Here is a 115,343-nt window from a genome sequence, read left to right as displayed (position 1 = left end):
AGTCATTAGTTTTAGATAGATAATTTACAAATCTATCTTTATACGCAAGTAAAGATTCCGGACTCTTTGCTGATAAATTTAAAATATAAGGTTCACTAATCTTTACTTCTTTCTCCTTTTCTTGAGAATTAATATCCTCACTAATAATCATATGAGAGTTAGTACCACCAAAGCCAAATGAGCTAACAGCTGCTATACGAGGTTTATCTGACAGCCATTCTGTAGATTGAGTTTGAATAGTAAACGGTGATGATTCTAAGTCTAAACCAGGATTAGGCTTATCATAATCTATCTGGGCTGGTATTTGTTTATGTTGAAACATTAAACACAGTTTAATAAACCCAGCTAATCCAGCAGCTGCATCAATATGACCAATATTAGCTTTAGCTGAACCTAATATACATTTTTGTTTTCTTTGGTTTTTAGAACTAGCTTTAAATACCTCACTTAAAGCTTTAACTTCAATCGGATCTCCTAATTTAGTACCTGTCCCATGACATTCTATATAATCAATTTCATCAGAGCTAATATTTGCTTGATTAAAAGCTTGTTTTATACATTCAGCTTGACCTTCTACACTTGGTGCAGTATAGCTTATTTTTCTATTACCATCATTATTAAGAGCATAACCTTTTACCACAGCTATTATATTATCCTTATCCCTTTGGGCATCAGATAAACGCTTGAGTAGAACTGTACCAACACCAGAGCCAAATATAGTTCCAGAAGCTTTTTCATCAAAAACTCTACAATGTCCATCCTTGGATAAAATCATGCCTTCTTTGTAAATATAACCTGTTTGTTCAGGCAGCTGTAAAGAAGCACTGCCTGCTATAGCCATATCACACAAACCATTAGATAATTTATTACAAGCTTCAATAATAGTTACTAATCCAGTAGAACATGAAGTATTGATACTTTCAGATATCCCTGTTAATCCTAGTAAATGACTAGCTTTAGTAGCTAAAGCATCCTTGGTATTAAGTACTGAAGCCTCCCATAAATCTAAAGTATCTCTTTCATTGCAGTTTAATATATTATTCTGAAAATATTGGGAAGTTGTATTTCCAGCTATCACCGCTATATTATGTTTAGACCTTGTTGGAGCATAACCAGTTTTTTCCAATACTAGCCAACAGTGCTCAAGGAATTTACGAATTTGCGGATCCATAAGTTTTGCTTCATGAGCAGATATATTCCAGAACTTACTATCAAATAAATCCTCATTTCCAATATGACCAGATGTAGAAATATAATCAGAGTGTTGTAATTTCTCTTCTAGAACTCCTCGTTCACGGCATGTTTCAAGGTCAAATGAAGTTAATCCCCTTTCGCCACTAATCAACATTTGCCAAAACTCATCAAGATTAGAACAACCTGAAAATGCTCCAGAAATACCAATAACAGCTATATCTTTATCTATAGTAACATTGTTATTTTGTAAATCAGACGTTATATAATCATCTTTTTCTTGTTCTAAAAACGAACTTAACTTATCAATAGTGTTATACGTAAATAAATCAGTAACTGATAAGTCTTGGCATTCAGGTAAAGCCATTAACTCATTTTTCAAGCGGGTTATTAATAAGGAATCACCTCCTAAGTCAAAAAAACTTAGCTTCGTGTTTATTTGATTTTCAGATATATCTAATATTTGTGACCATATTTTACAAAGTTTTTTCTCTAAATCATTTGTAGCTACATTTTTATTCAAGCTAAAGTTAGGATCTGGTAATGCTTTTCTATCTAGTTTTCCATTAAGTGTTAGCGGAACTTTATCTAACTTAACAAAAGCATTAGGAAGCATATATGCTGGAAGCTTAGATTTAATATAATTTTTGATTAATTCATTAGAGACTTTTGAATTATCATTACTTGTATAGTAAGCAACAAGAATATTTTGCTCCTGATTATTAATGGTTCTATGCTTGACGATAACATAAACCTGTTGAATATCCTCAATCTCAGAGATTACACTTTCGATTTCTCCTAGCTCTATTCTAAATCCTCTTACTTTAACTTGAAAATCATTTCTATCTATATACTCAACCTCACCATCATCTAGCCATTTACATAAATCTCCAGTTTTATAAAGTTTTGTATAGCCTAGTTTTTTATCATTGTCTGTAGCAAATGGATTTGATATAAATTTTTCTTGGGTTAAGTCAGGTAAATTTAAATATCCACGAGCTAACCCTATCCCACCTATATATAATTCACCCTCAACTCCTTTTGGTACAGGGTTTAAATTTTTATCGAGTATATGAAGTCTAGTATTTTGTATTGGCTTACCTATAGAATTGATTACATTATCATTTATCTGTTTACCGCTGGCATATATAGTAGCTTCAGTAGGTCCGTAATAATTGAATAATTTGAGTTGATCTTTCCAGTACTGGGCTGTTTTTATATCACACTTTTCTCCAGCTATAACTATACTTTTAAGATTAGAATACTTTTTCTTAGGAAGGTTTGATAATACAACAGGTGGTAAAAATGCATATGTAATACGGTTATTAATTAAATAATTACTAAGACAACTAGTATCTAATCTAGTGAAATCGTTTAATATGTGTAAAGATGCACCTTGAAAAATAGTAATAAATATTTCAGATACTGAGACATCAAAAGTATAGTTAGTATAAAAACTAACACTATCAGTCTTATCTAATTGATAAACATCAAATAAACCTGTAATAGTATTGACAACAGAGCTATGCTCAATCATCACCCCTTTGGGCTTACCTGTAGTTCCTGATGTATAAATTACATAAGCTAGGTTTTTTGAGCTTATATGTATGTCTAGATTATCTATTGGGTAATCGAAGTCTTTATCTGCATAAATTACATTTAAGTTAAAGTCCAATAAATTAACTTTATCTTCTAAGTGAGACTGTGATACTAATATCTGTGCTCCTATATCTTCAAGAATATAGTTTATTCTTTGATTAGGAAAATCCGGAGATATAGGTACATAAGCAGCCCCCGCTTTAAGCACTGCTAGTATAGATACCACCATTTCTATAGATCTATCTAACATTAAAGCTACTAAACTATCGCTTTTGAGTTCACTTTTATTAAGCTTTTTATATGTCGATCTAATATTACGAGCTAGTTGATTAGATCTATTATTAAGCTCGCTATATGTTATATTTTGATCTTCAAATACTAAAGCAATATCATTCGGGGTTTTCTTAACCTGCTCTTCGAATAAATGATGAACAGCTTTCTCTTTAGGATAGTTACAATCTGTTTGATTCCATTCATAAATAATGCGATGAAAAAGTTTTGATGACATTTCTTGTTTAGAGTTTCCCATGGTATTTTGATCCTTGTATTTATATGTTTAAATAATAAATTTCGTTTAATCAAAGTCATAAGAAAACACTCCGCAAAGTTATGTCAGCTGCATTAAAACACCTGAATAAAAAATAATCAATAATTTTATAGCACGTAATTATTTAGAGGAAATTTCATAAAAAAGGCATAAAAAAGTTGCAAAAATAGCACCTTATCAAATAATATAATCCAAATAAAATAAGCTAGAGAATCATGAAGAACTCTATCTCTTATATTAGCTTATACAAGGATCAAATATGAAAAGTTTAATAAAAATATTATTGATAACTGTCGTGCTATCAACATTAATAACTAGCTGTTATACAGATAAAACTGCTACTCAAAATGACTCTAAAATGGTTGGTAGAAATCCAGGAACGTATACACCAAAATATCTATCTATTTCTAAATATAAAAAATGCTTAGAAACACATGACTTTGGAACTTGGAAAGGCTACTGTCTTCCTAGCAAAATTAAAGATGATTGCCCTGCCTCATCATTTAATAAGTTAAAAAAACTTGATCTACCAAGTTGTCAAGATAATAAAACTATTAAGGATATTCCTTTAGAACCTGGTCCTGTAATAGCTATCAATGGTAAACCTATAGATACATCTGCTAAATAAAGTCAACTCTTTAGGTTTTAATTTCCAAAATCCCTTACAGCTTAGGTTTTATAGTTTTTTTATCTTAAAAACTAAATCTTAATATCTTTAAAAAAACCTTATATAAAAGCTAAAAAGCAGATCATAAAATTACTTTTGAACTATATAGTTGTGATAACTGTATTTGTTAAAGACTGTTTTTCAATCAAATTTTATCTGTCATATTTGTTATAATTTAGAAAAATTTTAAGGAATTTAAATTAAATGCTATATGACTTATTTCAACTAGTCAGTAACAAACTTATTTCTATTGATTGGTGTGTTGATAAAAATGGAGAAATAAATAAACAATATATAGTGTTTAAATATAGATTTGGTCAAACTAAAAAAGTAGAAGTAAAAAATGGTTATGCTATATCTAAAAATATTAGATTCAAAATTTATGATGAAAATATTCCTATTATTGAGAATACAGAATTTGAAAACTGTATTTTCTTAAAAAATACTAGTTTTACATTAAGTTTAAAAATTGTATTTTTTATAATACATCTTTTCAGGATATTAATTTTACAAAAACTGTCGATTTAAAATGTAATAAGTTTTTGGGTGATATCTGTTTTAAAAATGCAATATTTGAGACAGATGCTATTTTTTCTAATTCGAAATTTTATTCACCAATTAATTTTGACCATACTTCTTTTAAAGGTTTAGCTATACTTGATAGTTGCGAGTTTAAAGAGAATGTTGTCTTTTTATACACGAATATATATGAAACTCTTAGTCTTAGAAGTACAACTTTTAGAAGATCTCTAAATCTTGCTTATATAAATCTTAGAAATGCTTCAAAAATAGAATCTCATGATATTAAACTTGCTTGGAAAAGTATTCCTAGTGCTAGTATCGGTTATGATTTATCTAAGAATGAAAATATGTGGAAAGAACTACCTAAACATAAAGATATCCAAGAAACATATAGGTTACTGAAGCTTGAAGCAATAAGTAAAAAAGATAATATTTTAGCAATTCAATTTAATCAAAAAGAATATGAAAAACATTATTTGAAACTATGGTGGTTTAAAAATATAGGCAACAAATTTATACTTTTTTTTGATAAAAATATCAGTAATTTTGGAACGTCTGTTCTTAGAGTCTTATTATGGTTTTTAGCTATAAATTTAACCTTATATCTGAAATACTATTATGTTTTTCTATATTTACTCTGTATTATAGTTTTTTGTGAAATACTTGGTTTATTTATACAAATATGTGGCTATATTTTGAGAATGAAACTTGATTCTTTTGTATCTAAATTTATTTTAAACTTCATAATTGAATATCGATATTTATATTTTTTCTACGCTATTTTGGCTGTCTTAGTATATAAAGATATGACGATTAAACCAGAACCTCAATATGGATTCTTCGAAAGTATTTATCATTTAACAATATCTGCAATAAATAATGTTGTTAGCTTCTTTAAGCATTTATCAAACTTTTTTGTAGATAATGATAAGTGGCAAGATCAACTTAATGGGTTTATTCAATCATTTTTACCTTTTACTGATATAAAAGACTCTATATCTGAGCTTTTACTACAAGGGTGTGTAAATATTTCATTACTATATCAAGTTATTAAAAGCTTTAGAAAATATTCAAAAAAATTATAACTGTAGGATAAAGTAAAGATATTACTTATCTCTCTAACAAACATATACTAGTTTTATAATTATTTAATTGCTTAAATAGGCTTGTCTCTAAAAAGCATTCCTCATTTATAAAATTACTAAAACCAGGAATATCTAAAATATTTATACTTGTAACATCAAAATATAAACCCATTCCTAAGCCTTTTATTACTGCTTCTTTGACATTAAAAACTTCAAAGAAAAAATCTAACCTTTCACCCTCTTTTGAAAGTTGCTTATAGTAAGATATTTCCATTGGATGCATTATTATATTGATTAAGTCTTGATGATTAATTTTGGTATCTACAAATTCAATATCTACACCAATACTATATTTATCACTAACTGCTACCATCACATACTCTTTGGAGTAAGATATACTAAAATCAATATTTTCATTAGCCTCCAACAAAGGTTTTTGATGCTGATTATATTTTAATGCAAAGTTATCTATCTGATATTTAAACTTCAAATAATTATATAAAAAACTACGAGCTAATAGCCTTTTATTTCTATCATTTTCAAATCTGTATTTTTTGATTTCTAATATTTGACTAGTCGGTATAATATCTAGATCTATTGAATTGGTATTTTCTGCTATCTTTAGTAGAAAAATATCAACACTTTTATAGACTTGCTGATAAAACTTAAATTGGGAAATCATATTAAAAATAAATATCTTAAGATAAAACCTATTTTAATAACTTTTTCTCTTTTAAAATAGTTATATTTATCAGATATAGTTAATCCGAATGACTTATGTAAAATAAAACCTGTCATTCCGGACTCGATCCGGAATCTCCTAGCCAAAGTAAAGAGATCCTGAATCAAGTTCAGGATGACCGCATAAAAGTACACAATACAATCGGATTGACTATAAATATCAATCATAAGATAAATTTCTACTATACCTTTGTTATTTTAAAAGTATAATTTGTTGTATTTGTAATGCTAAGATTTTTTTAGAATGTTTAAGAGTATAAAATACCTACTATTTTTTATAATATTTATAAGTTTTGGATATAGTCAAACAATCAATCTTGCTGCTGCTCAGATGCTAATTAAGCAACAATCTTTTAATCAATTTGCTAATAATATTGAAAGGTTAACCAAGCAAGCTAAAGGCAAAGGTGCTGAAGTTGTTGTTTTCCCCGAAGATGATTCAGTAAACCTTATCAATGATTTACCGTGGAACAAACAAAGCATAATCAAACTTAGTAAGTATTATACAAAGACAAAAGATTTGATTTCTCAACTATCTAAAAAATATAAGATCATATTAATAAGTGGAACTATTGCAAAAGATGATAATGGTAAGATATCTAATACAGTTATAATAGGTTTACCAAATGGACAAATTATAGAAAATGATAAAATCTACTTAACCCCTGAAGAGAGAAATGTTGGTTATACCAAATATGGTAAAAACATTTTAGTTTTAAACTATAAAGACGCTAAAATTGCAATTTTAGTATGTTATACAAGCGAATTTCCAAATATCTCTCAAGAGCTCTCAAAGATAAAGCCAGATTTAATTATTGTACCATCATATACCAATGATCTTTATGGTTTAAATAGAGTTCATACTGCAGTAAAAATGTTATCAATACAGAATTTTGCTTATGGTGTAGTTGTTGGTATGGCTTCTGGCTTAGATAAAAATCATACTCAAGGTATTGATGGAGTTAGTCAAATACTATTTACATCACCTCAAAATAAAGCTTTTCCTCTCAGCTACTTAGCTAAAGGTAACTTTAACAAAGAGGATGTTATAGTAAAAAAACTAGATATATCCAAGCTACATGCTGCACGCAAAAACTATGATGCTTTTCCAAATAAAGATATAAAATATAACTCTAACTTAAGCTTTAAATCTGTTAGTTATCCAAAATAGTAACTTTTAAAAAGCTTTACTTTACAAATATTTGTTATAATTTTTTCAATAGCAAAACTTTATAAATCTTTATGAAATATACAAAATTAGGCAAAACAAATATTGATATAAGTAGAATATGCTTAGGAACTATGACTTGGGGTAGACAAAATACTCAATCAGAGGGTTTTGAACAAATGGATTACGCTCTATCGCAAGGTATCAACTTTTGGGATACTGCTGAGATGTATGCAATCCCTCCTACTGCTAAAACATACGGTAAGACAGAAGAAATAATTGGCAACTGGTAAACGTAATGAGGTAGTTTTAGCTACTAAATTTTCTCCTATGCCATGGGCAAGAAATGAAGAAAATCCAATAACTAACAAATCAAATATTATTGATGCTGTAAATAATAGCTTAAAACGTTTAAAAACTGATTATATAGATCTTTATCAATTTCACTGGCCTACAAATAGGCCACATTATCACTTTGGTAATTGGTGGGATTTCGAACCTTTAGTAGGACAACAAAATAAAGATCTAATAGTAGAAAATATTTATGAAACTCTTATTACATGTGATGAATTAGTAAAAGCTGGAAAAATTAGGCATATAGGTTTATCTAATGATTCAGCATGGGGTATTAATCAGTTTATTCACTTAGCTGAAAAACATAATCTATCACGTATTGAGAGTATTCAACATGAGTACAATCTCAATAGACGTAGAGATGAAACAGATATTATGGAAACTTGTGCTTTAGAGAATATTTCTTATTTAGCATGGTCTCCTCTTGAACAAGGAGTTATAACTGGTAAATACCGCAATGGTGCACGCCCTGCTGGTACTAGGATGTCGGCTGAAATTTTAGATGGCCAAGAAGATCGTTATGGTTTTAGATTTGCTACAAATGATGATGCAGTAACAGAATATATTAATGTTGCAAAAAAACATAACTTAGACATCTGTCAAATGGCGATAGCATTTACGCTTAGAAAGCCATATATGAGTTGTAGCATAATTGGAGCAACTACAATGCAACAACTTAAGACGAATATTGATTCTATTAATATTGAATTATCTCCAGAAGTTTTAGCAGATATTGAAACAGTCAGAAGAAAATATCCTGTGCCATTTTAAAATACTTAAAGTTTTTATTTCTTTACCATCTTTATTATTTGTTATAATCTCTTCAAACTCAAAAATTTTTGTAAACAATGAAATACACTAAATTAGGTAAAACAAATATAGATATTAGTAGAATATGTCTTGGTACTATGACTTGGGGATTACAAAACTCCCAGTCAGAAGGTTTTGAACAAATGGACTACGCCCTATCTCAAGGTGTAAACTTTTGGGATACTGCTGAGCTATATGCAGTACCCCCAACTCCTGATACTTATGGAAAAACTGAAGAGATCATTGGAAATTGGATTGAATCTAGACAAAAAAGAGAAGAAATCATTCTAGCAACAAAATTCTCACCAATTCCTTGGGCTCGAGGTGAAGAAAATCCAAAAATTGATAAAGCAAATATCATTACAGCTGTAGATAATAGCTTAAAGAGATTAAAAACTGATTATATAGACCTTTATCAGTTCCACTGGCCTGTTAATAGACCTAACTACCACTTTGCTGATTGGTGGGATTTTGAACCATCTCAAGGAGAAGCTGCAAAACAACAGATTTCAGATAATATTTTAGAAACTCTACAAACATGCGATGAGCTTATAAAAGCCGGAAAAATTCGTCATATCGGTCTTTCAGATGATTCTGCTTGGGGAGTTAGCCAATTTATCAAACTTGCTGAAAAACATAACCTACCTAGGATTGCTAGTATTCAAAATGAATATAACTTACTTCGTCGTAGAGATGAAACTGATGTTATGGAGACTTGTGCACTAGAGGAAGTTTCATATTTACCATGGTCGCCGCTACAAATGGGAATATTAAGTGGTAAATACTTAAATGGTAAGGTTCCTGCTGGTAGTAGAATGTCGGATGAAGTAATGGGTTCTGAAGAGCAAAAAGCTAGATTTGCTACCCGACATAATCCAACAGTAGACAAAGCTGTAGAAGAATATCTTGCTGTAGCAAAAAAACATAATTTAGATGTTTGCCAAATGGCAATAGCATTTACAATTAGAAAAGCATATATGACTTCTAGTATAATTGGTGCGACATCTTTGGAACAATTAAAAACAAATATCGACGCTATTAATATTGAATTATCTCAAGAGGTTTTAGTTGATATTGAAGAAGTTAGAAGAAAGTACCCAGTTCCATTCTAAATTTCTAAAAAATTCTTTAAAGTTACTAGACCATTTTCAGTTAAATATGCCTCTGGGTGATATTGAACTGCAAATATTTTTGCATTTTTATGCTCAAAAGCCATAATTTCTTTATCATTGGTCACAGCTATTGTTATTAGAGGATCTAAAATTTTATCTACTATTAGCGAATGATAACGTGTAACATCAAAACTATAGGTAAGATTCTTATATAGCTTAGATTCTTTTATTTGAGAAACTCTAGAAATCTTACCATGATATATTTGCTTCGCTTTTATTATATTAGAACCATAATATTGAGCTATTAATTGATGACCTAAGCATATACCTAGTAATGGTATATTATTTTGCTCGCAATATTCAATAATTGAATATTTATCTTTCAGTTCATTAGGATGTCCTGGACCTGGACCAATTATGATGTGATCATATTGTGTAATATCATCTATTTCTTGATCTGTTTTTTTGATATATACCTCATGACCGAGATAAGTTATATAATCAACTATAATATTAGTAAATGAATCATAATGATCAATATATAAAACCATTTTAGACCTCTAAGTATACTGGTATCAAACCTCTGACACTGTTAATAAGATATATCTGATCTGCAGATTTTAGATCATCTATACTTAAGCTTTTCAGTTTCAATTTTTTTTCAATTATCATTGATTTTCTAGCTACACCGTCTAAAACTCCATCATCTAATTTTGGTGTATATAACTGACTATCTTTTTCAATGATTATATTATGAAATCTAGTCTCTGTAATATAATTATTTTCATTTAAAAATATTAGCTCAACATCTTTTTGTTTAGCAATATATTTATTATGCATTTGCGTATAAAAGCCACGCGTAGAATTATGAGTTATTTTATATTGAAATAATTTATTTTTGGAGTTTATTTTTTCTGGACAAACTATTAACTTGATAGACTCTATGCTACTTGTTTCTATTTGATTATGCTCAATAATAAGAGATTTATCATAACTATATTCAAGGCGTATTTTATATTCTTTATTTTCCTCTAATTTCTTAGAATAAGTTTCTAACTGGCTTTTAATATCTTTAATATCTATATCAAAAAACAATCTTCTAGCAGAGCTTTCAAGACGCTCTAAATGTAAATCTAAATATTTAAATCCATTATGATAATAAAGACTCTCAATCAAAGAAAAGTTTGGCTTATAAATCCTTTTAATAAACCCTATTTTCGTATCCATCTCATGCCATTCAGATTCTGCATCAGAATATACAGTTATGCCGCCACCTACTCCAATTTGCATACTATCTTGATACTTTTGGATAGTACGAATAGCAACATTAAAACACATATCATTATTAGGTAATATATAGCCAATACTTCCTGTATAGACGCCCCGCTTTTGTCTTTCTATCTGTGCGATTAACTCCATAGTTCTTTTTTTAGGCGCGCCTGTTATAGAACCACATGGAAATAAGCTATCTAAAATTCTTTTAAAAGATATTTGCTTATCGACATTAGCAGATATTTGCGAGGTCATTTGCAAAAGGTTTTTATACTTTTCTATTGAAAAGAGTTTATCTACTTTAACTGTATGAACATTTGCTATGCCTGATAAGTCATTTCTTAATAAATCAACTATTATTAGATTCTCAGCTTTATTTTTATCACAAAATTTTAACTCTTCAAAGATTTCTAAATCTTTTTGCTCATCACCACTAAGCCTAGCGGTACCTTTCATAGGTTTTACTAGTATATTGTTATTTTCCTTTTTAAAGAATAGCTCTGGTGAAATTGAAATTATATCAGGATTTAAAAATGGTAAATATGCAGCATACTTTACAAGTTGACTTTGCTTTAAACTTTCATATATTTCTAAACTACTAAACTCAGTATTTGCTTTAATGCTTTTAGTTAAATTGATTTGATAACTTTCGCCATTAATGAGTGCTTGCTGAACTTTCTCAAAATCAACCAAATAATCATCTAAACTAAGACTATCTAGCATTAAACTTATAGATGCCTCAGCACAAGAAAAGCTAGGAACATCATAACTAAGATCTTTAAACGCCACAAAATGAAGCAAGGGTTTTTCATCATTAGATAAACGTAAATGTTTAAGCTCATCTTTGAGATAATAGCTAGCCTCGTAACTAATATAACCAGCTAAATATAGTCCTTGCTGTTGAAGCATTTCTAGCTCACAAAAAGCTAGTTCTAAAGAATCCCTATCATAAGCTATTATTTCTTTAATAGGATTATAAAAATAGTAATTTTCACTATCTGTTAAAGTATCTTCAAATATCGCAAATTGGGGAAGTTTTTTAGAACTCATTATTTATCAATTCTTTTAGCTTTTTTCTGTCTGTTTTACCTGTTAATGTCATAGGAATCTTATCAAGATATACAACACCATCTAGCTTTTTATATTCAGATACATATTTAGTAAGCTCAATATTTAAAGAGTCTAAAGTATACTCTTTATCAACGACTAAAAATGCCCAAATACTTTCTCCCCATATTTTATCGTATTTGCCAACAACAACACAGCTTTTAATTTTAGGTATTTTTAAAATATACTTCTCTAACTCAACTGGTGATATATTCGAACCACCTTTAATTATGATATCTTTATACCTACCATAAAAAGTAAGCTCATGCTTTTGATTATCAAAACTGCCAATATCCCCTGTTTCTAACCATTCATCTTTATTATTTAAAGGGAGTATATTATTTTTAATAAAAATCTTGCCATAATTATTATTTATAAATTTAGCGATCTTAACCTTAGTATCTGCAAAAACCTTTATAGTGTTACAATCTTTATCAGATATATTTTGACCATAACCAAAAACCTCTGTCATACCTATTCCATTTAATAATGGTATGCCCAACTTTTGTTTTACTAAGTTATTTAAAGATTCTGATGCTATATCTCCAGCAACACTTAAATAACGTAAATTGTGGTTTTCAATAATATTCTCTTGGGTTAAGAAATGATACATCGTTGGCAACAATGCTAAAGCAGTTAAATTAGTCTCATTAATAATTTTAGCAACTAATTTAGGCTTAAATTCTGAAATAACGGTGATATCTAACCCCATAGCTAAAGCTGGTAATAGCTGATAAGAAAAAGCAAATGCATGATTTATTGATAAAGCTATTAATAAATGATCATCTTGCCTAAGTCCTAAATCATCAACTCTATTTTGTGCATACTCAATAATTTGGCTAATATTATGCTGGTGCTTTTGATAAAACCCTGTAGTTCCTGAACTTACATGCGCTGTTATTGTTTTTGCGAATATTCTATGATCTTGTGTTTTAGGTAGATTTTCAAAAAACTCTATTTCATCATTAATATTAAGCACTTTTAATCCATCTAATTCTAAATAACATGGTTTATCTGTTATAAATAGCGAATGCTCTTCTAATATTCCTTCAAGCTCTGAATCAATTAAACGGGGATTAATAGGTACAAAAAGATCTATATCAGCTATCCAGCTAGCTATATATAAACTAATTGATAATGGTGAATTTTTAAGGTTAGAAAATATTTTTCTATAATCATAAAATTCTAACAATCTCGCTAAATCATAAGATTTAGATAAAATTTCTTGATACGAGATTCTTTTCTGGTTAAATAAAACACCTTTATCCTTACTATGTTTTTCAATATTATCCAAAAATTTTCTAAGTTGATTCATTTTTAGGCAATTAATTATCCAAGAGTTTATTAATATGATATATTAAATTAAAAATTTATATTTAACATCTTTTTATAAAATGCAACAATCCTTATTTTTAAATGAACTAGAGATTTATGTCAGCTTAGGTTGCTCTGAAGAAGAAAGAGCTCACAAACAGATGATTAAGCTTGATATAGAGCTACAATTTAATCAAAACTATTCTGCTAGTGATACTGATAACTTAGAAGAAACTATTTGTTACTATACTCTAAGAAACAATATCCAAAATTTCTGTAATGATATTAGTTGTAACCTTATTGAATATTTGGCAAAACAAATATTTCTTTTTATTCAAAAAAGTTATAATGATGTAGAGCTAAAGTATTTGAAGCTTATAAAAGCCCCTCCTGTTTCACAAATAAAATCTGCTAGTTTTATTATTAGGAATTAGTATGCAATATATTATAGGAATTGGTACAAATATTGGTTTTACTCTTGAAAATATTCATTTAGCAATTGATGCTTTAGAATCTCATCAAGATATAAGAATTATAAGAAAAGCTGGATTATATAGTAGTAAAGCTCTACTAAAAGAAGGTGCCCCTAAAGATTGGGACATTAATTTTATAAATACAGCTGTAAAAATCAGCTCAACGCTAAAACCTACTGAACTTCTAACTATTCTAAAAAATATTGAAAAAAATATAGGAAGAGATCTAAATGCTCCTGTCTGGTCACCAAGAATTATTGATCTAGATATTCTAGCTGCTGAAGATTTGATTCTAGAAACTGATGAGCTTACAGTCCCTCATAAAGAGCTACTTAATCGCAACTTTGCTTTAGCTCCTTTGTTAGAACTATCCAAAGGCTGGTATCACCCTAAAAAAGTAGATATAGATCTTAACCTTAGATTAAAAGAGCTTGATGAGATTGAAAAGCTTAAACAAACTCTCTCAAATACTATGCGTATGGGTATTGTAAATTTATCAGATCAATCTTTCTCAGATGGATATTTTGATGATGATCGTCGCAAATCAAACTTACATGAGCTTATCGAAAATGGTGCTGAAATTATAGACATCGGTGCTGAATCAACTAAACCAAATGCAAAAGCAATATCAGTAGATGAAGAGTTTGAAAAACTTGATATTTTTCTAGAGTATATCAAATCTAATGCTGCAGATTTAATATATAAACCATTAATTAGCATCGATACACGTAAATTTGAGGTAATGCAAAAAGTTTTAGAAAAACATCATGATATTGTATGGATGATAAATGATGTTGAATGTAATGATATTGAGCAGAAAGCCAAATTAATTGCAAAATATAATAAAAAATATGTGCTAACTCATAATTTAGGTATAACAAATAGAGATCAGTATTTAGAAAAAGATAATGCTATAGATAATGTTTGTGAATATATTGAGCAAAAGAAGCAAACTCTTTTAAATTGTGGTTTAACCAAAGAGAATATCTTTTTTGATGTAGGTTTTGGTTTTGGTAAGAAAGCTGATACTGCTAATCATTTATTAGAAAATATTGTTAAAATAAAAGAAAAATTAAACCTAAAAACATTAGTTGGTCATTCACGTAAACCATCAGTTTTAGGTCTAACAAAAGATAGTGATATTAGAACTCTAGATAGTGCAACGAGAGAGCTTTCAAGAAAATTAGAAAAATTAAATATTGAAATCATAAGAATACATAGAATTTAATAAGGAAATATAAATGTCATATCATCCAAGTTTAGAAAAAATGCTAGATACTCCTGAGATTAGAAAGATAAAAAAATTAGATCTAAGAGAACAGCGTGATATTTTTAGTAGCCTTTCTATTGAACAGATAAAAAGAATTCGTCGCCCAGATATTATTGAAGAAGATATTAAACTAGAGAATAATACTGTACTAAGGCACTATAAATCGAAAAATCCAAATGGTAAAGCTCTATTTTTTATTCATGGAGGTGGGTGGTGTTTAAGTTCTATAGATACTTATGATCATGTATGTAGGTATCTCTGTGACCAAGGAAACTTTGATATTTTCTCACTTGAGTATGGTTTAGCGCCCGAACATAAATACCCTATTGCTGTAGATCATGCATTATATGCTTATGATTGGTTGTATAAAAATATTAATAAATTTGATATAAATTCTGAAAATATTTTTGCAATGGGTGATAGTGCTGGAGGAAATCTTGTGACAATTATATGTCACGAACGTCAGCAAAATATGCCTAAAGCTCAAATACTATTTTACCCTGCTGTTGATATGTATACAAAATATGAAAGTATTCGTAAATTTGATGAATATAAATATCATCTAACTGCAGAATGGTGTGAAATGTTTCTTAAAGCATATCTTGGTGAAGAAATTATGTCTCAACCTAAAAGATTAAGAGAGCCTAAAATTTCTCCTTTATTTTATGAAGCCTCAGAACAGCCTGATACATTAATAGTATCGGCTACTCATGATATCTTAATTGATGGAGTTTATGCTTATGAGAAAAAACTTAAAGAACAAGGAACTTTAGTTGAAACTCATTATGATGACGAGATGTATCATGGTTTTATGAGTATAATTGGAATTAGCCCATTGCCAAATGCTAAAATAGCTTTAGATAAGACAATAGAGTTTATTAATAAAAGATAAAAAACTAATAAGATATGAACCCAATCTTTAAAACAGATAAAAAACCAGGTGAGCAATCTGAGCAGCTTATAAAAAGATTTAATGAGCTACCTGCTTTTGTAGCAACTGGCGGCGAAATTTTGTTTGTATCTAATGATTTTCTTGAAGTTCATTTAAGATTTAATCTAAATGAAAATACTAAGAACTATCATGGTACAGGTTTTGGTGGCGCGATATATTCTTCATTAGATCCAATATATCCTATTCAATTATGTAGGATTCTTGGTGATGATTATGTTGTATGGGATTTATCAGCAAGCATAGACTATCTTAAACCAATTACCGATCATGTATATGCTAGATTTTTATTATCTGAGGCAACTATAACTAACATCAAAAAAGATGTTCAAACTAAAAATAAATCAATAGTTAGTTTACCTGTGTGTTATGAAGATCTAGAAAAAAATATCTATGCTAAGGCTACAAAAACAATCTATATAGCAGATAGAGAGTATTTTAATAATAAAAAGAAATAAATTACTTTGAAATAGCATAAAGCTTATTGATGAACAAACAGGGAGGATTAGTTTTAAGCTAGCTCTCTTTAGGCACCCATAAATCAGCTAATTGTGAGGCGTCTACTTGTGTAGTGACTTGATTACTACCATCTACACTTCCACCATCGATATCATCATCTGATATATTAGCTGCTAATATCTCAGCCATCTTATTTGCATTTGCTGCTAATTGCATCTGAAATTCATCATTAGTATCTATAATAAGTGAATCATTATTAAATTGTGATTCAAAGTAATCATCCACAATCAATGATGATAACTGATCGTGAAAATTAATTTGAAGGTCATTATCTGATCGTGAAAATAATATATCATCTTTTGAAATATCATTTAACTTCAGAGTATCTGTAGAGCCATCGCCTGCTAGATTGATAGTATCATTACCATCTCCTGATGAATAATTGTAAATATCTGAACCTGCCCCTCCAGCTAAGATATCATCACCTTGACCGCCTGTGATTACATCTGAGCCTAAACCACCTTCGATAATGTCATCACCTATACTTGTTGAAATAATGTCGTTACCTGCTCCTCCATCTACAATATCATTATCCTGTTTTGCTGTTATAGCAGTATAAATATCTCCTGCAGAATTAATTCCAATAATATCTGATTTCCCATCTCCATCTATATCAGCCATTAATCTTTGATATGATGAGTTACTAGTCCAACCATCTTGATAATTAAAACCTGTTGATAAAGATTTAGTGGAGCCAAATGTACCATCTCCTTTTGCTAAAGCTATATAAGTGTGAGTATTACCAAAACCTACAACATCAGCCATACCATCATTATTTACATCAGTCACAAATCTAGGAAATCTATCATTACTTGCCCAACCACCAGCTCTAGTTCCAAAACTCCCATGTGCTTTCTGAGCAGTCGCAAAAGAGCCATCTCCTTTTGATAAAGCAGTATAAACACCTGTTGATGCAAAACCAACAATATCGGCCATACCATCACCGTTTACATCTGCCATGTGTCTTGGAAATGTATTATTTGTTGACCATCCTCCAGCATCTCTACCAAAAGCTGCATACACATTAGACATGGTTGAAAAACTACCATCTTCTTGACCTAACGCTGTATGAACTCCTGTAGTATCAAATTTAACCTTATCTTGTATTCCATCTCCATTTATATCTGTATCAAATTCAGGAGTTATGTTTTGATTAGCACTTCTAGATATATTTTCAAAGTCAGAGTATTTCTTCCTTTCCTCTAAGCTTGTACCATTTGACAAAGATACAAATGTTTCTCCACTTTCTTGCTCAACTAAATCTGCTAAACCATCATTATTAACATCAAGCATTGTTTTAATACTACTAGATGAAGCTTTTCCAGTAAGTTGTTTACTATTAAAATCTATATCATTTGATGATGTAGTGATAATATCGTCACCATCTCCAGCATTTATAGTATCATTCCCAGAGCTCATATTTATAACATCATTTCCTGATCCTGCATAGATTAATAAGTCACCACTACTAGCATTTATTACATCATCTGCATTAGTGCCTATTATTATATTTGATTTACTTAAAATATCTCCATTAGCAAATTCAAATTTATCTAAAGTACTTCCCTGAAAGTTTTTAAGGATTAGCTTATCTGTATCAGAACTATTAAAAGTTACATGAACATCATTACCATCATAGGCAAAGTTAAGATCACTAGCTTCTATGCCTTCGCCAAACTTAACAGTATCTCTTGAGCCACTATCATAAGATCTTCCAACATAATCATTGACTAACATCTCTGTTATCGTATCTACTCCATCTCCCTTATTGAAAATGTATGTATCACTACCATAACCCCCAGCTAAAGTATCATCTCCCTTGCCTCCAGCTAATATGTCATTTCCCTTATTATATCTAATCTCATTATATCTAGAGCTCCAATTACTACGACTTCCATAACTTGTACTTGAAGTAGTTATATTATCTCCAACTAAAGTATCGTTACCTTCTCCACCTTGTAGATTATCTGACTGACTGCCTCCATGTAAATAGTCATCTCCTAATCCACCATCTAAGGTATCATTGTGATTATTACCATATAGCTTATCGTTACCTTCGCCTCCATCAAGTGTATCGTCATTATTTCCGCCACTTAATGTATCTTCGCCTTCTCCTCCATATAAATAGTCATCTTGATTTCCCCCTGATAACCTATCATTACCAGCTTCACCATATAACTTATCTTCTCCTGAGTTACCTGAGATTACATCATCTCCAGCTCCTGCATGTAATGTATCATTAGATCCAAATAGTGAATAACTATCATTTGCATCTGTTCCTTCATATTCATTAGATAAGTTCATAAACTCTGTCTTATCTAAAACACTTCCATCTGCAAACTCAAAGTTATTGATAGTGTTATTTCTCATGAAGTCTTTTAACACTAATTGATCTGTATCGTTTCCTTTGAAATTAGCTAACAAATCTTGACCTGATAACGATAACTCTACATCTTCTTGATTTAATCCTTCCCCAAACTTAATCCTATCCCTTGAGCCACTATCATAAGACCTTCCAACATAATCATTGACTAGCATCTCTGTTATCGTGTCTACTCCATCTCCTTTATTAAAGATATAGGTATCACTTCCATAACCTCCAGCTAAAGTATCATCTCCCTTGCCACCAGCTAATATGTCATTTCCCTTATTATATCTAATCTCATTATATCTAGAGCTCCAATTACTACGACTTCCATAACTTGTACTTGAAGTAGTTATATTATCCCCTACTAAAGTATCGTTACCTTCTCCACCTTGTAGATTATCTGACTGACTGCCTCCATGTAAATAGTCATCTCCTAATCCACCATCTAAGGTATCATTGTGATTATTACCATATAGCTTATCGTTACCTTCGCCTCCATCAAGTGTATCGTTATTGTTTCCGCCACTTAATGTATCTTCGCCTTCTCCTCCATATAAATAGTCATCTTGATTTCCCCCTGATAATCTATCATTACCAGCTTCACCATATAACTTATCTTCTCCTGAGTTACCTGAGATTACATCATCTCCAGCTCCTGCATGTAATGTATCATTAGATCCAAATAGTGAATAACTATCATTTGCATCTGTTCCTTCATATTCATTAGATAAGTTCATAAACTCTGTCTTATCTAAAACACTTCCATCTGCAAACTCAAAGTTATTGATAGTGTTATTTCTCATGAAGTCTTTTAACACTAATTGATCTGTATCGTTTCCTTTGAAATTAACTAACAAATCCTGTCCTGATAACGATAACTCTACATCTTCTTGATTTAATCCTTCCCCAAACTTAATCGTATCCCTTGAACCACTATCATAAGACCTTCCAACATAATCATTGACTAGCATCTCTGTTATCGTGTCTACTCCATCTCCTTTATTAAAGATATAGGTATCACTTCCATAACCTCCAGCTAAAGTATCATCTCCCTTGCCACCAGCTAATATGTCATTTCCCTTATTATATCTAATCTCATTATATCTAGAGCTCCAATTACTACGACTTCCATAACTTGTACTTGAAGTAGTTATATTATCCCCTACTAAAGTATCGTTACCTTCTCCACCTTGTAGATTATCTGACTGACTGCCTCCATGTAAATAGTCATCTCCTAACCCACCATCTAAACTATCCACCGCATTACCAGAATGAATAATATCATCAGTTTTAGTACCTACTATATCATCCGCTTCAATACTACCTTTTATAATAACCTTACCTTCATCATTAAATATTAGAGGTTTATCATTAATGTTAAATTTAAGATCACTTACATGAGTAACATTACCATCCAATAGCTCGGATAAAGTTTAGACCTCTTGCGAAATACTACTTCAGAGGCATTTTATTTCTAAGTAGGTATTTTCTTTTTAGAATCCGTTTTGTAAATTAACTATTCCAGCCACTAAATTAAACCTAAGATTAGCTTTTTTACCAAAACTTCTATAGGTTTCACCCAGTATACGAAACTTTTTAATTTCTGCAATTTTATGCTCAACATAAATCCTAATCTTACTAAGCCATTTATTATAATTCTTCTGCTCTATACTTAAAGAACCTCCTTTGGGCTTTTTATAGGGGAGTTTTACTTTAGTAGATTCATTTTGAATACCTTGGTAGCCATTGTCACAATATTTATCAACATCACGAGCTAATTTATCTGATTTTCTGCGAACAGTTATATCATGAACACTGCCTGGATAAACCTTCGAAACATTAACTATTTGACCTGCTTCACTGATAGCTATTTCTACTTTCTGTGTATGGCTTTTTTTCTTCCCTGAATAGTTAGCCTTTCTTCGTTTTAATTTCTTAGGTCTCTGGATTGGCTGTTCTGTTGCATCTATTAAAAGTCTTTCTACTTTTTGATTAGTCATGCTTCTATCTTTTTTTATATGTATTTCTTTAACTAGTAGTAACTCTACTCGTCTAATTAGGCGATTTACATTTGATTCATCTAATCCTATCAAGTAGCCTAAAAATTCTTGTGTCATATAGCAACGATAATATATTAAAACTAACAATAATCTATCTGCATGATTATCAACTTTTGGCTTTCTGCCAATCCTTGGAAATCCTTCATCTAAGGATTTTGAGGCATCGGTTAAGATTTTATTGAAATGTTTTAGTTTTAAACCTGTTAGTTTTCTAAATATTCTGGCTTTCTTTGACAATATTGCGTAGCTTATTTGCATTTTTATGGATCTCTTAAGCAATCTTTCTATATATATGGTGAATAATTAGTATTTCGCAAGAGGTCTTTTGTGATAAATCCTTTTCTAAAAAATCTTTTTTATCCCAACCACTCTCTAAAAGCAGTCCATTTGCAATTGTGCTAATTTCATTAATTTCTTGAAATCCTGTGCCAATATCTAATTTAACAGACTCGATAAGATGATCATTAATGAAATCAAATATATCATCATTGAATATTTCTTTGTTATCCCAGCCACTCTCTAGAAGCAATCCATTTGCAACTGTGCTAATTTTGTTAACTTCCTGTAGCCCTGTAATAACATCTACTTTGATAGACTCGACAAGGCGGGCATTAATGGAATCAAACAAATCATCATTAAGTATTTCTTTTTTATCCCAACCATCTCTCAAAAAAGTCTGATCTTGGGCTTTAATCACCCTATCAAAGAAACTTAAACCACTAATAGGATCTACTTTGATCTTATCAACTATAGCATCATTAATCCCGTCAAAATTAAGTGCCACTTCTCCTGCATCATCTAGCTCAAATGATAAATTTTCTAATAATACTGGATATACTTCTTTAACAAAGTGACTTGTTTCTATAGATTCTTTAATTGAGTTAAATGCACTTGCATAACCTTGTGATATGTTTGTAGCTCTAGCATTATCTGCTAATCTATGAAAGAACCAATCTCCTGTAGTCGTTGTGCCACCTTTAGCAACTGTTCTAGTATCCCAAAATGTCTCTGTTCCTGTTTTTGCATTTATTGTATAAGTGCTACCATTATCTCTAATGTTATACTCTAAAATCCTACTACCATTTAGAGCCTCTAACACAGCTGTCTTTTCTATTACTGTTCTTACTCTATCTGAGATACCTACATTAATTTGTGTACCATCATCTAACGTTACACCATCTAATATATCTAAAGATGTCTCAAAGTTTTGTGATGTCCTTGCCCACTCAAGTAATACCTCATGAATAGCACTATCTGTAACTAGTGTTTCTCCTGAATATAATCCTGTAAGTAGCTCTTTAAGGTCCGGTGATAAACTAGCTGACTCATGTAAGCTTCTTAAAGCTCCTTGACCTGCTACATTAATTGAGTTTTGTAACTCTTGAGAAGTTTCTAATACATCTTCAAATTTACTATAAAATTTATTCTCAGCAAAATCCATTGCTCCTACTGCTGTAGTAGTACCATCTGTGTTAGTAGCTGTAGAAGTCTTACGTAATATACCACCTGCTACACTTTGATTTACAGTCTTTGCATTTAGATCAATACTTGAGATACCAGCATCTGCTAAACTTAGTAATTCTCCCTGATCTGTCACACCATCCTGATCGGCATCTTGCCATACCTTGACTTCAGAAAATGCTGAATCTTGCTCATTAAATACACCATCAGAATTACTATCTAGATCACTCAAAGCATCAAAGCCATCTTTAGCTTTAGTGCCATCTGACTTTATGGTGTTATCCCCGAAAAGCTCTCTACCGCTATCGATAGTACCTGAACCATCAACATCTCTAACTAATAAACCATCTTCGGCGTTTACCCACCCAGTTCCAACTGCTTGGCCGTTACCTGAATGATCAAATAACACGCTACCATCTGCTGATGTAGTCTCAATTTGATTATCTCGGTCGAGATCGACAACCAATGGATCGCCATAGCGTTGTGTGGCTGCTTGTTGGAATTTACCTAAAACTAATTGATCAATGGACATTTGGCTTGTATCGCCATTAGTACCTAAAACTTTAGATATTAAATCCTTATAGTTAGTTAACTCTTTAATCACCAAACCAGCTTCTAGTTTAGCTAAATTATTAAAATAAACTTGTGAATCTGCTTCTGCAAGTTTATCTGAAACCATCGCTTTTCCAAACGCTAAAGCATCATCAGGATCTTTCGATAAACTGTCTGCATAATCAAATTCTTTATATGCTTTATACTTTTCTTGATTAATGAAAATATCATCTCCCATAGTTTTCATCCAATCAAGCTTTTCTGCTAAACTATCAGGCATAACATATCCCAAAGCAATATCAATACCTGCTGCCTCAAGTATTTTAGAAGTTACTTCTACACAATTGTCTCCTCCTAGTTCGAAAACTTCGTATTTAGGTGGATCAAGTCTTAACTGTTCGCCCTTAGTAATAGCTGCCAAATATTGAGCCTTTGAAATAGTGCCAGTATAGCTAGATGATATAGCACCTCTTTCATCAGAATCACTTACTCCAGATAATTTAGCATCAAATGTTCCTGACTTCCCAAAAAAAATATTTCCATCAGCATCTTTTATAGGTCCATAAGAATACTTAATTGTTCCTGCAAAAGTTCCATCTGATATTTCAACCCAAACATGTGTACCAGACCCTTGACTTAATTTATTACTATATATTGTAAAAGTATATTTTTTATCACTCATAAACTACCTGTTACTATTTCTTAAATTTATAACTATTGAAAAAATTTCTAATAAAACAATTATTCCTACTAAAAATAAAATAACATAATACAAAAATTCATTTGATATCATGAAACCCTTATTCACGGCTCCATTAGACATAATGACTTTTACGCTTGAATTAATAATAATGTTCTGATTATAAAAACTATAAGTATTAAACAAATATAAAAATAATAAAGAAATACTATAAAAAGCTATTTTGACTTTTCCAGAAAAAAGAAAAAATATGCCAACAATAAAACAAATTTCCATATATACAGTTATAAAAATAAAATTAGCTTGAGCTGCTGCTTTCGTAAATGCCTGAATAATAAACATTGTTACAAATATCATGAATAGTGAAAAAAATAGATTAAATAGAAATTTATTAATTTGGCTATCTCTAACCTCATTTAAAAAAATATATGCTACCAATAGGTTTACTACATAAATAAGATTATCAAAAGATAAAAATTTCTTAAAATCATACAAATTTGTCCCGATAGCTTTATAATCACCAAATAAACAAATAAACAAATAAACAAATAAGCAAATAAGCAAATAAATAAATAAATAAATAAATAAATAAATAAACGATTATATTTTTATAACTAAAATTCTTTATAACTTTACTACCTATAAAACAAAAAAATAAGAAGAAAAATAAGCTCGTTAGAATAGTAGCATTTATATTTATTCCTATTAATTCAAAAATAATATTTACAATAGCTCCTATCATCATAAAAGGTACAAACTGATATATGACACTCATGATTATTACTACTGCATACAACTCTTTAATATCTTCTTTCTTAATATTCATCTAAGCCACCGACCCTAACTCAAATGATAAATTTTCTAATAATACTGGATATACTTCTTTAACAAAGTGACTTGTTTCTATAGATTCTTTAATTGAGTTAAATGCACTTGCATAACCTTGTGATATGTTTGTAGCTCTAGCATTATCTGCTAATCTATGAAAGAACCAATCTCCTGTAGTCGTTGTGCCACCTTTAGCAACTGTTCTAGTATCCCAAAATGTCTCTGTTCCTGTTTTTGCATTTATTGTATAAGTGCTACCATTATCTCTAATGTTATACTCTAGAATCCTACTACCATTCAAAGACTCTAATACAGCAGTCTTTTCTATTACTGTTCTTACTCTATCTGATATTCCTACATTTATCTGTGTGCCATCATCTAATGTTACTCCATCTAATATATCTAAAGATGTCTCAAAGTTTTGTGATGTCCTTGCCCACTCAAGTAATACTTCATGGATAGCATTATCTGTAACTGGTGTTTCTCCTGAATATAGTCCTGAAAGTAGCTCTTTAAGACCTGGTGATAGGTTAGCTGATTCATGTAAGCTTCTTAAAGCCCCTTGACCTGCCACATTGATTGAGTTTTGTAACTCTTGAGAAGTTTCTAATACATCTTCAAATTTGCTATAAAATTTATTCTCTGCAAAATCCATTGCCCCTACTGCTGTAGTTCCATCATCTGTAGTTGTAGCTGTAGATGTCTTTCTTAAAATACCTCCTGCCACACTTTGATTTACTGTCTTTGCATTTAGATCAATACTTGAGATACCAGCCTCTGCTAAACTTAGTAATTCTCCCTGATCTGTCACACCATCTTGGTCGGCATCTTGCCATACCTTGACTTCAGAAAATGCTGAATCTTGCTCATTAAATACACCATCAGAATTACTATCTAAATCACTCAAAGCATCAAAACCATCTACTGCCTTAGTGCCATCTGACTTTATGGTATTATCCCCGAAAAGCTCTCTACCACTGGTAATTTGGCCATCAAGATTTTTATCACGAACTAACAATCCGTCTTCGGCATTGACCCAACCAGTTCCAGTTGCTTGGCCGTCGTTGTCATGGTCAAACAGTACGCTTCCATCTGCTGAGGTGGTCTCAAGTTTGCCGTCTCGGTCGAGATCGACAACCAATGGGTCGCCGTAGCGCTGAGTGGCTGCTTGGGTGAATTTATCTGAGATAATGCTAGCTAAACTATACTCCTCTGTTGCTTCAACAAGAGTTTGTCCTGATGGTGCAGACACTTCTATAAACTTAAGCATTAAGTCATATATTGCAGGTTGTTTTGTTTCATAGATGCCTAGTGCCCCCTCTTCCATTATTACTAATGGGAAATCTGTATTTTTAACTGCTGTAAGCTGATCCATTATAGTTGCATTAGGTGTCTCTATTCCACCATTCAACAACTTAGCATAAGCAGAAATATTTAAATCATAATCTAAGGTTTCTCTTCCTGATATATTTGAACCCATCCATTGAGTTGAATATATCCCTACGCCAATAGTATTTGTCAGTGAATCAATAGCTACAAATGAGTTCATTGTTTGAACTCCTAAAGGATTTGTTGATAAATTAGCAGTCCATGTTCCTGAATCTGTGTAACTATCACCTAACATACCGTAATGAACCATTGTTTCTAGAGAGGCTTTACCTGTTTCTTTAAAACTAGTATCAAAACTCTTTCTTAACTCATCACCAAATTTTTGTTCATAAGCATCCATTTTAAATTTAATAATTGAATCTTGATTATAAGCTTCCGCTGTATAAGCTGTACTTCCAGTTGATGGGTATCTCATAGAGTTAAAAGCCTCTAGTTGATCCGTTGTCATATAATCTTCAATAGGAGTATTAAAAACTTCTGCTTTTAATCTTTGAGTATATGAGCCTTCTCTTATATATTCAAAATTTGCTATAGCTGACTTTTGCTCTTGATTTAATGAATCTTTTTGACTTTGGGTCATGCTTGAGATATCAGGAGTAGATTCTATCTTACCAGACTCTTTACTATAGTATTGTGTACCATTTGAGGCTGTTAAAATATTCTTTTCTAATGCTGATAGATAATGAGAATCTACATTTTTTCCATTAGCTTTAGCCGCATAAGCTTTATTAAGAAACTCAGCTGTTGCACCTATTGCTCCAGCTTCACTATTTAAAGTAGCTCTAAGCTCAGATCTTAAATCTGAACTAATATTGAAATTATAGTCATTGAGTTCTGTGCGAGTTTCTATATTTTGATCTGAAAAAACTGTACCAATATAAGTTGTATTTTTAATTTCCTTACCATTTTCATTAATTTTCGTTTCGTTAAAAATATCTAATAGCCTTTTTTGTCTATCACTTTGTAATTCTTCACTTGATTTAAATAATGTATTCATAAAATTTATTTCTCTCTTTAATTAACAGCTCTAATACTTATTTGTTTTACTAAATTATCTAATTTATCTTTAATTCTTTCTTTATTTTGATCAAAATATTTCTTATCTTTACATCTTATTTGAATACCGATTTTGTAAAAATAATCTTCCTTTTTCAATATATTTTTCCCATAAAAAGAATTAGCCAAATATCTGTTTTTTTCAGGAGAAAAATAAAAATAACTATCTCCTAATTTTTCTTTAAGTTTAAGACTGTTTTGATAATTAAAAAAACTACTTGATATAAATTTTTCACCACTTAAAAATTTACTAAAATCAAAATTAATAGAATTTCTCTTTGCATTACATATCAAAGTATCTTTATTACAATACCAATCTATTACATAACCATTTGTTTTTAAGAATTTACCAGGAGTTTTAATTTGAAATCTCTGCCCGTTCTCAAATTCTAAATTAATTGTATAAACATTATGATCTTGTTTGTATTGAGCATACTTATAAGCTGAATATAAAACTGCTGGAACACTTACAAAATAAACTATAAAAAGTAGCCAAGAAACTATAAACACATTCTTTGCTTTAAAAAACCTAAAGCATAAATAAGTTACTAAATACCAACAATATGCTATTACAGATAATATTATACTAAACTTTATGATACTGAAAAGTATTTCAATAGCTCTATCACTAGAGCCAGCAACTGCTACAAATGATAATCCTATATTTAGATATAAACATATAAATACTAAGTTAAGAATAATTAAAAAAGTTTTTACGCATACTTTACTTATAACTTTGTTATTGTCTGCATAGAACATATTAGAAGCAAATAATATAGTCGCAGCTATAACTCCAGAATATAAATATAAATTAGTAGCAAACTTATGACCCTCTATGTAATATTTACCACCTATATTAAAATAGAAAAATATACATCCTATTAGAGCTATTACCCCAAATGAATATAATATTTGCCAACCTCCACCAGTTGGTACTTCTTTGGCTTTTTTTTTTAATGCTTTAGATATAAAAAATTCTACAAAACTAAATAAACTTAATATAGCTACTAAAATCAATATATCAAATAATAATATAATAGTCATCATACTATCAATTCCTCTTTACTTATCGTTATGGGAACCACTAACAACATTAACAATAATATTTTTTTCATTTACACAACCTTTAAATTTATCAAGTAAGAAATTAGAATCAATTCTAAATATTTTAGATCCTGAAGAACGTATTTTCAAAGGGTTTTGGAAGCTAGTTTGCAAAATAATTTATAGCAAATTTTAGGTGAATTTTTAGTTAATTAAGCAAGTATAAAAAGTTAATTTTGGATTATATTACAGCTTTGATTATAGTATTCATTGATAAAATATAAATTTTAAAACTGGATTCTACGATCAAAGCCTGTGCTGAACTTGATTCAGTATCGTAGAATTGTAAGTTAAATCTTCTTTATAATTTATGTTTAAGGAGTCAAACTAGAGTGTAAAACTTTAGTTATAACCTAAGCGACCGTCGTAGAATAGATTACACAATCGTTGTCATCAAGGTACTTAGGTTATCTCCTTAATACGTTTGAATAGTTGGATGGTCTATAACGACCGCTTACAATCGTAAACATAGAACAAATATACTAAGGAGATATTTAAAAATGTATCATAATTTCGTAGATATTGATATATCAAAAAATGATTTTGTAGTAGCTATATATGGTAGTAAAAAAACTTTTAAATATCTTAATAATTCTAAAGGTTTTAGTGATCTGTTAGAAAAACATCCTATACTTAAAGATAACAGTCTTGTGGTTCTAGAGACTACAGGAGGGTATGAAAAAGCTTTGGTTGAATATTTATTAGTTGAAAAAATTATAGTACATAGGGCTAATACTCGTGTTGTTAAACATTTTATTCGTTCAACTGGACAGTTAGCTAAATCAGACAATATTGATGCTATATGTCTAGCTAGATATGGCTATGAAAGGCATACTAGTCTTGGTTGCTATAAACCTACTAATAACAACCTTCAAAAGCTTGTAAAATATACACTTAGAAAGCAAGAACTTAAGAAGCAATTAGCTGCTGAAAAAAACAGAGCTCAAGCTCCAGATCAAGAATATACTAAAGAGTCACATATCAGAGTAATAGAGTTTCTAGAGCAAGAAATTACTATTGTAGAGAGTTTAATTGATGATCTTATAAACTGAAGTTACGCACTAAACATAAATTTGAGCATAAAGACAAAGTATTATATGCAAGGCAGGTTTTTATTAGCATAGCAGTAGCTATGGTGATAAAGTTCTAAGGCAGTCAGATGATACTTAGCTTTGTCCTTTGGATGATATAATTTGCATTAAATAACGTCGTTACCAAGATTTGAAGCTACTAGTAGCTCTTGACCTTGTTTCCTAGTTCTTCAACGCAACTTATAACACTCAAAATATATTTAGTGCGTAACTTCAGTTATAAAGGATTGTGAATATTTAACAAAAGCAAGAGACTTGTTAGTTAAAGAAGTTGCAGGTTTGGGAAAAACTACAGCAGCATCATTACTTGCTCTTATGCCTGAGCTAGGTAGTTTAAATCGTAAGCAAGTAGCCTCTTTAGCTGGAGTCGCTCCCTATGCTTATGAAAGTGGTAAGAAGATTGGTTATAGGAAAACTTATGGTGGTAGAGCTGACTTAAAGCCAGTATTATTTATGTCTGCTATGACAGCTTCTAGGAGTAATGGAAAGCTTGGAACTTTTTACAATAAACTTGTCGAAAATGGAAAAAAGAAAATGGTTGCTCTTATTGCTGTTATGAGAAAAATTATTGTTATAGCTAACGCTAAAATTAGAGATTTAAAAAGAGATTTGAAAATTTTATAAGCTATAATTATTAACATAGTTGATGACATATTATGTTTTGAGTTTATTATAGTAATAACACACTGTACTGTTATATATTAACTATACGAAATAATTAACAAATCAATAATCTATTGTTACATAAATATATTTGATTAACTTCTATCAAAGCTTTTCAACAGCATTTATAATTGCCTGATTGGTAACTTGTTTTAAATGAATAATATCATCTGACTTGGAATTTAAAGGTGGTAGCCAATAAAGTGTATTACCAAGTGGTCTGAGCAAAGCTCCTAGCTTAATAGACTCTTTATAAACATCAAAACCAAACCTATATTTATCTATATCTAAATCTGCAGCAATCATGCCACCAAGATTTCTAATATTTTTAAAAATATGAACCTCTTGTTGTATCTCTAAGAAGCAATTATGCATTAGAGTTTCTAGCCCAGTTACATTATTTAATATATTTTCCTGCTCAAAAATATCTAAAACACTATTAGCGGCTACCACACCAAGAATATTACCACTATGAGTATGTGAGTGTAAAAATGCCTCAGACATTTTATCTTTATAAAACATATCATAATATTGATTTTTTGTTAGAGTAACACTAAAAGGTATCATTCCAGATGTAATGCCTTTTGATATACATAAAAAATCTGGAGAAATATCTAGATAATCTAATGCAAATAACTTACCTAACCGTCCAACACCAGTCATAATTTCATCAAAAATAATATAAATATCATTTTGCTTACACCATTTGCATAGTCTATTGAGATAATCTTTACTATATAGCAACATGCCTCCAGCTCCTTGACATAGAGGTTCAACTATTAGTGCATTTATGCTTTGCTTATTTTCTTCTAAAAACTTCTGTGTCTTATTCCAATGATGTTCTGCATCCTCCCATAGGGGGGCTGTCTTACCATTTACATACGGTAGATCTTTTATAATCAAACTATCGAATAGTAATATTTTATATGGCTCTGAATATAAACCACAATCACTAACACTCATAGTTGCTAAAGTTTCACCATGATAAGAATTTTCAAGACAAACAAATTTAGTTTTAGAGGTTTGATTTCTAAGTTGACGTAAATGTATCGTCATCTTTAAAGCTATTTCAACAGCACATGATCCATCAGCGGCATATAATGTTTTATCCATTGATGTTAATTTGCATATTCTATTACTAAAATGTTCAACTTCATCATTAGTTGTATTAGCAAATATTGTGTGTTCAAACTTATCAAGCTGATTTTTTAATCTATCAATAATATAAGGATGTCTATGCCCTAAAGATTTACACCACCAACTAGATATAGCATCAAAAAGCTTTCTGTTATCTTGAGTATATAAATAGCTTCCCTCAGTTTTATTTATATTTAAAGGAGGTACTTTTTCAAAATCTTTCATTTGTGTGCAAGGGTGCCATATATTAGTGCTATATTTCATTGTAAACTATTTTTATATTTTTAGGTTGACATAAATTATATACAAGATATACAATGATTTACAACCTGAAGTTACCAACCACACAAATATGAATTTAGAACAAATTAAAGCAATTTATAATAAGCCTCTTACCGAACTAATGTTTAATGCTCTAGAAGTTCATAAGAAAAATTTTAATAATGATATAGAATTATGCTCATTAAAAAGTATAAAAACTGGAACATGTCCCGAAGATTGTAAATATTGCCCCCAGAGTGGTCACTACAATACAGAAATACAAAAACATAAGCTTTTAGAACTAGACAATATTCTAGAAGAAGCAAAACAAGCTAAAGCAAGTGGTTCTAAAAGATTTTGCATGGGAGCTGCTTGGAAAAACATACCCAAGAAAGATCTAGATAAAGTCGTAAACATTATATCTGAAGTAAAAAGACTAGGCTTAGAAACATGTGTAACTTTAGGTAGCATAAATCCTGAAGAAGCAACAAAACTAAAAGATGCAGGTTTAGATTATTATAACCATAACCTAGATACTTCAAGAAACTACTATCCTGAAATAATTTCAACTCGAAAATTTGAGGAAAGAATTGAAACTATAAAAAATGTAGCAAATGCAGATATCAATGTCTGCTGTGGTGGTATATTAGGAATGGGAGAATCCCTTGATGATAGACTTAGTTTATTATTGGAATTATTAGAATTACCATCACCTCCGAAAAGTATACCTATCAATACCTTAATACCTGTAAAGGGAACTCCTCTAGGAGATAAATATTCAGAAGCACAGATTGATAATATAGAACTTGTGAGATTTATAGCAACAACTAGAATTCTTTTCCCTGAAGCTAGACTTAGACTATCAGCAGGTAGAGAAAATATGTCTATAGAAACGCAAACATTGTGTTTTCTTGCAGGTATTAACTCTATTTTTTATGGTAACAAACTTCTAACTGAAAATAATGCTACTGTAAATTCAGATAACTATCTATTATCAAAATTAGGATTAACAGCTTAATATCAAAATCATGCTAAATCTAGAAAATAAGTATATTCAATATCAAAAAGATAACTTGTTAAGAGAATTAAAAGTCAGCAATATTAATACAGATAAATCTATCACTGATTTTACTACTAGTGACTACTTAGATTTATCTAATTCTATCAATCTAAAACAATGTTTAATCGATGGTTTTGATAGATATGGTTTTGGTAGTAAAGGGTCTAATATAGTCTGTGGCTATACTGATGAAACTCAAGAATTTGAGACTAGTTTTGCTAAATTTGTTAATTACCCTAGAGCTATATTTTTTAGCTCAGGTTTTATGGCAAATTTAGCCATTTACTCAACTTTATTTGATAAAAGCCAAACAATATTTGCTGATAAATATATTCATGCTTCCATTATTGACGGTATCAAACTGTCACAAGCAAAATTAAGAAGATATACACACCAAGATTTAGCTCATCTAAAAAATATTTATGATAATAAAAGCTATATAACTACAGAAGGAGTCTTTAGTACTTATGGAACTATTAGTCAACTAGATAAGATATCAAATGTGGCTAAAGGTAAACTAATAGTTGATGAGGCTCATAGCTTTGGTATTCTAGGAGAAAATGGCAAAGGCTCTATAGATAAATATAAACTTAGATATACCGACTGCCCTATTAGTATCTTTCCTTTAGGTAAAGCCTTTGGTGGAGTTGGTGCTATGGTTTGCACTACAGATAGAATTGCTGAATACCTAATCCAATTCGCTAGAAACTATATTTATACTACAGCCCTGCCCCCATTAATAATAAAAACTTCTATTTTACAATTAGAAAACTTAAAATCTGCAGATAGCCAAAGAGAGGCTATTTATAAGAATATAGATCTCTTTAATCATTTATGTAAAGAAAAAAAACTAGAGTTATTATCAGATGATATATCCCCTATTAAAAGCATTTTAATAAAAGATAATAATTTAGCAATAAGTTTAAAAAATAAGCTTTATGCTAAGAATATATTAGTTTCATGTTTTAGGTATCCAACAGTCCCTAAAAACCAAGCTCTTCTTAGGTTTTCATTACATTCAAGTAATACATTAGACCAGATTCAAGAAGCTTTAGAAATTATCTCTAAGGAGGTAAATTATGGATTTATACAATAAAGTCGAAATAAACTTTTCTAATGCAAATCAATATACACAAAAAAGTAGTATTCAGAATAAAGTCAGGCAAATACTCTTAGCTGAAACATTAAGATATTCAAAACTACTAAATTATAATCATATACATAAGATACTAAACTTAGGGGTTCGTGATCTTAGTGAACCTTTAGAATTAAATAAAACATTTAATCCCAATAAAATTGATATTGGAGATATTGCTCCACCCCAAAACGCTAAAAGAATAAAAAACCTAAATGCTTATAAACTCAACTTCGATAAAGATTTGAATATAGTTGCTAATGATTATGACTTAATATTTTCAAATATGTCATTTCAATGGAGTCAGAACTTTGAAAATTTAATTAAAAATATCTCAAGTAAGTTAAATAATCATTCTATTTTAGCTTTTAGTACAATTCTGGATAACAATTTTCATGAGCTAAAAGATGTTCTTCGCATAAATAAAATGCATGCTGAATCATCCATTTTAAAGTTTATTAAAAAAGCCAATTTAAATTGTATATACAATAATAGTTTTTATTTAAATAAAAGTTTTAATAATTTTAGAGAAGTTATTAATCATCTAAAGTCTACTGGTGTAAACACTTATACAGGCAATAAATCTAACTATAATTATAAAAAAATAAAACAACTATACTCAGATCAAAAACAGTTTAGGCTTAGTTATCATATCGGCTTATTTATTTGTTTTAAGGAATAAAATTATGAAAAAAATTTTCATCATAGGAACTGATACAGAAGTTGGCAAAACATATGTCTCAACTAACTTAATTAAAGCTTATGAATCACAAAATATTAAATCTCTGTGCCTAAAGCCAGTAGCTTCTGGTAAAAGTAAAGAATCAGATCTCTGTGAAGATGTTGAGAGTATTATACAAGCATATAAATATAAATTCTCATCTGATGAAATAAATCTAATATCTTTTAAAAAAGCTATAGCACCACATATAGCTGCGCTAAAATCTAATACAAATATATCCTTAGAAAACTTAGAATCATTTATTAAAAGTAAATATACTAAAGACTTAGAAATGCTTTTAGTCGAAGGAGCTGGAGGACTACTAACACCATACTCTAATCAAATAACTCAATTTGACCTGATAAGAGCCTTAAAAATACCTGTGCTATTAGTTTCATCTATAAAAGTTGGCTGCATAAACCATACACTACTAACTATGAATGAACTAAAAAGACATAATGTAAAATTAACTGGTTGGATAGCTAATTGTAATAACTCAAATATTAGTTTTATAAATGAACAGATAGAAACTATCGAGAAATTTTCAGGATATAAATGCAACGCAAAAATAACTCAAAATGCCGACTATTCAGATTTTACAGAGTTATCTAAAATACTAATATCTCCAGAAGAGAATGAATAAGTACCACTATTATTTTCAATAATTATCTCACCTATATCAGATAAATTTTTATATTTGCAGTTAGTAAATTTCTTATCTGCTAATATTAAGGTAAACTCTTTGTCTTTTAAATAATTTAATTTCTCATATTCTTTCTTAAAAGAAGAAAAACCTTCTTTAACAAAAGTTGTTAAATCTTCTTTTATAACATTTATTATTTGTATAAGTAAGTTTGTTCTATTGGCATGTCGGTCAGATTCTAATTTTATTGAGGTCCAGTCTTTTGAAATTTCTTGGTTATTTTGCATATTTACATTTAAACCAAAACCTATAAAAAGCTTAGCTCTATCATTCATTTCTGCCGAGATATTTATAATTACCCCACCTATTTTCTTATCATTTATATAAATATCATTAGGCCATTTTAGCTTAGCACCTAAGTCTAACCTATTTAATATTTTAGCTATACTTATAGCTATTGCTAACGATAGACCATTTAACTTAGATACATCCAGATTAACAATCTCAAATAATGTACAATAAATATTCTTGCCAAAAGGCGACACCCATTTTCTATTAAATCTACCAAAACCATCAGTTTGATGCTCTGAAATAACAACTGCATTATCTTGAAAACTATTTTGATTCTCAATAGCATATTTTGAAGTAGAGTCTATAGAATAAAAATAATTTACATTTTTAAAAACTTTTTCAAGTTCATCTAGCTTAATTAGATCAAGCTTTTCATCTAGTATATACCCTATCTTTGAATTAGAAAATATATCTATCTGATAGTTATCTTTTAGTGTTTTTATATTTTTTGATATAGCAGCCCTAGAGATACCTAAGTTATTTGCAATATCTTGACCACTAACATACTTTTTATCACCTAAAGAATTTAAGATTTCGATTTGAGTTTTATTCATTTAAATTTTTCATATTTGTTGTTAGTTAATATACTATAAATTTTTACATCTATCTAAATAAACAGCGGCCGCCCCAAAAACTTGAAAATCTCCCTCTGTATCAGACCACTCTATTTTGAGTTTATTAATAGATCGCGTAAAAGCAAACGTTTGTATCTCATCCCACATAGCATCCTCAAAGTATTCTCTAGCAGAGATAATCGAACCCGCTAGTATAATGACCTTAGGGTCTACGGTATACATAATAGATTTTATAGCAACCCCTAAATGTTTGCCAAACTGTTTATAAATATCAATGGCTTCTTTGTCGTTGTTCTTTGCTCTTTTTAAAATCTCTACACCATTAATACCTATCTTTTTTATAAAAAATTGCCCACTACAATAATCTTCTAGGATCCCATCTAGATACGGTAGCATACCAAACTCTCCGGCACCACAATTAGAGTCATTTAACAAGGAACCTTTATTTATAATTCCACCTCCAATACCAGTACCTATTGTAATACCAACAAAATTTTCATATTGTTTGCCTTTACCATAAAGTCTTTGGCCTATAGCAAAACAGTTTGCATCATTATCTATGAAAACAGGTACTTTAAATTCTTTCTCTAAAATCTCTTTTAAATGAATTTCTTTCCATGATTTTATATTCTGAACATCGTATACTATGCCATTTTCTCTATCTGCAACACTTGGTATACCTACACCTATACCTTCAACCTCTGCAGAAAATACCTTTGAAATAGTATCTATAACAACATCTATAACCGATTGAGCATCATGCTCTGCATTATCTGGAATTTTGTTTAAAAATGATTCTAATAAAGTATCTCCGATAATTCTACCTGCGTTTACTTTAGTACCACCTATATCAACACCAACAATAGTCTTATTATTTTTAGCTTCTTTAATCATGTTCATTTCAATTATTTTTTGATAATAGTTCTTTTAATTTTATTGTTTTATTATCCACTAATGGATTTGCTGTTATTGCAACATATAGCATAAATATAATCGTAAAATAAACAAAACACATTCCTACTCTTAAACCAAGAAGATCTCCTATATTTCCAACGATTAAAGGAACTATAGCTCCACCAATTATACCCGTACAGAATATTCCTGAAATTGTCCCATGATGAGATTTTAGAGAATTCATTCCTAATGAGAAAAGTCCTCCATACATAATAGATGTCAAAAAACCACAAACAGGGAAAAATATTAGTGAAATATCTGCTGAGCCAAATAGTGCTAAGCTCAAAGATATTAATTGTAATGTTAGAAATACTTTTAGAATATTCTTAACATTATATAGCTTTAACAACACAATACCTAATATACCGCCCACACATTGCATAATCCAGAATAGTGCTACTGTAGTGTTTCCAACTGTTTCAGTATCAAATCCATGATACTCATTTAGAAATTTTGAAATCCAAACACTAATTCCCTGCTCTTGACCAACATATGAAAATATAGCAAAAAAGTATATTAAGACTATTTTATTTTTTAGGAGTTTCTTAATAGTAGCAAAACCCTCTAATTTCTCATCAGCATTTAATTCAACTTTTGGAAACTTAATTAAGCTAATAAATATTACTAGTAAAAACATAACAATAGCATTGAACCAATATATTGCAACCCAGCTAAAGTTCGTAGCTATTAATTTATTAAAGAATATTAAAAAATAGTTACTATCTCCACTATATGGTAAATTTATGACTAAATAAGACAAAACAAATGGACTGACAAATGATGCTGCACCAAAAAACACTTGTTGTAACACTGAGAAAAATGAATAATTTTCTTCACCTCCAGCTACTCTTAATAAAGGCCAAAAGGCTACCTGTAAAATCGCTGCGGCTGTTCCAACTGTAAATAAACTTACAATATAAGTTATATAAGAAACTTTAAGACAGAATAATATAGATCCAAGAGATCCTAACAAAAATGCGAATAAAATCATTTTTTTAGAGCCATATCTTTCTAACATATATCCTGCAGGGATAGAAATAATATATGCTATGAAGAAAGCAAAAGGTAGAACCCCAGCTTGAGAAAGTGTAAGATGAAGATCTTTCGTTGCATCAGGAATTATAGGACCTAAAATATTAGTTACAAATGATACTGCGAAAAAACCAAGCATCACAACCCATACTATTAAGTAATTTCTTTTCATATATTAAATTTATCCTTTTAGTGTTAAGGCAAAACAAACCTATAAATGTAACCAGAGGGGGTTACACTTATAAAATATTAAGATAAATGAGTTACCTATATAAGAATTATAGACTCTAAATACTACTGTGTAAATTATACTTGTTATAGGCTAAATACTATTTTTCATAGTTCTGTAAATCCCTAAAGATCCTACTGTACCTGCTACAACTAATATTAAGGTATATAGAGCTAATCCTAAGATACCGTATTTAGCTGTAAATATACCTGCTAATAATGGTGCCGCACCACTAATACCATTACCAATACTATAGCTAATAGCACATCCTGTAGCTCGCCACTCATTATCAAAAACTAATGCAAAAAAGGGAGATACTGCTCCTTGAATAGCTGCCATGATAATACAAAATATTAAAATAGCTAAAAAACTTATAATAAAGTTATTAACCGCTATTAACATAATCAATGGATAAAATAATAAGACTAAAGCTATTAAAGCTAAATAAAAGACTTTTATATAACCATATCTATCGGAAATATAGCCAAATGCTGGATATAAGATACATGCAAAAAATAATACTATACTATTTAAAAATAGAGCACTACTCTTTGGTATATTTTGATATTCAACTTGATAATTAACAAGATATGTAAAGACCATATAATACAATGAGGCACACATACATGTTATTAATGAAACTATTATTATTTGCTTATATTGCTTGAATAATGCCTCTACTAATTTTGTTTGATGTTTTTGCTTGGGTGGCTGCTCAGTATAATGCTCATTTCTATTTAAATATAAGTAAATAGCAAAGAGTAAACCACTTAATATAAATGGAACTCGCCATATAAGCTGATTATGATTAGTAAATATAACTTCAGAAAAAATCCCAACAATAGATGCTAAAAGAAATCCAGCAGAAGATATAGCAAAAATAATCCCAACAGATAATCCAGCATTATTCTTTGAATCTGTTACCCCCAGTGTTATAAGTGTCGGAAACTGTCCACCTACAGATAAGCCTTGTATGACCCTGAATATTATTAACAACATAGGTGCTAAAATACCTATATTAGAATAGCTTGGTATTAAGCCAATCAACACTGTAGAAACACCCATAGCAATAGTACATGCGTTAACAACATATGCATAACTAAACATATCCGCAAGATATCCCATAATTAAAGCACCTAATGGCCTTATAATGGTTCCTATGAAAAAAACTGAAAAAGTTAGCAGTAAAGATAACTCATGATTATTAGAGGGGAAAAAATTAACCGATATAAATGTCGCAAAATAAATATATAGTGAAAAATCATACCACTCTAAAATATTTCCATATGATATCTTTAGAAAAGATATAGTTTTATTGCTCATTGTAAAACATTTTTTTTCAGTTTTACCAAATTAGTATACATAACCAAAATATGATTTATACCTTAAAATAAAATAAAATTACATTTCTAATTACCAAAAAATATGATTTAAGATTATAATAAATGTTAACAATATACATATTTTGGAATTAAGAATGAAAATAGAAGATGTTAAAAAAAATGTTTTCTCAATGCCTTTGGTATCACCCACAGCAAACAGAATTGCTTATAAATTTACGAATAGAGAATATTTTATTATTGACTATTTAGCTGATATTGAAGTCTTAAAAAAATATGTCCCGGAGCCTCTTAAACCAACAGGTCTTGTAAAGTTTGAATTCATGAAAATGCATGATGCTAATGGGTTTGGTAGCTTTAATGAGGCTGGTCAACTTATTGAAGTTGAACTAGATGGTAAGAAAGGCCTATACTCCCACATTATGCTATTAGATAACTTACCATCTATTGCTGCTGGTCGTGAAATTTGGGGCTTTCCAAAAAAATATGCTCATCCGACCCTAACTGTAGATTCTGATACTCTGCTAGGTACTGTTAAATATAATAGTGTAAATGTGGCTTTTGGTACTATGGGCTATAAATATGAAGAACTTGATAAAGAAGCTGTTAAAAAAGCCTTAGAAGAAACTCCAAACTTCTTACTTAAAACAATACCTCATGTTAATGGTAAAGATGTAAGTATTTGTGAGCTTGTTAAATATCATGTTACAGATGTAACAGTTAAAGGTGCTTGGACGGGGCCAGTTGATCTACAAGTATTTAATCATGTACAAGCTGCGCTTCATCATTTACCAGTTAAAGAAATTGTTAAAGGATCTCACTTTATTGCTGATGTAACTTTAGGTTTTGGCGAAGTAGTCTTTGACTATCTTAAATAAATATCTTTAAACTATTAATTATCACAAAATTAATAGTTTACCTAGATAGTTTTATTCTTTTACCTTACTAAAAAAATCTCCCACTTTTACAAGATTTCTTTGATCCTTAGTACATTTTGAAACATAGAGAGTATCATCAAGAATATAATATATAGCATCTTGAGAATATTTTTCACCTAATTTACAAGCTTCATATAGAGAATTACAATTAAACATAAAACCATTTTCTTTATGATCTGTAGATTCATCAAAGCCATTAATCTGATAAACCCAATCATACTTTTGTTGTAACTCTTGTTTTAAGATTTTATTTCTAGTTGTATTTTCATAATCACTAAGAAGTCGATTCATAGGGTTATATGCTGTAACAATTGCGAACTGCTTAGGATATTGAGTAGGTTTTACAGGTACTTCAAATTTTGTTTGGAAATACCATTTAAGTAAATTATTTTGATCTAAAGTATCATTCATAAGCCTTAAGCTTTTGCTCTAGTTGAGAACCAGTCTGAACACCATTTAAAGTTTCAACTTGCTTACCATTTTTAAAGATCATCATTGTTGGAATACTTCTAATACCAAATTGTGCCGCCAAGTTTTGATTGTCATCAACATTAACTTTAACAATTACCGCAGCCTTATAATCTTTTGATAACTGATCAAGAATAGGTCCTAATGTTTTACAAGGGCCACACCAATCAGCATAGAAATCTACTAATACAGGTTTATCTGTACTATTTATAAGCTTTTCAAAATTAGCCTCATCTGTTTTTATAACATTACTCAAAGCCATATTATTTCTCCATAAATGTTACATTTGCTCTAATATTTATATCTTGAGAAACTGCTACTGGATTATTATTACCTGCTGAGTCCATTTCATTAGAAGCACCAGCTTTCATATACATTACAGTGTTTCTTGGTCTATAACTATTTGTAGTGTCATTATATTTAATTGACTGGATAGTATAAGTATTATTTGTTTCTTTATTAAAATCATCTAGATACTTTTGAGTATCTTTAAAGATCTTAATCATAAGTTTTTGCTTAGCCGCTTGGATAGCTTTTGCTGGTGGATTATAGTCAAGAACTTGGACAACTAATTTTTTCCCAGAAGCTTTTTGGTTTTCTAATGCTTTTTGCAGGCTATTAAGATCTTTTTGCGATATCCTAGCTTGTAACTGTACAGTTATATTTAACGCGCCACTATTACTAGTATTCTGTTCAACGTTTCTAACTTTCCAATCTGCTTTAACAATATTATTAACTTCATCAGATATTTGCTTTTGGATATTATTTTGATCTTGGAGCGTTGTTGTTGCATATCCTGTAACTTGTACAAGTATACTATCACTTTTAACTGTTGTTTCAGCTTGAGTTGTATATTGAATAGTATTATGTTCTTGAGCTTTATCGCATGCTAAAGCAACTGAGCTTGTAGCTAAAAAACTAACTAAAGTAATTGGAATAATTTTTTTCATAAACGAAACCCTCATTGTAAGTATTTGTTCTATTAGTTTCAGTTTAGCAGATTACGCTATATAATTAATTAGAAAGATAATAAAAGATTAAAAGATTTTTTATATTATAGAATCTAGAATATCATCTAAAGATTCAGTAATATCTTCTTTGATTTCATTTTCAAAAGGAAAGTCATCTGATGTTAATTGTGATTTTACAAAACTCTCTAGAAGTAAATGCTGAGCATCATGCAGCTCTAAACCTCTAGATTGTAGATAAAATAAAGCATCTTTATCTAACTGGCCAACTGTAGCACCATGAGTACAAACAACATCATCTGAGAAAATTTCTAACTCAGGTTTTGTATTTATTTCAGCTTTATTACTTAGTTGGATATTTTTGTTATTTTGAAATGCTTGGATTTGCTCAATACCTTCATTTACAACTGCCTTAGCATTAAACCAAGCTTTAGCAGAACCATTAGCAACACCACGAAAGTTAACATTACTATACGTATTTGAGGCATTATGATTAACTAAGAAACAAGCATTTGCAATAGCGCTATCACCAACTAAATACAAGCCTCTAATATCAAATCTTGAATGCTCTTTATTTAGCTTCACAACAAAATCATTTCTTAATAAAGCATCTTTATTAAGTAGATTAAAACCATTAAATTCAGCGGCCCTATCAAGATTTATTAGATAATTAGCTGTAGTAAATAGTTTTGTATTGTTTGCATTATCAGCATTATTTGTAAAATTAACTTTAGCAGATTCGGCAACTTTTACATCTAAAAATAAGTTTATTGCAGATTCTTCTGTTAGATTTACAAAATCAATATCTAAATCAAGATTTGCAAACATATCAACATCTAACTTTAAAGAAACATTTGATAGCTTATTTTTAGCCATCTCAGTATTTATAAAAATAAGGCTAAGAGTATCTTTTGTATCTTTAGGTACCTTTATACCAAAATGTTTAGAGTTCTCGATAGCTAATCTTGACATATTTCTATCATCTTTATGAAACTCTAGAGCACTGATATGATTTAGCTTTTTATTATAATCAATAGCTAAAGATCCATCTAAGATGATAACTACATTCTCTTGAGTATCAAATTTAAAACCTTCAAGATAATCTTTTGTTTTTGGAGCTTCTTTTAATATCTCTGTAATATTATTTTTAGAATATATTGAAGCAATATTTGTATACTTCCAGCTTTCTTGCTTAGTAGTAGGTAGAGATTTATTGTCTATTAACATTTTTTAACCTTTAGCTGTTTAACCAAGAGTATCCTTTCTCTTCTAATTCAAGTGCAAGTTCTTTACCACCAGTCTTAACTATTTGACCATCTGCTAAAACATGAACAAAGTCAGGTTCGATATGATCTAAAAGTCTTTGGTAATGTGTAATAACTAAGAAACTTCTATCCTGTGATCTCATAGTATTAGCACCTTGTGAAACAACTTGAAGAGCATCAATATCAAGACCTGAATCTGTCTCATCTAGAATTGCTAATTTAGGCTCTAACATCATTAGCTGAAGCATTTCATTACGTTTTTTCTCACCACCAGAAAAACCTTCATTAACACCGCGAGACATATATTTTTGATCTATCTTTAAAACCTGCATATTTTGCTTAAGCTTTTTCATAAACTCAATAGCATTGATTTCTTCTTCGCCATTTTGCTTTCTAATACTATTTACAGCTGTTTTTAGAAATTGAACGTTACTAACACCAGGTATCTCGATAGGATATTGTAAACTTAGAAATATTCCGGCTGCTGCTCTTTCAGAGATGCTTAGATCATCAAGATCTTTACCATCAAATTTAATAGAACCTTGAGTAATTTCATAACCATCTTTACCAGCTAAAACATTACTTAATGTACTTTTACCAGCACCATTTGGTCCCATAATTGCATGGACTTCACCTTTTTTCATTGTTAGGTTTAGTCCTTTTAATATTTGCTTCTTGTTATCTCCAACACTTACATGTAGATCTTTTATTTCTAATAACATTTTTTAACCTTTTTCATCAATTATGTAAAATTACAGTTTTAACCAACAGCACCTTCTAAACTTACTTCCATAAGTTTTTGTGCTTCAACTGCAAACTCAAGAGGTAGTTTTTTAAATACTTCTTTACAGAAACCATTTACAATCATTGCAATAGCATCTTCTTCTGATAAGCCTCTTTGCTTACAGTAAAATAGTTGATCATCAGATATTTTGGATGTTGTAGCCTCATGCTCTATTTGCGATGAGTTACTCTTATTTTCTATATATGGATATGTGTGAGCACCACATTTATTTCCTATAAGTAATGAATCACATTGCGAGAAATTCCTTGCATTAGCAGCATTTGGAGATATTCTAACCAAGCCTCTATAAGCTTGAGATGCTCTACCTGCTGATATACCTTTAGAGATGATTGTACTCTTAGAGTTTTTACCAAGGTGAATCATCTTTGTACCAGTATCTGCTTGTTGAGCATGTCTTGTCAGAGCTACAGAATAAAACTCACCTATAGAATTATCTCCACGTAAAACTACTGAAGGATATTTCCAAGTTATAGCTGAGCCAGTTTCAACTTGTGTCCAAGAGATCTTAGAGTTTTTATGCGCCATACCTCTTTTTGTTACAAAGTTGTAAATACCACCCTTACCATCTTTATCACCAGGATACCAGTTTTGTACTGTAGAGTATTTGATCTCAGCACCATCTAAAGCAACTAGTTCAACTACAGCGGCGTGCAACTGATTTTCATCACGCATTGGTGCCGTACAACCCTCTAAATAACTAACATAACTTCCTTCATCAGCTACAATAAGAGTTCTTTCAAACTGGCCTGTATTCATAGCATTAATTCTAAAGTATGTAGATAGCTCCATCGGACAAGTTACGCCTTTTGGAATATATACAAAAGAACCATCACTAAATACTGCAGAATTTAAAGCAGCAAAAAAGTTATCACCTTGAGGTACTACAGAGCCAAGATATTTTTTTACAAGTTCTGGATGCTTTTGCACTGCTTCAGATATTGGACAAAATATAACACCAGCTTCTGCTAATTTTTCTTTAAAAGTTGTAACAACTGAAACTGAATCAAATACTGCATCAACAGCAATATTTTTGACACCTGCGAGCATCTCTTGCTCATGCAGAGGTATTCCTAGTTTGTTGTATGTATCAATAATTTCAGGATCAACTTCATCTAAACTTTTAGGGTGATCTTTCATTGATTTTGGTGATGAGTAATAGCTAATAGCCTGAAAATCAATTGGTGGATAGTTTAAGTCTGCCCAACTCGGAGATTTCATTTCCAACCATTTCTTATAAGCTTTCAGACGCCACTCTAATAGAAACTCAGGCTCGTCTTTTCTTGCAGATATTAAGCGAATAACATCTTCATTAAGCCCTGCAGCTATTGTTTCTTCTTCAATATTTGTCACAAAACCATGTTCATAGTCTTGTTCTATTATTTTATCTAAATTTTCACTCATTTTATTTAGCTCTTGCCTTTGTTGTTGACAATATCATAGATTGATGTACCAGAAAGTATTCCTAATAATTGAGAATTTAAAACCTTCCAATAACTACTAACTGTACAGTTTTTTAAACTACATTTTTTATAAATATCACAACATTCTGTAAGATTAACATCTTTCTCAATAGCTTCGACCACATCTAAAACTGTAATTTCTCGAGAATCTCTTACTAGTGAGTAGCCTCCTTCGACACCACGCTTTGAAGCCACAATATCAGCTATTGAAAGCTGATTAAGTAGCTTTCTTACTGTAGGAATATTTAGACCAGTAATTTCAGCAACTTTTGCAGCACTATAAGGTGTGGAATTATTCTTTGCTATTGTAACTACAACTAATAATCCGTAGTCGAGTAATTTACTTATTCTAAGCATAAATTACTTAATTATACCGATTTAGTATCATTTTGTTATTATGATAGTATTAAATATGCCGAAAGTAAATAAAAAATTGATTATTTTAGATCCTTAGATTAGTATGTCTAAACTAACATACTTTAAGTTTTATATTATAACAAGTAATTATGAGAATTGCTATTTTAGGTGCTGGACAACTAGGAATATATTTAACCCAAAGATTAAGCTTAGATCATCAAGTATCAATTATTGATTTAGATGAGGAAAAACTCGGCTTTATATCTTCTGCTTTTGACGTGCAAACTATTGTTGGTGATGTTACAAAGCCTAATATTATGATGGAAGCAAACTTTAAAGATACAGATATGATTATAGCTGTGACATCTGATGATACTACTAATATTGCTGTATGTGATATGGCGTATAAGCTTTATAAAACTCCATATAAAATAGCACGAATTCGAGATACTGAATATAACAGATTTCCTAAATTACTAAATAATATTGATCTAGTTATAAAATCATTTTTTGAAGCAACAAAAAGATTAGAACAACTAATATTTTTACCAGGTGCTTTCTTTATTTCAAGCTTTTTTGATAAGCGAGTCCAAGTAATTGGTGTTGAGGTTTCAGATGACTCTCCACTAGTTGGCTTTTCAATCAAAGACATACACCTTGGACTTGGAGATATTAAAGTAGATATTATCTCTGTATATAGAGGTAATGAAAAGCTAGATATAGATGATACCGATATTCTAGTAAAGCCAGGTGACAGAGTTATGTATTTGTCCGAAAAAGCATATTCATCACAGATCCTATCAATATTCCAACCTAAAAAAGCAAATGTTAGGAAAATATTTATAGCAGGTATTAACCATGCAAGTATTACACTGGCAAAATCTCTTGAAAGCAAAGGATATATTATAAAAATGATAGATCCTAATGCTAAAAAATGTGAATTTGCACTAGATGAGCTATCAAAGTCAACTATCCTACATTATAACCCTGTAAATAATAATCTCTTAATAGCTGAAGGTATTGATGAAGCAGATATGTTTTTTGCTCTAACAAATTCTGATGAAATCAATATAATGTCATCAATCTTAGCAAAGAAGTTAGGAGCTAAGAAAACTATCGCGACAGTTAATAGTGCCGAATACTATGATATTACTCGTGACTTAAAACTTATTGATATATCTATCTCGCCACATAATTTCTCTTATACTACAGTCAAAGCTTTCTTGACTCAGGTAGATATGATAAAGATGTATGAAGTGGAAGATAGTGAAGAGATGTTTATCGAGATAAAGGTTCATGGTCAAGAAAATATGTCTACAGTTATAGGCAAAAATATTTCTGATTTAAAGCTTCCTAAAGGTCTAAGAATACTTGCAATAATGAGAAATGATAGTACACCTTTATTCTTCGCTGATAATTTATTAATCGAAGATGGTGACCGACTTATAATTAAAGTTGCCAATAAAAATGCCCTAGAAATTCTTGAAAAACTTTTTCAAGTAATGCCTCTATATATAGCTTAAATAATTGCTAATTTATCCTTGCTTAAGTATTATGTTTTAGTATGTATTATTTTATAGTTAAGTAGTCGGGTAATCAATGTCAGTAAACGTTTCAGCAAAGGAGAAAATTGGCCTAGTTTTATTAATTTTATTAATGACAGGGGCTATCGATAATATTAGAAACCTTCCTTCTACAGCGACTTCAGGAACTTATATATTCTTCTTTTTTATTATTGCTGTAGTTTTATTTTTAGCTCCAGTTGCTTTAGTCTCTGCTGAAATGACAGCAACATATACAGCAAAAGGTGAAGAAGGTGTATATGGATGGGTTAAAAAAGCTTTTGGTCCAAACGTCGGTATGCTTGCAGTATGGTTTCAGTGGATAAATACTTTAATATGGTTCCCTAGTATTTTAACATTCTTAGCTGGTACTATTGCGTACTTATTCAACCCAGATTTTGCGCAAAACATAAAATTTACCATAGTATTTATAACGGTAGTATTCTGGTCACTAACAATATTAAATCTGAAAGGATTAAGAGTCTCGGCTATCTTTGCTAGTATTTGTACTTTTTTAGGTATGGTTATCCCAATGTTGCTAATGGTGATATTTACTTTAATTTGGCTATTGAATAATTATTCTCTTAATATACATTTTCATTTAGACAACCTAATACCTGACTTTACAACTACAGATTCTTGGATGGGTCTAACAGCTATCATAGCATCATTTTTAGGTCTTGAATTAGCAACGGTACATATTAGAAAAGTTATAAATCCTAAAAGAACTTTTCCACTTGCTTTATTAATATCAGTTGTGTTTATAGTTTTCACCATGGTTTTAGGAGCATTAGCTGTAGCTATTATTTTCCCTAAAGATCAAATAGATGTTGTTCATGGTACAATTAAAACTTTTAAAGTTTACTTAGATAACTTAGGTATACCTGTATTTTTCTATTATCTACTTGGTATGATGGTAGTTATAGGTTCTATAGGTTCTATGATTAACTGGATGATTTCTCCAGCACGTGGATTATTACAAGCTGCTGATGATCATTTCTTACCTGATTTTTTAGATAAAACTAACAAACATGATGTTCCTAGTGGTATTTTGATTTTACAAGCTATTATTATGACAATAATATGCGCTCTTTTAGAGCTAGTTCCATCAGTTCAAGCTTATTATTGGCTATTGACTGCGCTTAGTACACAGATATATTCTTTGATGTATCTAATGATGTTTTTTGCAGCTTTGAAACTTAAGTTCACAAATACAGACACTGTTAAAAACACAGATGACTTCAATATTCCTTTTGGAAAAGTAGGTATGTCTATTGCATGTCTATTAGGTATATTCGGGACTATTATATGTGTCTTTATAGGATTTATACCTCCTGATAATATGTATGATAATCCTTTTGAATTTGTCCAAACATTATCTATATGCTTTGCTTTCTCTATTATACCTGTAGTACTATTCATGGTTTATAGAAAAATCAAATTAACAAAAATTATAAAATGTTCGAATCTCTAATACTCTTTATTACCTTAATTATCGGCTATTACTCTTTTGATCTTAAACCCACTCCAAAAGTTGTACAACGTATAAATCTAGCTCTAGATTTTATAGTTATATCAATAATTTTTCTATTGGGATATAACTTTAGTATATTTACTCATACAAATAGTATTGTATTTAAAGTTATAGGTATTAGTTTTGGCTATAGTGTAGTTATTTTAATTTTAAATATTTTAGGAGTATCAATATACTGCTATTTTAATCAGCAAATAAAAGCTAATTTCATATCAATTCCTAAGAAAGATATAAAAGGTAATATTATATTAAATATTTTAAAAGCTAGTAAGTACTTAATATATCTAGCTGTAGGATATGTGATAGGTGAGATTATAAATATCGATATAACCAAATTCATCGATAATATGGTATTTATAATGTTAGTTGCTTTAATGTTAGTTATTGGTATTTTATTAAGATTAGAAAAGATATCGCTAAAAGATCTATTTAAAAATAAGGTTGCTCTTATTATTGTAGCCATCGTTATTTTAACATCTTTATTATCATCATTGCTTATTAGTTTAGGATTTGGTATTCCTATTAAAGAAAGTATTATGATTTGCTCTGGTCTAGGATGGTATTCTCTATCCGTGGTATTAAATACAGGTTTTCTTGGTGAATATTATGGTATGGTAACCTTTATGATAGACTTTTTGCGTGAAATCTTTGTTATTGCATTGATACCTCTAGTTAGAAAAACATTATCAATAGAACTAGTTGGATACGCGGCAAATACAGCTATGGATTTTTGTTTACCAGTTATCAAAGACAACTATGGCACAAAGGTAGTACCATTAGCAATATCAATCGGTCTTATATTTACTATAATAACGCCAATCTTATTAATACTAGAAAATATATTACTATAGAGAAAATTTAGAATTATTTACTACGGAATTTGATACGCCCTTTAGTAAGGTCGTATGGAGTAATTTCAACAACTACTTTATCACCTGTTAAAATACGGATATAGTTCTTTCTCATCTTACCTGATATATGAGCAGTTACTACATGACCATTTTCAAGTTCAACTCTAAACATTGTGTTCGGAAGAGCTTCTAGTACAACACCTTCCATTTCTATACAATCTTCTTTTGCCATATTGGCCTCTTCTCCAGTTTGTTAAATTTTTAATTAATTACATGATTAGACAAAACAAGCATATATTTTAAAAGAATTTAAATAAAAATACAAATCTTTTAAAAAACTTATAAATAAAGGTTATACTAAGCTAAAATGCTTTATTTGATTTAAACACAAAATGGATCAACAAATATTTTTTGAAATAGCTATCTTCATCATTGCTATAATAGGTGGAAGTATTGGGTCAGTTATTGGTTTAGGTGGTGCTCTAATTATAACTCCCCTACTAACTACAGTTTTGGGTGTATCTATTCACCATGCTATAGGGGCATCTTTAGTTGCTATAATCTGCACATCTACTTCTACATCTATAGTTTCTCTAAAATCTCATGGCTATACTAAAGAAAAATTAGGGTTATTTTTAGCATTAGCAACAGCGATAGGCTCTATCTTTGGCGCTAAGATTGCTATTATGCTTCAATCTAAAGCATTATTTATAATTTTTGGAGGAATTTTAATATTTGTTGCGATATTAAGTTTCTTTAAAAAAGAGCCATCTGTATCTGATGGAAATCATAAGATATCTAAGATGGCTGTTAAATTACAACTTAATGATAATATTAATATAAATGGTATAGAAGAAAAATATAATGTCCAAAGACCTCTTTTAGGTTTTTTAGGTATGTCTGGAGCTGGATTTATTGGTGGTCTACTAGGTATTGGAGCCGGTGCTTTTAAAGTTATCGCTATGGATAATATTATGAGAATCCCATTTAAAGTTAGTGCTTCTACGAGTAATTTTATAATGGGAATTACTGCTTTTGCCGCTACTTCAACTTATTATTTTGCTGGTTATATAGATAGTTTGATAACTTTACCAGTGGCTTTAGGTACATTATTAGGCTCTATGATTGGTTCAAAATTAATGCCACACATTCCTACAAATGTTCTTAGAATGACATTCTTTGTTGTAATTATCTTAGCTGCAATACAAATGTTAGCTAAAGGCTTATTTTAATTTTATCCAAAACCCCTCTTTTTCATCGCTAAAAATGTTAGAATTTCTAATTAATAAATAATTTTAACCATCTAAATTTACAATGATTAAAGTAACAAGTTTTAATGCTAATGGTATTCGTGCGGCTACACGTAAAGGTTTTTGGGAATGGTTTACATCTCAAGATATAGATTTTTTATGTATTCAAGAGACAAAAGCTCAATTTCATCAACTTGAGGGAGATAGTCAATATTTCCCAAAAGGCTATCATTATGATTTTAAAGATGCTGTAAAAAAAGGTTATAGTGGTACAGCTATCTATGCTAAGAAAAAGCCTTTAAAGGTTACCAAAGAGCTTGGACTTGATTGGGCAGATAATGAAGGTCGATATATCCAATTTGACTATGAAAACTTTAGTATTGCTAGTTTATATCTGCCAAGTGGTTCTAGTGGTGATGTACGTCAAGAATACAAAATGCAATTTCTTGAAAAGTACAAAGAGATTTTAAAAGAACAAGTTGAGTCTGGTAGAGATTTTATAGTTTGTGGTGATTTTAATATCGTGCATAAAGAAATAGATATAAAAAACTGGAAATCTAATTATGGTAAGACATCAGGAGTATTACCAGAAGAGCAAGCTTGGTTAGATCATATATTTGATGATTTAGGTTGGGTTGATACTTTTAGAGTTATTAACCATGAGCCTCTACAATATACTTGGTGGTCAAATCGTGGTCAAGCTAGAGCAAAAAATGTCGGCTGGAGAATTGATTATCATATTTCAACACCAGCATTGAAAGATAAAGTAGTTCCTAAGTCTGACTATGTTTATAAAGAAAACTGGTTCTCAGATCATGCACCACTGACTATTAGTTATGATTATAAGGTTTAACTCCTACTAGAGGATAATATAAATATGGATATAGCTGCTATTTTTTCACCAATGATCTCCACAGCTTTAAGTTATTGGTATTTGTGGCTTATAGCAATAATTTTTCTTTTTATCAAAACACCTTTCTTTAAAGGATGGATTGGGGAGAAAATCTTAGCTTTATCTATTAAAAATATTGTTAAAGCTAAAAAAGGAATATTATTAAATAATTTGCTGCTTCCTTGTGATAAAGATACTACTCAAATAGATCATGTGCTACTTCTTCCATCTGGAATATTTATTATAGAAACTAAAAATATGAAAGGATGGATATTTGGTGATGCTAAAAGTAAAACTTGGACTCAACAAATATATAAACACAAATCTAAATTTCAAAACCCTATCCATCAAAACTATAAACATGTTAAAACTATTAAATCTTTATTAGAACTAGATGATACTCAAGTTCATAATATTGTTGTTTTTGTAGGGAGTGCTACCTTTAAAACTCAGATCCCTCAAGGTGTATACAGTATATTTAAACTAAGAAAACTTCTAAATAGACAAACTGAAAATATTTTTTCTCACAATGAACTACAAGAGTACTGTAATATTCTTAAGAATCAAAAACAAAAAAATACTATAAGAAATAACTATAGTCATGTTAAAAATCTTAAGGAAAAATACAACTCAGATACTATTTGTCCAAAATGCTCAAATGAACTGGTTGAAAGAGTTATAAAGAAAGGAGAAAGAAAAGGACAAGTATTTATAGGTTGTAGTAATTTTCCAAAATGTCGATACACTAAGAATTAAGACGTTATGCCAAACGCTTATATACTCTCAGGTCTACCAGGAGTAGGCAAAACAACTTTAGCTAAGCAACTAGCAAAAGCTATACCCAATACAGTCTACTTTAGAATAGACACAATCGAATACTATCTAAAAAAAGAATACTCTCAAAAGCTAACTAAACAAGGATATGAAATAGCATTCTATCAAGCAAAAGAAAATCTTGAGCTTGGTAAAAGTGTAATTATAGACTGTTGTAACCCTGTTTTAGAATCTCGAGAATTGTGGAATAAACTATCTGAAGTAAATTCCACTAAAGTAATAAATATTGAAGTCATATGTAGTGATAAACAAACTCATCAAAATAGAGTAGAAACTAGATATAAATCAAACCCAAATAAATACCCTACTTGGCAAGATATACTAGATAGAGATTATCAAGCTTGGGATCAATCTATAATTAAAATTGATACAGCAAATTCTAATATAGAAGATTCGCTTAAAATTTTAATAGATCAAATAAAGGAAATTAAATGGTAAGCAATAAAACTTTTTCTAAATTAATAATGATTCTTTTTCTGCTTATTAGTTGCAATGTATTTGCAGAAAGTCTTAAGCAATATAATATTTATCTTATACCTTCTAATAAGGCAACTAAATATGTTAGAAGTTTTGATGATTCTTTAGAAAAAACAAACGTTCTTAAAAAATATAACACTAGGCCTTTTATTGAAAACCACCCTGTACATTTAACACTTTATTTAACAAGTTTTAGTAGTAAAAATATTCCAGATATTAAAAAACAACTAGCAGAAATCGCTAAAAACACATCTCCGTTTGATATTAAAACAGATAAGTTTATCGCGGGTAAAAGTGGCTTTGTAATGTTGAATATTCAGAACTCTTCAAAACTTCAAAAACTATCAAATAAGGTTGTAACTGACTTGTCTAAATATAGAAATAAAGACTACGCTGCTCCTAGTTGGGTAAAATATTATCCGACTAAATTAAAATCTTTCAAAGAATATGGCTCCCCTAACACATTTAATCAGTTTAATCCTCATCTAAGTATATTAGCAGCTGACTTAGATAGTGATAAGGCTAGAGCTAGTTTTGAAAATGATTTTAATCAAATAATACAAGAGACCAAACTAAAACCAAAAAGCTTCAAAATAAAAGCTATCAGCTTTGGTGAAGTAGATAAATACGGTCAAGTAACTAAATCACTACATATTTATAATTTAAAAGGTTAGAATTATAAAGTTTTAATTTAATAGTGAAGTTATAGCAAGGAAATAAAATGAAATACAAAAATATTTTTAAAGGATTAATTTTAGCATCTTCTTTTAGCATTTTTAGTTTTGCATATTCAAATAGTAAAAGTACAGAAAATGCTCAATGGGGATACGTTGGAGCTGAAGGCCCTGAACATTGGGGAGATCTGTCTAAAAGATATAAAGAATGTGCTATAGGAAAACAACAATCTCCGATAAATTTAGTCACAACGAAAGCAGTGAAAGGTAATGAAGCAGATAAAGTAAAAATTGATTATCATTTACATGTTGAGTCAATATTAAATAACGGTCACACAATACAAATTTTATTTAAGCCAGGCAGCTATATATTTGTTGGTAAACAAAAGTATGAGTTAAAACAAATGCATTTCCATACTCCAAGTGAAAATTATGTAGATGGTAAAGAGTATCCTTTTGAAGCTCACTTTGTAAATATATCAAAAGATGGCAAAATAGCTGTATTAGCATTGCTTTATCAATATAGTGATACAAAAACTAATCCTTTTATAAGCAAAATATGGCCACATATTCCTAAAAAAGTTGGTGAAACTAATACATTTAGCTTTACTGTAAATAAGACTGATAGTCCATTTCCTAATGGTCACCATTCTTTTTATGAATATACAGGATCTTTAACAACTCCGCCATGTACTGAAGGAGTTAAGTGGATTATATTAAAAAGAAAAGCTAAGATATCAAAAAAACAGGTCCAAACATTTAGAGATATTTTGACTTTTAACAATGATAGACCTATCCAAAAAACTGATAATAGAAAAATATTTTTTGAACAAGAGTAATAAGAATATAGGGAAGACAAATGAAAAATAATCACTTTGATGTAATAAGTTTAGGTGGTGGCTCTGGTGGTATAGCATCTGCTGTACAAGCTGCTAAATTTGGTAAAAAAGTTGCAATTATTGAAAAACGTGAGCTTGGTGGCACATGTGTAAACCGTGGTTGCGTACCTAAAAAAGCAATGTTTTATGGTGCTATGATTGCAGAACAGCTACAGCATGATGTTGCAGGTTATGGTTTTGATGTTGAAGTTAAAGGTTTTAACTGGGCTACTTTAAAAGAAAAAAGAGCTAAATATATCGGTAACATCCATGGTTTTTATGACAGATTATTAGATAAATGGGATATCACTCATTTTAATAACTGGGGTAAATTCAAAGATAATAAAACTATAGTTTTAGACGATGGTACTGAAATAACTGCCGATCATATTTTTATATCTCCGGGTGCATATCCTATCGTGTTAAATAATATCGAAGGATCTGAGCTAGGTATCACATCAGATGAGTTTTTTGAGTTAGAAGAGACTCCTAAAAAAGCTGTTATCGTTGGTGGTGGCTATATTGGTGTTGAAATCGCAGGTGTATTAAACGCTCATGGTACAGATACTACTATAATGGTACGTAGAGATAAGCCTCTAATGGATTTTGATAGTGATATTAGTGATACTTTAGTTGAATGTATGGAAATGACTAATCTTAAAGTAATGAACCATACAAATATTACTAAAGTAGAAAAAGTTGGTGAAAATCTAAAGATAACTACAGATACTGGTAAAGTTTTAGAAGATGTTGATACTCTAATATGGGCAACAGGTCGTGCTCCCAATACTCATAACCTAGGTATAGAAAATACTGATATAGAAATGACTAGCAAAGGTATAATACCTGCTAACGAGTGGTGTGAGACAAATGTAGATGGTATATACTCTTTAGGTGATGCATCAGGTGTCCCTCAACTAACTCCAGTAGCTATTAAAACGGGTAGATACCTTGCTCGCAGACTTTTTAATGGTGAAACCAACCTAAAAGCTAATCTTCAGAATGTGCCTACAGTAATATTCTCTCACCCTGCTATTGGTACTGTTGGCTTATCTGAGAAAGAAGCTAGAGAAAAATATGGCGATGATAATGTTAAAGTATACAAATCTCGTTTTACAGCTCTATACTGCGCTATCTCAGGCCATAGAATGCCAACTGTAATGAAACTAGTTGTAACTGGCGAAAATGAAAAGGTAGTTGGTTGCCATATGATTGGTCTAAATGTTGATGAAATGCTTCAAGGCTTTGCAGTAGCTATCAATATGGGTGCAACTAAGCGTGATTTCGATGATACTATAGCTATTCACCCTACTAGCTCTGAAGAACTTGTAACTATGTAAGGAAAAACTATCTTAATGAAAAAAACTATTCTGATAGCTAGTCTTTTACTAAGTACTACCGCTTTTGCCTTGACCCAAGACGATCTTTCAAAATCTATTTTGAAAGATAAAGCTAAGTATAAAGATCTACAAATAAATGTCTTTCGAAATATCTTAGCAAAAGCCTCTGTACAGGGAGTTTGTAAACAAAAAGGTAAAATTAAAGATCTTAAAATAGTCCATACTCAGTTACCTAAAGAAAAAAATAATCAAATAGTTTGGCAAGATAAATGGATATATACCGATGCATGCAACAAAAAAGAGCAAACAGTTGTAAACTATAATGAAAATATTAAAACAAATAAAGTCTCTTTTAGCTTTTTACAAAAAGGCGATGCTATACCACCAGGAGCAATATTTGCAGGAACTTATGCAAAGAAAACTCTGAAGTATGATACTCTCAAGCAAGTAGCTCCTGTATTAAGTATTCAAGGGTGTAATATTAAAGATATATCAAATATAAAGCCATATATAGCGTCATCTGTAACACAAACTCAAGTTGTTCCATGGGGTAGTAAAGATTCTAAAAAATTAGTAAATGTTCCTACTTGGAATGAAGTATGGAATATCTCATGTTCTGGAAAAAATTATCTTGTAGATATTAATTATACAGGCGATGGAGTTGGTGGAACATACATGAACACATCTGTACATATTAATAAAAAATAGGAGCATTACTTATATGATATTAACTACAGCAGACAATCTTGATAAAAGAGAAATCCTAGAACATAAAGGTTTAGTTACAGGAATTATTGTTCGTACACCTACTATTACTCAAGGTATCTTAGGAGGCCTAAAAAATATTATTGGTGGTAAAAATACTTCTTATACAAATGTCTGTAAAGAAGCAAGGCTACATGCTGAACAAGAGATGATAGAGGAAGCTAAGAAACTAGGTGCTAATGCTATTGTAGCGATTAGATATGATTCTAGTAGTCTTGGTGGTAATACTAGTGGCACCGAAGTTTTTTGCTATGGTACAGCGGTAGTTGCTAGATAAATGATACTAGATTTATTAAACTTGAAAGCAGGGTAAACTAAATAAATATAATAAAATGATTACCGAACTAGATGCATCTTGGCAAGCATGGGTAAAGGAGAATATTGATCGAGGTTGCAATAAAGAAGAATTATTTAAAATAATGCTAGATAATCAATTTGACCCTAAGATAGTTCAATCTGCTCTAGGGTTAAAAGAACTAAGTCAATATTTAAAAAATCTAATTAATAATGAAATAACTCCCCCGCAGCTATTTAATATTTCTGAAGATAGATTCAAAAATGCTAACAAAGTAACTAGTGATAAAGCTAGAGCATATATTCAACATGACTTTCTATCAGAAGAAGAATGCAATCAAGTAATAGAACTAATCAAAAAAAATCTTCGACCTTCAACTATTACCAACCCTCACGAATCTGATCAGTATTTCCGTACTAGTCAAACCTGTGATTTAGGAATTCATAGTAACGAATTTATAAAATATATTGATCAAAAAATAGCAGATTATTTAGATATTGATCCTAGCTATTCAGAAATAATCCAAGGTCAATATTATCAAGTTGGTAATGAATTTAAATTACATACAGATTATTTTAAGAAAGGTACTGCTGGATATGATAAATTTACAGCATTGCAAGGACAGAGAACTTGGACTTTTATGATTTATTTGAACGATGTTAAAGAAGGTGGACATACAGATTTCCCTAAACTTGAACTATCTGTTAAACCTAAGTTGGGAACAGCTGTTATTTGGAATAGCCTTGATGAAAAAGGTAGAGTAAATCCAAATACTTTACATTGGGCAAAGCCTATTATTAAAGGAGAAAAATATGTTATTACAAAATGGTTTAGAGAAAGAACAATCTGAGTAACTCAGATTTATAACATTTTTTTCGATTACGCATAATTCTCTTTAGAGTTTAGTCTTATCAATGGTGCTAAAAGAACAAGCCAAAATAAAAATACTATAAAACATAATATAATCATTGCAATAGCAAGAGGCATAATCGTTTTATTAGAGAAGTGACTAATAATAAAACTTCCTAATGCAGAGCATGAAAAATATAAGAAGAGTGATGCTGAAGATGCAATACTTACTGTCTTTTGATGATTCTTAACTACTCCGACATTAAATACTGTAAGTATAAAACCACTACCCAAGAAAAATGTAATCATACTTATGATAAAGAAAACTAAATGAATAGTACCTGAGAATATTTGTAAAAGAATAATTAAGCCAGAAATTAGCGATAATATAGCACCAACACCCATAATCTCTTCTAAAGAATATTTTTTAAGTAACGCTCCTGCAGCTAAGATGCCTACCCAACTAATTAATGACATAAAGCTTACAAAGTATCCATAACTAATAGTTGAAAAACCATATGTATTCATCATTAATAATGGTGAAGCTGTATCAAATACAGACTCCCCTGCTACTACAAAGATAGTACATAAGATAAATGCTAAGAAATATCTCTCTCTTATAACTATTAGATAGTATTTAAATACCGCAGAAATCTCAAACTTTTCTTTATTTTCAGTCTTAGAGGTTTCAGGCAAGAAAAAGTAAGCAAACAATCCAATAACTAAGGTATAAGCCATTATTACAAAAAATGCAATTCTATAACTATCTAATTTGGCTATATATCCACCTAATATCGGTAGTAATGTAATTATAATACATGCAGCCAACATTACCTTACTAAATACACGAGCAGCTTCTTTACCTTCATAAATATCATTTATAATGGTACGCCCCATCAGTACTGTAGCACTTACTCCTAAACCTTGGAACATCCTACAAATTAAAAGCACTCTCATATCAGTAATAAATAAACTCACAAAACTGGCTATACAAATCATAGCAATTCCTATAAGCATTACCTTTCTACGACCAATTACTTCTCCCATGGTTCCAAAAAGTAACATTCCTCCAGCTTTGCAGATATAGAATATTGAAATAGTGTATTGCACTATCATTGCCGAAGCCATAAAGTCCTGTTTGATCAATGGTAGAAATGGCATAAAAAAGTAAACATTTAAATTTCCTAAAAACCAGGTTAATAAAACAAAACTTAAGGCTGATTTAGTATGATCAGGCATTTTTTCTCCTAAATATTTTTATATAAAACTTGCTAGTTTCACCATAGATATATTTGTCTAAAAAACTAATTTATAGCGATAACAAGTAATGATAATGATTATTATTACGGATAATATGGAAGGCTAAAAGATTTGTCAAAAGATTTAAAGGCAAATTGTTAAAATAATATTAATAAATACTTAATTAAGAATATATCATAATAGATACTTATCAAAATAACTCTTATATTAAAACTATGATAGACTAAATTTAAGCTACATATAGTTTAAAAATCAAATATAGCAATGGAGAGCTTATGTCAGAAAAAATAATTGTTTTTGTTAGATTAGATTCTAAAAATGGCCGAAATTCAGAACTCTATGAACTTGCAAAAAAACTTATAGAGCCAATAAATTCAGAACTAGGATGCATTCATTATGAGTTAGGCTGCAATAAAGATGGAACTGTATTTGAAGTTATAACTTTTACAGACGAAAATAGTCATAAAGTTCATATGGATTCTAAACATGTTCAAAACTTTTTAGCAGAGATTAAAGATCTAGATGTAGAAATTGAGATTGAGAAATTTAAAGCTTGTACCTAGTTTATGATACGTCACTCTTAGGTTTTCTAACACTTTTATTAGCATTAATTTTTTGTCTAATCTTTTTAGCGAAATCTTTATTATGGTTTGAAGTTTTCTTTTGAGTACTGTTTCTACTATTTTTGTTAGCTCTTTTAGCTGCAATTATCTTAACCTCATTAATCTTTTTTACTTTAGTCTTACGTGACATACTAGTTACAGGTACATTATGAGTAGCTTCAAAGCCCTCAAGATCATTACGAGGTAAAAGATGGCCTATCAAATGCTCAATATTTGATAATGATTCTACTTCATCTGCACTAACTAAAGATATTGCTAAACCATCTTGTCCTGCTCTACCAGTCCTACCAATTCTATGAACATAGTCCTCAGCAACATTTGGCAAATCAAGATTTATAACACATGGAAGCTGTGCAATATCGATACCACGAGCAGCTATATCTGTAGCGACTAATACATTTATTTCTTTTGCTTTAAAATCAGCTAATGCTTTTGTACGAGCTGTTTGGCTTTTGTTACCATGAATAGCACTACTTGTTATATCTGCTTTATTAAGCTTTTCAGAAATTTTGTTTGCACCATGCTTAGTACGAGAAAAAACTAATACTTGATGTAAATTTTGTTCTTTAATTAAGGCTATTAGCGCATTAATTTTATTAGCTTTATCTAAAGTGTAAATCTTCTGTGTAATTTTCTTAACGGTAGTGTTTACAACATCAGCAGATACAGATTGAGCATTATTAAGAAACTCATTTGCTAACTTTTTAATCTCTGGTGAGAAAGTAGCCGAAAACATTAAAGTTTGAATCTTTTTAGGTAAAAGTTTATGAATTCTCTTTAAATCATTTATGAATCCCATATCTAACATTCTATCTGCTTCATCAAGAACTAAAGTATTCAAGCTATCGAATTTAATAGCATTTTGACTATATAAATCAAGTAACCTACCTGGAGTAGCTATAAGTATCTCTACACCTTTACGTAACTTCATCATTTGTGGATTTATACTTACTCCACCAAATACAACCGCTGAACGTATATGAGTATTCTCACCATATAATCTAACCTGATCTTGGATTTGTGCAGCTAGCTCTCTTGTTGGTGTTAAAACCAAAACTTTAATTTTATTTGCCTGAGCTTTAGGCTGATCTAAAAGCTTTTGTATAATAGGTAGTGTAAAACCCGCTGTTTTACCTGTCCCAGTTTGTGCTGATGCCATAACATCATGGCCTTTTAAAATTAATGGAATAGATTTTGACTGGATTGGTGTTGGTTTTGTATAGCCTTTTTTTTCTAAAGCACTACAAATTGAAGAGTTTAAACCTAGATCTGAGAATTGCATGAATTTTTATTTCCTATATTTTTAACCTAGCTATATTAACACTAATAATTAACATTTACTCTATAAAGATGATTTATTAAATAATATAATATCGCTAATACTCGATTATATGAGATTTAAGACTAAAAATGTCAAACACATACTGCTCTGAACTAGGTAAAAATGTTCGTGACCATCTAATAAAACTAGGTTTAGAACAACCAAGACAATTCAACATAGATAATGATACAAAAATACAAAAGATCTCTAAGGCGTATCGTGAAATATTAGATACTTTAGGTCTAGAAACTCATGAATTTGATAAAACTCCGTTTAGAATAGCAAGAATGTTTTCTCAAGAAATATTCAATGGTCTTGATTATAATAATTTCCCCGCTTGTGCTTTATATGAAAATGAATTCAAATATAATGGAGTTTTAACCCAAAAAAATATTACTATAATGTCTTTTTGTGAGCATCACTTTGTGCCATTTGAAGGTACTGCTGAGGTTTCATTTATTCCAAAAAATAATAATATTATAGGCCTTTGTCGCATAAATAGTATTTGTGATTTTTTTTCTAGACGTCCTCAGATACAAGAAAGAATGACTGCACAAATATTTGAAAGTTTAAAATTTATCCTCGGTACACAAGATGTCTCTGTAAAGATAACTGCTAAACATACTTGTGTGTCATTTAGAGGATGTAATAATAAAGATACTGAAACTTATACTCAAATGCTTGGTGGTTTTTTTGCAAAATAGATATGGTTTAAGAATGAGTAGTTTATTAGATCTTGGTTGTTTATTTTTAATTGTTTTAATTATTGGATGTATTCTATCAAAAGGATACTTAAGATATTTTTTAATACTTATAACTATATTTTATTACCTAACTGGTAGTGGTATTTTAGGGTATATTCTAGCAAAACCAATTCAGTCAGAAACTTCAAATATAGCAGTCTGTGCCAAAACAGACGGTATTATCATGTTAGGAGCTGGCCTAAACGATGCTTTTGGAACGTTAGAACCAAGCCTTGGAGCATATGACCGTATAATTAAGACTGCGGAAGTTTATAATAAATACCCGCAAAAAATTATTGTAACTGGTGGAGTTCCTACTAGATATAAAATATCAGAAGCTGAAATTTATGCCAAAGAATTATATAAGTTAGGTATACCTAACTCTGATATTCTACTAGAAAAGAAATCTAAAAATACTTATCAAAATGCCAAGTATACTAAAGAGCTTATAAAAAAAGATAAAACTTATTGTTTAATTACTGGAGGTATTCATTATAAAAGAGCTAAAATACTCTTTGATAAATTTGATATAAATACTATGAGTTTAGCTTCATCCAAACTTGTTCCAAATATTAAAGTATTACCAAGTGCTTATAACTTCTATATAACTCAAAGAATTATTCATGAGTATTTTGGAATTATAAGGGCTTATTTTTAACTTATTTGAAATCAAATTTCCATTCTTTAACTGCTAACATAGACAAATAAATTTCTTGGATGGAGAAAACATGATTTTCAATATTTAAAATATCTTTATTACTAATTTTTTTATCTAATAAATAATTAGAAAATCTTGGATTACCTCTTGTCTGTATTAGGTATATTAAATTTTCTAGTCTATTAGAAAGTATTTCTAAATCTAAATTACTGGCCTTTTCAAAGTTTTTGCCTTTAATAAAACTATACACTTGATCTAGATGCGGCATCATTTCTTCTAAGAAAGGAAATCTATTAGAGAATAACGAAATAGGTTCATATTTAGACTTAATATAACTTGTATTAAATGAATCAAATGATGAGTCTAAATTTTTAAAACTCTCTTTCTTAGAGCTTTTACATATCTCACTTAGTCCTATTAAGATATCTATCAACTCTAGCCTTAACTCATAAAAAACATATTTTGGTAATATTAATAAAGAACAAAATATACCTATACCCAAACCAACTAAAGTATCACTAATCCTTACTAATAAATAGCTAGTAATTGTATATCCTATAGGATTAATAATATAAAAAATATTTGAGAGCATCATCGTAACAAATAACACTCCCAGAAAATAATTTTTCTCAATAAAAACTATTGTTAAAAATAATAATAAAATAGTAGTTGCATATATTGAGCTTGGAAAATATATAAATGCCTCATAACTCAATATGCTTCCTAAGATTATACCAATTATTGTTGCTGATAAGCGTTGGATACTAACTTTAATTGAATCTGCAACATTAAGTCTTAATGAAACTAAAATTGAATAACAAATCCAAGCAAAGTTATACAAAGGTGTTATATTAAATATTAAAAAACCTAAACAAATAGCACATGCCGCTCTTAGCGCTAAATGATACTGGTTAAACCCTACCTTACGGACTTCCGGAAAATCAATTCTAGGTAAAATTAATAAACATAATATCGTAGTAGCCGTGCCTAAAAATAACCCGCAAATAAAATGGCTCACACTTAACCAAAAATCTAACTGTATTTGTTGTTTAAATAGAAATGCTGTAACAATATAAACTACTAAAAAAACACTTAACCTATCACAATAGTTAAAAATAGCAGGAATCGAATAACAGAAAAAAACACTCAGGAATAATACTAGCAAAAATATTGGTAATGAAAAATATAAACTAAATGAAGTTATAAAAATAACCAAAATACTTAAAAGACTAGACTTTAAAATAAACCAAACCTGATCAGCCTTCTTAACCCTCGAGCAGCTAATCGCTGAGAATATAGAAAAAATAATAGTCCAAAAATATATCATAAAATCACTTATATCTAATAGATATAAAATTAGGATAGATATACATGAAGCAAATGTAATTAATATGGCTTTTTTAATTTGATTCATAAATTCACATACCTCTAATTATTTTACTAAAAAATCTAAGTTAGCTTCTAAAATATAGTTCATATTACTTTTATTATAATATAACATTAAATAAGCATTAAATTAATCTTGCATTATTTTCGGTACACTGCATCATATTTAAACAATTAGAACTAAATCCTGAATAAAATCATTGATTCAAATGATTTATTTCTATAAAAAAGGAGTCTTACTATGAAATTCTTACGTTACAAACATAAGGGCAATATATACCCATGTATATTATCAAATAATACACTATTTAATATTAAAAACCTTACACAAGAGATATCTCCGCAAAATATTAATGCACTAAAGTCTATAGTAAATAACTTTAATTTAAGTTCCTTACCAATTCTCTCAGAAAATATACAAAAAGAAAATATACAAAGCTGTATATCTAATCCTGGAAAAATTGTTGCTATAGGCATGAACTATTTAGATCATTTAGAAAGAGTAGATTTTCTTGGCGGACCAAAAGTTAAACCTGAGAGTTTTATATTTTTCCAAAAGCCATCAAGTAGTATTACTGGTCCGTATGATCCTATATATATTCCTAAAATTGGTGGAAAACTCGACTATGAAAATGAATTAGCAGTAATTATTGGTAAAACTGCAAAAAACATCAAAGAAGATCAAGCTAATGAATATATCTTTGGATATTGTATTGGTAATGACGTTTCAGATAGAAGCTTACAATTTCAAAAGCCTGGACAATATAATATGGGAAAGAGTTGTGACTCCTTCTGTCCTCTTGGACCATATTTAGTTACTAAAGATGAAATAGATCCTAGAAACCTTTTTATAAAAACCAAAGTAAATAATGAGTTTGTCCAAGATGGCTCTACACAAACAATGATATTTAGTATTCCTTATTTAATATCTAAGTTAAGTGAGTACTTCACCTTAGAGCCAGGCGATGTTATTTTAACAGGTACACCTAAAGGTGTTCAGTTAGAAAATGAGATTCTTGGTGAACAAACTCGTTATTTAAAAGAGAATGATATACTTGAATTAGAAATACAAGGTTTAGGTAAGCAGAAAAACTTAATTTTACAAGCTTAAATAAGCCTCAAATATTAATAGAATACTCTCTTTTTTATCCAAGGATACTTATTTATAACTCCCCCCCTAGACTTTGGTTCAAGTGAGTATTTTATTAATAAACTTTATGAACTAAAACAATTTACATTCTTTGCTCAATATCAAACTTAGTTTTTAGAGTTTCTAAAACTTTATCTGTACTTTCTATAATTACTTTATCATCTAAAGTTTGAGCATTATCCTGGAAAAGCATACTTAATGCTATACTTTTTCTTTCATTTTCTTGAGACTCATAAATATCAAAAATGCTTACATCTTTCAGAATATTTATATCTAAATCTTTTATTGCTTTTGTAATATTTCCAGCAAGTACAGATTTATCCACTAAGAATGAAATATCCCTTGATACTGATGGATATTTAGAAATTTTTTCAAAGCTTGGTATCTGTTTCTTAGTTAAAACTTCTAAATCTATTTCAAATACGATAGGAGCTTTTGCTTTAATTTGGAAAGTCTTTAATACATTTGGATGAATTACACCTATTAGACCAATTTTCTTACCATCGGCTAAAATATAAGCTGATTGTCCAGGATGTAGCCATTTCACATCATCACAAACTTCAAAACTTAGATCAGTAATATCACTACACAATGCTTCAATATCAGCTTTAACATCAAAGAAATCTACTTTCTTAGTATTTGACCAATTTATATTTAGTAACTCACCATAAGCTAAGCCCGCAATTTTATCAAATTGAACTCTTTGATTATCTTCTAATTTAAAGCAAGCACCCTTTTCAAATATTCTTATTCTATTTTGCTGACGAGCTGTATTTGCTTTAAAAGAATTTATCAAGCCTGGTATCAAGGACTGTCTCATTATAGATAAGTCTTGCGATATTGGATTTTGAATAGCTATACCCTTTTGCTCAAAGAAAAATTCATCATACTTTGGATCAATAAAACTATAATTAATAGCTTCATGATAACCTCTATCAACTAATCTAGCATTTAAGATATCAAATGATTGCTTAGTTTCTGAGATATTAGTTTTAGAAGCAGCATATTTAGGCATAGTTTCAGGAAGTTTTGAGTATCCATAAATACGTGCAACTTCCTCGATTAAATCTTCAGGTATCTCCATATCAAAACGATATGATGGAGCTACTACCTCGATACAATTACTGTCAAAAGTTGTATCAACATCCATATGTAGAGCTTCTAAAACCTCTGTAACATAGTCAATAGTTAGATCAGTACCTAAAACACGATTTAACTTTTCAATAGATAGAGTAATTTTAACTTGTTTATTTAAGCTTTCTAAATCCTCACTACCGTGAATAGGAGCTACTTCCCCACCTGCAAATTCTGTAATTAGTTTAATAGCTAATTTCATAGCTTTTTTAGCAAGTTGAGGATCAACACCTCTTTCAAATCTATGTGATGAATCTGTATGTAAGTTATATTTACGCGCTTTACCAGCAATTTTCTCTGGAACAAAGAAAGCGCTTTCTAAGAATATATCTTTAGTATCAGTAGTTATAGATGAATCAAGACCGCCCATAACACCTGCTATTGCTAAAGCTTTTTTATCATCTGCAATTACTAAAGTATCTGAGTCTAGCTTAACTTGAGTATCATCTAAAAGTGTTAGATCCTCATCTTGTTTAGCATAACGTACATTTATACTGCCATCTAACTTATCAAGATCAAAAGCATGCATTGGTTGACCTGTAAGAAGCATTACATAATTTGTCACATCTACAAAAAATGAGATACTACCAACACCACTTCTTCTTAGTTTTTCAACCATCCATAATGGTGTTTGAACATTATTATTTACATTTTTAATGATACATCCATAATATGACTTACATGCATCAGTAGCTGTGATATTTACTTCTTTAGTATCTTTGATATCTGTTTCAATATCTGGAGTTTCAAGTTCTTTAAGTTTAGCTTTTGTAAGAGCTGATACCTCTCTAGCAATACCATATACACTTAAGCAATCTGCTCTATTTGGTGTCAGATCAACTTCGATTATATTATCATCTAGTTTTAGATACTCATTAATATCTTCACCTACAGGAGCATCTACAGGTAGATCCATCAAACCATCTGCTTTTTCAGCTAGGCCTAACTCCTCTTCTGAACACATCATACCAAAAGATGCTTGTCCACGTAATTTGGATTTTTTAATTTTAAAATTACCAGGTAATACTGCACCTATCTTTGCTACAGGAGCTTTCATACCTTCATAAATATTTTTAGCACCACAAACAATTGTTAAAGGCTCTCCTTCTGCAACATCAACACTACAAATATTTAATTTATCTGCATCAGGATGTTTTGTGATACTTTTGATTTGTCCAACTACAACATTTGTTACTTTTTCTGCTACTACTGGTTCTATTGCATCAACTTCTAAACCTGCTAGAGTTAATGTATCTGCTAGATTTTGGCTATCTTGAGTATCGCTTAAATATTCATTTAACCAATTATGTGAAAATTTCATTTATAAACCTCAAATAATAATTAAAACTGTTTTAAAAATCTTAGATCGTTTTCAAAGAACATTCTTAAATCATCAATTCCATATCTAAGCATTGATAATCTCTCTACACCCATACCAAAAGCAAAGCCTTGATATACTTCTGGATCTACGTTTCCAGCTTTTAAAACTTTAGGGTGAACCATACCACAACCTAGTACTTCTAACCAGCCAGTATGTTTACAAACTCTACAGCCTTTACCATCACACATTACACACTCCATATCTGCTTCAGCCGATGGCTCAGTGAATGGGAAATATGACGGTCTAAAACGTACTTTTAAATCTTTTTCAAAGAATGAATTTAAAAACGCATGTAATAAACCTTTTAAATCAGCAAAAGATACATTTTTTTCTACAAGTAGACCTTCAACCTGATGAAACATCGGAGTATGAGTAACATCTGAATCGCAACGATAAACTCTACCTGGAGCAATTATTCTAATTGGTGGATCTTGCTTTTCCATTGTTCTAATCTGCACACCAGAAGTATGCGTTCTTAAAACATGATTATTATCTATATAAAAAGTGTCATGCATAGCTCGAGCAGGATGATGTGATGGAATATTTAATGTCTCAAAATTATAATAATCACTCTCAATTTCTGGACCAAACTCAATCGCAAAACCATTTTGTTTAAAAAATGATTCTATTCTATTCAAAGTTTTTGTCACTGGGTGTAAAGAACCTTGATTTTGTCCTACGCCAGATAAAGTTACATCAATTTTCTCTTTTGCTAGCTTTTCATTTAGCTCAGCCTCTTCAAAGTGAGATAATTTTGTATTAATTGCTTGTTGTAAAGCTTGTTTAGCTATATTTACCGCTTGGCCTAATTTAGGCTTTTCTTCATTAGGTAGAGTAGCTATAAGCTTCATCATACCTGTTAGCTCACCTTTTTTACCAAGGTATTTTACTCGAATATCATCTAGGGATTTTTTATCTTTGACAAGATTAAGCTCTTCTAAAGCTTTATCTTTCATTTGATCAACTATTTGCATATTTATCCTTTATTTCAAAACTTGAGAGATATTATAGACAAAAAAGATTTTTATTAAAATGTTGAGAGTAACAAACTTTAAAGGTTTTAATCAGTTTTTTTACTTAAACCATATTTACTAATTATATAAGCACCTATCACACTAATTATTCCACCAATAATACCAAAGATATCTTCTACCTCATTTAAAAATAACCAACTAAGAAATATTGATATTATTGGCATAAAATATAACGATGCGATAGCTACTGTTGCTTTTAAGTTTCTAAACGCATATCCCCAAAATAAATAGCCCAATGCTCCAGGGAAAACCCCTATATAAATTATTACTAATATACTAGTTAAATCTGCAGAACTAATCTCTACAAAAGCTTCTTTTGAGTATATAAGAAGCATAGCAGTGCCAAACCATATAAAATAAGCCACAGCTTCTATAGGATGAAATTTTGTTAATATACTTTTTTGAAAAATTGAATATATCGCACCTGAAAAGCAAGCTAAATATACAAAACAAATTCCAACAAACTCAAAAGATGTATCATCACTTGATAAGAAAATTATACCAGCACCAACTAGAGCTATACAAAAACCCAAAATACCAAGCTTTGTAATCTTTTCTCTAAAAAACACATATGCTAACAATGCTACTACAATAGGTGCTTGAGCAATAATAAAGTTTGCACTAGCTGCTGTAATCCTAGCTTCACCAGAGTTTAAAAAAACATTGTATGAAAAAAAGCCAAAGAACCCTAATATAGCAAATCTCATTAAATCCAATAAGCTAGGGATAGTTTTATTCTTTTGTTTTATAAAAATTATTAACATCACTATACTAGCAACACCATATCTGGATAAAGATAAACCACCTGCACTAAAACCTTTTAGCATCAAATAACGGATACCAATAAAAGCTGTCGACCACATTGTTATTGTAATCAAAAGTAAGATAAATGCTTTATAAGAAGAAAAAGTTTTGTTCATAATATTATTCTTGAATCATGTTATTAAGCTTTTTACCTATAATAAAAGCAAAAAATGCAATAACTATAGTTATTATGGATATCATCGCAAATAAATGCTGATAACTATAATAACTACTAATAGTCATTTGCGTATCAAAGCCTATTTTAGAATCATATCTGACACTACTACTTACATAAGTTGCAATCATAGTTCCTAGTTTGATACCTATTGCTGATGTAATAAACCAAGTTCCCATTGCAAATCCCATAATTCTTTTAGGTAAAAGCTTAGCCATAAGAGCTAACCCTAAAGCACTTATAAGTAATTCAGCGGATGAGAAGAATACTGTAATAGCTAAAACTTCCCACCAAATACTTATTTTTGCTGTTGGAGCATTTAATAAACAAGCTAAATACATTGTTCCATACGCTAGACCACATAAGAATAACCCCATTGCAAATTTATGTGGGAGACAAAGGTCTTTATCTTTAAGCTTGGTATATACTAATGCAAGTAATGGCGATAATATTACAACACCTAGCGTATTTAATACTCCTGGTATTTGCTGGGCATCAACATCCATACCTAAGAAATGTAAATTTACATGATGAACATTAAAAAGTAAGACAGTAGTAAATTTTTGCTGATATATTATAAAAAATACTACAGCATAAAAAAGTAAAACTATTGCTACTAGAATTTTCTTTTTAGCCATTACATCTTTTTCGATAAATATTTGTGATACAAAAATAGAAAATATAAATATAGCCCCAGCCCAAAGTATAAAAGTAGATAAATAGCCGTATTTTAAAATATAGCTAAGAATAAGTATTGTCGCTAAAACCCCTAATATAAAATAACTAAATGTTTTAATCTCAAGTTTTGCTTTACCAACACTATTATCAATTTCTTTAATACTAGAGTAGCTTAATAAAGTATTTGCTATTGCTAATACAAATCCAAAAGAACATATAAAATATGTAAATGTGTATCCTAATCTAGTTGATAAAATAGGTATTAATAATGATGCAGATAATGAGCCAAGATTAATAGACATGTAGAATATGGTATAAAGAGAATCTATCTTTGAATGATCTGTATATATCCTAGAAATAAGGTTGGTAGGAGCAGGCTTAAATAATGCAGCCCCTAAAATAACACATGCTATAGCAATATATATAAGCTCTTTAAATGCAATAGCAGCTCCAATAGCAATCATTGCATAACCAAGCAATAATAATACACCACCTGAAAACATTGTTCTTTTGATACCCAGTATCGTATCAGCTATATATCCTCCAACAGCATTAAAAACATAGCTTAACGCTGCAAATGCTCCAAATAATACGACAGCTTGTTTTTCGGTAAAATTAAATCCATAACTACTCATAAAAAATAAGATTGATGTATAACTAAAACCGTAATAACCAAATCTTTCGAAATATTCAAAAAAGCATAATAAAAAGAATGGATTTTGTTTTCTTATATTTAACATTAAACATTTTATAGATTAAATTAATTTAAAGTAATTATATATTTTATTTTTTTAAGAGAAAGTTTTCTTCAATCTTTATGATATAAAAATTATCGCCTACAAATAATATAGTCAAACATTAAGCTATAGATATCTAAAAATAAAGTTACCAAAGCAGTCCCTATTTTTTTATCGAATTAGTTTAAAATTTATATTATGAATGATATTCAGATTCTGGATCGGGAGCTTTATACCAAAAAGAATTAGGAATATTACCTGGATCTTGGGAAAGATATATATCACCTTTATCTGTCTCTAATATACCTATTTCGCCTGAGAACGCAGCGAAATGAGACCTAGAAACTATACTATCGTTAAAATTAGCATTAACATCACCAGTATTAATTATTCCAGTAAACCAATCTTTGCCTCCATTCGGAGAAGCAATTATAGAACCTTGTAACCCAGTTCCCAACACTAAATTACCTTCGTTATTTGATATATAATTAATATTTACTATTTTATCAAATTCAGTTCCACAAGCAGTGTTTCTATACACAAGTTCACTAAGCTCAGAATACTTAATAAAACAATCAATATCATTAGAAATACTGTTCGTTAAAAATTTACTCCCAACCATAATAGTGTTAAATTTAGGATAATTAACGCCCCCTTCCTCAAAATTCCACCAATCATCTTTATTGATGAAATAGTAACCATTACTAGAAACTACAATAATCTCATTATCTGAATAATTTCCACCACTAGTTATAGCTTGCAACGCTCCCTGTTTTTCTTCATCATTTTGTTTAACAACAGTCTCACTGTAACAGTCAAATTGCCAACTAGTACCCATAGGATCTCTCTCTTCACCATAATATAAACAGTTATAAAACATATTACCAGCTACTGCAAAAAAACGACTATGTGTAGATTTATAATCCCCTGGAATGCTATCAACAGTAACTTGATCTATAGTAGTTGTATCATTATGCTTAAATACGTTCACTTTATCTACACACTGCATAGGTGCAGAAAGATTACGGCGCCAAATACATGCATGTGTAGTTACACTATATTCAGAAATTCCTAACGACTGATTTGAATCTTCGGTTGTAGATATTGCGACAAAAATATCACCTTCTTTATTAATAGATATAGTTGTATGCAGGTTAGGATTATAAGTAGACCATAATTGTGAAAGAGTATTAATTTCATAATTATCTGATGATTTACTTTCTACTAACCTTAAAGTGTATTTTCCACCTACATTATAATACATCAAACCTAAGAACCTATTGCCAACTTCATCATATACCCACTTATATTTAGCTCCTTCGGTTCTATTTTTCATAAGAAACCACTTAGTTGGAGAAATACCTATATATCCTTTACCCGAAACCCAAATACCATAGCCTTCATTATTATTCTTATGCGCTAATTGCATATTTGTTGGATTTGCAGAAAAACCTACACAATAAAATAAAGCAGTACACAAAAATAAAACTTTTTTAACCATAATAATTTTTTAAATTTATCGTTATTTATGCTTATAATAATATATTAATAATTAAAGTTGGTTTATATTTAAATTTGACTAGGACTATCAATTATTAACAAATCCTTTGTTATTTTATTTTTTAAAAACTAACTATAAAACTAATATTGATAAACCTTATTTATACAATATTTATACAATATTTATACAATATTTATACAATATTTATAATTTCTAATATAAACTTTTTTCATTCCGGTTACTCGTAATCATGATTAAAATTAAGAAAGTAAAACTCAACAGTATACCTAGTAGTTATGTAGCTATAACCATTTTAAGCATATCTATATTTTTATGAAGTATAGCATCATCTATAAACTTCTTTGTGGGCAAGAGTTTAGAAAAGCTTATTTTTTATTTCAAAAAAGTAAGTAATACTCTATATTTAAATTATTAGTGTTCTTAATTGTTAAATTTAAAATGTCAAATAAACAAGTTAGACTGCCAAATATGATTGCCTATGGTTCAGGTGATTTCTTTGGTGGTGGAGCCTTTACTATTCTTGGTTTATGGTTAATGTACTTCTACACAAACATAGCTGGATTATCTGCTGCTGAAGCTGGGTTGATAGTAGCTATAGGAAGAGGATTAGATGTATTTGCTGATCCTATTATGGGATATATTTCAGATAACTGGCGTGGTCCTATCGGCAGAAGGAAATTCTTCTTTGTTATAGGAGCTCCTTTAGTTTGGGTATTTGCTTTATTATGGATACCAGGTTTTGGCTTTTGGTACTATCTGGCTGGATATATTACATTTAACTTTATTTTCTCAATGATCCAAGTTCCTTATGAAACTCTGGCTGCTGAGATGACAGATAGTTATCATATTAGATCTAAAATGACTGGGATTAGAATGCTTTTTTCACAAAGTTCAAATATTGTTGCTGGCTTCTTACCTGCAGCAATTATGTACTTTTTTGCTAATGAAAAAACTTCTTTTATCATTATGGGTCTTATTTGTTCATTTTTATTTATGTTGCCATGGATCTTTGTATATAAATTCACATGGGAAAGAGATATTGAGGTTTCAAAAAAACAACATACGTCTTTGTTTAAAGAAGTTAAGTTCATTTTCATCAATATTTTTTCAACTCTTAGAGTTAGAGCATTTAGACTTAATCTTTTAATGTATATAGGAGCTTTTGTTGCTTTAGATGTTTTTGGTGCAAGTTTTGCTTATTATTTTACATTTATTCTTCATTATGATGTTAGTTCAGCATCTGTTGTATATACATGCTTTTCGATAATTCAAGTAATCTCAGTACCAATAATTGCTTATTTATGTATAAAAATTGGTAGTGTAATGAGTTATCGTGTTGCTATTGGTTGTCTTATTTTAAGTATGTTTAGCTTTATCATTATTCCAATATTTAGTCCTACTGTTTCATTAATACTTTTTGTTTTAATCATATTTGTATTAGGCTTCGCTAGAGCTGGTTGCTACTTTACTCCATGGAATGTTTATAATTTTATAGCCGATATAGATGAAGCTTTGACCACAAAAAGAAGAGAAGGAACTTTTGCAAGTACTATGACTGTATCTCGTAAATTGATCCAGGCATTAGCCTTCGCAATTGTAGGCTTTACATTATCTATATTTAACTTTAAAGCTGGAGCTGCAGTTCAATCTAGTTCAGCATTATTAGGTATAAATATATGCTTTATAGGTGGTACTATACTATTTTGTATTATCGGAGCAATAGCAAGCTCAAGATTTAGATTAACTCAAACAAAACATTCGGTATTAGTTGATGAACTAGAACGCCTTAGAAATGGAGGTAACCTAGAAGATGCTCCGACTGAAGCAATTAATGTTGTAGAAGAACTTACTGGCTGGCCACATGAAAAAACTTGGGGTCGAAACAACGCATTTTAGGATTTTAAATTATGTTAGATATTTGTAAATTTAAGCTTAAAGACACACATAATGACCATATTATATTTGAACTTCCAGAAAAACAAATTTTTGTAAGAGTCTATATATTAGAGGAGAATATATTTAGAGTACTCTTTACTAAATCTTTAAAACCAACTTTAGATAAGACATGGTCAATCACAAAAGATGACATACCTTTTGAAGGAGTCGATAGATTAAATACATCAAGCTTTAGCTGTCCTGAATTTGAAGCTTATGGAGATGATAACTTTGCCATAGTACAAACTAACAAACTAAAATGTGAAATAAATCTAGACGGCTTTATTATTAGTTGGTACAAAAAAGACTCTGATAAATGGATCAAATTTTCTCAAGACTTACAAACTCAAGCATATAATTTAGATTTCTGGTCAGATAGAGGTTCTTATCATGCTATAAAGAAAGATTCTGATACTATGTTTTTTGGTCTTGGTGAAAAAACAGGCTCTCTTAATCGTGATAAAAAACGTTATGAGATGAGATCTATTGATCCCATGGGTTATGACTCAGAAAGCTCAGACCCTTTATATAAGCATATCCCTTTTTTCATATCCCATAATCCTATGAGTAAGACATCATTTGGTATCTTTTATGACAATTTAAGTGATAGTTCTTTTAACTTTGGTAAAGAGATTGATAACTATCATGGTCCATATATTAGCTATGAAGCAAAAGCTGGAGACCTTGATTACTATTTTATACTTGGTGATAAAATTGCTGATGTTACAGAAACTTTTAGTTCTGTTACAGGTAAAACTATCTTACCACCCTACTGGAGCTTATATTATTCTGGTTCTACAATGACTTATACAGATCTTCCAGACGCTCAATCTCAAATGGATAACTTTATTAATGATTGCCAAAAATATAATATCCAATGCGGCTCTTTTCAGTTAAGCTCGGGATATACCTCTATCGGTGATAAAAGATATGTTTTTAATTGGAACCACTCAAAGTTTCCTCATATAGAGGATTTTACACAAAAATATCTTAATAATGGCATTAGATTGTGTGCAAATATTAAACCATGCTTACTCCAAGATCACCCCAAATTGGATGAAGTGGCTAGCTTTAATGGCTTTATAAATAACAAATATTATACCAAACCAGAACTTGTACAATACTGGGATGAGTTAGGCTATTACCTAGATTTCACAAACCCAAAAACAATTAGCTGGTGGCAAGATAATGTTACAAGACAGCTTTTAGAAAAAGGTATAGAATCTACCTGGAATGATAATAATGAATATGAAGTCTATAATGGCGATGCTATATGTTATGGCTTTGGTAAAGAAATAAAAATCAGACATATTAAACCAGTTCAATCACTTCTTATGACTAAATCTAGTTTTGAAGCTCAAAAAGCTTTTGCTCCTAATAAACGTCCTTATCTAATTACAAGATCAGGATGTGCTGGGCTACAAAGATATGCCCAAACATGGACTGGAGATAACTATACAGAATGGAAAACTTTAAAATATAATTTAGAAATGTCTAAAGGTCTATCACTATCAGGTATTTATAATTTTGGACATGATATTGGTGGCTTTAGTGGTCCTGCTCCAGAACCTGAACTTCTAATCCGTTGGATTCAACATGGCATTTTTTACCCTAGGTTTACTATTCACTCATGGAATGATGATAAATCTGTAAATACTCCATGGATGTATCCTGAAGCTTTAGAAACTATACAAAAAGCTTTTGATTTACGTAATGAGCTAATTCCATATATTTATCAATTATGCTATCAGGCTCATAAAAATGCTAAGCCAATTATAAAACCTACCTTCTATGATTTTGAATCAGATATTAAAACATTCCAAGAAAATCCAGATTTTATGATTGGTGACCTGCTTATAGCAAATATTTTAGAAAAACACCAAAGAGTTCGTGAAATATATTTACCTAAGGGATCTAACTGGTATGACTACTACACTGGAGAAATCTACCCAGGTGGTAAAACTATTAGTTTAAATGTCGACATAGAAAGTATTCCTATATTCGTCAAAGAGGGAAGTGTAATTGTCACTAATAAATTAAAAGCTCAATTTAATAACTTTAAACAAGATTTAATATATAAAACTTATCCCTCTTTAAGAGATGAAATTATACAACATCAAATATATTTAGATGATGGCGAAACCATGGAATATTTGAATAATAAAACTGGTGTTTTACATATTCAAGTTACAAATAAAAATGCTAAACTGGATATTAGTTGGAAATATGATGGTCACGAGAACTTCGAAGTTACTCAACCTCAAATAATTAATATGAATAAGGATTTAGAATATAATGCTTAATCTTCAAAAATTGCATGATTGTAGTTTACCGAACTATGATCGTAATAATTTAAAACAGGGAATATTACACATTGGTATAGGAGCGTTTCATAGAGCACATCAAGTATTCTATATCGATAAACTACTCAACACAGGTAATCAAGATGCTCTAAATTGGGGCTATATAAGTGGTACAATTAGAACTAATCAAAAATTAATAGATAATCTAAAAACAAACGACTGCCTATATACATTATCTACCAATGATGAGTCAGGAACTAAAAATACTGTGATAGGTGCTCTAAAAGATGTCTACTTTGCTGGTAATGGTCAATCTCAAGATTTAATTACTGAAATTTCAGATCCAAATATAAAGATTATCACCTATACAGTAACAGAAAAAGGTTACTATGTTGATTTATCAACTCAAGAATTAGATTTTGAAAATGCTGATATTGTTCATGATTTAAATAATATCAAAACTCCAAAAACTGCTATAGGAATTACAGTTGCTGGCTTACGCAAACGTTGGCAAAAAAACTCGAAAGCTATTACTCTACTAAGTTGTGACAATATGCCAAACAATGGCAAGATCTTAAGAAAGGCTATTCTTGAGTTTTCAAATAAATTAGATAACAAATTAAGCTCATGGATATCAAAAAATGTAAGTTTCCCTAGCTCTATGGTAGATAGAATTGTTCCAGCTGTTACACAACAGACTTTAGATAATATTGAAAGTATGATTGGCCAAGAAGATATTTCTGCTGTAGCAACTGAAGAGTTTTCTCAATGGGTGATTGAGGATAATTTTGCCAATAGCCGCCCTGCTCTAGAAAAAGTTGGAGTAGAATTTGTTGAAGATATTGAACCTTTTGAAAAACTAAAGCTAACTATGCTAAATGGTAGTCATAGTCTAATAGCTTATCTTGGTGCTTACGCTGGCTTAAAGACAGTTGATGAAGTTATATCTCAACCTGAATTTTATACTTTTATTAGAAAATATATGCTAGAAGTTGCAGCTCCTTTAGTTGAAGGACTACCTCAAGAAGTTTCGACTTCTACGTATGCCGATAAGCTTTTACATAGATTTGCTAACCCACATCTGAAACATAAAACTGAACAAATAGCTATGGATGGCTCCAAAAAGATCCCTCAAAGATGGCTAGGCTCTTTAGAGCATCTTTTAGAAAATAAACAAAATTATGATATTTTAGCCCTTGGTATAGCTGGGTGGATATTATTCTGTAGTGGAAAAGATCAGCATGATAAAAATTTACAAATTAGTGATCCATTACAAGATACTTACAAATTAATATATCAAGACAATAATCAATATAAAGATATAGTTAAAAACTTCTTGTCACTAAAAAGTATATTTCCAGATAAGATTGCTACAAATAAAAACTTACACACTAAAATAATATTTTTTATTGAACAAATCAATAAAAATACCGTCACTAAAACTCTAGCTAAATTAGGAGAATAAAATGATAGAATCATGGCGTTGGTTTGGGCCAAATGATCCTGTATGTATTGAAGATATTATGCAAACTGGAGTTACTGATATTGTAACTGCCCTACATCATATACCTAATGGTAAAGTGTGGTCTATAGACGAAATCCAAAAAAGACAACATGAAGTTGAAAACTCAACAAAATTAGGTAAAACAAATCTAACGTGGTCTGTTGTTGAGAGTATACCTGTTCACGAAGATATCAAGAAAGGTAAATCTACACGCGATGAATATATAGATAATTATTGTCAAAGTATTCGTAACTTAGCAAAATGTGGTATTAAACTAATTATTTATAACTTTATGCCCGTATTGGACTGGACTCGTACAGACTTGGGTAAGCAAACATCTAAAGGCTCAAAAACATTATCTTTTGATGAGGTTGCATTTGCAGCTTTTGATATCCATATTCTAAAAAGACAAAATGCTGAGAAAGATTATAAAGCTGATGTCATCTCTCAAGCAAAAGAATATTTTGAGAATATGTCTGATTCTGAGATAGCAAAGCTCACTGGTAATATAATAGCTGGTTTACCTGGCGCTGAGGAAAGCTTTTCACTAGAGCAATTCCAAGCAGCTCTTGATGAGTATAAAGATATTGATCAAGAAAGATTACGTGAAAACCTAATCTACTTCCTTAGAAAAGTAATTCCTGTTGCCGAGGAAGTTGGTGCCAAATTAGCCATACATCCCGATGATCCTCCATTTGAGTTATTTGGTCTTCCAAGAATTATTAGCACCATAGCAGATTATGATTGGCTATTTGAGAATATCCCTTCTATGGCTAATGGCATAACATTCTGCGCTGGATCACTAGGTTCTAGATGGGATAATGATCTACCTCTTATGGCTAAGAAAATCGGTAGAAGAATTTATTTCACGCACCTAAGAAATGTTGCTCTTAACCCAGATAATCGTAGTTTTTACGAAGCTGAGCATTTATGTGGCAATACTGATATGTATGCTCTTATCAAAGAAATACTAAAGATTGAAAAAGAATCACAACCAATATATATGCGTCCTGATCATGGACAACAAATGCTTTCAGATTTAGACAAAAAAACTAATCCAGGATACTCATGTATTGGTCGAATGAAAGGCCTTGCTGAAGTTCGTGGCGTTGCATATGCTGTTAAAAGAGAATTAGAAAATGAGTCAAAATAAACTTCTAGCTATCGGCGAATGTATGCTTGAGCTTAGTGGTCAAATCCAACTAGGTTCTCAAGCTAAGCTAAATTTTGGTGGTGATGTACTAAATACTGCGTTGTACTTTGCGAGACTTGATGGAAATGTTTCTTTTCTTACAGCTCTTGGTGATGATAATTTTTCAGCTCAGATGATATCTAACTGGGATACTGAAAATATTGATACCTCAACAGTTTTAAAGATTAAAGACAAAGTCCCTGGCTTATACGCAATTCAAACAGATAACCAAGGAGAAAGAAGTTTTTATTACTGGCGCGAACAAGCTCCTATCAAAGATATTTTTTATCACTTATCAAAAGAAGATTTAGGTAGATACAATAAAGAATATGATTGCTTATATTTCTCTGGTATTTCACTTTCTAGGTGGGATGATAAACAATTAGAAATATTTGCAAACTGGTTAAAAGATTTTAAAGCCTCTGGTGAAAATAAAGAAATTATTTTTGATTTAAATTATCGTCCGAAATGCTGGCTATCAAAAGAACAGACAAAAGCTTATTTAGATAAAGTTTTAAAATATGTAACTATAGTTCTAACAACATTTGATGATGAAGAGCTTCTTTTTGAAGATACTAGCTACCAACAAACTCTTAATAGATACAATAGCTTTAATATCCCTATAGTTATTATAAAACATGGTACAAACCCAACTGTCTTACAATATCAAAATCAAATTAATCTAATCGAGGCTGGCACAATTGTCTCACCTGTAGACACAACAGCAGCTGGAGATAGCTTTAATGCAGCTTTTCTTGCAGCTTTTGCAAATAAACTAAAATTAAAAACAAGTATTAAATTCGCTCAAAATTTTGCTGCTGAAGTCATACAGCACCAAGGTGCCATAATTAATAAAAAACATACAGATAAATACATAACTAAATTAAAGGAGCTAATAAATGCCAATAGCTAAACTACTTAGAGATAATCCACTAATACCTGTAGTCTCTGTTGACACTATTGAAGAAGCTAATGAGGCAATAAAAAAAGTTAAAGAGAAAGGTCTTAATATAATAGAGTTTACTTTAAGAACACCTAACTCTTTTGATGTTATTAGACAAGTCATTAGATCTAATCATGACCTAATTATTGGTGTAGGTACTATAACAACTTTTGAGCAATTTAGAAAAGCTATGTATCTTGAAGCCGATTTTTATGTCTCTCCTGGAAGTAGTGACCAGTTATTAGACTTTGCTCGAGAGCATAATCTTAAATATCTGCCAGGTGCTATAACACCTTTTGAAATTATGACAGCTATGAGCTATGGTTTTAATACAGTTAAATTTTTTCCAGCAGAAGCGTTTGGTGGAGTTAAAGTTTTAAAAAACTATAAATCAGTATTTCCAGATGTAAGATTCTGTGCTACGGGAGGAATTAACTCCCAAAATCAACAAGAATATTTAGAACAAGAAAATATTATTGCAATAGGAAGTTCATCGTTAATATAGAAGGAGGAAAAATATGTTAAACGATAACGTATTAATGCCAGTAGATAAGCAAACAAGAGATTTAGCTCTTGAGATTTATCATTATATCAAAAATCTGCCAATAATTAGCCCTCATGGACATACTGATCCGTTATGGTTTGACGAAAATAGACCTTTTGAAAACCCTGTTGAATTACTTATAAAACCTGACCATTATATTTTTAGAATGTTTTACTCTCAAGGCTTAAGGCTAGAGGATTTTGGCATTGCAAGAAAAGATGGTAAAGCTGTTGAGACAGATCCTAAAAAAATATGGCAAAAAGTCGCAGAAAACTGGTATTTATTTAGAGGCACTCAAGTTGGCTTATGGTTTGATGCTCAATTAAAAGATGTATTTAAATATGATAAATCATTTACTCCTGAAACAGCCAATGAACTATATGAACATATAGATAACTGCCTAAAACAAAAAGATTTTCTACCTCGTGAAATATGTAATAGATTTAACATAAAAGCTATCGCAACTACTGATGATGTAGCTGATGATCTAACTCACCATAGAAATATTGCTAACTCTGACTTTGACTGTCAGATAATACCTACATTTCGTCCAGACAGTGTTACAAACCCAGAACTACACCCCGTTCACAAAAACATCAAAAAATTATCTAAAAAACTTAATACAAAAATTGACTCATATGATGATTTTATCCAAGTGTTAGCTGAGAGACGTGAATTCTTTAAAGCCAATGGTGCTACAGCTTCTGATCATGGAGTTACTGTACCAAATACTTATGATCTGGATAAATCTGAACGCCGGAGTTTATTTAAAAAAATAGTAACAAATATTGCTACAAATAAAGAAAAACAAATATTTAGTGGTCAAATGCTTACTGAAATGGCAAAGATGGCTACAGATGATGGACTTGTTATGCAAATTCATGCAGGTGTTTTTAGAAACCATAATACAAGGATACAAAGAAAATTTGGTAATGATAAGGGTTGTGATATTCCTCTTAAATGTGATTATGTAAACGGTCTATATCCTCTTCTAAATAAAGTAGGAAATAGCCGCAATTTTAAAACCGTATTATTTACGATGGATGAGTCAACTTATTCACGTGAATTAGCGCCTTTAGCCGGACATTATCCTAGTGTATTTTTAGGACCACCTTGGTGGTTTAATGATTCAGCTGAAGGGATGAAAAGATTCCGTCATGCTGTAACAGAAACTGCTGGTTTTTATAATTGTTCAGGATTTATAGATGACACTCGTGCCCTACTATCTATACCAGTCAGACATGATATTGCTCGACGTGTTGATGCTGTATATCTAGCTGAGATGGTCCTCTTAGGGAGAATATCTAAGCAAGATGCCTTAGATATAGCTTATGATATAACTTATACTCAATCCATTAAAATATTTAATATGAATATTCTGGAGAAATAGAATGCAGCCACAACCTCAACAAAAATCATCTAAAATATATGTTCTTATTATTGTAGCTGTTGCAGCAATTGGTGGATTATTATTTGGCTTTGATACATCTATTATTGCTGGTGCAACTCCTTTTATTCAAAAAACATTTGTAGCTGAACACTGGGAGTTAGAATTAGTTGTTAGTTTTTGTGTTTTAGGAGCTTTTTTTGGTGCACTTACCAGTGGTTATTTCACTGATAGATTTGGGCGTAAAAAAGCTATGCTTGCTACTAGTCTACTTTTTATAGTTGGTACACTAGTAGCATCACTAGCACCAAACATAGAATCACTAATACTAGGTAGATTTATGCTAGGTGCTGCTATAGGTATTGCTTCATATGCTGCACCACTGTTCATCGCAGAGGTTGCTCCAGCTTCTAAAAGAGGCTCTTTAGTACTTTGGAATGGTGCTTTTCTTACAGGTGGACAAGTTATCGCCTTTATTGTTGATTATTACTTTACTAGTAGTGGTAGTTGGCGTGCTATGATAGCTACAGGATTAATCCCTGCTATTATGTTATTTGTAGGAATGTGCTTTATGCCATATTCGCCTAAGTGGTTATTTTCTAAAGGTAGAAAACATGAAGCTTACGAGACTTTAACTAAAATTAGAGAAACTCAACATGATGTTTCTGAGGAACTATCTGCTATTAAAGACAATCTAGAGAAATCTGACAAACCAAAATTTTCTGCAATTTTTAATAAAAATGTTCGCCCAGTTCTTTATATAGGCTTAGCACTTGGTATATTTCAGCAGTTCTTTGGTATAAATACAGTTATGTATTATGGTCCATATATTATGTCAAACATAGGTTTTCAAGGTGATGAAACTAAAATGTTAATGACATTATCTTTAGGTATTGTGAATTTTATAGCAACAATTATCACAATTATATACATTGATAGGTTAGGTAGAAGAAAATTCTTACTACTTGGATCAGCTATGGCAGCATTAAGCTTATTTAGTATGATTTACTTACTAAATAATGTTACAAGTGGCGCAGTTGCTATCTTAGCTTTAATGTGTCTTTTAGTATATATCGTCGGCTACTGTATTAGTGTTGGATCTCTTTTTTGGTTAATTATATCAGAAATCTTCCCATTAAATGTTAGAGGATCTGCTATGAGTTTCGTAGCATCTATGCAATGGTTAGCTAATTTTGTTGTTGCAGCAACATTCTTAACGATACTAACTAATCTAGGTGTATCATTCACCTTTGGAATATATGCAACTATTGCAACTTTAGCTTTTATTATTACATATTTCTTTGTTCCAGAAACTAAAGGTGTACATCTTGAGACTATTGAAAATAATCTTAACAAAGGTGTCCCTACAAGGTATTTGGGTAAAGATGATTATAGTTTTACAAATTAATTTCTAAGGAGAAAAAATACAATGTCTCAAACAGCAGAAAATACATTTGGTGAGTTCCGTAATTATACTGATAGTAAATTTCAAGATCGAGTCGAGAGAACTTATCGAGAAATGCATATCAATCAGAATCCTGATTATGTTGGGCAAATGAAGAAGAAGTACTTTAAACTTGAGCTGGGTAATATGGATGTTTATGAAGTATTTAAACTTCTTGAAGATGTTCATGATGAAAGTGACCCTGATAATGATCTACCACAAATAGAACATGCATATCAAACAGCTGAAGCATGTCAAAATAAGTTTTTGAAAAATGATTGTCAAATCAGAGAAAATGCTTTAATTAGGTCACTATTTAGAGATCATGAATGGCAAAGCCTTCCTAAAGTTTGGCAAGATTTTTATACAGAAAAGCAAAGTTTAAGTAATCTATATAGTCATATTAAAGACTGGTCCTGGTTCCCATTAGTTGGCTTTGTACATGATTTAGGTAAAATCATGACATTACCAAAATATGGTCAATTACCACAATGGTCAACTGTTGGAGATACTTACCCTGTTGCTTGCCCTTTTGCTAGTGCAAATGTTTTCTCTCATAGGGAATTTTTTAAAGACTCTAAAGATTACGATAAGTATAACTCTCAATCACAAACTCATTATGGAAAATATGAAAAAGGATGTGGCTTTGATAATGTTGATATGAGCTTTGGACACGATGAATATATTTATAAAGTTTTTGAACAAGGTAGTGATATACCTTATGAAGGCTTATATCTTCTTCGTTATCATTCTTTCTATCCATGGCATACTCCACAAACAGGTGGATTAGCATATCAAGAGCTTGCTAGTGAAAAAGATTGGTTACTATTACCTTTATTAAAAGCTTTTCAAAAAGCTGACTTGTATTCAAAATTGCCAGAACTTCCACCCAAAGAAGTCCTAGAGAAAAAATATACAGCCCTGCTAGATAAGTGGGTTCCTAAGAAAAAAATAAATTGGTAATATCCTCTTCTACCTTACAAACATTTAATCTATAAGTATTTCTAATAATGTTATCCTAATTAATACCAAAGCATTTTGATATTGATTATGGAATTGAGAAAAAAAGATATCTTTAATTACGCTTTTATTGCCCTACCTGTAGCATTTGCAAGTATTCCTATATATATCTTTTTACCTGATTATTACCATACAAATTATGCGATAAATCTAACATTACTAAGTATTGTATTATTTATACTTAGATGTTTAGATGCAATATTAGATCCTTTTATTGGTTGGTATTGTGATAGATTTCATAAACTAAGTAAGATAAGCCTAGTCATAGTTATACTTGCATTTATAATCGGTGTGTATATTATGTGTGTACCTATATTTTCTAATAAAATATTGAACCTCACAATAGGTATATTCTTATCAACATTTGCTTTTAGCTATATAACAATATTCTCTATTACAAAAGGTGCATTGTGGTTAAAAGATGACAATAGTAAATCAATAATAATTGGTGCTAGAGAAATCTCAAATATTATTGGTGTTTTAACTGCATCAGTATTATTATCAGTATTTTTAATCTACTTACCAAGCCAACAAGGCTATTTTCTCTATGCAATTGTCTCAATTATTTTGATAATTATCTCTAGTATATTTTTCTTTAAATGGTTAGACAAAGCTAGCCTAATGGATAATGACACGCAGAAAATATATAGTTTTAATATAAAGAACTACATCAGCCATTTTGATAAGCAAGGTATTTTATTATTTATTGTATATACAATAAGTGCTGTAGGTTCTACCCTGCCAGCTGTTACATTAGTTTTTTTTAGTAAATATGTTTTAGAGACTCCTGATTTTACTGGCGTATATCTTTTTACATATTTTTTAGGAGCTATTGTATTTATTCCTATTATAAAAAAATTAGCCTTAAGATTTGGGATCTTGAAAATTTGGGCTATAGTATTAATACTTTACGCTTTAGTTTTTTCTTTTGTATTTTTTTTATCTACAGGACAATTTATAGCTTTTACACTAATTTGCTTATTTGCAGGAGCTGGATTAGCCGCAGAATTAATACTACCAAGTATATTATTAGCTAAATGGATAGATAGCTACCCTGAACGTAGAGAGCTTGGTAATGGTTACTATGCAATTTTAGCTTTTATAGGAAAATTTAGCTTTGCTATAGCAACTATTATTACTTTCCCAATTATTAGTTATTCAACTCCTGAAAATCTTGATACTATTCTAAGATTAATTTACTGTATATTACCTTGCCTTGCTAAAGTTTTAGCAGCACTAATAATTTTACTTTTTTATAAAAATACATTCGGTGAAAAATAAATCATAAATCACTTTGAATATAGAGCCTTGCTGCTGAAAAGTCATAAATTGACTTAGTATCTTTTAACTCCTTAAATCCTAAAACACAAACCACTCCTAAGAATTTACTTAAGGATCCTATATTTGCTGAAGTTGCCTTAAGGTTAAGTAACTGTAATCTCTTTTGATAAAATGTATTTAGAGGATTAAGTGTAAGACTAGCAATGCTAGTATTAGCGACTGTAAGTGTTCCATCTGTTGCCTTAATTGTCTTTTTAGAGGTAGTTTTTAGACCAATACTCTTAGTATAATCATCAGATACCGTAAAATCTGAAGTTCCTGTATCAAGTAAACAATTCACTGGAGAATTTTTATTAAATGCTATAGGTATAACCTGATGTTGTGAAAGTAGTTTTGTTAGATTAATTAATAAATAATCATTAGCTTGTAGTTTCTGACCTATTAGATAATGATCTTTAGGTGTTATCTGCCTAGTACTTAGATATATATTATTATTAGAGAAGTTAAATATAGCGTTGTATTTCTTTAAAAAATTAGTCCCTATAACAATAGTTGGATATTGCTTTTTTTTAGGTTGGTTAGTGATCTTAGCTTTGACATTTTTTAAAATAATATTACCGATTTTTATTTGTTTCAAAATGACACTATGATTGATACTTGATTGCCCAGTCATATTTTTTGAATGATTTAAACTATTGTCTTCTTTAAGCTTAAGCTGTTTAACAGAACTATTAAAAATACTTACTCCATTAGAGCCTGTATCAAACAAAATATAAACTTTATTATTATTAACTTTTCCTATTAAATATGGCGCATGATACTCTTGGTCATTATCGAGTAAATTAAATTTCTGATAACCATATTTTTCTGTTAAATAGTTTCCTAAATCTTCTGCTTGTAAAGTGTTAACCAATAGACAAAAAATAAAAGATATTATAATTTTCATATCATTCTATTAATAATTCAATTTATTAGATAATAATACATAAATTACTGTTTAACAATAATTACATATTGAATAACAATAATTATTTATATAATATGTAGTTAGAATAATTATATATAGAATAAAAGGTAGACAAATGTATAACTTTCAAAAAAAGAGTAAGTTCTATAAAATATTCTTTAAAGCAATATTTTTAATAATAATAATATTAGTTCCTTTATTTTGGGTTTGTGTACAGACAAGCTTTGATCTTTTTAGCTCTATTGGAGTTTCTCAATCATTTACAAGTTATATTTCTCATGAACTTTCGCTAACTACAAGAATTTTTGCGCTATTTGTAAGTTTAATCCCTACCCTTGCAGTTCTTAACATTCTTGAACTACTCATAAGATTATTTACTTGTTATGAAAACCTTGAAGTATTCTCATCTAAAGTAGTCTCTATCTATAAAAGTTTAGGCCATGCTTTAGTGTATTGGTTTATTGCTAAACTAATTTATAGCCCACTAATTACTCTAACGTTAAGCTATAATAATCCTGTTGGAGAAAGATTTATTGCCATTAATATAGATATTCTAAATATCTTAGCTTTAATTACAGGAGCCATTGTTATAACTATAGCTTCTGTGATGCAAAAAGCTAAAGAAATTTCTGAAGAAAATGACTTAACAATTTAAAAGGTATTTTCAAAATGACAATAAAAATAAATTTAGGCACTATAATGGCAGAAAAAAAAGTTCGTTCAAAAGACTTAGCTAAGGCTATTGGGATTACAGAGCAAAACTTTTCTATACTTAAAAATCAAAAGGCTAAGGCAGTTAGATTTTCGACTTTAGAAGCTATTTGCAAATATCTAGATTGCCAACCAGGAGATATTCTTATATATCAAGATGATAAAAAACTAGATTAATAAGTTCTGCTGTTTATCAGAGCTTAAATTTTCTGGGATTTTTAACTTAAAGTGATTGTACGCTATTAAAGTAGCTATTCGTCCTCTTGCTGTACGCATTATATAGCCTTGTTGAATCAAATATGGCTCAATAACATCTTCAATCGTACCTTTTTCTTCACTTAATGCAGCAGCCATTGTATCTAAACCTACAGGGCCTCCACCAAACTTCTCAATAAGCGTCAATAGATATCTATGATCCATATGATCAAAGCCCACGGGATCTACTTTTAACATTGTTAAAGCTTTGTCAGCTATCTCATAGTTTATTTTTCCAGAACCTTTTACTTGAGCATAGTCTCTAACTCTACGCAATAGTCTATTTGCTATTCTAGGAGTTCCTCTTGAGCGTTTTGCTATCTCGTGAGCACCATCATCGGTCATATCCAATTCAAGTAGCTTAGCTGAACGATAAACAATCTTTGCTAAATCCTCAACAGAGTAAAACTCTAAACGCTGAATAATACCAAATCTATCTCTAAGAGGCGATGTTAATAAACCTGCTCTTGTAGTAGCTCCTACTAAAGTAAATGGAGGTAAATCAATCTTTATTGATCTTGCAGCTGGACCTTCACCAATCATTATATCAAGTTGATAATCTTCCATTGCAGGATATAAAATCTCTTCAACAACTGGACTTAAACGATGAATCTCATCAATAAATAAAACATCATTTTCTTCAAGATTTGTTAAAAGTGCTGCTAGATCTCCTGCTTTTTCTAATACAGGGCCACTTGTTTGTTTAAGCTCTACGCCCATTTCATTAGCTATAATATTTGATAAAGTTGTCTTACCTAAACCTGGAGGACCAAATATAAGTGTATGATCAAGAGCATCATTACGAGATTTTGCAGCCTCGATAAATATTTCCATCTGCTCTCGAACTGTCGGTTGCCCCTCATACTCAGATAAAGTCTTTGGTCTAATGGCTCTATCTATAACATTTTCATCATTACTCTGAACAGTATTTGCTGAAATTATTCTATCTGTTTCAATCATATCTTAATCTATAAATTATAGGTACTTACACTAAAAGTATAACACTGTTATTATATTTTATCGTAAAACTATTGAGCTGTATAACCACCATCTATAGGAATCAAGCCACCAGTCATAAATTTACTTTTATCACTAAGTAAAAAATACACTAAGTTTGCCACCTCTTCTGGCTGTGCAATTCTCTGTAAAGGAAATTCTTGTTCTTCACCTTTATGAGCTTGTTCAAATGATATGCCTTCATTTTGAGCATATTCTTGTATAAGATTTCTATAAAAATCTGTATCTACAGTTCCAGGGCATACTGCATTTACACGGATATTATATTTAGCTAAATCAATGGCTAATGACTTTGTCATCTGAGCTATAGCACCTTTACTTGTTGTATAAGCAAAACTATTTGATTTAGCAACAAAACACTGATCAGAACCATTAAATACAATAGAAGCACCCTGACGGATATTTTCTTTTAAACCTTTGATTAGATAAATATTAGACCAAACATTCACATCAAATACTTTTTTAATATCTTCTATTTCAATATCAAAAACTGATCCTTTGATTAATACTCCTGCATTTAGAAAAATACCATCAAATGAAATATCCTTAACACTAGATACAACTTCTTGAATATCTTGCTCTTTAGTCAAGTCAGCTTTGATAAATTTAGCATTATCTTTATTATCTGGTTCTACACAATCGACATTAAAAATATTACTATTTTCATCTTGTTTTAATATATCAATAAGAGCCTTTCCAATTCCATTTGACCCTCCAGTAACTAAATAGTTTGGCATACTGTATCAACTAAAAAATTTTCTTATGTAAATAATAGCGGATAAGCTTTGAAAAAGACAAATATTTTGTCTAAAATCTTAATTATTATTCCACACATTTATACTAGGAGAAAATAGTGGATCTAAAAGAATTTAAACAAATAGAACTTTCTCACTTTAACGATGCTAAATCTGTTGAATACCTTGATGATGATGTAAATCAATTATTATATTTAGACAGTCCAGCTTTAGAAGTTTTTAGAGACTACAAAAAACACAAAGCTTTAGTTGTACGAGGAGACACTCACCTAAAAGATGTAAAATCTAAACTAATAGATAATCATAAAGATTTTACTCTAGTAACTAGTGCATCTGGAAAGGTTACAGGAACTATTGCTTTGCACTATATAGAAGGACAAGCATTACAAGAAAGAGCTAGAGATACTGGAGTTAAACCTGCCGATTTAACTGCTGATGATGCAAAATTACATATCTCACAAGTAAACGTAGTATCTTATTCAATTATTAAGGGAGCTAAGATTGGCCATATATTAAATACTCTAATACACTCTGCTTACCACCATATAGTTGTTTATGATAAAAATGACAATGGTGAAAAATATATTCGTGGCTATTTCTCATTACCATTTATTAGAAGAGAATTAGGTATAGATGTTTCTCATGTTTATCAAAAAGAAGGAATAGGCAGTATAACGCGTTTCTCCTAATAGTTAGATTTTCTTAATTAACATAATTCTTTATTACTTTATAAAACTCTTTTGCTACAATGGTATATCCTTTTGCATTAGGGTGAACAGTATCAACCATTAATTTTTTATTACCAAACAATCCATCAAGAACATTAGGAACAAGCAAGCAACCATTATCTTTAGCAAATATAATATAATCATCTGCATAATCATTTGAATAGTAAGGAATATCTAAACCACCGATAACAACAAGTGCTCCATTTGCTTGCAAAATATCGACTATTTGTTTAAGATTATCAAAAGCCTCTCCAGCAGGAACTCTCTTTTTAAGGTCATTACCTCCTAAAGTTATAAGGACAATTTTAGGATCTTTATCTAATACACTATTAATTCGCTCTAAGGCTTGTTGTGTTGTTTCTCCAGATATTCCCATATTAATTATAGGCTGATTAATCATCTTAGACAGTTGCGATGGATAGTTATCTTTTTTATCAACTCTATAGCCAGCTGTTAGACTATCCCCAAAAGCAACTATAGTTTTACCTTTAGGCTGACTATTGATAATATGCCAGTTGTTATAACTAGTTGAGAAAAAGATAAAGTAGATTAAATAAATTACAATACAAGCTATCGCAGCTATAATTATTTTTTTCATTTACTTATTTATAGTAAAGTAGCTTTAATATAAGTATAAGATATCTATATAATTTTTAAATTAATTATTTAGAATGATATCAATTTCACTAGATATTTTTTCAAAAGAAATATTACTTTGATCCAATAATAAATCTTTTGTGCCATGATTTAAAAACTGATCTTGAAGTCCAAAATTTCTTATAGTTAAATCTTTATTTAAATCTTTAGCTACTAGATATTCATTGACAGCAGAACCTGCCCCACCCGCGATAGAGCTTTCTTCTAAAGTTAAGATTATTTTATGTGATTTACAAACAGTATCTATAATTTGCTCATCAAGAGGTTTTACAAAACGCATATCTATAACTGTAGCATTATATTTATCTGCAATTTGCTTAGCTATTGGTAGCAAAGTTCCAAAATTCAATATAGCTATTTTAGAACCTTCTCTAACTATTTTTGACTTACCTAACTCTAAATCTAGTTCATCTGTAATTTCAGCTCCTATACCTGCACCTCGTGGATAGCGTACCATAGCTGGACCATTATACTCATAACCTAAATCAAGCATATGATGAGCTTCATTTTCATCACTAGGTGTCATTATCACATGATTTGGAATACAACGCATAAAGGATAAATCAAAGCTACCATCATGTGTCGCGCCATCTGCACCAACTAGACCAGCTCTATCAACAGCATATAAAACATCAAGATTCTGTAAAGCAACATCATGAATAACTTGATCATAAGCTCTTTGTAAAAATGTTGAGTAAATAGCTACAACGGGTTTTAGTCCTTGACAAGCTAAACCTCCAGCAAATGTCACAGCATGCTGTTCTGCAATAGCAACATCAAAATACCTATTTGGATATTCTTTGGAAAATTTTATCAAATCAGAACCTTCTTTCATAGCAGGTGTAACACCTACTAAACGCTGATCTTTAGCTGCTTTTTGACAAATCCAATTACCAAAGATATTTGAATATGTTGGTTTTGAAGCTTTAGCACTACTCTCTCCTGTATGAAAACTTGGTGCTACATGATGAAACTTAATAGGATCTGATTCAGCCTTAGTATAACCTTTACCCTTTTTAGTTATTATATGTAATAGTTTAGGCCCTTTATGATCTTTTAAAATTCTTAAAGTTTTTACTAGCTCATTTACATCATGACCATCTATAGGTCCGACATAATAGAAACCTAAGTCTTCGAAAAAGTTTGCAGGAACAAACATTCCTTTTGTTTGAGTTTCAATTTTTTTGACAAATTCAAACATCGGAGGAATATTTTTTAAGACTTCTTTACCCTTTTCGCGGATACTGTTATAAAAGCCGCCTGAAATAATCTTACTAAAATGTGCAGAAAGTCCGCCAACATTATCAGAAATAGACATTTCATTATCGTTCAAGACAACTAAAACATCTTCTTTTATACCACCAGCATGATTTAAAGCCTCAAATGCCATACCGCCTGTAATAGCTCCATCACCAATTATAGCTACAGTATTAGATGATTTTCCTTTTAATCTATCACCTATTGCCATACCAACAGCGGCACTGATAGAAGTACTAGAGTGCCCTACACCAAAAGTGTCATACTCACTCTCACTACGTTTTGGAAATCCAGATATGCCACCATCTTTTTTGATAGTCACAAGCTTATCTTTTCTTCCTGTAAGAATTTTGTGAATATAAGTTTGATGTCCAACATCCCAAACTATATTATCATGTGGTGTATTGTAGACATAGTGTAATGCTACCGTTAGTTCTGTAGCACCAAGACTACTAGCAAAATGACCGCCACTAACATCAAGAGTATCCACTAAAAAGGCTCTCAGCTCTGATGACAAATCCCTAAGCTGTGTTTCAGGAATATACTTTAGATCTTTGGGGGTGTTTACTTTATCTAAAATTTTATATTTTGACATAGTATAAAAATGTTCACCTAATTCAAAAGTATAAAAATATATACTAATTAAACTTTTATTTTATATTATGGGAGTTTATTTATTCCCATTCAATAGTTCCAGGCGGTTTACCTGTCACATCATAAACAACTCGAGAAACTTTTTTTACCTCATTCACTATTCTATTAGAAACTAAAGATAGGAAATCATAAGGTAAATTTGCCCATGTTGCAGTCATAAAATCAATACTCACAACAGCTCTTAAAGCTATTACATATTCATATCTACGCTGGTCTCCAACTACACCAACTGACTTAACTGGTAAGAAAACACCAAAAGCTTGAGATATATCTTGATACAAATTATGATTATATAATTCTTCTGTAAAGATAGCATCTGCTTTTTGTAAAGTTTCTACATATTCTTTTTTAATTTCACCTAAGATACGCACGCCTAAACCAGGACCTGGGAAAGGATGTCTGTAAAGCATATGATATGGTAAGCCTAGACCTAAACCTAATCTACGTACCTCATCTTTAAAAAGCTCTCTTAAAGGTTCTAAAAGCTGTAACTTCATCTCCTTAGGTAAGCCACCTACATTATGATGAGATTTGATAACATGAGCTTTTGACTTATTGTTACCAGCAGACTCAATAACATCACTGTATATAGTACCTTGAGCTAACCATTTAGCGTTTTCAATCTTTGCAGCTTCTTCATCAAAAATATCTACAAAGAGTTTACCAATAATTTTACGCTTTTGCTCAGGATCACAAGCGCCTTCTAAAGCTTTTAGGAATCTCTCTTTTGCGTTTACACGGATAACATTAATATCCATATGCTCAGCAAAAACTTCCATCACTTGATCGCCTTCATTCAAACGAAGTAAACCAGTATCAACAAATATACAAGTTAATTGATCACCTATAGCCTCATGTAAAGTCGCAGCTACAACAGATGAATCGACACCTCCTGATAAGCCTAAGATAACTTTATCAGAGCCAACTTTCTTTTTGATCTCAATAACGTCATTTTCAATAATATTTTCAATATTCCATAAAGTGTCACAACCACAAATATTAACAACAAAGTTTTCTACAATTTGTTTACCATTTTCTGTATGAGTTGTCTCCGGGTGGAACTGTACTCCATAAAAAGGCTTAGTCTTATGGGCTACTGCTGCTACAGGGGCATTTACTGAAGATGCTATTATTTCAAAATGCTCGCCAGTTTCTGTAACTTTGTCACTATGACTCATCCAAACTAACTGTTCATGTTCTAAATTAGAGAAGATATTATCATCAGAGCTTAAAATATTAATTATTGCTTTACCAAACTCACTTTGATCTGAGCCTTTGACCTCGCCACCATGTTGCATAACCATGGTTTGCATACCATAGCAAATACCAAGAACAGGAATCCCTAAATCAAAAACTATTTCAGGGGCCTTTGCATGAGAATCATAAACAGATTCTGGACCTCCAGAAAGAACTATCCCTTTTGCGCCATACTCTTTGATAAATTCATCATCAATATCGTGAGGAAAAATCTCACAAAAAACGCCTACCTCTCTGACTCTACGAGCAATAAGCTGCGTATACTGTGAGCCAAAATCTAAAATCAAAATTTTATGATTATGTATATCTGTCATTATTTTTTCTAAAAATAAAGAAATGATTGATGTGTTATTTTATCCTAAAAGGACTTAATTGTAATTAGCTTTTGACAAGAAAAAATGATTATTTAAATACTTTTAAGATTCTCAACCTCTGACATAACTCCTTGTATATTTTTATGGATAGTTTCTGTCGAGGCTTGCGTAGCAATAAATACTATTAAAAATAAGGCACTAACTATAGTCACAACTAAGTTATCATATGGAAATGTAATCAATTTTAACTCATGAATATATGAGATACTCCATAAGCATATAATATAAGCGCAAACAAACCATGTTTGTTTAAACACTTCAATAAAATGATTGCGCATAAAAACAACCCAATAAAAAATACAAGCTACAACAACGAGTATAACTAAACATAATAAATTAAAGGTACCCGACCAATATATAAAATATGTACAAGATATAAATCCTAAATACCCAAATAACTTATAAAAAGGTAACCTAAATCTTCTCTCTATCTCAGGAAATTTATCTCTAAAGATAATCAAAACTACTGGTCCTGATAAACAGCTAAATAAAACTAATGATGATAAAAAGTTTACTAAAGCTGTCCATGTCGGAAATTGAAACAAAAAGATCAAACCAACAAAAAAGTTAATCCAAATACAAAATATTGGCACATGATTTTTATTTAATCTTGTTAAAACTGATTTTTTAAAAAACTCTAATCCGAATGCTTGAAGAATCCTACCAGTAACTGCGGTATAAACATTACCTGTACCTAATGGTGCAACCATAGCATCTATAAACAATATAGTATAGATAATATGTAAACTAAATAAGCTCAACAAACCTAGTAAAGGAGCAACACCTCCATCAAAACCTTTTACCGACCCAGGTATGCAGAACATAAAAAGCAACGATAAAGATATATACATTGTCAAACCAACTACTACAGGAGCTATTAATGATAGAGGAATTGCTAATTTAGGATTTTTCGCTGAGTTTGCTACGATTAGCCCATTTTGAAAACCAGAAAAAGCAAAAGCTAAACCAGAGCCTGTTACAGCTAATAAAATATGCTCAAAATTAACAGTAATATGCGAAGTATTAGTATGATAATTCTTAAAAGATCCATAAAAAGTTAACATTCCTACAGCAATAGCTATTGGTAAAAAAATCTTCCAAATACTAACTATTGAATTAATCTTAGCAACGTTTTTAAGTTGATAAGTATTTAAGTATGTCAAACCTAGCATAATCAAAAATGCAAGAGTTACTCCATAATATGATAAGAAAACTCCTGTAGAACTTGAGTCAACTAAGTTTGGAAACCAAAATCCTAAATACTGAACAACTGACTGGGCTTCTAAAGGTAAATAGACCAAATAACTTACCCATCCTAAAGCAACAAATAAAAAACCCAAAGTTCGAGAATGTGTAATCCTTAAAAAACGCATTGCTCCTGAGACTATCGGTAACATAGATGCAACCTCGGCAAAACACAATGCTACAAGTAAAGTAAGAAGAGCTGTAATGAACCATGAAATTATAACACCTTGACCAGCAGTCTGGAAACCATAATATGGTGAGAACAACCAACCACTGCCAATCATCCCACCAGTCGAGATAAATATCACAGCCATTGTAGATAACTTTTTCATATCAAATATTTAAATATTTTGTACTTAGATATCAGTATAACTAATAGATTATAAAAGTAACACAAATGAAGTAGCTGTTATTAATCTTCTTAAAACAACACTTGACTGATCAAATTAATCAAACAATCTCATTATCTGACGCTTAAATTGAAAATCTGGATATTCTACTCCTACAAAATATAAGCCATGTGCTTTTGCTGTTTCTGCTGCTTTCGTCCGATCTTTTGCATCTAAAAGCTCTTTTATCCATTCTGGTGACTGTAAATCTAAGCCTACTTTTAGTAGTGATCCTACTAGATTTCTAATCATATGATGTAAAAAAGCATTTCCAACTACTTCAAAAACTATAAACTTACCTTGTTTAATAAATTCAGCTTTTTGAATATTTCTAAAAGATGTATTAGACTGACATTGGGATGATCTAAAAGAACTAAAGTCTTGCTCTCCTAAAAGATAATTACATGCTTGATTCATCGTTGTAATATTAAGCTGGCGATTTTCCCATAAGCAATGCTCTGCAAAAATAGGTGAGCTTATAGTAGAGTTATATATAATGTAATTATATGTTCTATTTATTGCTGAAAATCTAGAATTAAAATCATCATTAACTTCTTTTATATCTAATATTTTAATATCTTTAGGCAATAAAGCATTAGCGCCTCTTTGCCAAGCACTTAAAGCCCTATCAGCATCTGAATAAAAATTGACAACCTGTGAAGTAGCATGTACACCAGTATCTGTTCTGCCGGCGCAAATTACTTCTATATTATGATTTGCGATTTTAGATAAAGCTTTTTCTAACTCTTCTTGAACACTAGGAGAATGAGACTGCCTTTGCCAACCACAATAATTTTTCCCAAAATATTCTATTTGTAGTAAGTAATTTTTCATAATTTATATCTCTGTACACGACAAAAAAAGTTGAGTTAGCTGACTAAAGCCTTATATATTCATTATTTGGAACAGATGAAAAAGCACCTTAATCAGCTAACAGGAAGTTTATCTAAAATATTTGATTGGCACAAGTCAAGAATAGATTGCTTTAGCAATCTATTACTTGGACTAATATCAGCTCAAACTGTTAATCTATCGAAGATAGCTAGATACTTTAAAAATAATAATCTGATAGAGTCAAACTATAGAAGAATCTACCGTCTTGAAAATCAAGCACTAAATTGCATATTTTGCTTAACCATAGCATTGAGAGTTACAAGCATTTTTCTCATAACAGCAACTATAGCAACCTTTTTGATTTTACCATTTTCTAATAAACGATTATAAAAATCCTTCATCCTAGAGTTAAACCTAGTAGCTACTAATGCAGCCATATACAATGTTTTGCGTACTTTAGAGCGACCATACTTAATTGCAGAATAGCCGCTTTTCATACCACTCTGATTTGTAATAGGTGCTACACCAACTAAAGCAGCTATTTCTTTATTGTTAATTCTGCCAATTTCAGGTAAATCACATACAATACAGCAGGCAGTATTTGCACCAATACCAGGCATCGATGTTAATATGTCAAACTTGTTAGCTAGTACTTTATCTTCATTTATGATTGCCATCATGTGTTGCTCTATTTTCTCTATCTCTTTCTTCAGGTATTTAAGCATTCTTTCACTCGATGATTTCAAGATTTTATCTTTAACCAAACCTAAACGACAAGCCTCTTGATGATGAGTCTCTTTAAGCTGACCTAGGCGAGAGCTTAGTGCATTCAACTCTAGATCTTGATCGCTAGGTAAGCCTCGTATATCATCGTCTTTAATAAACGCACCATAAGCCTTTAATACTTTTGCATCTATAGCATCAGTTTTTGCTAAACATCCCATGGCTTTAGCAAATGAAACCACCTTGTTAGGGTGAGCTATGTGGACTTTTATGCCAAAGCTTTCTAAACATTTTGCTGGCAGAACTTCATAACCTCCAGTACTTTCTAATACTGCTAAAACAGCTTCGTTTTCTTCAAAATGCTTTTTTATGAAAGAGTTGATGCTACTCTTTTTCATGGCTATACGCTTAACTTTGCCTTTATCGCCATAGCAAACATCTATCCACTTTTTTGATATATCTATTCCTAAATACTTTATTGTTTTATCTGTCATGTTTGGTATCCTTTTTATTAGGCTCATAATCGCGGGATTGTACATTCGGTCTTTGATGACCTTTCTACCGTTCGCGTTTTAAAGTCGTGATTGAGATGAGCTTTTTGATTCTCACGGTTTTCAATAACCAATCCAAGGTCAAAGTCTCATCTCTTTCTTATATTTTATCAAGGATGATAGAATACAAGATTAATCACTGTTTATAAGATACAATCCAAAACTTCTTCAAGGAAGTAGAGTTTGATATTAATGATATAGCCCAATTCAGTATACAACATCTTTTATCAACTAAAGATAAATTATATCTAATTCTTGATAGGACAAACTGGCAGTTTGGAAAAACAGATATAAATATTCTAGTTCTATCAGCTGTGTATGAAGGTATAGCAATACCATTATATTATGATTTATTAGATCATAGAGGTAATTCTGATTCTGGATTTAGAATAGATTTAGTCAAAAAGTTTATTGCTAAATTTGGTAAACAACGTATTGGTTGTATATTAGGAGATAGAGAGTTTATAGGTCAAGACTGGTTAAGTTGGTTAGAATCTCAAAGTATTGATTATGTTGTTAGAATCAAAAACAACCTTATGACAACTAACACTAGAGGTTTCAGCGCTAAGGTCTCAACACTATTTGATGACTTAACTGTTCATGAGCATAAGGATCTTAGAGATCAAAGAAGTATTTGTAACCAAAGTGTTTATCTATCTGGCACTAGATCGCATACTGGTGAACTACTTATTGTAGCTAGTAATTCCAATAGTATAAAGAGACTGATACCTATTTATGGTATGAGGTGGGAGATTGAAAATTTATTTCAAGCTTTTAAGGGCAGAGGATTTAATCTAGAAGATACTCATTTGACTGATACTAATAAAATATCAAAGTTAATAGCTTTGATATCTATAGCCTTTGTATGGGCTCATAAGGTTGGAGAGTATAAAGATGCTAAAATAAAACCTATTCCTAGAAAAAAGCATGGAAGGTTGCAGAACTCTTATTTTAGGTATGGTTTGGATATGATTATTAATGCAATTCAAAAGATAGCTTTCTCTGTAAAAGACTTTTCTCTTTGCTTAAGAGTACTCAATAAAACAAATAAGGAACTCAAAATATGAAAATCATCGTGTACAGAGAATTTATATATATAAATAATATAAATGAGTATTGTATCAAAAATTATCTCTAAGCACTTTGTTTATTATTAGGTACCCATAAATCAGCGAGCTGTGAGCTGTCTACTTGTGTAGCAAATTGATTGCTACCATTTACACTACCTCCATCAATATCTTCATCATTTGATGTATTTGCTGCTAATATCTCTGCCATCTTATTAGCATTAGCAGCTAATAACATCTGAAACTCATCATTAGTATCTATAATAAGTGAATCATTGTTATATTGTGATTCAAAATAATCATCCACAATTAATGAGGATAATTGATCATGAAAATTAATCTGAAGATCATTATCTGATCTCGAGAAGAGTATATCATCTTTTGAAATATCATTTAACTTTAGTATATCTGTAGAGCCATCTCCTACTAGATTGATAGTATCATTACCATCTCCAGCTGAATAATTATAAGTATCTGATCCAGCTCCACCAGCTAAAATATCATCTCCTTGACCTCCTGTGATAACATCAGCTCCAGCCCCTGCTTTGATAATATCATTACCTAAACCTCCTGATAATCTATCCGCACCTGCTCCAGTTTCTATCCTATCATTACCAGATCCTCCATCTATAGTATTATCTCCACCATTTAGGGCTTTAACAATATCATTACCATCACCAGCATCTGCTATATCATCTCCTGAGCCTAGATAAACTGTATCATCCCCAGCTCCAGCATGTACAACATCTACAACATTATTTGTACCTACTATCTTTTCTCCTAAGTCTGTTCCTAATGTTATTGGTTGGATATCTCCTATAGCCTTAAAACTACCATCTGCAAACTCAAATCCTGATACTTTAGTTTCATAACCACTCTTCTCATAAAACTTCTTAACAAGTAATCCTTGTTCAGGATCTGCTCCTACTTGGACAAATAAGTCTTCATTTCTTTGTAAATACTGAACATCATCTTGAGAAATATTTTCACCAAATACTATCTTATCTGTCTGATCTGTAACATCTAACTTAGCAGCTCTGATTGTATCTAAGCCATCACCTAGATTATAGTTGATAACATTATTTCCTAACTCTCCACTGATATCATCATTACCTAAACCACCAGTTATAACATCATCTCCACCCCCTGCTTTGATAATATCTTCACCCAAACCACCTGATAATTTATCTGAGCCTGACCCAGTTTCTATCCTATCATCACCAGATCCACCTTCGATAGTGTTATTACCACCATTTAGAGCTTTAACTATATCATTACCTTCTCCAGCATCTGCTATATCATCTCCCGAGCCTAGATAAACTGTATCATCCCCAGCTCCAGCGTGTACAACATCTATTACATCATTTGTACCTACTATCTTTTCTCCTAAGTCTGTACCTAATGTTACTGGTTGGATATCTCCTATAGAGTTAAAGCTACCATCTGCAAATTCAAATCCTGATACTTTAGTTTGATAACCACTTTTAGCATAGAACTTCTTAACTAATAATCCTTGCTCAGGATCTGTTCCTACTTGGACAAATAAATCTTCATTTCTTTGTAGATATTGAACATCGTCTTGAGAAATATTTTCTCCAAATACTATCTTATCGGTTTGATCTGTAACATCTAGCTTAGCTGCTCTAATTGTATCAAGTCCATCTCCAAGATTATAGTTAATAACATTATTCCCTAATTCTCCACTGATATCATCATTACCTAAGCCTCCAGTTATAACATCATCTCCAGCCCCTGCTTTGATAATATCATCACCCAAGCCACCTGATAATTTATCTGAGCCTGCCCCAGTTTCTATCCTATCGTTACCAGCTCCTCCGTCTATCGTGTTATCTCCACCATTTAGAGCTTTAACTATATCATCACTATCTCCAGCATCTGCTATATCATCTCCAGAACCTAGATAAACTGCATCATCTCCACCGCCAGCATATACAACATCTACTGCATCATTTGTGCCTACTATCTTTTCTGCTAAATCTGTCCCTATATATGTTGGTTCTGGCTCAACAATATCTAAACTAGGTAACATTTCATTAATAACATCTACTCCAAGATTCAATATATCATGAGTATTAATAATTACTCCATTATCAAATTCTATGGATGATAATCTAAGATCAGGATTGTCATAAAAATCATTAACTCTAATATAGCCTCTAGGAGACTTATAAATAGAAATATTCAAATCTTCTCTAGAACTTAAAAATTTAATCTCACTAGGATTAATGCCCTCACCAAATAATAACGTATCTTTACCTTCTCCTCCTGATGAATATATATAATCATTTCCATCACCCACATTATATTTAATAATCACATCATTCATTAAATTATTAGTTTCTATAGCGTCCAAACCCAATCCTGCTGTAATACTCCTTGTATTAACATCTGCATAGATTACTTCACTATTTATAGTACCTATAACATCAGTATCTTGCTGTAATGCTTGTATAATTCCACTTGACCCATTTATGATAGTTCCATCAAAGAATTTAAAATCAAAAGTTTTTCCTTTATAATAGTCTGTTATCTCAACTCCTTTATTAATATTACTTTTGTTTCTAATAATTAAACTATCATTTAATTTATGAAAAGTAATATCTGACTGATTAATACCATCTGCAAACTCAATAATATCTCCAGATACATTAGAAATTCTATTAATAACATCAAACCCACTATCTAAGCTATATTTAATTACAATACTTTCATTCGAGTTAAGAGTTAAGTAATCATTTTCTGGAGTTCCCTCTATAGGCAAATTAAAAAAATCATTTGTATTTTCAATACTTTCTCCATTAGCAAAATTTATAGATCCTATAGCATTTTTATTATTAGTATAAAAATTTTCAATTCTAATTCCTTGTTCTAAATCATTATCAATATTTATAACTAAATCATCGATTACTCTTCTTAAATTAAGATTCTTTCTATTTATTCCTTCACCAAATTCTATAGTATGTGCAGGGCTAATTGTATATAAAGAAGACTTTATTGTATCAAAGCCATCTCCAAGATTATATTTAATGGTACCTTCTTGAGTTAATGAACTAACAGATATAGTATCATTACCTTTACCTGCTATAACTGTATCTCCCGTAAAGCCTAAACCTATACTGTCATCATTACTTGTCCCTAGACTATCAAACTTCAAAATATTATCATTTATGTCTAGAGTATCACCATTAACAAATTCAAAACTCTTAATTTTACTAAAATCCGTAAAAAAATATTTGATGTTAAGCCCTTGTGAAGAATCGTTTTTAAACTTTATAACTAAGTTATGACCTTCTCTACTAAAAGTAAGATCTTGCTGAGATATTACATCTCCAAAAATTATTTTATCTGTTTTGTTAGCAAACCTTGAAGAAATATTAGCGATGGTATCAAACCCATCACCTAGATTATACTTTATTATATCTTCTGAATTATCTGTATTAGTGCTACTAAGATTAGAAGCAGTTTTCCATCCACTACTAGAGTTACTAGTAATAAAATCATCGCCTTTGCCTCCAACAAAGACATCTTTTGTACGTGTATCTCCATGTAAAGTATCAGCTTGATCAGTACCTTCAAATGTAAAACTTATATCACTAAGATCAAGACTTTCACCATTAACAAACTTTAAATTCCCATAACTGGATTTATTATTTATAAAATAATCAGATAATGTAAGAGTTGAAACTTGATCCTTATTTATCTGAATTATTAAATCATAGTCATATTCTGATTTTTTAATATATGCTACATCCTCTTTAGTTATACCTTCACCAAATTCTATGCTTTCAAAATAACCATTAATAACATCATCACCATCTCCTAAACCATAACGAATAATATTTTTATTAGTATTAGAATAATTAGTATTAATAGTATCGTTTCCTTCTCCACCAACTATAATATCATCAAAAAATTCTGCAGAGAGAGTATCATCACCATCTGTACCATTAATAATATTACCCAAGATACTATCATCTAAAACTGTACCATCGCTAAACTCCAATCCTGCAAGATTATTATCTCCATTATAGAATTGCTTTACCTTTAACCCTTGTGTCTTATCATCTCCAACTTGAATGATTAAATCACTACCATCTCTTTTAAAAGATAAATCATCAGCAATAATTCCTTGACCAAAGAATATTGTGTTTAATGTATTATCTCCTCCTATTAAAGTGTCAAACCCATCTCCTAAATTATATTTGATAATGTTTGTGGAAACATCACTACTCATGTAACTATTAGCATATCCCCTATATTTCCCATAGCTTTCATCATTTGTACCTTTTAAGTAAACAGTATCATCACCTTTGCCTGCATCTATCGTATCATTACTTATACCTGTATATATTGTGTCATTACCCTCTGTACCAACAATAGGAGAGTTTATTTGCTCAGAATTTCTATCTAATACAGTGCCATCAAATAGCTTTATATCTTTAATTCTACTACTATAAAAGAAGTTTCTAACCCTTAGACCCTGATTTGGATCATTATCTATATTTATAATGAGTTCATTGCCTTTTCTAATAAATGATAAGTTATCAAGTGATATACCTTCACCAAAAGCTAGAGTATCTGTTGCCTCGGTATGAGAAACTTCTGACCAGATAGTATCAAAACCATCACCTAAATTATAAATTATCGTGTCAGCAGAACTATCTTGATAATAATTATAATAGCCATTATCATAATAACCAGCGCCTCGATCACTATCATAGATTGAGTCGTTCCCTTTGCCGGCAATTATCACGTCATCTTTTAAAGAAGTATATATATTGTTATTAACATCTGTACCAAGTATAGCTAAATTAAATTCTTCTGCATCTTTTGTAAGTACAGTACCATCTGCAAACTCAAATCGATCTAATTGGGTTTGATAAGAAGTATTTTCTAAGAAAAAACCTATTAGCTTTAGCCCCTGATTATTATCGCCATTTATATTTATTATTAAATCATTAAACTCTCTTTTAAAACTTAAGTCTTCTTTAGTTATTCCTTCTCCAAAAACCACTTTATCAGTATTCTTTACACCTACTTCTAATATATTGTTACCAACGCTTATGGTATCAAATCCATCACCTAAGTTATATTTAAAGGTATCATTTGTATAATCATTATTTCCTCCAAAGCCAATATTATCATTTCCTTTACCTGCCTCAACATAGTTATCATAGACATTGCTTAAAAGTATATCATCATCGTTATCTGTTCCTATTACGGGTAAGTTAAAAAAATCAGAATCTCCTTGAATAATGGTTCCATCAAAAAACTCTATATTTGGAGCTCTTTTTAGATAATAAAAATTTGATATTTCGACACCATGACTAGGATTATCACCAACTTGGATAAATAAATCTTTCCCACCATTGATTTGCTTAAGATTTAAATCATCTTGCGTTATGCCCTTACCAAAAACTAAATGACTACCCTTTCCGATACTTAAAGTATCATAGCCATCATTTAAGTTATACACAACTATACTATCATCACTATCAGCTGATATATTATCATTACCTTTACCTCCAATAGTTATTCCACCATAGTTGATAATGGTATTACTGCCATCATTACCCAAAATTACCTGTTTTCCATCTATAAAAACCTCTCTTTCATTTACAAGCTCTATATCACTTGCTGACAAATTAGAAAGTACATCATTATAGTTCCAACCATTATTTGTAAAACTATAGCTTAACTCTTTAGTTTTAAATAAAGTATATATACCATTTTCAGGAGTATCTATTATTTTGGTTTTAATAAAAGTATTCAGATTATCAAAACTAATATCAGTTATATTACCTTCATTATCATAATCAAACTCTATCTGCCTCACCAATTCCGGATAAACAATCTGCTTAAAAATAGAATCTTTAATATTTACAACAATATCTGAATATATCTCAGATATTTGATTAACATCTATAGCAATTATATTATTAATTCTATTCCAGCTATCTGTAAAGTAACTATCAGTAATTATATTTTCCTGTCCTTGAGATATCGCATAAGTTTGACTCTCACTACCATAAGCAAAATTTAACTTATCTCCCAATATATTGGTTTGAATAATCTTGTTACCAGTAAATGATTCTACTACTTGTAATTTTTCTAACCTTTCTCTAGTGCTTGCTGATATATTAAATTTAAAACTTGTACCATCTTCCAACTCTAAACTTTCAAGCCTTAATGTATCAGAGAAATTTGAAGAGAATGCCCACTCCTTAACTAAATCGTCGGTATATGAAAAACTATTAATAGGCTCTTGGATTATTTGGTTAAAAATACTTGCTAAATTAGAACTTTGGTTAGTCGCCTTTGCTAAGTTTCTAACTGAGCCAATTCCTTTAATATCAAACCCCGAGGTTAAAACATCATCTGATATCTCAATTTCATCAATAAACTCACTAATTGCAGGTTCTTTATCTAAAAATAAGTTACCTATTTCTGACTTTGTACCATCTACTTTTGTAAAGTAACTAATATCAGACACTATACCACCATCTGTAACCCGGTTAGCACTGACATGTTTTAAATTAATACTCTTGATCGCAGCTTGAGATAAACTTTTCAGTTCATCTGCTTGGGAAATACCATCCTGATTTTTATCTTGCCAAACTTGAACTTCATCAAATGCTTCGTCATTAGCATCAAACACCCCATCTGCATTACTATCAAGTTCTGCTAATGCCTCAAAACCATGTACTGCCTTGCTACCATCTGCTTTAATTGTATTATCTCCAAATAGTTCTCGACCTGACTCAATATCTCCATCTCCATCTAAATCTCGTACTAAAAGACCATCATCTGCAGATATCCAACCTGTTCCTTCTCTAACCTGCTTATTCTCATGATCAAATAAAACCCCTTCATTAACAGATATGGTTTCAATACCATCAAAGTCTAAATCAAGTGTCAATGGATCTCCTCTAAACACTCTAGTCTGCTCTGCTTGTCTTGTTCTCTCTGCTATATCTGATGCTATATCTACTAAAACATCATGATCAGCATTTTCAACTTCTGCTGCATCAAAATATTCTTTTCTTATTCTATCTAAAAGTTTAGTTTCATAATCTTCTGAGCCTAATATAACTGATATATTTACAAATTCTTGATTAAATTCCTTGGTATTACTATTTAATTTAGTTGTTAGTTCTATCTTTTGGCTTTGTTTTTGTAGAAGCTCTGCTGATAAATTAGTATTAGAATTCTCTTGTGAGCTTAATTCCTCTGTAATAGCTATTATCTCAGTATTTAATTGCTCAATACTATCACTTAAACCTTGGGCAATATTTTCTAATGGTTGGACATACCCATCTGCTAGAGTTTCTATAGTAGTTTCAATAGCTGTTGTATCATAACTAGCTATATCATTTGTATTTTGTATACTCTGGTCTTTTAATATCTCTTTAAATGATTCTAATTTAGTTTTAGCTTGCTCATTAAGCTTATCTTCATAATACGCATCTAATGCTGACTCAAACTCAGTAATTTGATCAGATATATTATTAGAGTAATCTAATTTCGCTTCATCTAATTCTTTGATTAGGTCATATTTATCTTTATAACTTTGAAGTAATTCCAATGTTTCCGTATTAGGTATTTCAGATATATTTCCATCAGCTTCTGATATTTGTTTTTCTAAGCTATTTAAATCTTGCTTGAAATATTCATTTACTAATAACTGTTGGTTATAAGACGAATATACTCCAGTATCAAAACTATCATTAAATACATCATTAATTTCAGCTACAACACTATTATAATTACTATATCTACCAAAGACTTCTTTAAATTCTCTGACTGCTACTTGAAAATCTCTATCAAGAGATAGTCCTTCTGAAATAACATCTAACTGTTCAATAGTATCTTCTACTGTAGATAATCCTGATAATTCATTAAGAGAGTTAATATCTTCAATTATCTCCGTTAATTCTTTTACTTTATCTATATATTCCTCTTTAAAATGATTATTTACAGTAGCATCATTTAATTTTCCTATATCACCTGTATGTTTTAAGCTACCATCTGGATTATATGTATCAAAAAGATAATTACTTATAGAGTGAGCTTCCAAAACTGCTCCATCTGTAGCTAAATATACAGGATCAACATCAACATGATTCCCCATATAGTCAGCTACTGGATCTCCATTTCTTATAAATGCCTCTGATATTGGTATTAATTGATCTTTATGTTCAAGATATTCTAATTTCATATTAGCAACATCACTATCAAACAATGATTGAATATCTGAATTCAAAGCTACAAGTTTGGTAGAAGTTTCAAGTACGGTATCAGGAGTGCTACTGATAAGGTCGTCTAAGTTTGTTAATGCTGAGCTAGCAGCATCTTTGATACTTTGACCTATTGCTGATACATCTGATATTTGAGATATATCTAAACTAGATAAAGTTTCCAAATGAGACCTAACATCAGCAATACTTATAGTTGTATCAGCTAAACTACCAAAAATATCATCAACAAAACTAACTGGACTTGATAATAGTTGATCAACCCCATAACCTTCAAATGTCTGAGCGGTATTAACATTAGCACCATTTGCTAAAGCCGCCAAAGCTATAGCCTCTGCAGCTGTACCACCTAATGAGTGACCTGCTGTACTTATGTTATCTTTAGCAACACCCAAATTAGTCCGTCTGTATTCTGGATATTTTTGTTGTTCTAAAACATCATGATAAAATTTATGCGCATCCTGCATATATACAGGTGTAAATCCAGCTCCTAATGCTATATCCTGAAGTCCATCCATCTTTGTAGCAGTACCTCTACTTACAAACACCGCATTAGTTGGATTTGAAACTTCTGTAAGCACTATACCACTATAGCTATTTTCTCCAAGAAGCTTATATTCAATTGGAGCACCACTTCCATCAACTATTGTGCTTGTAGTTTCAACAAGCTGATATTTATTAAGCACTTCTGCATAATGATCATAGTTATTAGTTAAATGCATCGCAATATCAGGGTTTAAAGAAGCTATACTTTGTGATATCTCACCATTATCAAAGAAAATATCATGTAAGGTTTGACCTCTTAAATTTGTAGCGTAATTTCTATTCAAATAAAACTCTTTTGTATATGCCAATTCACTTAATATCGCTGCTTCTTTATTAGTTAATCCAATCATTTAATTTCTCCCTTTTTTATTACTTAATAACTTTTGATTTTGATAATATTTCTTTAACTGGTTGGTAATATTTGGTGTTTTTTATATTCTCAATTTCTTTACGATTTGATTTTGTTATACTGACAAAATCAAATATATTTGATTTTGTTATAGGTATATATTTAATTGAATATCCTCCATCACCAAATCTTGCAATATTTCTATATATAATGCCTTCAGGATTATCTTTAGTATATTTAACACTTAAAATACCTTTTTTATGATATTTATTAATAAAAGTATCTTTACTAACTGTGTATACATATATAACTAAGATTTTAATCTTATGAGTTCCTGTCAAGCTACTTAAATATTTATTTAACTCAAATGCAAATTCTATTGCCTTAGCTATACTTTCAGGCGTCTCTTTTTGATTAAATATACTGACTGAAACTAACTTGACCCCCAAATTATCAGAATATTTTTGAAGTAATTCTTTGGTACTCAAATTCCAATTTTGATCACTATTAAATATATCCATAGTATTACCTAAGGCACAATCTTTACCATTAATTAGACATTGTAATTGCGCTCCCATATATATATCTTTAGGATCATAATATTTACTAATAATATTTTTTTCTAAATAATTTTTAAATTTCTGATTTACTATTGATTGCCCACAACTATCAGGAATTAAACTAGGTAAAAGTTGACCCATCTTAAATTTATTAGGTTGTTTAAAATTAACATCAAGATCACACGGTAACATACCCTTACCTTCTGGATGTAAAACAACAGCAAAGCTTCCTCTAGTATCATCATAAGGAAAATATGTGCTAGTAGATACTTCAAAGCCTATACCATATTTTTTTTCAGCATACTTTTGTGCAAAATCTCCCGCCTGCATATTTAATGGTGTATTAAAAAATACTCCGCTAAAACCATATATTGGTAATAATAAAAATATTAGTAATAATTTATTTAGTTTCATAGCTTAAACCTTAAATACAAAATAGAGTCCCTAAGATTTATATTAGAAACTAAAAACTATAAATACAATTTATTTGTAAGACTTAGATGGCTATTTTAGATATACTGAATTTTGATGAAATTTTTGATTAAAAAGTATTAATATTAAGTTAGAAATTACAAATTTAAAGTTTTGATTAGAATTTAATTCGATTTAATAAAGGAATTAGTCTATTTTCCCATGACACTGTTTATACTTTTTACCAGAACCACATGGACAAGGATCATTTCTTTTTATCTTAGGACCTTCTCTTTTTACTTGCTGAACTTTAGGAGCTTCTTCTTGTTGCTGCTCTTGTTCATCTTCTCTTTGGTTATTATCAATAACACTTTCATGCTCAGCTTTGATATCACCCATAGATTCTTTCCATTCCTCTTGAGCTCGTTGAGTCTCTTCTTCTGTAGAAATTCTAATCTTAGCTAAAGAAGATATAACTTCATATTTAAAGCTATCAAGCATACTTGAGAAAAGTTCAAAAGCTTCTTTCTTATATTCATTCTTAGGATCTTTTTGCGCATAGCCACGTAGGTTAATACTATTACGTAAATGATCTATCGAACTTAAATGCTCACGCCAGTGATTATCTAAGCCTTGTAATAATGAGAATTTCTCAAATTGTTTAACAGCTTCGGCTTCTAGCTCTTTAGTTTTTTCATCAAACTCTAGAGTGATTGCTTCTCTTACAAGCCTTTTTAGATCTTCTTCACCAAGGTTATCATTCTCTTCATATAGCTTTTGTAAATCAACATCTATCATAAAGTCAGATTTAAGAGCTTTTTCTAAACCTTCTAAATCCCATAATTCATGCATTGAACCAGCAGGAACATAATCATGGAATAATTGCTCTGCCACATCTATACGGATATCTGCTAAGATATCACTAACATCCTCAGCATCTAAAAAAGCTTGTCTTTGTTCATAGATAACCTTACGCTGTGTATTTACAACATTATCATACTCTAAAAGATTTTTACGAATATCAAAATGATAATTCTCTACCTTGCCTTGAGCTTTTGAAATAACTTTTGACATAAACCCAAATGCTAAAGACTCTCCACCTTTTAGACCTTTTTTAACTCTTTCAGCCATACCTTGAGATGCAAAAATCCTTAAAAGATTATCATCCATAGATAGATAGAATTTACTTTCACCTGGATCACCTTGACGAGCAGCACGTCCTCGTAGCTGGTTATCGATTCTACGCGAATCATGTCTCTCTGAACCTATGATACATAAACCACCTGCATTTTTAACAGTCTCATTACGCTGTTGCCACTCAGATTTAATTTTAGCAATATCTTCTTCTGTAGGATCTTCTAGCTCAGCAACCTCGACTTCCCAGTTACCACCAAGGATAATATCTGTACCACGACCAGCCATATTGGTAGCAATTGTTACATTAGCAGGATAACCTGCCATTGCAATAATGCCGGCTTCTTTCTCATGTTGTTTAGCATTTAGGACATTATGTTTGATCTTTTTCTTCTTCAATAATGTTGATAGCACTTCTGATGCTTCAATAGATGCTGTACCAACTAATATTGGCTGGCCTCTAGAGATTCTCTCTTTGATATCTACAACTATAGCATCAAATTTTTCTCTAACACTACCATATATCTCATCATGATGATCTTTTCTAATTAGAGGTTTGTTTGTTGGTATAATTATAACTTCTAGATTATAAATAGAATGAAGCTCAAAAGCCTCTGTATCTGCCGTACCTGTCATACCTGCTATTTTATTATATAACTTAAAGAAGTTTTGGAATGTAATAGATGCCATTGTTTGGTTTTCAGCATTTATCTTAACACCTTCCTTTGCCTCTATAGCCTGGTGTAAACCATCTGACCATCTACGTCCAGGCATAGCTCTACCAGTACTTTCATCAATAATAATAACTTCTTGATCACGTACTATATAGTCAACATTTAACTGGTATAAAGACTGAGCTCTTAAACAAGCATTTAAATAATGCATTTTTGTAATATTATGTGGGCTATAAAGGTTATCATCTTCCTCAAGTACGCCTTCTTTTTTGAGCATACCCTCGATCTTTGCATAGCCTTTCTCTGTTAAGTATGCATTTTTAGATTTTTCATCAACATAAAAATCTTTTTGTTCTTGACCTTCTTCAACTTCTTCTTTATCTTGCTTTTGTAAGAAAGGTACTAATCTATTAAAAAGATTATACATATCAGAACTATCATCAGAAGCTCCAGAAATTATTAGAGGAGTTCTTGCCTCATCAATTAAGATTGAATCAACCTCATCTATAATTACATAGTTACGACTTCTTTGGACTTGTTGATCTTTCTCATAGGCCATATTGTCTCTAAGATAGTCAAAACCAAATTCATTGTTGGTACCATAAGTAATATCACAAGCATAAGACTCTTTACGTTGCTCTGGGTCAAGATCAGCAACAATTACGCCAACTGTAAGGCCTAAAAACTCATAAATCTCGCTCATTAACTCAGCATCACGCTTTGCAAGATAATCATTGACTGTAATTACATGAACACCATCACCAGTCAAAGCATTTAAATATGCTGGTAATGTAGCAACCAAAGTTTTACCTTCACCAGTTCTCATCTCAGCTACTTTACCTTGATGTAAAACAATACCGCCTATCAGCTGCACATCGTAGTGGCGCATATTTTTAGTTCTTTTTGCAGCTTCCCTAACAGTTGCAAAAGCCTCAGGTAATAGGCTTTCTAGAGTCTCACCTTTATTTAATCTTTCTTTAAATTCAATTGTTTTATCTTTAATCTGCTCATCTGTAAGCTTCTCAATTTCAGACTCAAGTGAATTAATTTTCTCAACCGTTTTAGAAATCTTTTTTATAAATCTATCGTTACGACTACCAATAATTTTTTGAACTAAACCTAACATTACTATTTAACCAACTCTTTTATAAAAATTTATATAAATATATTACTCTGAACATACATTATATAGAGTTTATAAGAAATTTAAATTAAGATAGATACAATATTATAACAATTGTAGACAAACTCATAATAATGAGGTTTTTATTTATTAGCTTAGCTTGCTTAGCACTTTTAGGATGTAGTACTTCAAAAGAGTACTATAACCCGCTTAATTTTAGCCATAATGAAACAAAAATAGATACGTCAAAAAAACCAAACAATATAAATAAACCTAAACCAGTAACTCCTACTTGGTTTACAAATGGACAAAATAATTCTGCCAACCTGCTATATGGTTTTGGGACAGGCGAAACTTTAAACCAAGCAACAAGTAACGCTCTAGCTGATATGACTCAAAGATTACAAGTCATAGTCTCTTCAACTACAAGCTTTGAAAATATTATAAATGACAACAATATCTCACAAAGGCTAATCCAACAAGTCACTACACAAACAGCTGAACTTAATATCCCTAACTACAATATTATAAATCAAGCAAAATCATATAATACTTATTATATTGAGATACAAATTAATAAAAAGCAAACTATTAATAATCTACAGAATATAATAAAAAGTAACTTTGAACAAGCAACGAAGTCTCTAGACAATACTCAAAATAAAAGTTCTCTTTATAGGTTTGATATAGCACAAAAAGTAAATAATAATATTAAAACTATCAAAAGTAGTCTTAGAACATTACTGATACTCTCTCCTGATATAAGTATCGACCAGCAAATGATAGAGTTAAACAATATAGATAACAAACTAATAAATCTCAAAAGAAGTATACAAATATATGTAGATAAACAAAATAGTGGCTTTTTTTATGATTCCTTAGAAAAGTTTCTAAGAGTTAATGACTATACAATTATTAACAATAAAGACCTTGCAAATATATATATTATCCTAGAATTAAAAAACTATAATACTACCTATAAAGACCAAAACTATTGTCTTAGTAATAAAATTGAGCTTCAAGTCTCTGATAAAACTTCAGGACAAATATCTCCAAAACAATATAAAGTTAAGGCATGTTCAAGACAAGGTAGATCAGCAGCTATAGACAAAGCTGTTGAAATATTTTATTCTCAGTTAGATAACGCAAAGAGAGTTTATTAAATAATGAGCATAAAAATAGTCCCTGAGAAAGTCGCTAAAATTAACTCACATAAAACTCGTAAAAAAATAACTAATTCTACATTTGCAAGTAAAGAGCTTATAGCTAAGGCATCACATTTAAAAACAACTCTTGAAGTTGCAAATAAAGAATTACAAAAAATAAATTTACCATACTTAAATGAGACAAAAGTAGTATTCTATTCTCCTCAAAAGATTATTGTCCAAAGCCATAGAGAAATATTAAAATCAAAGGTTAAAGAGCTACATGATCAATTTGTTTGCCGATTAAATAGAAATACATTTTTCTCACAACTCAATAAAATAGAAATAGTTATAGACTATAATAAACCTCAAAAAAGTAAAATCAAAAAAGTAAACAACGATACAAAAGAAGCAATACAAAAATTAAAGAAAGAATTGAAGTTATAATTATTTCTCGTCAACAGTTCCTAGAGCAACTTCCATCATATTTGTAAATGATTGCTCTCTTTGTTGCGATGTAGTTGACTCACCCGTGATAAAGCTATCAGAAATAGTAACAACTGCAGCTGCTTTTTTGCCAAGCTCATTAGCTGTAGCAAATAATGCTGCTGTTTCCATTTCTACTAAGCCACATTTGTGATTTTTAACTATTTGCTTATAGTCAGTTGGATCTTTTCTATAAAATACATCACTACAATGCGCTTTTGCTACTTTAAGCTCAACACCTAATCTTTCTGCTGATTTTACTAACTTTTCATTAAGTTCTTCATTAGCAGAAACATTACGAACATTGTCACCTGTAGTAATTTTTATATAATCAGATTCACCATAGCTCTCATCAATTAAAACAACATCATATACTTCAAGCTCAGCTTTATATGAGCCTGCTGAACCAACTCTAATGATATTTTCAACATCATAATATTTAAAAAGTTCATAAGCATATATACCCATACTAGGCATACCCATACCAGAACCCATCACGCTTACTTTTTTACCTTTATAAGTACCTGTGTAAGCAAACATATTTCTAACGGCATTAACTCTTGTTATATTCTCAAGATAGTTCTCCGCAATATACTTAGCTCTTAATGGATCTCCAGGCATTATCACTGTTTTTGCAAACTCTTCTTTTGTTTGCGTTTCTATATGAGGAGTAGGTAATGACATATCTCTTTCCTTATTAATAGTAATATTTAAAACTCTTGATTTATATTAGCATAATTAGAAAAAATTTCTTATTTTTCTAACATTTATATAGTTAATTATTTTTAATTTATATGAAAAAGCAAACTTATACAAGTTATATTTAAATTAATATTAAGAATAAATATATTAAAGATTTTCCTCAGAAGAGGTATTGTCTGAATCGTCTTGATCATTTGCAATTGGAGCAATCACTTTTGCTTTTTCCTCTTTTGGCTTATAGCTATCTCCATAATCTCCTGGTTCACGTACATCACGTCTTGCCATTAGATCATCAACTTGCATTGCATCTATAGTTTCATATTTCATTAGGGCATCTGCCATTGCATGTAAAATATCAATATTTTCTTCTAGAAGCTTCTTAGCTTTTGCATAGCTAGCTTCTATAAGTTTACGTACTTCTGAGTCAACTTCTCTAATAGTTGAATCAGATATTTTAACAGATTT

General features: G+C 30.4%; 93 protein-coding genes and 3 pseudogenes (2 of these 96 running past the window's edge). 51 read left to right on the top strand and 45 right to left on the bottom strand.

Annotated elements, in window-relative coordinates:
- On the bottom strand, positions 1-3,319 hold the 5' end (the start) of the coding sequence (locus F7310_RS05175; protein ID WP_072712286.1) for a type I polyketide synthase. The gene continues 3,878 nt to the left of window position 1, outside the view; 3,319 of the gene's 7,197 nt are visible here — the first part of the coding sequence; it begins with the start codon at positions 3,317-3,319; its stop codon lies beyond the left edge, outside the window.
- Positions 3,320-3,596: 277 nt separating this feature from the next.
- Between F7310_RS05175 and F7310_RS05170 the strand changes: the two genes are divergently transcribed.
- The 3 genes from F7310_RS05170 (at position 3,597) to F7310_RS05160 (ending at position 5,611) form a co-directional block, all read left to right on the top strand.
- Positions 3,597-3,965 carry a hypothetical protein gene (locus F7310_RS05170; protein ID WP_072712284.1) on the top strand — a complete coding sequence of 123 codons (369 nt, stop codon included), beginning with the start codon at positions 3,597-3,599 and terminating at the stop codon, positions 3,963-3,965.
- A gap of 243 nt (positions 3,966-4,208) precedes the next feature.
- Complete coding sequence (locus F7310_RS05165; protein ID WP_072712283.1) at positions 4,209-4,532, top strand: hypothetical protein; 324 nt, start codon at positions 4,209-4,211, stop codon at positions 4,530-4,532.
- Positions 4,533-4,546: 14 nt separating this feature from the next.
- Positions 4,547-5,611 (top strand): pentapeptide repeat-containing protein, encoded by a 1,065-nt coding sequence (locus F7310_RS05160; protein WP_072712281.1) that lies wholly within the window; start codon positions 4,547-4,549, stop codon positions 5,609-5,611.
- A 25-nt stretch (positions 5,612-5,636) separates the two neighbouring features.
- Here F7310_RS05160 and F7310_RS05155 read toward each other — a convergent pair whose 3' ends face one another.
- A complete protein-coding gene (locus F7310_RS05155; protein WP_072712280.1) occupies positions 5,637-6,293 on the bottom strand; it encodes a 4'-phosphopantetheinyl transferase family protein in 657 nt (218 codons plus the stop codon).
- A 303-nt stretch (positions 6,294-6,596) separates the two neighbouring features.
- Here F7310_RS05155 and F7310_RS05150 point away from each other — a divergent pair, with 303 nt between their 5' ends.
- The 3 genes and pseudogenes from F7310_RS05150 (at position 6,597) to F7310_RS05140 (ending at position 9,796) form a co-directional block, all read left to right on the top strand.
- Positions 6,597-7,523 (top strand): nitrilase-related carbon-nitrogen hydrolase, encoded by a 927-nt coding sequence (locus F7310_RS05150; protein WP_072712278.1) that lies wholly within the window; start codon positions 6,597-6,599, stop codon positions 7,521-7,523.
- A 71-nt stretch (positions 7,524-7,594) separates the two neighbouring features.
- Positions 7,595-8,645 (top strand): annotated as a pseudogene (locus tag F7310_RS05145) (aldo/keto reductase).
- A 77-nt stretch (positions 8,646-8,722) separates the two neighbouring features.
- On the top strand, positions 8,723-9,796 hold the full coding sequence (locus F7310_RS05140; protein WP_072712277.1) for an aldo/keto reductase: 1,074 nt from the start codon (positions 8,723-8,725) through the stop codon (positions 9,794-9,796).
- Here the strand turns inward: F7310_RS05140 and F7310_RS05135 are convergent.
- From F7310_RS05135 to F7310_RS05125, 3 genes are read right to left on the bottom strand one after another with little or no spacing between them, the layout of a single operon-like run.
- Entirely contained in the window at positions 9,793-10,347 is a 555-nt protein-coding gene (locus F7310_RS05135) for an anthranilate synthase component II (protein WP_072712276.1), read from the bottom strand. The two genes, F7310_RS05140 and F7310_RS05135, sit on opposite strands and share 4 nt — an antisense overlap.
- 1 nt (position 10,348) lies before the next feature.
- A complete protein-coding gene (locus F7310_RS05130; RefSeq protein ID WP_072712274.1) occupies positions 10,349-12,118 on the bottom strand; it encodes a bifunctional chorismate-binding protein/class IV aminotransferase in 1,770 nt (589 codons plus the stop codon).
- A complete protein-coding gene (locus F7310_RS05125) occupies positions 12,108-13,490 on the bottom strand; it encodes a class I adenylate-forming enzyme family protein (protein WP_072712273.1) in 1,383 nt (460 codons plus the stop codon). The genes F7310_RS05130 and F7310_RS05125 overlap by 11 nt, the downstream gene beginning before the upstream one ends.
- 79 nt (positions 13,491-13,569) lie before the next feature.
- Here F7310_RS05125 and F7310_RS05120 point away from each other — a divergent pair, with 79 nt between their 5' ends.
- From F7310_RS05120 to F7310_RS05105, 4 genes are read left to right on the top strand one after another with little or no spacing between them, the layout of a single operon-like run.
- Positions 13,570-13,923: a dihydroneopterin aldolase gene (locus F7310_RS05120; RefSeq protein WP_072712271.1), complete on the top strand. Its 354-nt coding sequence runs from the start codon at positions 13,570-13,572 to the stop codon at positions 13,921-13,923.
- Position 13,924: 1 nt separating this feature from the next.
- On the top strand, positions 13,925-15,190 hold the full coding sequence (gene folP / locus F7310_RS05115; protein WP_072712270.1) for a dihydropteroate synthase: 1,266 nt from the start codon (positions 13,925-13,927) through the stop codon (positions 15,188-15,190).
- Positions 15,191-15,203: 13 nt separating this feature from the next.
- Complete coding sequence (bioJ, locus tag F7310_RS05110) at positions 15,204-16,124, top strand: pimeloyl-ACP methyl ester esterase BioJ (RefSeq protein WP_072712268.1); 921 nt, start codon at positions 15,204-15,206, stop codon at positions 16,122-16,124.
- Positions 16,125-16,138: 14 nt separating this feature from the next.
- Positions 16,139-16,639: a PaaI family thioesterase gene (locus tag F7310_RS05105; RefSeq protein ID WP_072712267.1), complete on the top strand. Its 501-nt coding sequence runs from the start codon at positions 16,139-16,141 to the stop codon at positions 16,637-16,639.
- Positions 16,640-16,697: 58 nt separating this feature from the next.
- On the opposite strand, the gene F7310_RS05100 is transcribed toward F7310_RS05105, so the two are convergent.
- From F7310_RS05100 to F7310_RS05070, 5 genes are all read right to left on the bottom strand, one after another.
- Positions 16,698-20,486 carry a calcium-binding protein gene (locus tag F7310_RS05100; protein ID WP_072712265.1) on the bottom strand — a complete coding sequence of 1,263 codons (3,789 nt, stop codon included), beginning with the start codon at positions 20,484-20,486 and terminating at the stop codon, positions 16,698-16,700.
- A gap of 75 nt (positions 20,487-20,561) precedes the next feature.
- Positions 20,562-21,386: a transposase family protein gene (locus F7310_RS05095; protein ID WP_072711046.1), complete on the bottom strand. Its 825-nt coding sequence runs from the start codon at positions 21,384-21,386 to the stop codon at positions 20,562-20,564.
- Positions 21,387-21,399: 13 nt separating this feature from the next.
- Complete coding sequence (locus tag F7310_RS10690; RefSeq protein WP_236939895.1) at positions 21,400-23,823, bottom strand: hypothetical protein; 2,424 nt, start codon at positions 23,821-23,823, stop codon at positions 21,400-21,402.
- A gap of 844 nt (positions 23,824-24,667) precedes the next feature.
- Complete coding sequence (locus F7310_RS10685; RefSeq protein WP_236939894.1) at positions 24,668-27,055, bottom strand: hypothetical protein; 2,388 nt, start codon at positions 27,053-27,055, stop codon at positions 24,668-24,670.
- 17 nt (positions 27,056-27,072) lie between these two features.
- Complete coding sequence (locus F7310_RS05070; protein ID WP_072712260.1) at positions 27,073-28,161, bottom strand: hypothetical protein; 1,089 nt, start codon at positions 28,159-28,161, stop codon at positions 27,073-27,075.
- A 557-nt stretch (positions 28,162-28,718) separates the two neighbouring features.
- Between F7310_RS05070 and F7310_RS05065 the strand changes: the two genes are divergently transcribed.
- Both F7310_RS05065 and F7310_RS05060 read left to right on the top strand, forming a co-directional pair.
- Positions 28,719-29,270 (top strand): IS110 family transposase, encoded by a 552-nt coding sequence (locus F7310_RS05065; protein ID WP_236939893.1) that lies wholly within the window; start codon positions 28,719-28,721, stop codon positions 29,268-29,270.
- Positions 29,271-29,516: 246 nt separating this feature from the next.
- Positions 29,517-29,933 (top strand): annotated as a pseudogene (locus F7310_RS05060) (transposase); the annotation flags it as partial.
- A 144-nt stretch (positions 29,934-30,077) separates the two neighbouring features.
- Here the strand turns inward: F7310_RS05060 and bioA are convergent.
- Positions 30,078-31,373, bottom strand: coding sequence for an adenosylmethionine--8-amino-7-oxononanoate transaminase (bioA, locus tag F7310_RS05055; RefSeq protein ID WP_072712258.1), 1,296 nt, complete (start codon positions 31,371-31,373; stop codon positions 30,078-30,080).
- Positions 31,374-31,461: 88 nt separating this feature from the next.
- On the opposite strand from bioA, the gene bioB reads away from it, so the two are divergent.
- The 4 genes from bioB to bioD are packed head-to-tail and all read left to right on the top strand — an operon-like array spanning position 31,462 to position 34,929.
- A complete protein-coding gene (bioB, locus tag F7310_RS05050) occupies positions 31,462-32,388 on the top strand; it encodes a biotin synthase BioB (protein ID WP_072712256.1) in 927 nt (308 codons plus the stop codon).
- Between the two features lie 10 nt (positions 32,389-32,398).
- Positions 32,399-33,526, top strand: coding sequence for an aminotransferase class I/II-fold pyridoxal phosphate-dependent enzyme (locus F7310_RS05045; RefSeq protein WP_072712254.1), 1,128 nt, complete (start codon positions 32,399-32,401; stop codon positions 33,524-33,526).
- Positions 33,510-34,247: a methyltransferase domain-containing protein gene (locus tag F7310_RS05040; RefSeq protein WP_072712252.1), complete on the top strand. Its 738-nt coding sequence runs from the start codon at positions 33,510-33,512 to the stop codon at positions 34,245-34,247. The genes F7310_RS05045 and F7310_RS05040 overlap by 17 nt, the downstream gene beginning before the upstream one ends.
- A 4-nt stretch (positions 34,248-34,251) precedes the next feature.
- Complete coding sequence (bioD, locus tag F7310_RS05035; RefSeq protein WP_072712251.1) at positions 34,252-34,929, top strand: dethiobiotin synthase; 678 nt, start codon at positions 34,252-34,254, stop codon at positions 34,927-34,929.
- Here bioD and F7310_RS05030 read toward each other — a convergent pair.
- The 4 genes from F7310_RS05030 to F7310_RS05015 form a co-directional block, all read right to left on the bottom strand.
- Positions 34,872-35,834 (bottom strand): biotin--[acetyl-CoA-carboxylase] ligase, encoded by a 963-nt coding sequence (locus tag F7310_RS05030; RefSeq protein ID WP_072712249.1) that lies wholly within the window; start codon positions 35,832-35,834, stop codon positions 34,872-34,874. The two genes, bioD and F7310_RS05030, sit on opposite strands and share 58 nt — an antisense overlap.
- Before the next feature lie 33 nt (positions 35,835-35,867).
- Positions 35,868-36,749 carry an ROK family protein gene (locus F7310_RS05025; protein WP_072713539.1) on the bottom strand — a complete coding sequence of 294 codons (882 nt, stop codon included), beginning with the start codon at positions 36,747-36,749 and terminating at the stop codon, positions 35,868-35,870.
- 7 nt (positions 36,750-36,756) lie between these two features.
- Positions 36,757-38,013 carry a sugar MFS transporter gene (locus F7310_RS05020; RefSeq protein WP_072712248.1) on the bottom strand — a complete coding sequence of 419 codons (1,257 nt, stop codon included), beginning with the start codon at positions 38,011-38,013 and terminating at the stop codon, positions 36,757-36,759.
- Between the two features lie 150 nt (positions 38,014-38,163).
- Positions 38,164-39,393: an MFS transporter gene (locus F7310_RS05015; RefSeq protein WP_072712246.1), complete on the bottom strand. Its 1,230-nt coding sequence runs from the start codon at positions 39,391-39,393 to the stop codon at positions 38,164-38,166.
- Between the two features lie 154 nt (positions 39,394-39,547).
- On the opposite strand from F7310_RS05015, the gene F7310_RS05010 reads away from it, so the two are divergent.
- The gene (locus F7310_RS05010) at positions 39,548-40,288 is read left to right on the top strand and encodes an acetoacetate decarboxylase (RefSeq protein ID WP_072712245.1); all 741 of its coding nucleotides are present in this window, start codon (positions 39,548-39,550) and stop codon (positions 40,286-40,288) included.
- 51 nt (positions 40,289-40,339) lie between these two features.
- On the opposite strand, the gene F7310_RS05005 is transcribed toward F7310_RS05010, so the two are convergent.
- The 7 genes from F7310_RS05005 to F7310_RS04975 all read right to left on the bottom strand — a co-directional run bounded on the left by F7310_RS05005 (position 40,340) and on the right by F7310_RS04975 (position 45,671).
- Positions 40,340-40,759, bottom strand: coding sequence for a DUF3293 domain-containing protein (locus F7310_RS05005; protein ID WP_072712243.1), 420 nt, complete (start codon positions 40,757-40,759; stop codon positions 40,340-40,342).
- The gene (gene trxA, locus F7310_RS05000) at positions 40,752-41,078 is read right to left on the bottom strand and encodes a thioredoxin (protein WP_072712242.1); all 327 of its coding nucleotides are present in this window, start codon (positions 41,076-41,078) and stop codon (positions 40,752-40,754) included. Before trxA ends, F7310_RS05005 begins: the two co-directional genes overlap by 8 nt.
- A gap of 1 nt (position 41,079) precedes the next feature.
- Positions 41,080-41,766, bottom strand: a complete 687-nt coding sequence (locus tag F7310_RS04995) for a hypothetical protein (protein WP_072712240.1) — start codon at positions 41,764-41,766, stop codon at positions 41,080-41,082.
- A gap of 99 nt (positions 41,767-41,865) precedes the next feature.
- Positions 41,866-43,011 (bottom strand): Fe-S cluster assembly protein SufD, encoded by a 1,146-nt coding sequence (gene sufD / locus F7310_RS04990; protein ID WP_072712239.1) that lies wholly within the window; start codon positions 43,009-43,011, stop codon positions 41,866-41,868.
- Positions 43,012-43,021: 10 nt separating this feature from the next.
- Positions 43,022-43,771 carry a Fe-S cluster assembly ATPase SufC gene (gene sufC / locus F7310_RS04985; RefSeq protein ID WP_072712237.1) on the bottom strand — a complete coding sequence of 250 codons (750 nt, stop codon included), beginning with the start codon at positions 43,769-43,771 and terminating at the stop codon, positions 43,022-43,024.
- Between the two features lie 38 nt (positions 43,772-43,809).
- The gene (sufB, locus tag F7310_RS04980; protein ID WP_072712236.1) at positions 43,810-45,255 is read right to left on the bottom strand and encodes a Fe-S cluster assembly protein SufB; all 1,446 of its coding nucleotides are present in this window, start codon (positions 45,253-45,255) and stop codon (positions 43,810-43,812) included.
- Positions 45,256-45,260: 5 nt separating this feature from the next.
- On the bottom strand, positions 45,261-45,671 hold the full coding sequence (locus tag F7310_RS04975; protein WP_072712234.1) for an SUF system Fe-S cluster assembly regulator: 411 nt from the start codon (positions 45,669-45,671) through the stop codon (positions 45,261-45,263).
- A gap of 149 nt (positions 45,672-45,820) precedes the next feature.
- On the opposite strand from F7310_RS04975, the gene trkA reads away from it, so the two are divergent.
- The 3 genes from trkA to F7310_RS04960 all read left to right on the top strand — a co-directional run bounded on the left by trkA (position 45,821) and on the right by F7310_RS04960 (position 49,618).
- Positions 45,821-47,194: a Trk system potassium transporter TrkA gene (gene trkA / locus F7310_RS04970; RefSeq protein WP_072712232.1), complete on the top strand. Its 1,374-nt coding sequence runs from the start codon at positions 45,821-45,823 to the stop codon at positions 47,192-47,194.
- A 76-nt stretch (positions 47,195-47,270) separates the two neighbouring features.
- Positions 47,271-48,707, top strand: coding sequence for an APC family permease (locus F7310_RS04965; protein WP_072712230.1), 1,437 nt, complete (start codon positions 47,271-47,273; stop codon positions 48,705-48,707).
- Complete coding sequence (locus F7310_RS04960) at positions 48,692-49,618, top strand: LysO family transporter (RefSeq protein ID WP_072712229.1); 927 nt, start codon at positions 48,692-48,694, stop codon at positions 49,616-49,618. The genes F7310_RS04965 and F7310_RS04960 overlap by 16 nt, the downstream gene beginning before the upstream one ends.
- Positions 49,619-49,631: 13 nt before the next feature.
- Here F7310_RS04960 and infA read toward each other — a convergent pair whose 3' ends face one another.
- Complete coding sequence (gene infA / locus F7310_RS04955; RefSeq protein ID WP_004287780.1) at positions 49,632-49,850, bottom strand: translation initiation factor IF-1; 219 nt, start codon at positions 49,848-49,850, stop codon at positions 49,632-49,634.
- A gap of 160 nt (positions 49,851-50,010) precedes the next feature.
- Here infA and F7310_RS04950 point away from each other — a divergent pair, with 160 nt between their 5' ends.
- From F7310_RS04950 to F7310_RS04905, 10 genes are all read left to right on the top strand, one after another.
- Entirely contained in the window at positions 50,011-50,850 is an 840-nt protein-coding gene (locus F7310_RS04950) for a sulfite exporter TauE/SafE family protein (RefSeq protein ID WP_072712227.1), read from the top strand.
- Between the two features lie 82 nt (positions 50,851-50,932).
- Positions 50,933-51,721 (top strand): exodeoxyribonuclease III, encoded by a 789-nt coding sequence (locus tag F7310_RS04945; protein WP_072712225.1) that lies wholly within the window; start codon positions 50,933-50,935, stop codon positions 51,719-51,721.
- A gap of 24 nt (positions 51,722-51,745) precedes the next feature.
- Complete coding sequence (locus F7310_RS04940; RefSeq protein WP_072712223.1) at positions 51,746-52,516, top strand: NERD domain-containing protein; 771 nt, start codon at positions 51,746-51,748, stop codon at positions 52,514-52,516.
- A 6-nt stretch (positions 52,517-52,522) separates the two neighbouring features.
- The gene (locus F7310_RS04935; RefSeq protein ID WP_072712222.1) at positions 52,523-53,032 is read left to right on the top strand and encodes a P-loop nucleotide/nucleoside kinase family protein; all 510 of its coding nucleotides are present in this window, start codon (positions 52,523-52,525) and stop codon (positions 53,030-53,032) included.
- Positions 53,026-53,745, top strand: a complete 720-nt coding sequence (locus F7310_RS04930; protein ID WP_072712220.1) for a 2'-5' RNA ligase family protein — start codon at positions 53,026-53,028, stop codon at positions 53,743-53,745. The genes F7310_RS04935 and F7310_RS04930 overlap by 7 nt, the downstream gene beginning before the upstream one ends.
- 47 nt (positions 53,746-53,792) lie before the next feature.
- A complete protein-coding gene (locus F7310_RS04925) occupies positions 53,793-54,584 on the top strand; it encodes a carbonic anhydrase (protein WP_072712218.1) in 792 nt (263 codons plus the stop codon).
- A gap of 20 nt (positions 54,585-54,604) precedes the next feature.
- On the top strand, positions 54,605-55,963 hold the full coding sequence (gorA, locus tag F7310_RS04920) for a glutathione-disulfide reductase (RefSeq protein WP_072712217.1): 1,359 nt from the start codon (positions 54,605-54,607) through the stop codon (positions 55,961-55,963).
- A 15-nt stretch (positions 55,964-55,978) separates the two neighbouring features.
- On the top strand, positions 55,979-56,671 hold the full coding sequence (locus tag F7310_RS04915) for a hypothetical protein (protein WP_072712216.1): 693 nt from the start codon (positions 55,979-55,981) through the stop codon (positions 56,669-56,671).
- 13 nt (positions 56,672-56,684) lie between these two features.
- A complete protein-coding gene (locus F7310_RS04910; RefSeq protein WP_072712215.1) occupies positions 56,685-57,005 on the top strand; it encodes a YbjQ family protein in 321 nt (106 codons plus the stop codon).
- Positions 57,006-57,060: 55 nt separating this feature from the next.
- The gene (locus F7310_RS04905; RefSeq protein ID WP_084645191.1) at positions 57,061-57,873 is read left to right on the top strand and encodes a prolyl hydroxylase family protein; all 813 of its coding nucleotides are present in this window, start codon (positions 57,061-57,063) and stop codon (positions 57,871-57,873) included.
- A 29-nt stretch (positions 57,874-57,902) separates the two neighbouring features.
- Here F7310_RS04905 and F7310_RS04900 read toward each other — a convergent pair whose 3' ends face one another.
- Entirely contained in the window at positions 57,903-59,111 is a 1,209-nt protein-coding gene (locus F7310_RS04900) for an MFS transporter (RefSeq protein WP_072712213.1), read from the bottom strand.
- Between the two features lie 296 nt (positions 59,112-59,407).
- Here F7310_RS04900 and F7310_RS04895 point away from each other — a divergent pair, with 296 nt between their 5' ends.
- Positions 59,408-59,695 carry a putative quinol monooxygenase gene (locus tag F7310_RS04895; protein ID WP_072712212.1) on the top strand — a complete coding sequence of 96 codons (288 nt, stop codon included), beginning with the start codon at positions 59,408-59,410 and terminating at the stop codon, positions 59,693-59,695.
- A 1-nt stretch (position 59,696) separates the two neighbouring features.
- On the opposite strand, the gene F7310_RS04890 is transcribed toward F7310_RS04895, so the two are convergent.
- Positions 59,697-61,037, bottom strand: a complete 1,341-nt coding sequence (locus F7310_RS04890; RefSeq protein WP_072712210.1) for a DEAD/DEAH box helicase — start codon at positions 61,035-61,037, stop codon at positions 59,697-59,699.
- A 128-nt stretch (positions 61,038-61,165) separates the two neighbouring features.
- On the opposite strand from F7310_RS04890, the gene folE reads away from it, so the two are divergent.
- Complete coding sequence (gene folE / locus F7310_RS04885; protein ID WP_072712209.1) at positions 61,166-61,780, top strand: GTP cyclohydrolase I FolE; 615 nt, start codon at positions 61,166-61,168, stop codon at positions 61,778-61,780.
- Between the two features lie 13 nt (positions 61,781-61,793).
- Positions 61,794-62,477 carry a YdcF family protein gene (locus tag F7310_RS04880; protein WP_072713537.1) on the top strand — a complete coding sequence of 228 codons (684 nt, stop codon included), beginning with the start codon at positions 61,794-61,796 and terminating at the stop codon, positions 62,475-62,477.
- A 1-nt stretch (position 62,478) separates the two neighbouring features.
- On the opposite strand, the gene F7310_RS04875 is transcribed toward F7310_RS04880, so the two are convergent.
- Positions 62,479-63,891, bottom strand: a complete 1,413-nt coding sequence (locus F7310_RS04875) for an FUSC family protein (protein ID WP_072712207.1) — start codon at positions 63,889-63,891, stop codon at positions 62,479-62,481.
- A 213-nt stretch (positions 63,892-64,104) separates the two neighbouring features.
- Here F7310_RS04875 and F7310_RS04870 point away from each other — a divergent pair, with 213 nt between their 5' ends.
- Positions 64,105-64,974 (top strand): fumarylacetoacetate hydrolase family protein, encoded by an 870-nt coding sequence (locus F7310_RS04870; protein WP_072712206.1) that lies wholly within the window; start codon positions 64,105-64,107, stop codon positions 64,972-64,974.
- 121 nt (positions 64,975-65,095) lie between these two features.
- On the opposite strand, the gene pheT is transcribed toward F7310_RS04870, so the two are convergent.
- From pheT to F7310_RS04845, 5 genes are all read right to left on the bottom strand, one after another.
- Positions 65,096-67,468: a phenylalanine--tRNA ligase subunit beta gene (gene pheT / locus F7310_RS04865; protein ID WP_072712204.1), complete on the bottom strand. Its 2,373-nt coding sequence runs from the start codon at positions 67,466-67,468 to the stop codon at positions 65,096-65,098.
- A gap of 20 nt (positions 67,469-67,488) precedes the next feature.
- Complete coding sequence (gene pheS, locus F7310_RS04860) at positions 67,489-68,502, bottom strand: phenylalanine--tRNA ligase subunit alpha (protein WP_072712203.1); 1,014 nt, start codon at positions 68,500-68,502, stop codon at positions 67,489-67,491.
- Between the two features lie 86 nt (positions 68,503-68,588).
- Positions 68,589-69,482: a DMT family transporter gene (locus F7310_RS04855; RefSeq protein ID WP_072712201.1), complete on the bottom strand. Its 894-nt coding sequence runs from the start codon at positions 69,480-69,482 to the stop codon at positions 68,589-68,591.
- 4 nt (positions 69,483-69,486) lie between these two features.
- Complete coding sequence (locus F7310_RS04850) at positions 69,487-70,959, bottom strand: peptide MFS transporter (protein WP_072712199.1); 1,473 nt, start codon at positions 70,957-70,959, stop codon at positions 69,487-69,489.
- Positions 70,960-71,152: 193 nt separating this feature from the next.
- Positions 71,153-72,457, bottom strand: coding sequence for a hypothetical protein (locus F7310_RS04845; RefSeq protein ID WP_072712197.1), 1,305 nt, complete (start codon positions 72,455-72,457; stop codon positions 71,153-71,155).
- A gap of 459 nt (positions 72,458-72,916) precedes the next feature.
- Here F7310_RS04845 and F7310_RS04840 point away from each other — a divergent pair, with 459 nt between their 5' ends.
- From F7310_RS04840 to F7310_RS04795, 10 genes are all read left to right on the top strand, one after another.
- Positions 72,917-74,374, top strand: coding sequence for an MFS transporter (locus F7310_RS04840; RefSeq protein WP_072712195.1), 1,458 nt, complete (start codon positions 72,917-72,919; stop codon positions 74,372-74,374).
- Positions 74,375-74,385: 11 nt separating this feature from the next.
- Positions 74,386-76,716: a glycoside hydrolase family 31 protein gene (locus F7310_RS04835; protein ID WP_072712194.1), complete on the top strand. Its 2,331-nt coding sequence runs from the start codon at positions 74,386-74,388 to the stop codon at positions 76,714-76,716.
- Complete coding sequence (locus F7310_RS04830; RefSeq protein WP_072712192.1) at positions 76,709-78,181, top strand: mannitol dehydrogenase family protein; 1,473 nt, start codon at positions 76,709-76,711, stop codon at positions 78,179-78,181. Before F7310_RS04835 ends, F7310_RS04830 begins: the two co-directional genes overlap by 8 nt.
- A 1-nt stretch (position 78,182) precedes the next feature.
- Positions 78,183-79,373: a mannonate dehydratase gene (gene uxuA / locus F7310_RS04825; protein ID WP_072712191.1), complete on the top strand. Its 1,191-nt coding sequence runs from the start codon at positions 78,183-78,185 to the stop codon at positions 79,371-79,373.
- Complete coding sequence (locus tag F7310_RS04820; protein ID WP_072712190.1) at positions 79,360-80,325, top strand: sugar kinase; 966 nt, start codon at positions 79,360-79,362, stop codon at positions 80,323-80,325. Before uxuA ends, F7310_RS04820 begins: the two co-directional genes overlap by 14 nt.
- On the top strand, positions 80,312-80,860 hold the full coding sequence (eda, locus tag F7310_RS04815; protein WP_072712189.1) for a bifunctional 4-hydroxy-2-oxoglutarate aldolase/2-dehydro-3-deoxy-phosphogluconate aldolase: 549 nt from the start codon (positions 80,312-80,314) through the stop codon (positions 80,858-80,860). The genes F7310_RS04820 and eda overlap by 14 nt, the downstream gene beginning before the upstream one ends.
- Before the next feature lie 13 nt (positions 80,861-80,873).
- Positions 80,874-82,289, top strand: a complete 1,416-nt coding sequence (uxaC, locus tag F7310_RS04810; RefSeq protein WP_072712187.1) for a glucuronate isomerase — start codon at positions 80,874-80,876, stop codon at positions 82,287-82,289.
- Between the two features lies 1 nt (position 82,290).
- Positions 82,291-83,694, top strand: a complete 1,404-nt coding sequence (locus tag F7310_RS04805) for a sugar porter family MFS transporter (protein ID WP_072712185.1) — start codon at positions 82,291-82,293, stop codon at positions 83,692-83,694.
- A 21-nt stretch (positions 83,695-83,715) separates the two neighbouring features.
- Entirely contained in the window at positions 83,716-84,693 is a 978-nt protein-coding gene (locus F7310_RS04800) for an inositol oxygenase family protein (protein WP_072712183.1), read from the top strand.
- An 87-nt stretch (positions 84,694-84,780) separates the two neighbouring features.
- Entirely contained in the window at positions 84,781-86,031 is a 1,251-nt protein-coding gene (locus F7310_RS04795; protein ID WP_072712182.1) for an MFS transporter, read from the top strand.
- Position 86,032: 1 nt separating this feature from the next.
- Here F7310_RS04795 and F7310_RS04790 read toward each other — a convergent pair whose 3' ends face one another.
- On the bottom strand, positions 86,033-86,977 hold the full coding sequence (locus tag F7310_RS04790; RefSeq protein WP_072712180.1) for a retroviral-like aspartic protease family protein: 945 nt from the start codon (positions 86,975-86,977) through the stop codon (positions 86,033-86,035).
- A gap of 136 nt (positions 86,978-87,113) precedes the next feature.
- On the opposite strand from F7310_RS04790, the gene F7310_RS04785 reads away from it, so the two are divergent.
- Both F7310_RS04785 and F7310_RS04780 read left to right on the top strand, forming a co-directional pair.
- Complete coding sequence (locus F7310_RS04785) at positions 87,114-87,653, top strand: DUF2975 domain-containing protein (RefSeq protein WP_072712179.1); 540 nt, start codon at positions 87,114-87,116, stop codon at positions 87,651-87,653.
- A gap of 14 nt (positions 87,654-87,667) precedes the next feature.
- Positions 87,668-87,886 (top strand): helix-turn-helix domain-containing protein, encoded by a 219-nt coding sequence (locus tag F7310_RS04780; protein WP_072712177.1) that lies wholly within the window; start codon positions 87,668-87,670, stop codon positions 87,884-87,886.
- On the opposite strand, the gene ruvB is transcribed toward F7310_RS04780, so the two are convergent.
- Both ruvB and F7310_RS04770 read right to left on the bottom strand, forming a co-directional pair.
- Positions 87,878-88,924 carry a Holliday junction branch migration DNA helicase RuvB gene (gene ruvB, locus F7310_RS04775; RefSeq protein WP_072712176.1) on the bottom strand — a complete coding sequence of 349 codons (1,047 nt, stop codon included), beginning with the start codon at positions 88,922-88,924 and terminating at the stop codon, positions 87,878-87,880. The two genes, F7310_RS04780 and ruvB, sit on opposite strands and share 9 nt — an antisense overlap.
- A gap of 68 nt (positions 88,925-88,992) precedes the next feature.
- Complete coding sequence (locus F7310_RS04770) at positions 88,993-89,718, bottom strand: SDR family NAD(P)-dependent oxidoreductase (RefSeq protein WP_072712174.1); 726 nt, start codon at positions 89,716-89,718, stop codon at positions 88,993-88,995.
- A 116-nt stretch (positions 89,719-89,834) separates the two neighbouring features.
- Here F7310_RS04770 and F7310_RS04765 point away from each other — a divergent pair, with 116 nt between their 5' ends.
- A complete protein-coding gene (locus tag F7310_RS04765) occupies positions 89,835-90,425 on the top strand; it encodes a CBS domain-containing protein (protein WP_072712173.1) in 591 nt (196 codons plus the stop codon).
- 13 nt (positions 90,426-90,438) lie between these two features.
- Here the strand turns inward: F7310_RS04765 and F7310_RS04760 are convergent, their stop codons facing one another.
- The 5 genes from F7310_RS04760 to truA all read right to left on the bottom strand — a co-directional run bounded on the left by F7310_RS04760 (position 90,439) and on the right by truA (position 97,131).
- On the bottom strand, positions 90,439-91,062 hold the full coding sequence (locus F7310_RS04760) for an arylesterase (RefSeq protein WP_072712171.1): 624 nt from the start codon (positions 91,060-91,062) through the stop codon (positions 90,439-90,441).
- 60 nt (positions 91,063-91,122) lie between these two features.
- Complete coding sequence (dxs, locus tag F7310_RS04755) at positions 91,123-92,973, bottom strand: 1-deoxy-D-xylulose-5-phosphate synthase (RefSeq protein WP_072712170.1); 1,851 nt, start codon at positions 92,971-92,973, stop codon at positions 91,123-91,125.
- Between the two features lie 79 nt (positions 92,974-93,052).
- Positions 93,053-94,603 (bottom strand): glutamine-hydrolyzing GMP synthase, encoded by a 1,551-nt coding sequence (gene guaA / locus F7310_RS04750; RefSeq protein WP_072712168.1) that lies wholly within the window; start codon positions 94,601-94,603, stop codon positions 93,053-93,055.
- A 92-nt stretch (positions 94,604-94,695) separates the two neighbouring features.
- On the bottom strand, positions 94,696-96,240 hold the full coding sequence (locus F7310_RS04745; RefSeq protein ID WP_072712166.1) for an APC family permease: 1,545 nt from the start codon (positions 96,238-96,240) through the stop codon (positions 94,696-94,698).
- 114 nt (positions 96,241-96,354) lie between these two features.
- Positions 96,355-97,131 (bottom strand): tRNA pseudouridine(38-40) synthase TruA, encoded by a 777-nt coding sequence (gene truA, locus F7310_RS04740; RefSeq protein ID WP_072712165.1) that lies wholly within the window; start codon positions 97,129-97,131, stop codon positions 96,355-96,357.
- A 75-nt stretch (positions 97,132-97,206) separates the two neighbouring features.
- On the opposite strand from truA, the pseudogene F7310_RS10470 reads away from it, so the two are divergent.
- Positions 97,207-97,389: pseudogene (locus F7310_RS10470) on the top strand (IS4-like element ISLpn9 family transposase); the annotation flags it as partial.
- A 14-nt stretch (positions 97,390-97,403) separates the two neighbouring features.
- Here F7310_RS10470 and F7310_RS04730 read toward each other — a convergent pair.
- Positions 97,404-98,348 (bottom strand): IS110 family RNA-guided transposase, encoded by a 945-nt coding sequence (locus F7310_RS04730; RefSeq protein WP_072711322.1) that lies wholly within the window; start codon positions 98,346-98,348, stop codon positions 97,404-97,406.
- A 212-nt stretch (positions 98,349-98,560) separates the two neighbouring features.
- Between F7310_RS04730 and F7310_RS04725 the strand changes: the two genes are divergently transcribed.
- Positions 98,561-99,472 (top strand): IS4 family transposase, encoded by a 912-nt coding sequence (locus F7310_RS04725; protein WP_084645155.1) that lies wholly within the window; start codon positions 98,561-98,563, stop codon positions 99,470-99,472.
- Between the two features lie 67 nt (positions 99,473-99,539).
- Here the strand turns inward: F7310_RS04725 and F7310_RS04720 are convergent, their stop codons facing one another.
- The 3 genes from F7310_RS04720 to secA all read right to left on the bottom strand — a co-directional run bounded on the left by F7310_RS04720 (position 99,540) and on the right by secA (position 112,548).
- On the bottom strand, positions 99,540-108,644 hold the full coding sequence (locus tag F7310_RS04720; RefSeq protein WP_072712163.1) for a calcium-binding protein: 9,105 nt from the start codon (positions 108,642-108,644) through the stop codon (positions 99,540-99,542).
- A gap of 19 nt (positions 108,645-108,663) precedes the next feature.
- Positions 108,664-109,617 carry a hypothetical protein gene (locus tag F7310_RS04715; RefSeq protein ID WP_072712162.1) on the bottom strand — a complete coding sequence of 318 codons (954 nt, stop codon included), beginning with the start codon at positions 109,615-109,617 and terminating at the stop codon, positions 108,664-108,666.
- Between the two features lie 204 nt (positions 109,618-109,821).
- On the bottom strand, positions 109,822-112,548 hold the full coding sequence (gene secA, locus F7310_RS04710; protein WP_072712161.1) for a preprotein translocase subunit SecA: 2,727 nt from the start codon (positions 112,546-112,548) through the stop codon (positions 109,822-109,824).
- A 131-nt stretch (positions 112,549-112,679) separates the two neighbouring features.
- Between secA and F7310_RS04705 the strand changes: the two genes are divergently transcribed.
- Together F7310_RS04705 and F7310_RS04700 are read left to right on the top strand one after the other, a co-directional pair.
- A complete protein-coding gene (locus F7310_RS04705; RefSeq protein WP_072712159.1) occupies positions 112,680-113,708 on the top strand; it encodes an LPP20 family lipoprotein in 1,029 nt (342 codons plus the stop codon).
- 3 nt (positions 113,709-113,711) lie between these two features.
- Complete coding sequence (locus F7310_RS04700; protein WP_072712157.1) at positions 113,712-114,137, top strand: hypothetical protein; 426 nt, start codon at positions 113,712-113,714, stop codon at positions 114,135-114,137.
- On the opposite strand, the gene deoD is transcribed toward F7310_RS04700, so the two are convergent.
- Complete coding sequence (deoD, locus tag F7310_RS04695; protein WP_072712155.1) at positions 114,138-114,860, bottom strand: purine-nucleoside phosphorylase; 723 nt, start codon at positions 114,858-114,860, stop codon at positions 114,138-114,140.
- Positions 114,861-115,025: 165 nt separating this feature from the next.
- Positions 115,026-115,343, bottom strand: the 3' portion of a protein-coding gene (ftsH, locus tag F7310_RS04690; RefSeq protein ID WP_072712154.1) for an ATP-dependent zinc metalloprotease FtsH. 1,623 nt of this gene lie beyond the right edge of the window; 318 of the gene's 1,941 nt are visible here — the last part of the coding sequence; the start codon falls outside the window, past its right edge; it ends in the stop codon at positions 115,026-115,028.

It is taken from the genome of Francisella uliginis (assembly GCF_001895265.1).
GTDB lineage: Bacteria > Pseudomonadota > Gammaproteobacteria > Francisellales > Francisellaceae > Francisella > Francisella uliginis.
The sequence above is the reverse complement of the archived record's forward strand: the minus strand, read 5'-3'. Positions and strand labels throughout refer to the sequence as shown.

What these genes read in the sequence shown, in the direction of transcription:
- F7310_RS04945 (WP_072712225.1), top strand. Translation starts at nt 50,933, where the DNA reads ATGATTAAAGTAACAAGTTTTAATGCTAATGGTATTCGTGCGGCTACA.
- F7310_RS05155 (WP_072712280.1), bottom strand. Translation starts at nt 6,293, where the DNA reads ATGATTTCCCAATTTAAGTTTTATCAGCAAGTCTATAAAAGTGTTGAT.
- F7310_RS04880 (WP_072713537.1), top strand. Translation starts at nt 61,794, where the DNA reads ATGAGTAGTTTATTAGATCTTGGTTGTTTATTTTTAATTGTTTTAATT.
- F7310_RS04780 (WP_072712177.1), top strand. Translation starts at nt 87,668, where the DNA reads ATGACAATAAAAATAAATTTAGGCACTATAATGGCAGAAAAAAAAGTT.
- bioJ (WP_072712268.1), top strand. Translation starts at nt 15,204, where the DNA reads ATGTCATATCATCCAAGTTTAGAAAAAATGCTAGATACTCCTGAGATT.
- F7310_RS05105 (WP_072712267.1), top strand. Translation starts at nt 16,139, where the DNA reads ATGAACCCAATCTTTAAAACAGATAAAAAACCAGGTGAGCAATCTGAG.
- F7310_RS04700 (WP_072712157.1), top strand. Translation starts at nt 113,712, where the DNA reads ATGAGCATAAAAATAGTCCCTGAGAAAGTCGCTAAAATTAACTCACAT.
- F7310_RS05065 (WP_236939893.1), top strand. Translation starts at nt 28,719, where the DNA reads ATGTATCATAATTTCGTAGATATTGATATATCAAAAAATGATTTTGTA.
- F7310_RS05140 (WP_072712277.1), top strand. Translation starts at nt 8,723, where the DNA reads ATGAAATACACTAAATTAGGTAAAACAAATATAGATATTAGTAGAATA.
- F7310_RS04830 (WP_072712192.1), top strand. Translation starts at nt 76,709, where the DNA reads ATGCTTAATCTTCAAAAATTGCATGATTGTAGTTTACCGAACTATGAT.
- F7310_RS04890 (WP_072712210.1), bottom strand. Translation starts at nt 61,037, where the DNA reads ATGCAATTCTCAGATCTAGGTTTAAACTCTTCAATTTGTAGTGCTTTA.
- F7310_RS04760 (WP_072712171.1), bottom strand. Translation starts at nt 91,062, where the DNA reads ATGAAAAAAATAATTATAGCTGCGATAGCTTGTATTGTAATTTATTTA.
- F7310_RS05165 (WP_072712283.1), top strand. Translation starts at nt 4,209, where the DNA reads ATGCTATATGACTTATTTCAACTAGTCAGTAACAAACTTATTTCTATT.
- F7310_RS05005 (WP_072712243.1), bottom strand. Translation starts at nt 40,759, where the DNA reads ATGAATGATACTTTAGATCAAAATAATTTACTTAAATGGTATTTCCAA.
- F7310_RS04715 (WP_072712162.1), bottom strand. Translation starts at nt 109,617, where the DNA reads ATGAAACTAAATAAATTATTACTAATATTTTTATTATTACCAATATAT.
- bioA (WP_072712258.1), bottom strand. Translation starts at nt 31,373, where the DNA reads ATGAAATATAGCACTAATATATGGCACCCTTGCACACAAATGAAAGAT.
- folE (WP_072712209.1), top strand. Translation starts at nt 61,166, where the DNA reads ATGTCAAACACATACTGCTCTGAACTAGGTAAAAATGTTCGTGACCAT.
- F7310_RS04975 (WP_072712234.1), bottom strand. Translation starts at nt 45,671, where the DNA reads ATGCTTAGAATAAGTAAATTACTCGACTACGGATTATTAGTTGTAGTT.
- F7310_RS05150 (WP_072712278.1), top strand. Translation starts at nt 6,597, where the DNA reads ATGTTTAAGAGTATAAAATACCTACTATTTTTTATAATATTTATAAGT.
- F7310_RS05125 (WP_072712273.1), bottom strand. Translation starts at nt 13,490, where the DNA reads ATGAATCAACTTAGAAAATTTTTGGATAATATTGAAAAACATAGTAAG.
- F7310_RS10690 (WP_236939895.1), bottom strand. Translation starts at nt 23,823, where the DNA reads ATGAGTGATAAAAAATATACTTTTACAATATATAGTAATAAATTAAGT.
- F7310_RS04800 (WP_072712183.1), top strand. Translation starts at nt 83,716, where the DNA reads ATGTCTCAAACAGCAGAAAATACATTTGGTGAGTTCCGTAATTATACT.
- F7310_RS05170 (WP_072712284.1), top strand. Translation starts at nt 3,597, where the DNA reads ATGAAAAGTTTAATAAAAATATTATTGATAACTGTCGTGCTATCAACA.
- F7310_RS05120 (WP_072712271.1), top strand. Translation starts at nt 13,570, where the DNA reads ATGCAACAATCCTTATTTTTAAATGAACTAGAGATTTATGTCAGCTTA.
- F7310_RS05040 (WP_072712252.1), top strand. Translation starts at nt 33,510, where the DNA reads ATGGATTTATACAATAAAGTCGAAATAAACTTTTCTAATGCAAATCAA.
- F7310_RS10685 (WP_236939894.1), bottom strand. Translation starts at nt 27,055, where the DNA reads ATGAATACATTATTTAAATCAAGTGAAGAATTACAAAGTGATAGACAA.
- deoD (WP_072712155.1), bottom strand. Translation starts at nt 114,860, where the DNA reads ATGTCATTACCTACTCCTCATATAGAAACGCAAACAAAAGAAGAGTTT.
- bioD (WP_072712251.1), top strand. Translation starts at nt 34,252, where the DNA reads ATGAAAAAAATTTTCATCATAGGAACTGATACAGAAGTTGGCAAAACA.
- F7310_RS04995 (WP_072712240.1), bottom strand. Translation starts at nt 41,766, where the DNA reads ATGAAAAAAATTATTCCAATTACTTTAGTTAGTTTTTTAGCTACAAGC.
- F7310_RS04785 (WP_072712179.1), top strand. Translation starts at nt 87,114, where the DNA reads ATGTATAACTTTCAAAAAAAGAGTAAGTTCTATAAAATATTCTTTAAA.
- F7310_RS04905 (WP_084645191.1), top strand. Translation starts at nt 57,061, where the DNA reads ATGATTACCGAACTAGATGCATCTTGGCAAGCATGGGTAAAGGAGAAT.
- F7310_RS05025 (WP_072713539.1), bottom strand. Translation starts at nt 36,749, where the DNA reads ATGATTAAAGAAGCTAAAAATAATAAGACTATTGTTGGTGTTGATATA.
- uxuA (WP_072712191.1), top strand. Translation starts at nt 78,183, where the DNA reads ATGATAGAATCATGGCGTTGGTTTGGGCCAAATGATCCTGTATGTATT.
- F7310_RS04795 (WP_072712182.1), top strand. Translation starts at nt 84,781, where the DNA reads ATGGAATTGAGAAAAAAAGATATCTTTAATTACGCTTTTATTGCCCTA.
- F7310_RS04730 (WP_072711322.1), bottom strand. Translation starts at nt 98,348, where the DNA reads ATGACAGATAAAACAATAAAGTATTTAGGAATAGATATATCAAAAAAG.
- F7310_RS05130 (WP_072712274.1), bottom strand. Translation starts at nt 12,118, where the DNA reads ATGAGTTCTAAAAAACTTCCCCAATTTGCGATATTTGAAGATACTTTA.
- F7310_RS04875 (WP_072712207.1), bottom strand. Translation starts at nt 63,891, where the DNA reads ATGAATCAAATTAAAAAAGCCATATTAATTACATTTGCTTCATGTATA.
- trkA (WP_072712232.1), top strand. Translation starts at nt 45,821, where the DNA reads ATGAGAATTGCTATTTTAGGTGCTGGACAACTAGGAATATATTTAACC.
- F7310_RS05010 (WP_072712245.1), top strand. Translation starts at nt 39,548, where the DNA reads ATGAAAATAGAAGATGTTAAAAAAAATGTTTTCTCAATGCCTTTGGTA.
- F7310_RS05015 (WP_072712246.1), bottom strand. Translation starts at nt 39,393, where the DNA reads ATGAGCAATAAAACTATATCTTTTCTAAAGATATCATATGGAAATATT.
- dxs (WP_072712170.1), bottom strand. Translation starts at nt 92,973, where the DNA reads ATGTCAAAATATAAAATTTTAGATAAAGTAAACACCCCCAAAGATCTA.
- pheS (WP_072712203.1), bottom strand. Translation starts at nt 68,502, where the DNA reads ATGCAAATAGTTGATCAAATGAAAGATAAAGCTTTAGAAGAGCTTAAT.
- sufC (WP_072712237.1), bottom strand. Translation starts at nt 43,771, where the DNA reads ATGTTATTAGAAATAAAAGATCTACATGTAAGTGTTGGAGATAACAAG.
- F7310_RS04910 (WP_072712215.1), top strand. Translation starts at nt 56,685, where the DNA reads ATGATATTAACTACAGCAGACAATCTTGATAAAAGAGAAATCCTAGAA.
- F7310_RS05030 (WP_072712249.1), bottom strand. Translation starts at nt 35,834, where the DNA reads ATGAATAAAACTCAAATCGAAATCTTAAATTCTTTAGGTGATAAAAAG.
- F7310_RS04820 (WP_072712190.1), top strand. Translation starts at nt 79,360, where the DNA reads ATGAGTCAAAATAAACTTCTAGCTATCGGCGAATGTATGCTTGAGCTT.
- secA (WP_072712161.1), bottom strand. Translation starts at nt 112,548, where the DNA reads ATGTTAGGTTTAGTTCAAAAAATTATTGGTAGTCGTAACGATAGATTT.
- eda (WP_072712189.1), top strand. Translation starts at nt 80,312, where the DNA reads ATGCCAATAGCTAAACTACTTAGAGATAATCCACTAATACCTGTAGTC.
- trxA (WP_072712242.1), bottom strand. Translation starts at nt 41,078, where the DNA reads ATGGCTTTGAGTAATGTTATAAAAACAGATGAGGCTAATTTTGAAAAG.
- F7310_RS05045 (WP_072712254.1), top strand. Translation starts at nt 32,399, where the DNA reads ATGCTAAATCTAGAAAATAAGTATATTCAATATCAAAAAGATAACTTG.
- F7310_RS04855 (WP_072712201.1), bottom strand. Translation starts at nt 69,482, where the DNA reads ATGAACAAAACTTTTTCTTCTTATAAAGCATTTATCTTACTTTTGATT.
- F7310_RS04835 (WP_072712194.1), top strand. Translation starts at nt 74,386, where the DNA reads ATGTTAGATATTTGTAAATTTAAGCTTAAAGACACACATAATGACCAT.
- sufB (WP_072712236.1), bottom strand. Translation starts at nt 45,255, where the DNA reads ATGAGTGAAAATTTAGATAAAATAATAGAACAAGACTATGAACATGGT.
- gorA (WP_072712217.1), top strand. Translation starts at nt 54,605, where the DNA reads ATGAAAAATAATCACTTTGATGTAATAAGTTTAGGTGGTGGCTCTGGT.
- F7310_RS05095 (WP_072711046.1), bottom strand. Translation starts at nt 21,386, where the DNA reads ATGCAAATAAGCTACGCAATATTGTCAAAGAAAGCCAGAATATTTAGA.
- F7310_RS04940 (WP_072712223.1), top strand. Translation starts at nt 51,746, where the DNA reads ATGGATATAGCTGCTATTTTTTCACCAATGATCTCCACAGCTTTAAGT.
- F7310_RS05020 (WP_072712248.1), bottom strand. Translation starts at nt 38,013, where the DNA reads ATGAAAAGAAATTACTTAATAGTATGGGTTGTGATGCTTGGTTTTTTC.
- F7310_RS04895 (WP_072712212.1), top strand. Translation starts at nt 59,408, where the DNA reads ATGTCAGAAAAAATAATTGTTTTTGTTAGATTAGATTCTAAAAATGGC.
- pheT (WP_072712204.1), bottom strand. Translation starts at nt 67,468, where the DNA reads ATGAAATTTTCACATAATTGGTTAAATGAATATTTAAGCGATACTCAA.
- folP (WP_072712270.1), top strand. Translation starts at nt 13,925, where the DNA reads ATGCAATATATTATAGGAATTGGTACAAATATTGGTTTTACTCTTGAA.
- F7310_RS05135 (WP_072712276.1), bottom strand. Translation starts at nt 10,347, where the DNA reads ATGGTTTTATATATTGATCATTATGATTCATTTACTAATATTATAGTT.
- infA (WP_004287780.1), bottom strand. Translation starts at nt 49,850, where the DNA reads ATGGCAAAAGAAGATTGTATAGAAATGGAAGGTGTTGTACTAGAAGCT.
- F7310_RS04925 (WP_072712218.1), top strand. Translation starts at nt 53,793, where the DNA reads ATGAAATACAAAAATATTTTTAAAGGATTAATTTTAGCATCTTCTTTT.
- ruvB (WP_072712176.1), bottom strand. Translation starts at nt 88,924, where the DNA reads ATGATTGAAACAGATAGAATAATTTCAGCAAATACTGTTCAGAGTAAT.
- F7310_RS04850 (WP_072712199.1), bottom strand. Translation starts at nt 70,959, where the DNA reads ATGTTAAATATAAGAAAACAAAATCCATTCTTTTTATTATGCTTTTTT.
- F7310_RS04770 (WP_072712174.1), bottom strand. Translation starts at nt 89,718, where the DNA reads ATGCCAAACTATTTAGTTACTGGAGGGTCAAATGGAATTGGAAAGGCT.
- F7310_RS04915 (WP_072712216.1), top strand. Translation starts at nt 55,979, where the DNA reads ATGAAAAAAACTATTCTGATAGCTAGTCTTTTACTAAGTACTACCGCT.
- sufD (WP_072712239.1), bottom strand. Translation starts at nt 43,011, where the DNA reads ATGTTAATAGACAATAAATCTCTACCTACTACTAAGCAAGAAAGCTGG.
- F7310_RS04745 (WP_072712166.1), bottom strand. Translation starts at nt 96,240, where the DNA reads ATGAAAAAGTTATCTACAATGGCTGTGATATTTATCTCGACTGGTGGG.
- F7310_RS04805 (WP_072712185.1), top strand. Translation starts at nt 82,291, where the DNA reads ATGCAGCCACAACCTCAACAAAAATCATCTAAAATATATGTTCTTATT.
- F7310_RS04935 (WP_072712222.1), top strand. Translation starts at nt 52,523, where the DNA reads ATGCCAAACGCTTATATACTCTCAGGTCTACCAGGAGTAGGCAAAACA.
- F7310_RS04720 (WP_072712163.1), bottom strand. Translation starts at nt 108,644, where the DNA reads ATGATTGGATTAACTAATAAAGAAGCAGCGATATTAAGTGAATTGGCA.
- bioB (WP_072712256.1), top strand. Translation starts at nt 31,462, where the DNA reads ATGAATTTAGAACAAATTAAAGCAATTTATAATAAGCCTCTTACCGAA.
- truA (WP_072712165.1), bottom strand. Translation starts at nt 97,131, where the DNA reads ATGAAAAATTACTTACTACAAATAGAATATTTTGGGAAAAATTATTGT.
- F7310_RS04965 (WP_072712230.1), top strand. Translation starts at nt 47,271, where the DNA reads ATGTCAGTAAACGTTTCAGCAAAGGAGAAAATTGGCCTAGTTTTATTA.
- F7310_RS04950 (WP_072712227.1), top strand. Translation starts at nt 50,011, where the DNA reads ATGGATCAACAAATATTTTTTGAAATAGCTATCTTCATCATTGCTATA.
- F7310_RS04845 (WP_072712197.1), bottom strand. Translation starts at nt 72,457, where the DNA reads ATGGTTAAAAAAGTTTTATTTTTGTGTACTGCTTTATTTTATTGTGTA.
- uxaC (WP_072712187.1), top strand. Translation starts at nt 80,874, where the DNA reads ATGTTAAACGATAACGTATTAATGCCAGTAGATAAGCAAACAAGAGAT.
- F7310_RS04900 (WP_072712213.1), bottom strand. Translation starts at nt 59,111, where the DNA reads ATGCCTGATCATACTAAATCAGCCTTAAGTTTTGTTTTATTAACCTGG.
- F7310_RS05070 (WP_072712260.1), bottom strand. Translation starts at nt 28,161, where the DNA reads ATGATGACTATTATATTATTATTTGATATATTGATTTTAGTAGCTATA.
- F7310_RS04840 (WP_072712195.1), top strand. Translation starts at nt 72,917, where the DNA reads ATGTCAAATAAACAAGTTAGACTGCCAAATATGATTGCCTATGGTTCA.
- F7310_RS04870 (WP_072712206.1), top strand. Translation starts at nt 64,105, where the DNA reads ATGAAATTCTTACGTTACAAACATAAGGGCAATATATACCCATGTATA.
- guaA (WP_072712168.1), bottom strand. Translation starts at nt 94,603, where the DNA reads ATGACAGATATACATAATCATAAAATTTTGATTTTAGATTTTGGCTCA.
- F7310_RS04930 (WP_072712220.1), top strand. Translation starts at nt 53,026, where the DNA reads ATGGTAAGCAATAAAACTTTTTCTAAATTAATAATGATTCTTTTTCTG.
- F7310_RS04705 (WP_072712159.1), top strand. Translation starts at nt 112,680, where the DNA reads ATGAGGTTTTTATTTATTAGCTTAGCTTGCTTAGCACTTTTAGGATGT.
- F7310_RS04790 (WP_072712180.1), bottom strand. Translation starts at nt 86,977, where the DNA reads ATGAAAATTATAATATCTTTTATTTTTTGTCTATTGGTTAACACTTTA.
- F7310_RS04960 (WP_072712229.1), top strand. Translation starts at nt 48,692, where the DNA reads ATGTTCGAATCTCTAATACTCTTTATTACCTTAATTATCGGCTATTAC.